The following is a 115,343-nucleotide window of genomic DNA, read 5'->3' on the forward strand; positions in this document are numbered from 1 at the left end:
ACTCTTTTTTTTGTAGCCATTCTATTGATTTTTTAATTAACTTTACAAAGTAACTGATTTATGCGATTGGGAAAGCTACCGAAGGTTTAGTTCAACAGCAGTTTGGCAAAATGGCGGGTTCAGTGCTAAATTGAACATTCGGATTTCTAATAAACATTAGTGCTAAATTGAAAGTAAGTGCTTCTAAATCCGCCACTTCGCCAAGCTGCAAAACGTTATTATTCTTTTATTAAAGACAACAAAATGCTCAAAAAAACAACCCTCATACTCTTTTTCCTCCTCATCCTAACCTCCTGCACCACCCAGCAAAAAACCTGGTCAGAGAATGATTGGTACGCCTACACCAAAACAAGTAATGAGAAACAAGAACCTACAAAAATTTACGAGTTCTCGGATGGCATCATCAGAATGCACGGCGAAAATGTGGGGTATCTGATGTCTAAAAAAAGCTATTCCAACTTCGAACTGACGCTGGACTACCGTTGGAATCTGGATGAGCAATACATAGGAAAAGGCAAGAAAAACAGCGGCGTGATGTACAATATTCCGACCGACTCGCCGGATAAGGTCTGGCCAAAAGGTATCCAATTTCAGATCAAAGAAAACACGACCGGAGATTTTGTCTTTTTGGATCAAGTCACTGCAAAAGTAAACGGAAAACTCGTTGAGCCCGGCGCTAGCGTGACTTCACCCAAATTCTTGGAAAATGAAAAACCTTATGGCGATTGGAATGCTATCGTCATCAAATCTTTCAACGGAAAAATTACCCAATATCTGAATGGAAAATTAGTCAATGAAGCTACAGAAGCTACATCCGTAGAAGGTAGAATTTCTTTGAACTACGAAGGTTCCTCCATCGATTTTAAAAATCTTAAAATCAAACAAATTTCGAAATAGCAAAACTTTGAATTTGATTCAAGGTTCAATAAAATTTATATTTTGAAGGTATGATTTTTGTTGAAAAATGGGAGTTACAAATCAAAAAATAAACTATGACTCTCGCAGAAATTGAAAAAGAAAACCAATTCCAATATCCTCAACTTTACAAAGAACTGGAAACAGACGGAATGCTGGATGTCGGTGATTACGGTCCCAACTGGTACAATGACATCTTCCCAACAATAAAAGACCAACCCACACTCCTACTGCACTCATATGACTTTGAGCTATTAAACCCAAAAGCGGTGGACGAAGCCATCAAAGAACTTTCTGATCCCGAAAACTATCAACAGATCAAACCTGAGTTCAAATTCATTCCGTTTGGTCAAAGCTAGGCTGGAGACCATTATTGCTTCTTGGTTTCAGAGCAAGATCAGGATGACATTCCTATTGTTCTTCTCTGGCATGACAGCAACGAAGCGAACTATCTTGCGAAAAATCTACAAGATTATATCTTCAAAGCCGTATTGACCAACATGTCTGAACAAGATACTTACAATGATGTAGATGACGATGAGTTTAAAACTAATCTCAGCAATACTTTAAAGACTCATACCAAATATTTAACAGAAAAGCAGAGTCAAATTTTGCAAGACATCTTCTCACGAAAGATCATTGATTATGACTTCGAATTACCAAAAGGAAGAAAGGAAACCCGAAGAGGTCTGTTATCCGATATCGAATTAAAAAAAATATTAGCCGAAATTGTCCCGTACGAAAAGATCGATCAGACATTCGAATACGCTGAAGAATAATATTGGAAAAATTAGAATGAAGCGACGAAGTATTTTATTGTTCTTGGTCTGTATTGCCGTGAATCTCCTGGTTGGAAATCTGGCGCTACTGATGTTTCCTGACGTTTATATAATATACCGTATCTCTATTTCTGTGATCATCACAACTGTTTACGGTGTTGTCTTTTATAAGTTGGAAAGTAATCCGATTACAAAATGGCAACTTGCAGGAATCTCGATTCTTTTGAGTCTTTTTGGAATGTTGGTTGCCTGCATTTTCACTTCTGTGGGAATGCGTTTACCAATGGACAATATCATGACAGCGGCATTGAAAGGCATTATTCCAATGTTTATTTTCGCTTTATTTTTTGAATCACCTTTTTGGATACCACTTGCAATCGTGAATTTTGTTTGTTTAAATTACATGAATAAACAAAACAGAATATTAAAACCTGAAAATAATGAACTGGCAAAATAATATCTCTCAAGTATTAGACATCAAATATCCAATCATCCAAGCACCGATGTTTGGTGTCTCCACACCAGAAATGGTCGCTGCAGCTTCAAATGCCAATTGTTTAGGTTCGCTGGCTTTAGGTGATATGAGTGGGAACGACTGTTCCAAATTGATAAGACAAACAAAACAATTGACCGCCAAAAATTTTTCCGTCAATATCTTCGTGCATCAGATTCCGGAAGTGACAGATGAACTTAGAATTAATTACGATAAAACGAAAAGCTTCTTACAGGAATTGTCCAAAAAAAATCATTTAGAAGTTGAGTTTCCCAATCTAGAGGATATCAAACTGAATTCATATCATGAGCAGATTAAAGCCATCATTACTGAGGATTGTAAAATTGTAAGTTTTACTTTTGGAAACCTGGATTCAGAAAGCATTGAGAAACTGAAAAACAACGGAACTATCTTAATTGGAACTTGTACCTCTGTGAATGAAGCTGTGATCTTAGAAAATTCAGGCATCGATATCATTTGTGTTCAAGGCATCGAAGCTGGCGGACACAGGGGAAGTTTTGAAAATTACAATATTCCTCAAATTGGTGGTCTATCTCTCTTGTCTCAGGTTTATGATGCTGTAAAAATACCGATAGTCTACGCCGGCGGAATTTACAACCATCGAACATTATTGGCTACCAAAACTTTAGGCGCACAAGGTTTCCAAGTTGGAACGATGTTGATGGGTTCTCAGGAAAGCGCGCTACAAGACTTTGAGAAACAACGTTTGAATGATTCGAAGGAGGAAGACATCATTCTCACCAAAAGTTTTTCTGGTCGCTATGCGAGAGGTATCAAAAATACCTTCATCGAATCAGTGGAAAATACAGAATTCATACTTCCTTATCCTTACCAAAACAAATTGACGAACGCCTTGAGAAAAGCTGCTAAAGCAGATAAAAACTCAGAATTTGTAAGTATCTGGACAGGACAATCTGTGAATCAATTGAGTAGAAAATCTACAGCAGAGATCTTGGAGCATTTGATTGATAAAGTGGATAAAAGCGAAATCAGTTAAAATCAGCGTCTCTGATATTTTAAAATATTTAATTATCTTTAGTACGACTAGTAAATTACATTTTTTGCATCTTTAAATAAAGTACTTATGAAGAAAAAGACCTGGATCATTTTAACACTTTCGATTATTCTGGCGCTCGGGATCTTTTGGCTGATCAATCCCAAAATCTCAAAAGAAATAACAGCACTGGATTGCGAAGCAACTTATCAGATGTCACTTTTCGGGCGCGAGTATGAGGGTTTTAATTATCACAACGGAAAGATGGACCTTTCAAAATGTTTGTGTGAAAAATACTCGGTTTCTAAAGACGAAAAATACCAATTGGAAATAAAAAAGATCATAAAAGAATTTGAATATGACAAAACTGATGAATTGAACATTGATGAGATCTGTAAGAACAGCGAGACCTACTTTGCCTATTGGTATTACGAATAAAAATTGACACATCATTTTTAATAATACTAAGTCAGAATCCAGAAAAAAAACAATACGATGATGAAATTAAATATAATCCTTTGCCTACAATTTATATTGCTATTTACGGCAAGTTGTAATGGGCAAAGCACTGATAAATCAGAAAAAGACATTTATAATATTGGAAACGAGATCGAACATTTCAAGAAAGAACCACATTACGGTGCCAGTATTACAACAAATAATTGCTCCTTTGAAATTTTAATTAATGACCATCCCGTTATCAAATACAAAGACAATTCCGGAGGTGGCCTGTCAGGTTCGTATTTCCCTCTCAATTGGGACATTACACAAAAAGGGCCGCAAAAAATTACCATTCGTTTGTCACCTGGATTCAATCAGAATACCAAATCCATGCATCCAACATTGATGAAAAACTCTGGTGTTCAAATAAATATAGTAAAATCTCTCATTGATAAAGATAATAGTTGGGGTGATGAGGAAGAAGTGAAAAATTACATTACGCCTCAGAAAATGGTTGAAGGTAAAGAAGTTTCTACCTTTGATGGGAAAAATTATTTTGAAGACAGTTTTACTTTTGAAGCCAATGTTCCTTATAAAATCAACACTTTAGAAAATGCCGAAGTACTTTTTACGACCGATAAAGACAAGCTAAAAGCCTTAGAAAAAGAAGTGGTTACAAAATATAATGAAGTGAGAGACATCTATATGAAGGGAACAAAGGATGATCTTGCCAACATTCATTATGACAAAGAAAAAAGACTTGCACAGCAAATGTATCTTTCTTCTGAAGAAATCAAAAATAGTTGGGACAATGATTATCAATTCAGAACCAATCCAGATTTAGAATTTTTTGATCTGAAGCCCATAGAAAAATACAAAATAACCTTTTACAACAAGGGAAAATTGGTTTCTCTGGAAAAATTAAATAATGAAAAATCAGCACTTTGGGGCGGATTCAAGAAAAAAGGTAACGATATCGGAACTACAACCTACATTCAACTTTATCTGTATCGCCCTAAAGCTGGGAATGGACTCAAACTATACTAAGGTGCGATTTGATTTCCGATCAAGTTAAACTCCAAATCAAAACTAATAACATGAAAAAACAAATCAACCTTTACCTCGTCCTTTCACTGATCATTTGCATCATGCTACAATCCTGCAAAAAAGATGAAAAGCAAACCGAAAAGATAGAAGCTGACACGCTGAAACCAGTTCCATCGGACACAGCCAGCGCCGGAGAATATACCGAAATGAATGATGAGCCAGACGAAAATGTAGAATATCCAGAAAAAGGAAAGACAGCAAAAGACTTCGCGCCATATCCTTACGAGATCCAATACGAGGCCAACGGTGACCTGAATAGTGATGGCCTATCTGATGCAGTAATCGTCCTCACATTTGTAACAGATAACAAAGTCGCCCGTCCAATGCTTGTGCTTCTGCGTCAGAAAGATAATACATTTCGTCTGGATAAGATCTCCAAAATCACTTTTCCTATCGAATATAATGAACATGATTTTAAATTTTTCGATACAGAAGATATAGACATTACAAAAGGGAAACTCAACATCAATTTGTACAGCATTGGGCCGAGTGGCAATATTTTCGCAGGCTTCAAATACATGGGCAATGACCTTGTACTTACAGATATTGAGGGCAACTTTAGAGGTGCAGGCGGTAGTACAACGATCAATTATGATTATTCCAAAGGAGAAATAACAACATCTGAAACCAATACGATGGAAGAAGATATGCCAACAGAAACCAAAACGGAAAAAACAAAAAAAACCAAACACCTTTTCGAAAACACTTCGATTGTTGATTTTTTTAACGATGCTGAATGATAATTAAAAATTGATAAAATCTAAATCTTGAAATCAAAATGAAAAAACTCAATATCATTGCAGACGGTTCCATCATAGCCTTAGCTAATACAGAAAAATACAACCATGCCTTGGATCACAAGGAAACTTGGTCGTGGAAAGAGTTGAACCATTTTCTTTTGGAAACGAATAAGGACAATTTGATCGTTTTCAATACCGCTTGGGATGATGAGTGGACAATCGGATTCTTAATTAATGAACAAACTAATGAAAATCATTTTCGGAAGTTTGAAAGCAGTATTGAAGTGACGGACGGAAAACTGTTTCTCGTCAATTGGACAGACCTTACTTCTACCTTACAATTTAAAGATACAGAATTGCCTGATGATTTGAACAAAGATCTGAAAGTTGACTTGGAAAATGGATTTTATAAGGTGATTGTCAAACAACTTTTCGATCATGAAGATGAAGATCATGACCCCGAGAATAAGATCAGTTACATCATAGAGCTATTCCCAAAAAATGAAGATCCGAATATGATCGCAGACCACATTTTTTGGACAGAGGATTTTCCTAATGACGACAGCAGTTTTATTTCAAATGAGGACATGGGGGATTTTGATGACTTTATGAATCAAATCTCTTCCAACAAGGATTAAATAAAATATGGAATCTAAAAAACTAAGCATAACCATCAAGAATTTTGGAAAAAAGAACGAGCTGATGCAGTTGGTTTTCACGGGTTTGTTTTTGATATTGGCATTGCTGGGAATCATTTACAATTGGAGAAATGGGATTGCACTGCTGTTGATTTTTCTATTGATATTTCTGAACCAAAAATTCCAGCCTAGGTTTTCATTTCTGATCATCGTTTACATTTTATCGATGGTCCTGATCTCATTGATCCCTGAAATAGAACTGGTGGAAGTCATTGCTACTTCCCTATTTTTGTCGCCTTTATTTTTTTATGACTCGATCTATCAAAGTTTTAAATACTTAAGGAAAGATGATACTTTCGAGGTTTTTTCTTTGGACTTCAAAACCTTAAAATGTCTCCACACAGAAGACAATGATTACAAATCTTATGCGCTGAATCCAAAACAATTCGTGAAAACGTTTCGTTTAAGTGAGATCAATTCATTTGTTTTCAAGAATAATAATCTCTCGGTCCTTACCAAAAACGGGATCATCAGACCAAGAGAATTAAATCCTCAAAACCTTAATGATATCAATGTATTTTTAAAAGAAAACTTCCCCGATAAACTAAACATGGAAACTGAATATCAGAAAGCTTTGAAGGCAGAAAATTTGGTTTATCTTTCAAAACTTCTACTGATAATTCCGATCATCATTGTTTCTTTGGTCATCTATTTTTTCGGTGACAATGGCAGAGATCATCTGGTTACCTACAGCTCTATTCTGATTTTGATTATTTTTTATATCTTTCTAATTATCAGGATAAAGATCAAAAAATAGATCAACTGTACGATTCCTTTTATTAATTTTAAATGATTTTAATTGCCCAAAACTTAGCTTATGAAATCGAAATTAATCCTAATGTCACTTTTCGAATTCTCTGTTTGCTTTGGTCAAGAGGAAATTTCGAATACGCCAATCGGAATCGGACTTCTGCAAACCAACACAGAATTTCCCATTCCGCTTTACAAAAATGACAATGATACAGTCGCGACTCACATTTTAAAGTTCAAAGTCGAAAAGTCCGGCATTACCAAATTCATTACAAATCTAAAGCTGGAACCTTACACAATCTACGAAGGTGACTCTTACAAGTCTGGCGAAAAAAATCGAAGTATGGGCTTGGTGAGATTTCCGCCAGCTCTGAAATTTCGTGTGGTAGATTCTACTAAAACGAGTTTCAAAGTCGTTACCAATGAAAATTTGAACGAATCTTTTTACATTAAACGTGATTCGAAAAATGCTTACTACACTACAGAGCGACAATTTTTTGACAACAACTGCATCGGCTGTCCCGATTCCAATTACAACCCAAATTGGAATATTTTTGAAACATGGGAAAGATATCTGAAAAGATCAGAATTCATTATTAAAAAAAATCTGACGATCTACGACAAGCCAAACGGAATTTTGATCTTTGAAAGCAAGGACAATCAATTCTTACCTTTTACGGTAACCGAAGTTGATGGTGATTGGATCAAATTAAAAAAAGGTTTTGGTAGAGAATTTAACTTCGACAAATCCAAAAATTACGACGGCTGGACAAGATGGAAAGAAGGTGACAAGACCTTAATTGAGATCACTGAACATACTTATGAGTAGAACATCACATTAATTCCCGCTACTCGCCTATCATTGGCTGGATGGAAAACTGAGTCAGCATCTCATTATTCATCAATCTGTAGATCAAAATTATTCTGAATTGAAAGGCTTTATTAATTTCATCTTCAAAATGCCTAATGATATGAAAAAGGAAGGCAAAATACCTGTTCAAATCTGCATCAATGACAAAGCTCCTGAGTAAAAACTTAAATCCAAAAAATAATAACCTATGAAAAACAATCTTCTACTTCTAATGGCAGCAAGCACATTACTATTCACAAGTTGCGACGGTCAGGTGAAACCAATTGGTGAAGGAACTTTGGATCTGGAAAAATTCAGTTTTAATACAAAACGAACAGATCTCCTTCCCGAAAAATACAAAAGCAAAGATTATCAAGATACTTATGAAATAGAAATTAATGGCGAAAAAGAAAATTCAATTATGTTTCAGAGAGACAGTACATTTTCTAACCAATTTACGCCGGAACGAAAAGCAATTGGTCTAGAATACAGACAAAGAAACTGGGGAATGGATGATCAACTGGCCGTTTTTCAAGGTCAATATTTCCAAAAGATCAATATCGCCAGTACTTTGGATGGCAAGATAAAGGCGCTCGGCTGTCTGGCAGATGAACTCACGAAAAGCCAAGCCGAAAATCTCCTGAAAAAGCTGACTTCAAAATATGGGGCTTCCAAAACAATGAAAAGCAGCTGGAACAACAAACTCACCATCCACGAATGGAAAGAAAAAGACAGGATCATCCGCTACGTCACTTCCTTTACCAATGAAAATAATACGATGAAGATCGTAGTTGATAAAACCCAGGGCACGATTTCCGAAGGGGAAAAAGAACCGCACTATCTGGGCTACCTTTTTATCATTGATCCTGCTTTGAAGTCTGAAGTCTTTGGAAAAATGAACACCGGCGATTTTGTTTATATCAATAATGAATCGGAGTAAAAATAGAATCTGACCTGATGATATAAGGACATTAATAAATCCTACTACCACATGAAGAAAACACATCTGCTTTTCGGATCGATCATTTCATTTCTTTCCTTATTGAATTGTGATAACAAAAAAGAAAATACGAATGGAAATCAAATTTCGTCCGTTGCAGCAAAGCAAGTAATAACGAAACGACCACCGATAAAACAAGCAAGCATTTCCACAGAACAAGCGGTAAAACTCGCTGAAAAACAATTCGAAGAATATTTACCAAAAATATTGGATGACTACGACGCTCGTCCTGATCTTCAGGAAAGCCATACAGGGGATTTTACTGGTGACGGAATTTCGGATGTGGTGATCTATTTTTCCCTTGCGCCCCAAGATGGTGGCAATGCCCTTGTTGGGCAAGGATTGGCCTTATACAAAAACACCGGAACCAACGTGAAAGTCATTGCAGGATATGAACCAAATTACTTATTTACCTTTGAAAAGATCAGTGATGGAAAAATCTATGTCGAAAAACTTGAGTATGCAGAAACAGATGGTAGATGTTGTCCGTCTATCAGAACAGAACATGTTCTGAAAATTTCTGGTGGAAAAGCTTATTAAAAAAATCTCTACTATTCTCAAATCATTATGAAATAGTAGAGATTTAAATTGACTAATCTTTCAAATAAGCTTCTATTTTTTCTTTCGGAATGAGATTCAAAATATCATTCACATCGATGATCTTGTATTCATTGATAATACTTTCCACTGATTTTTCCGCACCAGGCTGATTGACCAATCTTTCCAAAAGTCCGTAGATGTTGACCATCTTTTTATGCGTATTTTCCTCGTCGCCGCCAAACCATGAACCACTGAAGTGATGACTCACATAATTCTTCGGCAGATCCTGAGAAAAGTAAACGGAAGGATAAAGGGTCACGCCATGATTCAGTTTTTGGATCGTATCGCTGTATCGGTCTGCGCCATATTCGTTTTCGAGCATTTCGGAAAAAATATCAGTGTTGATGCGCTCTACAAAACCTTCCTGTCTGTCATAATAATCTACAAAGTCCTTGGAAAGCTGATGCTTCGGCTCTGCCATCCAAAACGCAGAATACGGAACACCTTTGACCTCGAAACCACAAACGGCTTTTTCATCCAGGAATTCATCGAGAGGTAAATTCAATTCCATATCCGTGTCCATATAGATTCCACCATGGTCATACATGACTTTGGAACGAACATAGTCTGATACAAATGCCCATTTTTTCTGAGCAAAAGCTTCTCTTACATAATTATTATCTTCTAGTGGCGAGTTGCTTTCATTCCATTCCACAATTTCGAAATCAGGGTGAATTCTTTTCCAGGAATCGATGCAATGTTCAGCCAGTTCAGTTTTTGGTTGGCCACCAAACCAACAATAATGTATTTTTTTGGGAATCATAAATAGAAATTTTAAAGAATTGAGTAAAGTCTTGCACCTTACTCGCTTTTTCCTTGCAAACATCAAACCTTAATCAAAAAACACAGTGAAAAACCTTCAAAAATTAATAAAGAACAAAGATTGATGATTGATTTACAAGAAAATCTGTGATAGGTATGATATTCGTTGCAAATTTTATTCTTGATTGATGATCATATGGGAGAGCAAAACGACAACCGATACCAACCGAAATCTTACGTTCAGATCACCACACCAGATTGGGTGAAGAATGCCACGCTTTACGAACTTAATATTCGCCAGTTTTCTGAGGAAGGAAACTTTAAAGCTGTGATAAAACAACTTCCGAGACTGAAGAAAATGGGCATCGATATTATTTGGTTAATGCCTATTCACCCGATTGGACAACTTCATAGGAAAGGTAGTCTGGGAAGTTATTATTCGGTGAAAGATTATTTGGGAATCAATACGGAATTTGGAACCGAAGTGGATTTCATTGATCTTGTAAAGGCTATTCACGAACAGGGAATGTACGTGATCTTGGATTGGGTTGCCAATCACACGAGTTGGGATAATGATCTGGTAGAAAAACATCCGGATTGGTACATGAAATCCAGAAAAGGGACTTTCCAATCCACAAGATGGCGCGATTATGATGATATTATTGAACTGGATTACAGAAATCCGGAATTGCGAAAATATATGACCGACGCGATGAAATTCTGGATCGAAAAATATAATATTGACGGCTACCGCTGCGATATTGCGAGTTTCGTCCCTATTGATTTTTGGGAAAATGTAAGATCGGAACTTGATCAAATAAAACCAATCTTTATGCTGGCAGAAGCTGAAGATAAGGAACTCCACAGAAAAGCCTTTGATTCTACTTACAACTGGACGCTTTGGAATATTCTGCATCTGATTGCTACCAATCATATCAGCGTTAAAAATTTGACTGAAGCGTACATTGCAGAGCACGTTTCTATCTTTCCAAAAGCCGGAATCCGAATGAATTTTATTGATAATCACGATAAAAATTCCTGGGAAGGCAATCAGTACAGCAATTTCGGTGAAGCTTTGAAAGCATTGACAGTTTTTACTTTTTTGATGGACGGCATTCCGCTGGTTTACAGTGGACAGGAAGCTGGACTTGACCGGTCATTGGAGTTTTTCGAAAAAGATCCGATTGAATGGAAATCCCACGAGAATGAAGCACTTTACACTACCCTTTTTGATTTAAAACATAAAAATCAGGCACTGTGGAACGGCAGTTACGGCGGAGAAATGGTCAGATTGATGAATGACAGAATGGATCAGGTCATTGCGTTTGTACGGGAAAAGAATGGTGATAAGGTTCTGACTTTTATCAATCTGAGCAAAGAAACTTTCATTTCACAATTTGATACCTCGTTTGACACAGGAATTTATCAGAATTTATTTAATGAAGAAATGCAGCCTGTCTCTGCCACTTTGATATTGACGATGGAGCCTTGGGAATATGTCGTACTTCATCAAACGACGTCAAAACCTGATTAAATGAATGAGTAAGGTGATTTTGGCGGCAATATTGCTGAATAAATTTAAAATATTTAAAACTATGAAAACTGTATTTGTAATTATCCTGATAATGATGAGCGGACTCACATTCGGACAGCAAAAGAAAACGAAGAAAGCACCGCCTATAACACCACCGACACTCCTTCCGCCACCAGAAGTGAAAAAATTAGAAGATTATAGTAAAGATGAAAAAAAATGTTTCATTTATAAATCTGAAGAACAAAAAGATTCAATCGTTTACGTGACGGAAAATCTTCTGGAATATGGATGGGCAGGAAGCAATGCACGATTTGTGATCACAACCTACAATTATGATGCTGCCCAAAAAAGTCAGACGGAAAAAGATGGCCAGATCTATGCGCAATCCCAAAGGTTACGTTACATAGACGGAAAATACACGATACAGAAAAACATTCTGAACTTTACGCCGGATAAGGCAGAAAATTATCAGAACCGTACTTTCAAAATCATTTATAAGCCTAAATCACAAAAGGTAGAATCTTTGAAAGATGAAAGCAGTCATCAATACAAAAAAGGAGGATGCACGGAGCCTACAATCAGCCTTTAAAGTCTGGAAATTATCAAGGAATGAAAAATTTGATATTTAAGTTTTGGATAGCCAATGTATTGATTGCGTTTGTTTTATTCGTGGTTTACAGATTGGGAATTTCTGAATCTGAGTCCGAAAATGACACTTTCTTCAAAACGCTTTTGTATATTCTGGACATCTTGCTGAGTCTTGGATATTCACTGATTTATCTTATTGGAATGCTGATATGTTCACTGCTTTTGTTCCTTAATCTAATAAATAAAATAAGAAACAATTATTATTTTTCAATGCTGACTTTTTTGTTGATTCCGATCGCTGGGATTATTTATACCGTTTGGATTATGCTGATGATCGGGAATTCGTCCGACAATGATTCACCGGATTTTGTCAGAATATTTTTGACGTTCCTTGTCGTCTACTTAATTTCAAATTTGACACAATTTTTGATATTCAGAAAAAAAATCACCACTAATTTTCCAGATTCAGAGAGCCGCCGGAATATGCTGTGAAAAATGCCGATCTGTAAACCTCTCCCAGAGGAATTTCAGATTCATCAATATAAATATTGTGATTATCAAAAGAGTCTATAAAGTTGAGATTCACGACATAAGACTTGCTGACTCTCAGAAATATTGAATCAGGAATCTTCTGATGAATCGTTTTAAGATTCATCGCCGTGATCAGCTTTTGCGTTTTTGTATGGATGACGACATAATCTTTCAGTCCTTCAATGAATTTAATTTCATCAAAATTTAATTTATAAAAACGTCTGTCAGCTTTAATGAAAAGAAAGTCAGCTGTATTGGATTCAACTGTATTTTTGATCGTTTCCCGAGAAAGTAATTGGTTATAAAGCTCTGCTTTGTTAATGGCTTTTTCGAGTCTTTCCTTTTCGATTGGCTTTAATAAATAATCAATCGCATCCAGTTCATAACTTTTCAAAGCGTATTGGGAATAAGCTGTTGTAAAGATAATAAGTGTCTGTTTCGGTAGCATTTCTGCAAATTCCAAACCTGTGCCCAGAGGCATTTCTATGTCCAGAAAAATCAGATCAACCTGATTGGTTTTAAGATATTCCAAAGCTGTCAAAGCATTGGAAAAATCACCCAAAATTTCCAGATCTGAAACTTCCCGGATCAATGACTGCATCTCTGCTCTTGCTAAAGGTTCGTCGTCTATAATGATACAATTCATAGTGGAATGCTAAGGTTTACAATATATTCTTGATCGGTTGAATTGATATTCAAATCGAATTTATCCTGATACAAAAGTTCCAAACGTCTTTTGATATTTGCCAATCCAAGTCCACCGTAATTTTCATTTGAAATAGAATAATTTGGATTTCGGGAATTGGTACAGACAAATAGAAGATTTTTATCTTTAATTTCTATATTAATATGAACAAAAGACGGATTATCATTGATTTCCACGCTGTGTTTTATGGCATTTTCCACAAATGTTGTGAATAGATTTGGTGGAATAAAAGTCGTGTTCAAAATCTTTTTATCAGTTTCAGTTTTGATCTCAACACAGAAATTTTCGCGTCTTATTTTTTCAAGATTAATGAAGTTGGACAAGAACTCAATCTCGGAAGTCAGCAAGGTTTTCTCCTCATTATTTTCATATAATTGATAACGCAGAAACTCCGATAATTTCACAATAACAGTTGAAGCTTTCTCAGGATCAGTTCGGATCAAAGCTTTCACATTATTCAGCATATTGAAGAGAAAATGTGGATTGATCTGGTTTCGCAGTTCTTTCAGTTCCATATTCAACGTCAGGTTGTCAAGCTCTACGATTCTCTTGTTATCATTGGTCCATTTCTGCAGTAATCTCACTGTTGTACTCATTAGAATGATGGGAAGACACATCAGTACACCTTCATACATTCCTCTTTTGTCATCAATGGGATCAGCAATTCTGTAATCCGAAAAAACAGTAGTAAAACAAAAACCAATCAAATTAAGTCCAGCAACGCCCATAATGATCAACAGTGCGAGATATAAAAGATAATGTGTTTTAAAGAAAAACAACGGAACCAAAATATAAATATTGATGTAGATCATTATCAAAAGCGAAACGTACACAAAAAACAAGATCATATACTCGTATTCCGGTTTGAAATCGTGCCAGAATCTTGCATTATACATCAGCAGAAAAAAGAAAAGCAGAAAAAGAAAATGTCTCAGAACCCTGAATTTTCTATCAATCAAAAAATCGATGACGATCATTTCTTTTATGTCCTTGTGATTATATCTCATTAGGTATTTGATGAATGACAAAAATAGCTAATAACGGATTCAATCCGGATTTTATTATACAAAACAGGGATTTTATTATACCAATTTTTGAAAGGCAGGATTTGGTATAAATTATAAAGGTGTTCGTATAAAAAATAATTTTGCGGCACTTATTCTCTATTCCTTTGTCCGGTAAAAATCACCATAATATGGAACTGAACATTTTTCAAAAACTGACAGAAAAGATTGACATCGAGTGTTTTTATATGACGCCATCGCAGCTGGAGGAAAAAACGATTCAGCTCATCGACCTTCATCATTTTATCGAATCTTATAATCAAAGTCTGAAAGTTGTTGATTACATCAGTCATCCAATCAATATCATCGAGGACAATGGCGTGATGAAAGGCATTCTTTTTTACGATTTGAAACATCAATTCACATTGGATCTTCTGGCTTCCGAAGTTTTCAAAAAACAACATCAACTGCAGGAGCTTTGGTTTGTCTTTGTGGAAGAAGATCACGTCAGCAATTACAACAGACATATCGATTTTCTCATCGAAAATGGAATCGAACTTTTTTATAACCGGATTTTCACATTCAATTTTTTCCAATCTGTCATCTATTCTTTAAAATAAACTATGAAAAACTTTCAAAAATTAATAATTCCTTTCGCTATTTTTCCTTTCCAGAATAGGATTTTGGCTCAGAAAAAAGACAGTATTCCGCGTCAGGTGGTGGCGTTTGTCACAGATAAATTTCCGCAGACCAGAGATCTTAATGTAGAATTCACACAATTGACGCCTTACAAATATTCATCACAATTATACGGATCAGATTTGCAGGAAAACAAAGTCAAAAGTTTGCAGCAAGTGAAAGTAAACACAAACTTTTACTTCATCAAAAATGCAAAATGGATGCTGAGCACGAGTTTGAATTATAAATATACTTCTATCAATACAGAACAATCAACATCAATCTTTTCAGAGGAAAAAGGCAATAAACAGGATTTCCACTATCACACAGAATCATTGAGTCTCACCCGATTCTCAAAATTATTTGGAAAAACAGCAGTTTATTCCGCAACCGCATCTGTAGACGGAAGCGAGCAGCATTTTGAGAGAATCAGAGGAATGTTAACCGGTTCCGTAGTTGTAAAAGCCAACGCAAAAACTACCTTTACAGTAGGTCTCGCCGCACTTATCGATCCAAGTGGTCAGATTCCTGTTTTCCCGCTTCCTGTGATTACTTATAAACACAGATTTGATAATGGTTGGGTTGCAGATATCATCCTTCCAAGTAAAATAATGATGCGGAAAAATGTGTTCCAAAACGGAAGAGTTTCTATCGGAACTGAGATGGACAACACGGCATTTTATATTTATAATGCGGACAAAAGATATGAATTCCGGCAGTTGGAAATCAATTCCGGAGCCATTTACGAGCATAAATTGGGAGCTAATTTCATCGGAACTTTGAAAGCCGGAATGCGATCTACGCCTAATGCAAGAATTTTCCGGAAAGAAGATACTTTCAAAGATTATATTTTCGATGCTAGTGTGAAGTCTTCTTTTTATTTTAATATCGGTGTTTCTTACAATCCATTTGGAAAACCGAGAAAGAAATAATTTATTTTTAATGAAATTTCTGAATATATTTTGTTCAATATATTAATTTTATGTTAAAAACCTTTCAACTTTTTGAGAGGTTTTTCTTTTGAACAAAGCTTAACTTTACCTTATTAAACAAATCAGAAAAATCAAATCTATGCTAAATTCTTAGAAAGAGATTCTAACTAATGATATATTGAGTTTTATCTAGCAGCAGCAGCTTTTTTATTAATTTAACATTTCTTATTTGTTTTAAATTTTAGAATATTAATTTCGAAACTATGCATCTCAAAAACATTCCAGAAATCATCATTGGTCTTCAAAACGCAGATTTAGAACTTCGGGAAAAACTGATTTCTGAAGGAAAATTGGGTGAAGGTTATAATCAGGAAATGGAAAATCTTCACAATAAAAATGCTGAAGTTTTGAATGAGATTATCGATATCATCGGATTTCCAACCGTAGAAAAAGTGGGAAATCATTCAGCTTATTCTGCTTGGTTGGTGATTCAACATTCGATCGGAAAACCTGAGTTTATGAAAAAATGCGCCGAACTTTTGGAAATTGAAGTTAAAAAGAAGAAAGCCGACCCAAGAAATCTCGCCTATCTCACAGACCGAATTGCAACTTTTGGAAATAAACCGCAACTTTACGGAACCCAATTTGACTGGGACAATAATGGAGAATTGAGCCCAAATGATTTTGATGACATCAATAAAGTCAATCAACGAAGAAAGTCCATCGGTCTGAATACGCTGGAGGAACAAACAGAGATCATAAGAACGCAGGCAAAAAACGAAAATCATTTGCCACCAAAAGATCTGACCCAAAGAAAAACGGAGATGGAGAAGTGGAAAAAATTGGTAGGCTGGATCAGATAGAATTTATAAAAAATGAAAAGAGTAACAGTATTTTGCGGTTCCAGCTTCGGAACCGATGAGATTTTTAAAGCACAAGCCATTTTATTAGGAAATAAATTGGCGGAAGAAAATATAGGATTGGTCTATGGCGGTGCCAACGTTGGATTGATGGGTGCAGTAGCGGATGGCGTTCTGGAAAAAGGCGGTGAAGTTTTTGGCGTTTTGCCCAAATTTCTGAGATCAAAAGAAATTGCCCACAACCACTTGACCGAATTGTTTTTGGTAGAAACAATGCACGAACGAAAAACCAAAATGAATGAACTTTGTGACGGTGTGATTGCTTTGCCAGGCGGTTTCGGAACGTTGGAAGAGTTTTTTGAAATGCTGACATGGGCGCAATTGGGTCTTCATAAAAAACCAATCGCCATTCTTAATATCGATGGATTTTATGATTCTTTGATCGCATTTATCCAAACAACAGTTGACAAAGGTTTCCTGAAACAAGTGAACCAGGATATGCTGATTATAAGTGATAATATCGAAGATCTGTTGAACAAAATGAAAAACTACGAAGCGCCAACAGTCGGAAAGTGGATCACAAAGGAAACACTTTAAAAAGAAAAGCCAATGGAAAAACTGCGTCAACATATCCAAGAGATCGTCTCATTGTCTGATGATGAGTTTGAATTGATCAAACCATTCTTCACGACAAAACGAACTTTGAAAAATCAATTTCTAATTAATGAAGGCGATGATGTTCCATATGAATTTTTGGTTCTCTCAGGCATCTTCAAAGTTTTCTATCTGGACGAGCAAGGGAAAGAGTTCATTCTTCAATTTGCCAAAGAAAACTGGTGGATGTCCGATTATCAAGCATTTTTTCAAAACAAAAAAGCCACCATGTACATCGAATGTATCGAAGCTGGAGAAGTCTTGGTGTCAACTCTGGAAGCAAGAGAAAAACTATCATCAGAACTCCACAAAATGGAACATTTCTACAGAATGAAATTGACCAACGGCTACATTGCGCTCCAACAAAGAGTGAAATTATTACTCTCCAGCACACCTCAACAGCGCTACGAAGAATTTTCAAAACTCTATCCTGATCTGCTTCAAAGCATCCCTAAAAAGCTGATTGCTGAATACCTTGGTGTGAGCCGGGAAACGCTCAGCAGACTTTATTCCAAATAAAATTTTCAAAAGTGTGATTCTGGTCACACTTTTTTTGTGACTTAGCCCCTTCTCTTCGGAAGCTTGCCTAGACTACTTTTGTCTTATCAAATTAATAGAACAATCAATTAATAATTTAAAGTTATAAAGACATGAAAAAGAAGATCTTGATCATCGTTTCCAATGCCAACGCCATTGGTCCGAACAACAGAAGAACCGGAACATTTTTACCAGAAGTAGCTCATCCTTATGCAGATTTTGATAAGGCAGGATTTCAAATTGACTTCGCGTCATTGACTGGAGAAACACCTTACCTTGACGGATTAGACCTTGCCGGCGACCCGGACAATCTCAAATTCTTAACCGGAGACGGTTGGGCAGAGATGCAAAAAGCAACCAAACTAAGCGATGTGGACACTACAGTTTACGATGCTGTTTTCACGCCAGGTGGATTGGCCCCAATGGTCGATATGCCGGAACATAAAACCTTGAAAAAAGTAATTGCAGAAACTTACGAACGTGGCGCAATCGTAGGCGCAGTTTGTCACGGTCCTGTTTCTTTGTTGAATGTAAAACTTAGCAATGGCGAGTATTTGATCAATGGAAAAAATATCACATCATTCACTACCGAAGAAGAATCAATGTATGCGATTGCCGATGTTCCCTTTGACCTTCAAACCGAATTATCGAAACAAGGTGCCATCTTCCACGCAGAAACCGCTTGGTCTGCGCACAGCATTGCAGACGGAAATCTTGTGACTGGTCAAAATCCTGCTTCTGCAAGAGGCGTTGGAGAGAAAATCGTGGCTTTACTAAATCAAAAAAATTAATCATGGAAAATCAAACACAACCTATCTTCATCTTTGCCAAATGGCAAGTGAAAAATGGAAATCTACAAACCATTTTGGATCTGCTTCCTTCATTAATTGAAAAAAGTACAAGCGAAGAAGGCAATATATTTTACAAAATTTATCAAGACAATGCTGACATCAACACTCTGATATTGAATGAAAGTTATAAAGACATGTCAAGTATTGAAGCTCATAAAAACTCCGATCATTACCAGGAAATTGCAGTAAAACAGATCATTCCTTTACTGGAAAACAGAGAAGTGATTTTAGCTTCCGAGCTTACACTTTAACAAAGATAAATTTTTAAAATAAAAAAGGCTGAAGTACGACTTCGGCCTTTCTTGTTGGTAACGATTTATCTCGTTTTCCCAGAATTGCTAAAATTCACCATCATCCATTCGTAGCCGTCTTCATCTTTCCTCAATCTGCCTAAACCAGGAAACGGAATATGATCGGCGGCGATGAGATAATTTCTCCCGCTGCTTCTGCATATATTTTTTTGCGTTGTTCGGCGGCTTTTACTTTATCAAATTCGTTGGCAGATAATGATGGCACTCATCGGCTCCAAATTAAAACCCATCATCATCTATGCTTTAGGAAATCGAACATTACGTTTTGAACAAATATTTGGTACGCATCGATATCATTATGGAACAGCAAATATTCGGAGAGTGATAATTTGGAGCAAGTCGAGAATGATCAGCTTTAAAGCCTGAATATTTATTATCTTTACCTTAAGCATCGTTCCAATTAAAAAATGAATCCAGAAGAATTACTTTTTCCGCATTTTGAAAAATACATCAAACTAAGTGACTCTTTAAAAAAGGAATTGGCAGAACGCGTCAAATTCAAAACTTTCAAGAAAGGCGAACTCATTCATGACGCAGATGCGATCTGTACCAAGAGTTATTTTATACTGAAAGGACTCGTTCGAACCTACTTCATCAAAGACGGAAAAGAGATCAGCGAATATTTCAGTGATCAAGGCGAATGGACCAATTCACCTCGAAGTTTCATCCAGAGACAGTTGGACATCTATTACATCGATGCACTGGAAAACACAGAGACATTTTGCCTTCATGTGAATGATCTGATGTTCCTCTTCGAAAATTTCCCGGAAATGGAACGCTACTCCAGACTGTCGATGGGAACTGTGTTTGGACATCTGATGGAAAGGATCACATCTATGAGGTTTACAACCGCAAAGGAAAAGTATCTCCATTTTTGTGAGGTCTATCGTGGTGTTTATCACAGGATTCCTTTGGGAATGGTAGCTTCGTACCTTGGCATTTCTCAGGAAACCCTTAGCAGAATCAGAGCTGAAAAGTAATTATTTGATATAGGTCAAAAATTTTCTCCTGTCAATTGCTAAACTTTGTTCAGTAATTAAAATCAATAAAATGAACAAAGCAACTACACTTTCACTATGGTTTTTGACGATCTTAGTTCTTGGCACAACCCTCTCTTTTGCCCAGATCAAATTAGAAACGCAAAATACAGAAAGTCTGCTCTATTTAGGAGAATCTGAAAATCAGCCATTAGTTATAGGACTTGGAGGCTCCGAAGGTGGCAATGCGTGGGCAAGCGATCACTGGAAAACAACGCGTGAAGAATTCCTTAGAAAAGGTTATGCTTTTTTAGCTATTGGTTATTTTGGGTCAAAGGGAACGCCAGCTATTTTGGACAAAATCGCGATTGAAGATGTTCACAATGCCATTCTTGCAGCAACTCAGAACAAAAAGATCAATAGATCAAAGATTGCCATCGTCGGTGGATCACGCGGTGCCGACCTGGCTTTGCTGTTGGGTAGTTACTATCCGGAAATTAGTTGTATTGTGGCTATTGTTCCAAGTCATGTCGTGTTTCCAGGACATACAGACCACTTCACCAGTTCTTGCTGGACCTATCAAAATCAGCAACTTCCCTTTGTTCCTGTCAATGAGGAATCTATTCCCTTTTTGATGAAAAATGACCTCAGAGGAGGATTTGAAGCGATGTTGCATGATCAGACAGCTGAAGATAAAGCCTTGATAAAAGTAGAGAATATTAACGGTTCTATTCTATTACTCTCAGCAACAAAAGACGAGATCATCCCATCCACGCCTATGTCAGAAAAGATAATCAATCGTTTGAAAGAGAAAAAATTCAAACACAAAGCCGAGCACATACAAATTGATGGGAGCCATGCGGAACCTCTTAAGCATTTTGATAAAGTTTTCAGTTTTCTGGATGAGAATTTTAAAAATAAGTAGAGAAGAATATGTAGAAATACCTTGGAAAAATTTAATTTTCAAACATTTCTAACAAAAAAAATGATAAAGTGGTGATTCACATATAGTTTTGGCAAAAAATTTGATATTAAAAATTCAAATAAATCTAATTCATAGTTTATTAGATTTATTGATAAGGAGGGCAGTGATGCCCTCTTTCCCAGACAATCAACGATCAATTTATATTAACCGAAGAAGAGAGACAGCTCAAATTTGTTTCTCTTCTTTTTTATGTTTTTATATCACAAATACTTTTGTTTTGAGGAGAGTCTTCCCTTTATCAACGGCAAAATCCCTATTTTTGCACCATCAATATTGATAAAAGATTCCTAACATTACGATCACTTGAACACTCTGAGATATTACCTCGCTGCCATCTGTGCTTTCACCCTTTGGGGCACATTCAGTCTGGTTTTGAAGCCACTTCATTCCTTTGCATCATCGGACATTCTTTTTTATCGGGTGTTTAGCTGTGCGATCATTATGACGGTCGTTTCCGTTTTATTCAAAAGAAAAATGCTGAAGGACAACCTGAATTATTTCAAATCTATTCCAAAAAAAAACAAGAAAGATCTGATCATTCTCAATGTCGGCAGCAGCATTTTGCTCACTGCAAACTGGTTTTCTTTTATTTATGTGATGAATCATGTTAGCGTACGGGCAACCTCTGTGGCTTATTTGGTTTGCCCGATCATCACCACGATCCTTGCTTACTTTTTACTAAAAGACAAGTTGACCAGACTCCAATGGTTGTCGGTTTTTCTAAGTTTTCTAGGCTGTCTTTTGTTGTCTTATGCCAAAATGATAGATATGTTTTATAGCAGCCTTATCGGTTTTACTTATGCTGCATATCTCGTGAGCCAAAACAAAAATAAACAGTTTGATAAATTTCTGGTTCTAAATTTCCATATTCTGCTTTCAGCCTTGATCTTACTACCATTCTTCCCTTTCTATTCTGGAAGTCTTATTACAGACCTTAAATTCTATTTCTATATTGAGATCATTGCGGTGATGTACACCATTGTTCCATTACTTCTCAATCTCTATGCACTTTCGGGTATCAGTTCTTCCAAAGTTGGGATGATACTGAACATCAATCCTATCATTGCATTTGTCTTGGCTGGTGTTGTTTATCACGAACCATTGGGAAGCTTGCAGATATTCTCATATGCCTTGATATTCTTGGCTGTGATAGTTTTTAATGGGAAGGAGATTTTCAGGTTGAAGAGTAAGAAAGCGTGACTTTTATAAGTTTTATTTAACAAAGTTTGTGAAGTTTTGTGAATGAAAATGAGAAAAAAACAAGCTAATTTTACTCTTATAAAACTTCTAACAAATGAAAAATAATTACTTATTAATTCTGATTCTTCTTTCCAATTTTATTTTCGGACAAAACAAACAATTTCTCTACGAATACAAATTCATTCCTGATTCGACGAACAAAACAGATATCAAAACAGAAATAATGATATTGAATTTTCAAAAAGACAGGTCAGAGTATTATAGTTCCGTAAGATATGCATCAGATTCTGCTCAATTTGAAGACTATCAAAAAGGAATCAATTCTATGCCATCTGGCAGTGCGATGGTGAATGAGTGGGTTACAAAATATCCTAACTCAAATCAATTGGTCCATACCACATTCTTGATCTGGGACAAATACAAAGTAAAACAAGATGTAGAATTCAATTGGAAATTGACCACCGAGTTTTCTAAAATCCTAAGTTATGATGTTCAAAAAGCAACCACCGAATTCGGAGGTAGAAAATGGACAGCTTGGTTTACAAAAGAAATCCCGATCCAAGATGGACCGTACAAATTCAAAGGTTTACCTGGTTTGATTCTGAAAATTGAAGACAGCAATAAAAGTCACGTGTTTGAACTGAAAGGAATTAAGTCTAAAAAGGAACCGTTCGTCTATCCTGATCTGCATAATTACCGTATTGTTGAGTTAAATCACGATCAATTTATCAAAAAATTTAAAAGTTATCGTCAAAACCCAACAGCTGATTTAGTGGGAAGAATACCTGACCAAAGAGATGCTGATGGAAAATTCAGAACATCTTCCGAAATCATCAGGGAACTAAATCAGCAAGCGCTGGAAAGACTGGCAAAAGAAAATAATCTGATTGAATTAAATCTTCTCAAATAGATAATATAATTACAAATATGATATACTATAAAGTTATTTAGATTCATTAAAAATAACTTTGTAAGACAAGCTTTTTTACCTATTTTTACCTCATAATATTTAATCAAAAATGAGAAAAATAATATTCGGAGGAATGGTGGCTTTATGCGGATTTGTGACAGCTAATGCACAGTGTAAAACCGTCTCCACATTGACAGAAAATTTTGATACTTGGAAGGATATCGACAAATGTTGGACGGCTCAAAAAGGAGAAGCAATGCTCTACGCTAGCGATAAAAAGGTCATCTTCTACTCCATGACCAAGCCTAAGGAAAATATGTATCTCGTAACACCAAAAATCAAAGCGGGAAACTATACACTTAGCCTTGATGTTACAGACAACGGCGGAGAAACGACATTGGAAATCTTGTCCATCCAAAACGCTTCAAATCCCAAAACTTTTACCACCATCGCAAAACCTGTGAAAATCGGGAAAGACAAAAAAGTCTTCAACATCTCATTGAAAAAAGACAGTAACTTAGGTTTGAAAGTGATGCTGAATGGCGTACATCAAGCCGTTTATTTGGATAATCTTTCTTTGAAACCGAAAAAATAAGCAGTTTTTATATTTAAACTAAACGCTTTACATAAATCAAACCTTCAGAAACTCTTGAAGGTTTTTTTTATAAATTACCTTTTACGATGTAACAGAACGCCTTTTAAGATTGTCAAACTATTGAAATTGAAATCAACAATAACTTCATTTACAATATTTACATTACAACAAAACATATGAGTAAAATAATCCTTTTCCTACTGGCTTTTATCGTTACATCAACTTTTGGTCAAAATAAAAATGACCTGAATAATTCTATCGATTCCATAATGGATAAAAATGCCGAGGTACTACTTAAAAATGCAAAGGCATATTCAGTCTCCATTGGTATTGTAAAAGATGGAAAGGTTTACACCAAACATTACGGTGAAATCGATAAAGGGAAAGGCAATAAAGCAAACGACAATACCTATTTCGAAATCGCTTCCGTTACAAAAGTTATGACCGGCTATCTGCTGGCACAAGCTGTTCTGGAAAAGAAAGTGAAACTGGATGATGACAAAAGAAAATATCTCAAAGGTGATTATCCCAATCTGCAGTACGATGGTAAACCAGTCAGTCAAAGATTTGATTTCTTATAAATCTGCCATACCTAGCGTTTTGCCAGATGACAGAGAGATTCTGAAAACATTTGACGACCAAACCACATTCAAGCTGGTAGAACTTTATAAAAATTATTCGAAAACCGATTTTTTGCGTGACCTAAAAACTGTAAAACTAGACACAATTCCTGGAACAAAATACCTTTACAGCAATCCAAGTCTTGAGATGACTGGATTGATGCTCGAGAATATTTACAACAAACCTTTTGAGAAATTAGTAGAGAATAATCTGTGGTCAAAACTGAATATGAACAAGACGAAATTCACATTAAATGCCAACGAAAAGCTTGGCAATGGCTATAATTCCAATCACGTTTTGATGCCACATTTTGTAAGTCAATTATCGGGTTCATCAGGTTTGAGAGCCAAATCCACTTTAGGAGATTTGATGAAGTTTTTAAAGTTCGAATTGGATAGTGAAAACAAAGTTGTTCAGGAATCACAACGAAATATTACAAACAGCAATCAAGATTGGTATGGCTATTTTTGGGATCGAATTTATGTTTCAGAATTCGGTAAGTATGCTTTCAAGCACGGCGGAGCCTATGGCAATCAGGTGATGTTTTCTGTATTTCCAGAGCAGAATTTGGGTATTTGTGTAATGGTCAATATCAGCGGACCAGAAACCGGCGAGATTCTCAGCAATTCTACATTTGACATTGCCAATGATCTTTTGATTGATAATAAAAACAAAAATATTTACGGTTATAGATCAACCGATAATAAAGTAATCTTCAGTTACACACACGATAAAATTCTGGACAACAGTCTCATAAAAAGTATTGCAGTCGCGGGCACACTCAATGATTGGAATGCGGATAATAAATCATTTCAAATGATCAGAAAAAATGCTGACACTTTTGAATTGGCCATCCCGAAATCACAATTTGAGAAAGGAAAAGAATACCAATTCAAGTTTGTAATTAATAAAGCCAGGTGGATGACAGCGCCAAACAACGCATTGAATGCCGACAAAACTACAGACAAAAATCTAATATTAAAAATCGAGTGATTTTCATAACAACTTTCAATTGATTAACCCTTCGGAAAATTTCTGGAGGGTTTTTATATCTTCATAGGTGAATTCATTCTTTTTTCTCAAATTTGCGCCGAATAAATTAACATAAGATAATCATATGGAAAAGAAAAATATAGTAATAATAGGTCTTGGCGGTGTTGGTGGATATTTTGGTTTCAAAATCAATCAACTGAATGAGAAAGAGAATCAGTTTCATATAACTTTTGTAGCTAGAAGCAAAACTTTTGATATTGTTAAGGAAAATGGACTGACATTACTCTCTCCCGAACACCCGAATATCATCACAAAACCTAACGAAATAATTCAAAGTATTTCCGAAATAGGCAATTCCGATCTCGTTCTAATTTGTGTTAAGGAATATGATCTGGAAAACGTTTGCGAACAATTGAAACAAGTTATCAGCCCAAATACGATACTTCTACCTCTGATGAACGGCGTTGACATCTATGACAGAATAAGAAAAATAATTCCCGAGAATACGATTTTGCCAGCCTGCGTCTATGTAGCTTCCCATATCAAAGAAAAAGGGATTGTTGAGCACAAAGGAAAGGCTGGAAAATTGATATTTGGTAAAGACCCTGCAAATATTGCAGAGAATGTAGATTGGATAATCAAATTAATGACAGACAGCGGAATCGACTTTGATTTTAAAGAGAATTCCTTTGCAGACATTTGGACCAAATTCATTTTTGTAGCCAGTTTCGGATTGGTGAGTGCAAAGTACAATTCTTCTATCGGAACAGTTTGCGAAGATTCTGCACAGAAGCAGGAAGCCACAGCCATTATGAAAGAAGTAAAAGCTATTGCAGACAAAAAAGCAATTACTCTTCCAAACGACATTATCGAAAAAACTTTTGAAAAAGCTTCCACATTTCCACCTTCTACGCCAACGTCTTTGCAACTGGATATCAACGTCAAACAGCAAAACAACGAACTCGAATTGTTTGCAGGCGCCATCATCCATTACGGAAAAGAGCTTGGAATAGAAACGCCTTCTACCCAAAAAATACATCAGGAATTAACAGATAAGATTCAGCAACTAAGTCTTTAGTTATCGAAAACCTAATCAAAGCCTTTAGATTTTTCTAAAGGCTTTTTTTTGAGACGATAATTGCTGAATATAACATCTTTCCATTTATTTACAACACTTTCCATTCTATTTTTCAGAAATTTGTAATTGTAAATTTCAAAAATGGAAAACCACAATCATCATAACCACGACAATCTTCATCCCAACCAGAGAATTTCACCAAGTTCCGTCTATTATTGCCCGATGGAATGCGAAGGAGAAAAATTGTATTTCAAACAAGGCAGATGTCCGGTTTGTAATATGTTCCTAGTTCCGATTGAAGAACGTGAAGACCAACGAAACAAACCACAAGCCTACTCCAAAAACAATCTTCCCGAAAGTTTCAAAGATAAGATAGGAGAATACTTCTGCCCGATGTTTTGCGAAAGCGATAAAACTTACGAATCAGATTCTGGTTGCCCTGTTTGTCACATGCATTTGGAAGAAATCAGTGAAGAGTTGGTTCAGAATTCTGAGTTCAATGTCCAAAGTTCAAAACCCGAAATCCGAAACCCAGAACTCGATACTCAAAATCAAGGGAAATACTATTGTCCGATGTTTTGTGAAGGCGACAAGGTTTACGATTCCAACGTTGGTTGTCCGGTTTGCGGAATGGATCTCGTAAAGATTCCCGAAAAGAAGGCCACAGAATACACTTGTCCGATGCATGCAGAAATTGTCCAAAACGAACCCGGAAACTGTCCGATCTGCGGCATGGATCTAGTCCCGAAACCTTCTAAAGATAACAATCACGAAGACGAAACCTATAAAATTCTGAAAAGAAAATTCTGGATTTCCTTAGGATTTTCCATTCCAGTTTTTATTCTTTCGATGGGCGGCATGTTTATCGATTGGCCTTTTTCTCACCAGATCCAGGCTTATTTGGAACTTCTCTTATCACTTCCAGTCATTTTCTATGCCGGCTGGTTTATCATGAAACGTGGCTGGACCTCCTTCAAAACCTGGAATCTCAATATGTTTTCATTGATAGCTTTAGGTGTTACAGCAGCATTCTTATTCAGTTTGATTGCCTTGATAAATCCAAGCATTCTTCCTCACGAGTTATCCCACGGCGGTTCTGTACCGCTTTATTTTGAATCGGTTTGTGTGATTTTGACTTTGGTGATTATGGGACAAATGTTGGAAGCAAGAGCGCATCAAAAAACAGGAAAAGCCATCGAAGCTTTGATGAATCTTTCTCCGGAAACAGCGAATTTAGTCGTGCATGAAAATGAGAGAAAAGTGCCACTTTCTGAAATTAAAATCAATGATATTCTAAGAGTAAAACCAGGCGAAAAAATCCCTGTTGATGGAAAAATTATTGAAGGAAATTCCAACGTCGATGAATCGATGATCACAGGCGAACCAATTCCTTCAGAGAAAAAATCAGGCGACAAAATAACCTCCGGAACCATCAACGGAAATGGAAGTTTCCTCATGAAAACAGAAAAAGTGGGCGATGAAACTCTACTTTCCAAAATCATCAAAATGGTGAACGACGCCAGCCGAACAAAAGCACCGATCCAAAAATTAGCGGATAAAGTTTCGAAGATATTTGTTCCAACCGTGATCGCAATTTCAATTTTAACTTTCGTTTCGTGGTACATTTTCGGTGGAGAGAATAAATTAATTTATGCTTTTGTGAATGCTGTCGCAGTGTTGATTGTCGCTTGTCCTTGTGCTCTCGGATTGGCAACACCAATGAGTTTGATGGTCGGAATCGGGAAAGGTGCGCAAAATGGAATTTTGATAAAAAATGCAGAAGCCTTGGAAGAAATGCATAAGATCAATGTCTTGATCACAGATAAGACCGGAACTTTGACAGAAGGTAAACCAAGTCTGGACAATATCGAAACTTTAGAAAATCAAGATAAAAATACAATTCTAAAACTCGCTTCTTCACTCAATCAAAATTCTGAGCATCCTTTGTCGAATGCGGTTTTAAGTGAATTTAGAAAATCCTTCGACTCCGCTCAGGATGACAGATTCGAGAAAGTAGAAAGCTTCGAAAATATTTCCGGAAAAGGCGTAAAAGGAATCATAAACAACGAAGAAATTCTGTTGGGAAATGAAAGTTTATTGAAACATTTTAATATTGATATTCCCGAAAATTTAAAACAAAAAGTCATCTCAATAAAAAATGATGCGAAAACGATTTCTTATCTCGCAAAAGCTGGAAAAGTTGTTGGATTCTTAAGTTTTTCTGATCAGATCAAGTCAACTTCAAAGCAGGCCATCCAGTTTCTTCAAAGTCAAAATATCGAAGTGATCATGATGACCGGTGATAACGAAAATACTGCAAAAGCAGTTGCAGCCGAACTTGGAATCAAAGATTTCAAAGCCAATTGTCTTCCTGAAGATAAAATGAACGAGATCAAAAAACTTCAAAGCGAAGGAAAAATCGTTGCAATGACAGGTGACGGAATCAATGATGCACCGGCTTTGGCTCAGTCTAACATCGGCATCGCCATGGGAACAGGAACGGATGTCGCCATTGAAAGTGCAGAAATCACTTTGTTAAAAGGCGATATCCTCGGCGTTGCGAAAGCGAAAATCCTAAGTGAAAAGCTATTGAGAAACATCAAAGAAAATCTTTTCTTCGCCTTTATTTACAACGTTTTGGGAATTCCGCTAGCTGCTGGATTGCTCTACCCTTTCTTCGGAATTTTGCTAAGTCCAATGATTGCCGCCGCGGCGATGAGTTTCAGTTCGGTTTCTGTGATCCTGAATTCTTTGAGACTGAATAATGCGAAATTAGATGTTTGATTTAAGTCACAAAAGAAGATTCTGAAAATCAATCTAAAAAGTTCAAAAAAGAAACTCTTAGTCCTTTTTTGAACTTTTTGTTTTCCTAAAAATAAAACTAAAAACTTTTGTGACTATTGTGATTGTGGTTCAAAAAACAAAATGACATCGAGGAAATCCCCGATGCCATTTCAAAACAAATATAAAACCTTAAAAAATCGTCTAATTAAAATGATACGGTCAGCTTACTGAAAACGTATCTTCCGTTCTGTCCAAACTGAGACGAAGAACGCGAATATATAAACTGGTCATTGTTGGTAGAAGCCGTCACGTTCTTCGTAGGATAGATATCGAACAAGTTGTTTGTCCCGACTGTCAGGTTGAAGTTTTTGCTAATATTATATCCGATTGATAGGTCGGTAATGATCTTATCTGACACCAATTGATGCTCGTTTGGCAAAAGGATGCCGTCAAAGTTCGCATCCACATTGTCTGCACCATAAACTTTTCCGTAGTAAGTATTTCTCAAGTAAACACTGAAGTCATTCCAAGTCAAGCTGTGAGACAAACTCGCTTTCACTTTTGGAACTGAATCTTCTAGATAAACTCTGGATCTTTCTCCAAAGTACGTTGTATCCAATCCTGCATTTTTCAACAGATCCGAAGCGTGAATATCGCCGACTTTCTTTGTTCTATTAAAGTTGATGGCAATGTCGTTATTAAATCTGAAACTTTCTCTTCTGTAAGAATGGCTGATCACAACGTCCAAACCTTTTGTTTCTGTATCGATTGAGTTTGCAAAAAACTGAGCAGCATTAACTTCTGCTTTATCAAATTCTTGTTGAACAGGTCCAAGATTTGGGTTGTTAACAATCTGCTGAGCTGTCGGTCTTGCAAACTGATCGGTCAAAACAATTCTGTCATCGATTCTAATGAAATAGGCATCTGCCGTAATATTCAAATTCAGAGCAGGGATTTTATAGGTAAATCCTGTGCTTACAGACTTTGAAGTCTCTTGTTTTAATTTATTAATTCCCAAACCTTTTGCAACCGCAGAATCATTACTGAAAGTTCCTACTTCTACCAAAGATGGCGCTGTTCCTCCAGGAAGTGTTGTGAATAAGGTTGATGTCGTGTTGTAGTAGATCTGGTGGATCGATGGCGCGCGGAAACCTGTAGATCCTGCAAAACGGAAATTAAGGTCGTTCGAAAGTTTGATCCTAGATGCCAATTTGTAATTAAAAGTCGAACCAAAATCAGAATAATCTTCGTAACGAACTGCCGCATCTACCAATAACCAATTCGTAAAATTAAACTCTACATCTGCATAGCCTGCGTAAGAATTTCTATTTTTATTGGTGGCATTCTCAGCTCTGAAACCAGAAAAAACCTGAGAACTTCCTGCTAAAGCTGCTCCAAAGAAATCTGTTGGTTTCAAAGAGCTAGGCGTTGTTGGCGTCTGCACATTTCCATTGATATCATAAGCTGTGTAAGATGCTTCCTCACCTGGATTGATCCTAAAATTCTCATGACGCTGCTCTGCTCCGAAAGCGACATTGATTCCTTGGAAAACATCAAACGATTTGCTGAAATCCAAGTTGATGGTGTTTTGCAAAAACTGCAATCCACCCGCTTTGAAAGTGTCAGGAGAGTTAAATCTTAAACTTGTATTTCCTGTATTCTCAATGGTGTAATCAAAACTGTTTTGTCCGAAAGTATTACTTAGATCAACATTCCAGCCGTCCCATTTACCTTTGATCCCTGCAGACAATGAAACATCCTGAATTCTTGTGTGAATTTCTGGCAAATAACCGTCAATGTTAAGTCCTGTGAAAGTTCTCGCTTGGTTTGGTCTTCTGTAGAAACCACCTGACGCACCATCTCTGATGGAGTAACCTCCAAAAGTATAAACTTTCCAATCATCGCTGACAGGCACTTCAACATTTAAAAATAATTGGTGGTTATTCAGTTTGGACTGCCCAACTTGCATGTTGAAGTCTTTTCTGGTTTGTCCTCTGTAAGCTAATTCTTGATCTGTTAAAGCGTTCAGCTGTGCAGTAGAAAAATCTAATTTGTTCTTTGTTGGATCTAAAACATTTTGCAAATCTGTGATAGAATTGGCAGATTGAATTTTATTTTGAAGCTCAGAAGAGAAATAACCCACACCTTGAGAATACTGATGAATGAGACTCACGAAATCCTGTTCACCCGGTGTCCCTTTAAGATTTCCAATATTGTTAAAATAAGAAGAAAGATTCACTCCATTTTCCGCCGCTCTTTTCTCGATTGCATTGTATGCGTTGTAAATAGGAGCACTTTCTGTCCCAGCTCTTCTCGTAGGATCACGGAATTGGGAAGACCACGTTATATTATAAAAACCACCTTTGTTTCCGATCTTATTCCCGTAGTTCAAATCCAATTGATATTGCTGACCATCATAGTTTCCGGTGTGGTCCTTCGCTGCATTCGTAAGATAACCACCGTAGTTCAATTGCCCTGTCAGTTTTCCGGTATCTCTTTTCAACTGAAGGTTCATCACACCGGCAATCGCATCAGAACCATATTGCGCAGACGCACCGTCTCTCAAAACCTCGATTCTGGAAAGTGCAAAAGCTGGAATTGCATTCAGATCAGTTCCCACAGTTCCTCTTCCCGGAGCGCCATTTACATTCACTAATGCGGAAGTATGTCTTCTTTTCCCATTGATCAAGATCAAAGTCTGGTCAGGTCCTAGACCTCTCAACTGTGCAGGATCTGAGTGATCTGATCCATCTGCATTGGTCTGAATGGTTGATGTAAAAGACGGCGCAATCGTATTAAGGATCTGATTGATATTCGTCTGTGGCAAACTCTGCTGAATCTCTTTCAGGTTGAAAACGTCTACAGGAACGGGACTGTCCGCTTTGGATCGTCCACCACTTCTGGATCCTACCAAAACGACTTCCTCGATCTGTTTGTCAGAGACGGTATCGTTGGAAGGTTTTGTTTCCTGAGCTTGTGCGAATGTAATTCCAGAAAAGAAGATAACCGCTGCTGTGAGCGCAATTCCTTTCCTTGAATTAATAATAGTTACTTTGTTCATATATTCTAAATTTTAAGTTCTATAAATAAAAAAAACTTCTCCCAGACAAGTCTAGAAGAAGTTATATAAGGAGGTGTTTGGTCCAATAATAAAAACTTTTAAACTTATCTTTCCTTTTTTCAAAGGCTGAATGCAACACCTTTCCTCTCGGCAGGTTGTTAAGACGTCATTAGGTCAGTTCCCTCGGTCTTTCTTAATAAGTATGACAGCAATTCGTAATCACTTTACAAAAGTAGTTGCAAAAGTTTTATTCATCCAAATTTATTTCCTACTAATTTGGTATGATAAATATCATATTGGATTTAATTGATTGATTTGATGCTGATTGGCACAGAAATGAATCATCAATAAATATGAAAACATCGAAGACAAAATACCACATTGGCTGTTCCGGATTTTACAATGCGGCCTGGAAAGGTTCACTCTATCCTACAGATTCTCAGAACAAAGATTTCCTGAAACTCTATTCTAAGACTTTTGATATTGTGGAAATCAACAGCACATTTTACAGGAAGCCAACAGCAAAAACACTTCAAAAATGGGTAGCTGAGACAACAGATGATTTCAAATTCTTCATCAAAATACCAAAAACAATCTCGCATCAGAAACCTTTTGAAAATAAGACAGAAGAAATATTAGAATTTTGCAGTTACATAAGATCTCATCTTGGAGAAAAGTTGGCAGGCTTTCTTTTTCAATTTCCGCCTTCCTTTCATAGCACATCAGAAAATATAATTTGGCTTAATGAAAATCTGCCTCATGACTTTCTAATTGTGGTAGAATTTCGCCATATTTCTTGGTGGAATGATGAAGTTTTTAAGATATTCAAAGACAAAAAATGGATTTTCAGTGGAACCAGTTTTCCAGGTAATTTACCAGAAGATATTATTGTCACCAATCCTAAAATCGGATATTATCGTCTCCACGGAAAGCCAACGCTTTACAAATCGCCTTATTCGGAAGACTTTTTGAATGATTTGGCAGAGAAGATCAAAGCGACCGGAAAGGATTTTTACCTGATGTTCAATAATACTTGGGGAATTGCAGCCATTGAAAATTCATTAATTCTAAAACAAATTCTCAAGTCATAGTCAAGATATATTATCAATTTTACAAAATTATTTTTGAGGCGTTTTTATGACTGCAATCGAATAATTTTGACTATTTCATAGTACAATCCTTCGGATCATCTTCGGGTTTCCTTCGGGTCGTCTTCGGAAAAAACATCTTTTTTCCGAAGGTGACCCGAAGGATTGTTGAACAAGACCCGAAGAAACGACAATTAGATTGTTTTGTTTTCAGATTTTTAGTTAATATCAATTTCATCAAATAATATTAGAATCAATCAAAAATCAATGATCTTGGAATAAGCAATTCGTTGTAAATGTTTAAATTTGAGAAAACAACATTACTATGAAAAAGAAACTGGTCGTACTCTCCGGCGCAGGCATCTCGGCTGAAAGTGGTATCAAAACATTTCGTGACTCCAATGGACTTTGGGAAAATCACCGCGTGGAAGATGTGGCTTCGCCGGAAGGTTTTGCGAGAGACCCGCAATTGGTTTTGGACTTTTACAATGCCAGAAGGAAACAACTGAAAGCGATTGAACCTAATACGGCTCACAAATTGCTTGCAGAATTGGAGGATCACTTCGATGTCCATATCATCACGCAGAATGTAGACGACCTTCACGAGCGCGGCGGTTCTTCCAAGATCATTCATCTTCATGGCGAACTCAAGAAAGCAAGATCTGTGGATAATGAAAATGAAATATTGGATTGGGAAAACGACATCCATTTAGGTGACCTTCATACGGATGGCTCTCAACTTCGGCCACACATTGTTTGGTTTGGCGAGATGGTTCCAGAGATGGATAATGCAATTGAAATTGCTTCCCAAGCCGACCTTTTTTTGGTCATCGGAACATCGATGCAGGTTTATCCCGCTGCTTCCATCGTGAGATATGTTCCAAGTCATTGCGAAGTATTTGTCATCGACCCAAACCTCGAAAATCCAAATTCGTTTACTCGAAATGAGAATTATTTTAAAGCCTCAGCAACAGAAGGAATGAAAACTTTAAAACAAATATTAATAGAAAAGTATAAATAATGCAGGTAGAAATTAGAAAATTGACCGTTGATGATTATGATGATCTGGCAGAAGCAATGCAGAAAGCCTATCCCGTGATTGACGACAATGTCTGGAGCAAAAGGAATATCCAAAAGCTGACATCCATTTTTGCAGAAGGACAAATTTGCATCCTCGTCGATGGAAAATTGGCAGCAGCTGCATTGTCCATAAATGTCAATTATGAGCTTTACGGCGACCAACATACCTACGACGAGATCACAGGAAATGGGACTTTCAACACGCACAGCAATATCGGAAATGTACTATATGGAATCGAGGTTTTCGTAGATCCCGAATTCAGAGCTTTGAGACTTGGCAGAAGATTGTACGACGCAAGAAAAGAACTTTGCGAGATCCTTAATTTAAAATCAATCATCGTTGGTGGAAGAATCCCAAATTATCACCTTTACAGCTCAGAATTATCACCAAGAGAATACATCACAAAGGTCAGAAACAAGGAAATATTTGACCCTGTTTTGAGCTTCCAGATCGGGAATAATTTCTCTCCAGTAAAAATCTTAAAAGGATACCTGAAAGGCGACACAGAATCCGAAGAATATGCCGTTCTTCTGCAATGGAACAATATCTATTACACAGCGAAGAAAAACACGATGCAGGACAGCGTCATCCGTCTTGGGCTGATCCAATGGCAAATGCGTCCTTTGAAAGATATTGAGGAGTTTTACAAGCAAGTTGAGTTTTTTGTAGATGCAGTTGCTGGTTACCAATCAGATTTCTGTCTGTTCCCGGAATTGTTCAACACGCCTCTACTCGCTCCTTTCAATCATTTGAACGAAAGAGAATCGATGGAAAAACTCTCTGAACTGACGGAAGAGATCAAGGAAAAAATATCCGAAATGGCCATCAGTTACAATGTCAACATCATCTCCGGAAGCATGCCGATCTTGGAGGAAGGTCAACTGTTCAACGTGAGTTATCTGCTTCACAGAGACGGAAAAATTGATGAATATAGAAAAGTCCACATCACACCAAACGAAAAGAAATATTATGGAATGACGGGCGGAAATGAGATCAAGGTCTTCGATACAGATTGTGGGAAAGTGGGTGTCATCATTTGCTATGACGTGGAATTTCCAGAATTGCCAAGATTATTAGCGGACCAGGGAATGAAGATTCTATTCGTCCCTTATCTTACAGATACTCAGAATGCTTACACGCGCGTTCGCCATTGTGCGGCTGCAAGAGCTATCGAGAATGAATGTTATGTCGCAATCGCAGGCTGTGTCGGGAATTTGCCTGGGGTGAACAATATGGATATCCAGTATGGTCAGGCGACAGTTTTCACGCCTTCGGATTTTGCGTTTCCGTCCAATGCCATCAAGGGAGAAGCTACGCCAAACACCGAGATGACAATCATCGTGGATGTGGATCTCAATTTACTGAAAGAACTTCATTACAACGGCGCTGTGAAAACTTTGACCGACAGAAGACAGGATCTGTATGATGTAATATTGAGAAACCAGAGTTAACATAAAAGTTATTTGGGCAGCTATTCCGCCTTCCGTTCCCGCTTTTTTTGCCAAGGCTTTTCCCAATCCAAAAAAGAGCTCCACTCAAACCTAACGAAGTGGTTCATCGATTCAACTGAAAAAATAGAAAAGATGAGATAAGTCGGGCTGCGGGATTGTGTATAAAAATAACATTTTTTCAAAAATTACTTTGTGAGTAGATTTAACAACGCTTCAAATTAATCATCTAAATTTGTATAAAATTATAAATAATGAAAAAAACGATTTTCTTAGCTGCTGGTTTGATATTTTCAGTTTCTTCTCAAGCTCAGACGCAAACACAGATTTTTGATATTCTGAGATCAGCCGTCAAAACCAAAACGGGCGTTGATCTAGGCAGTACAAAAACGCAGAATCCTACAAATTCGACTACGACTGGTTCAACCAACACGACTACGAACTCAAATTCCAATATTAATCTCGGCAGTTTTACATCGACCCAAATCTCATCAGGCCTAAAAGAAGCTTTGAATCTTGGTGTAAAAGAAGGTGTACAAAAATTAGGCGTAACGGATGGTTTCCTAAAAAACGAAGCAGTTAAAATCTTGATGCCAGAAAAACTTAGAAAAATTGATACTACACTCAGAAGTTTCGGATTGGGAAGTCTGGCAGACCAAGGTGTAAAATTACTCAACAGAGCGGCAGAAGATGCCGTGACAGAAGCAACTCCGATTTTTACGAAAGCCATTACATCAATGACCATCGATGATGCAAAAAATATTCTTTTGGGAAGCAACAATGCGGCTACCAATTATCTTCAAACCAAAACACAAACGCAACTTTTCACCGCTTTTCAGCCAAAAGTACAAGCGTCATTAAGCAAAGTTGGCGCCGATACGGTTTGGAAAAATATGATTTCAAAATACAACGCATTCACAGGACAAGCAGTTACTACAGACCTAAACGAATATGTAACTACAGAAACCATCAACGGTGTTTTCAAAATGGTGGCTGAGAAAGAATCTGGAATTAGAAATAATTCTGCGATGAGAACTACTTCTATTCTACAAAAGGTTTTTGGGGCGGTGAAGAAGTAAATTTAGAATTTAGAATTTAGAATTTAGAATTTAGAATTTAGAATTTAGAATTTAGACAAAATTAAAAATTCGCAGAGTTTTCACTTTGCGAATTTTTTTTATTTATTAATTCTTCATTATTAATCAACTAAAACACCATCTCTGGAATCTCTCCTTCAATAATCAAATCAGCTTCTGTTGCTTTGATAATTTCATCTACAGAAATTCCCGGCGCTCTTTCCAGAAGTTTGAAACCTTTGTCGGTCACTTCCAGAACCGCTAATTCTGTCACTACCTTTTTGACACAATTCACACCTGTCAAAGGAAGCGTACATTTCTTTAAGATCTTGGATTCTCCAGCTTTGTTCACGTGCATCATTGCGACGATGATATTTTCTGCCGAGGCCACTAGATCCATTGCGCCACCCATTCCTTTCACCATTTTGCCTGGGATTTTCCAGTTGGCAATATCGCCGTTTTCGGAAACTTCCATTGCGCCAAGAATCGTGAGGTCAACTTTTTGACTTCTAATCATCCCAAAACTGAAAGCGGAATCAAAAAAAGAACCGCCCGGCAGAATCGTGATGGTTTGTTTTCCAGCATTGATAAGGTCTGCATCTTCTTCGCCTTCGAACGGAAAAGGTCCCATTCCGAGTACACCATTTTCACTTTGAAATTCTACGGAAAGATTGTCTGGGACGTAGTTTGCCACCAATGTGGGAATTCCGATTCCTAGGTTTACGTAGTAGCCGTCTTTGACTTCTCTGGAGATGCGCTGTGCGATTTGTTCTTTGGTCAACATAGTAAAAACTTATTACTGCAATATATATAAAATTAGGTTTACAGAGAAATGCTTCAGATTTATATCAGTAATTTTGCACCAATTATTATGAAGACACTATTACATTATCTCAAACCACATAAATGGTTGCTTTTTACATCATTATTTTTAGCAACGATCAATCAGGTTTTTTCTTTGTTTGCGCCTGCTATCACAGGGAATATTCTCGACCAATTGGTCACACATCCCAACTTTTTCGATAAAGAAAAATTAATGCCTAGAAACCTCAATCAATTTCTTTATGGAAATGATGTTTTCCACGGCGCATTTTATTTTCTCGGTTTATTAATTGGAACTGCGATGATAAGCCGTATTGCCAAGGCTTTTCAGGATTATGTCGTGAGTGTGATTACGCAGAAATTTGGGGCAAACATTTTCACGGACGGTTTGCAACATTCGATGGCGTTGCCTTATCAGGAATTTGAAGACCAAAGAAGTGGCGAGACTTTATCGATTTTGACCAAAGTGAGAGAAGATTCGGTGAAGTTTATTACCAATTTCATTAATATATTCTTTGGGATATTGGTGAGTATTATTTTCGTTTCCGTTTATGCGATTCGTTTGCATTGGTCGATAATGCCGGTTTATGTCGTTGGAATCTTTCTCATTGCTTTTATCACAAATCTATTAAGCAAGAGAATTAAAAATATTCAAAAAACGATTGTCACTGAAACCACGAGTTTGGCGGGAAGCACGACGGAAAGCTTAAGAAATATCGAAATCGTCAAAAGTTTAGGATTAACGAAACAAGAAGTTAAACGTCTGAATAACAACACTTATAAAATCCTCGGACTTGAACTGAAGAAAGTCAAAAGCATCCGTTCATTAAGTTTCATCCAGGGAACGATGGTGAATTTTCTTCAACAATTGATTACACTGACGCTTTTATATTTGATTTTCAGAAACATCGTGACGCCTGGACAATATCTGTCATTGATGTTCTACGGCTTCTTTATTTTCGGTCCGATGCAGGAGATTGGAAACATCATTATTTCTTACCGTGAAGCCGAAGCATCCTTGAAAAATTTCGATAATCTGATGAAAAAACCAGTGGAAGAAAAACCTTTGACGCCAAAACAAATTGGTGCGATTGAGGAACTGGAATTCAAACACGTTTCTTTCAAACATCAATCGGCGCAATACAAAGCTTTGAACAATATTTCATTTGATGTCAAAAATGGCGAAACGATTGCGTTTGTCGGGCCAAGTGGTTCCGGAAAAAGTACGTTGGTAAAACTTTTGGTGGGACTTTACCGCGCTCAGGAAGGGAATATTTTTTATAATGAAATCAACGGAAAAGAATTTGACTTTGATGAATTGAGAAATCAAATCGGTTTTGTTACTCAAGACACGCAACTTTTCGCAGGAACCATCAGAGAAAATCTACTCTTCGTAAATCCAGATGCAACAGAAGCTGACATCCAAATGGCTTTGAAAAAATCAAGCTGTACAGGCTTATTGGAACGAGCCGAAAAAGGAATTGAAACCGTCATCGGCGAAGGTGGATTGAAATTAAGCGGTGGTGAAAAACAAAGAATTGCCATTGCCAGAGCTTTATTGAGAAAACCACATTTATTGATTTTTGATGAAGCCACTTCTGCTTTGGACAGCATCACGGAAGAAGAAATCACGACAACTATCAAAGATATTTCTGAACAAAAAGAACAAATCACTGTTCTCATCGCCCACAGATTGAGCACCATCATGCACGCCGATAGAATCTACGTTTTGGAACGCGGACAAGTCATAGAAATGGGCTCTCACGAAAATCTGATTGCCGAAAAAGGTTTGTATTATGCGATGTGGAGACAGCAGATTGGGGAGAGGAAGATTTAATAAAAGATTATTATTTTATTTCTTAAATTTTTAGGTAACAAATTCAAAAAAACATCTCTTTAAAATGAGTTTATTTAAATTTAAAAATGCTAAATCGATTAATGATTTTAATAGAGATATTCAAACTATTCTAGATGATAAAATTTGGTTTTCAGGTATTGAAAGTTTGAATGAGCCTTTTGAAAAAGTGTATTCTACAAAAAGTTTTGATGAGTATGATGGAACAGAAGAAATTGTTACAAATTTTTTCATTCCCCTTCGGGAACATATAAATGAATACTTTGAAAAAGTTGGAATTTTATCTTTATGTGGTAGAAATACCAACCTCGTAATGTGGAGTCATTATGCTGATAATCATAAAGGATACTGTATTGAATATAATCTAAATTTAGACGAAATGAATAGTTTGAATTTTGAGACTGAAGACGAGGTTTTTCTATTTGAAGTCGAGTACGACAACTCACCAATAGATTTCCTTTCTTTACCCTCTAACTTTCAATTTTACTTGCGAAGAAAAAACAAATTATGGGAATATGAAAATGAATTTCGCTTTATCTCATCAAAACAAAGACTGCACAATATTCCAAAGAATTCTATAAAAGCAATTTACTTAGGTGCAAACGTCAACAATATTGTAAATAACACATTTTTAAATTTATGTAAAGAGAAAAATATAAAGCTCTACCAAACTTATCTTTCTAATAATTCATATGAATTAAAATTCAAAAAAATCTTCTAAAAAATTTCCGATAAGATTTTTTTGAAAAGTTAATCTTTCTTCCTCACAGTCCTCTGCTCTATCCTCTTCTCATAATTCTCGCCTTGGAAAATCCTTTGAACCATAATTCCAGCAACGTAGATTTTGGTTATATATTCGTTTAAGTCTGGCAATTATTTTGTAATTTTAAATTCAAAGATTTCAAAAATCAATAACTTTGTAAAAAATAGTATTATGGACAACATTTTAATCACGCCTAAAAATGAAAAGCAATTGCATTTGCTCAAATTATTGCTGGAAGAAATGAAAATTCAGTTTAGATATGAAAAAGATGAAACTGAACCCATAAATACTGAACTCGAAAAGAAAATCAACGAAGCCCGTAAAGAAAAGAAAGAAGGAAAACTCTTGACCATTGACCCAAAAAGTATATGGGAAAGTATATAGTTCAACTTTCAAAAAGAGCTTTGAAGGATTTAAAAGCCATAAAAAAATCGGGCAGAAAATTGGATATGGAAAAGGTACAAACTTTTCTCATTGAACTAGAAGAACATCCACGAACCGGAGCCGGCTCGCCAGAACAAGTGAAATATCACGATGGCGAAGTCTGGAGCAGAGAGGTAAATAAAAAAGACCGATTTGTTTATGAAATTTTTGAGGAAGAAGTTTCTGTAACCCTCATCCAATCTTTAGGTCATTACAACGATAAATAGAAAACCGTCTCATTTTTAAATGAAACGGTTTTAGTTTTTAATCTCTCTTCCTCACAGTCCTCTGCTCAATCCTCTTCTCATAATTATCGCCTTGGAAAATCCTTTGAACCATAATTCCTGGAATATGGATTTCCATAATTAGAAACCCAAAATTTTATGTTCACAACCCAAACGTTTACCCTAATGACGTAAAATTTTAGGTAAATAGCGTAAAATTTTACCCCCATAAGACGTAAAATTTTGGGTCTGCAACCTAAACTTTTACCCTAGTAGGCCTAAAATTTTACGTCCGCAACGTAAGCGTTTAGGTTCAACCCTCATCAATACTTAGTTTCAGCAAATTAAACAAATCAGGTTTTGATTTGTAGCTGGATTAAAATAAAAAACCGCTTCATATAAAATGAAACGGTTCTAATTTTTAATCTCTCTTCCTCACAGTCCTCTGCTCAATCCTCTTCTCATAATTCTCGCCTTGGAAAATCCGTTGAACCATAATTCCGGGGATGTGGATTTCGTTCGGGTCCAATTGTCCTGGTTCTACCAACTCTTCCACTTCTGCAATCGTGATTTTTCCTGCGCCTGCCATTGGGAAATTAAAATTACGAGCTGAGCCTTTGAAAATCAAGTTTCCTGCGTGGTCGCCTTTCCAAGCTTTTACGATGGAGAACTCTGCTTTGTAGGCGTGTTCCAGAATGTGTGGTTTCCCGTCAAAATCTTTCACTTCTTTGCCTTCCGCCACTTCTGTCCCAAATCCTGCGGGCGTGTAAAATGCGGGAATTCCGGCTTGTGCTGACCTGCATTTTTCGGCAAGTGTGCCTTGTGGCGTGAGTTCTACTTCCAATTCTCCGGAAAGCATTTGGCGCTCGAATTCTGCGTTCTCGCCAACGTAGGACGAAATCATTTTTTTGATTTGTTTTTTCTGTAACAGCAATCCCAATCCGAAGTCGTCAACGCCGGCATTGTTGGAAATGCAGGTCAAATCCGTCACATTTTTATTGACCAATTCTGTGATGCAATTCTCAGGAATCCCGCAAAGTCCGAATCCGCCGAGCATTATGGTCATTCCGCTTTCTATATCTTTTACCGCTTCTTGGGCGTTTTTTACTCTTTTATCAATCATAAAATTGAGTTTTTGTCTTTCAGTTTCTTAGTTCATAAATATAAAAAAATCCGTGTGAGTAGAGGAAAGAAAATTGAGAAAAGATTATTTCTATTGAGAAAGCTTCGACTCCGCTCAGCCTTACAATGTATCAGATTGTCTTTACATATTAGACTTGTCACACTGAGGAGAGTCGAAGAGCTCACTAAAAAGTAAATTTGAAACGTTGAATCTAATGCAGCCCGGCCTGAGTGGAGCTCTTTTTGTAAGCAATGGAAAAGCATAGGCACAAAAAAGCGGGAACGGAGGACGGAAAAGCTGCCCCAAAAAAAGAAAACCACACAATTATGAGATGCGTGGTTTCCTTACTAACAATTTAAACATTTATTTATCTATTATCTATCGTCACGCTCACTGGCATCACATAAGTTGCAGCCATCATATTTTGGTTCAGTTTGTTGACGTCCACTTTGTAAAGCAGATTTGCGAGAACATTTTCTAATTCTTTGCTGACATTTTTGCAGTCACCATTGGCGCGGATATTTGTGATTTTTCCGTTCTCAACCAGACTGAATCTGACGTCTGAATTGATCACGCCTTCTTTATAATTCGAATTTGTGAAGTCGAAATTATCTTTTACGAGTTTCCTAAGTTCCCCAAACGCATCGCCGGAACGAAGCACTACTTCCTGTATATTTTTCTCAGATTCCTGAGCTTGAGCTACACTGAACAAACCTGCAAATACAAATATTGATAATGCAACCATTTTACTAATCATTTTCATTTCCATAATCAATTGATTTTAAGTTAATATTTATCTTATCTACAGACAAAGTTACAACATTTTAATATTCCGTTCATATTAAATTAACATTGAGAGTGAAAATTTAACATTGTGATTTCAAAAAAAATTCCAAGAGAACTGAATCACTTGGAATAAATATCGTTTATTTTAACAACTACTTCCGTTGTCCTGGTGCAAACGGCCTTGCAGATTTGGTTCCGAAAACCTTTTTGGCCTGTCCTGGCGGCATTGGTTTCGCACCTCTAGGATGTGGCGGTCTGTGTGGTCTTCTCGGTGGGACACAAGAGGATAAGCTTAATAAAAATATACCAGTTGCTAGATAAATTTTAATTGATTTCATTTTTTTGATTGATGACAAAATTGATACCAATATCAACACTTTCTTTATAAATGATAGACCAACATTTGTTTTTCCTGATCCAAATCGATAAATTTGAATCTTACCGAATTAAAAATATCATTATGTCCATCACCAACGAGTCAGAATTAATCGGAATGCAAAAGGCAAGCGAGGCTGTAGCTTACACTCTGAAGAAAATGAGAAACTTCGCCAAAGCGGGAATTTCAACCAAGGAATTAGATGATTTCGGTGGTAAAATCCTGGAAGAAATGGGTGCTAAATCTGCGCCGTATTTGACTTATGGTTTTCCCGGTTACACTTGCATAAGCGTGAATAATGAATTTTGCCACGGGATTCCGTCCGAGAAAACAATTCTGAAAGAAGGCGACCTGATCAACATCGATGTTTCTGCGGAACTTGATGGCTATTGGTCAGATAATGGCGGTTCGTTTGTGATTGGAGAAGATATCAACCATCATCAAAAACTGATTGACGCGTCCAAAGAAATCCTGAAAAAAGCAATTTCCAATATAAAAGGAGGCGTAAGAATTTCAGACATTGGTCATCTGATGGAAACCGAAGCAAAAAAAAGAGGTTACAAAGTCATCAAAAACCTGACTGGACACGGCGTTGGTAGAAGTCTACACGAGGAACCACACGAGATTGCGAATTACCGAGACCGATTCAACACGCAAAGATTCAAGAAAAATTCGGTGGTGGCGATTGAGACTTTCATTTCCACAACTTCCACGATTGCCGACACTCAAAAAGATGGCTGGACAATGGTTGGAAACAAAGGCGGTTTTATGGCGCAACACGAACATACAATTGTTGTAACTGACGGGAAACCAATGATTCTGACGGAAGCGAATGAGATTTACAATTAAGAATATCAAACAAAAATGTCACTCCAAACGGAATGACATTTTTTATTTATAGTAAAATCTAACTTCTAAAATCTAAGCTCTAACTTCTAATTAAGTTACATTTCCTTCTTCAAAAACTTCGCCGTTAAACTTTTCTTAGACTTGATAATCTGCTCAGGCGTTCCTTCTGCAATGATTTGTCCGCCGTGTTTTCCACCTTCTGGTCCAACATCGATAATGTGGTCAGCGAGTTTGATAACGTCCATATTATGCTCGATAATTATGAATGAATTTCCTAATTCCACCAATTGGTTGATGGCTTCCATTAAAACTTTTACATCTTCGAAATGAAGACCTGTTGTTGGTTCATCCAGAATATAAAGTGTGTTTCCGGTTTGTCTTTTGGAAAGTTCCGTTGCCAGTTTCACACGTTGCGCTTCTCCTCCACTCAAAGTTGTGGATTGTTGTCCAATCGTGATGTAACCCAAACCAACATCCTGCAAAGTTTTCACTCGGATGTAAATTTTCGGAATCGGCTGGAAAAATTCTACTGCTTCATTGATGGTCATTTCCAGAATATCAGAAATCGATTTTCCTTTGTAACGAACTTCCAGAGTTTCGCGGTTGAAACGTTTTCCGTGGCAAGTTTCGCAATGCACATAAACATCGGGCAGGAAATTCATTTCAATCACCTTCAAACCGCCACCTTGGCAAGTTTCGCAACGTCCGCCTTTCACATTGAAAGAGAATCTTCCCGCTTTGTAACCTCGGATTTTACTCTCTGGCAATTCGGCAAAAAGATTACGAATATCCGTAAACATTCCGGTGTAAGTCGCTGGATTGGAACGTGGCGTTCTACCAATTGGACTTTGGTCAACATCTACGATTTTGTCGATATTATCAATCCCATCGATGCTTTTGTACGGCAAAGGTTCCTGAATCGCTCTGTAAAAATGACGGTTCAGAATAGGATAAAGTGTTCCATTGATCAAAGACGATTTTCCACTTCCGGAAATCCCTGAAACAACCACCAATTTTCCTAATGGAATTTCGAGATTGACATTTTTAAGGTTATTTCCTGTCGCACCCTTCAGAACAATTGATTTTCCGTTTCCGGCTCTTCGTTCTGCAGGAATCTCGATTTTTCGTTTCCCCGTCAGATAATCTGCGGTGATGGTGTTGGCCTTTTTGATGTCTTTCGGATGACCTTGCCATAGAATTTCTCCACCGAATTTCCCGGCTCTTGGACCAATATCTAAAACGTGGTCGGCTTCCAAAATCATATCTTTATCGTGCTCCACCACCAAAACCGAATTCCCGATATCACGAAGATGTTTCAAGGAATTAATCAATCTTTCGTTATCTCTTTGGTGAAGACCAATTGAAGGTTCATCCAAAATATAAAGTACGTTGACCAATTGAGAACCGATTTGTGTCGCCAAACGAATTCGCTGAGATTCGCCTCCGGAAAGGGTTTTCGAGCTTCTGCTCAAACTCAGATAATCCAAACCGACATCCAGAAGGAATTGCAATCTGGTTTCGATTTCTCTAAGGATTTCGTAAGCGATGATTTTATTTTTCTCACTGAAAGTATCTTTCACATCAGCCAACCATTCTTTCAAATCTAATAAAGAAAGGCCATTGATTTCCGCAATATTTTTTCCATCGATCTTGAAACTCAAACTTTCCTGACGCAGACGGGCGCCTTTACAAGTCGGGCAAACTTCCTCAGTTGTGAAATTTCTTTCCACCAAAACAGCGTCGTAATTTTCACGTTCGTCCACAATCTCTTCAAGGATATGTACCAAACCTTCGAAGTTGATTTTAATTTTTTTCGAAATTCCGGCGTGTTTCAGTTCTTTCGTAATGTCCTTATTATGACCGTAATAGATGTATTCCAAAGCTTCTTTCGGAATATCTTTGAAAGGCGTTGTCAAACTCAAATCGAAAACTTCCAAGATTAATTTAATCTGAGAAAGAATCCATTTGTTGGATTTGATTTGTTCTAAAGGTAGTAAAGCACCTTGATTGATTGACAATTTATCATTTTCGACGAAATAGTCGGTATTCACTTTCTTAACCGTTCCAAGACCTTTACAAGTTTCGCAACTTCCTTTCGGCGAGTTAAATGAAAATGTATTCGGTTCCGGCAAAGCCATCGAATCTCCCGTGATATCATCCATCAAATTCTTACTGAAAAAATGGATTTCTTCACTTCCCATTTCCTGAATGGCAATCAAACCTTCGCCCATATCAGAAGCGGTTTTTAGAGATTTTTGCATTCTAAGTTCCGTCGCCGCTTCTCCGATAATCCATCTGTCCACCACAACTTCCACATCGTGGGTTTTGTAACGGTCGAGTTTCAAATCGTATTCGATGTCTTGAAGAACGCCGTCGATTCTGGCCTGAGAATAACCTTTTTTGGAAAGATGAATGAACAATTCGTGGTAATGTCCTTTTCTGGAACGCACAACCGGCGCCATCAAATAGACTTTTTTCCCTTTGAAGTTTTCCTTGATCGTATCAAGAATCTGGTCTTCGGTATAACTTACCAAACGTTTCCCGGAACTCATCGAATAAGCGTCGGAAACCCTTGCAAACAACAGTCTCAAATAATCGTAAAGTTCGGTGATGGTTCCAACGGTTGAACGTGGATTTTTGTTGGTTGTTTTTTGTTCTATGGCGATAACTGGAGAAAGTCCTTCGATCTTGTCAACATCCGGACGTTCCAAACCACCAAGAAACTGCCTTGCATAAGCAGAAAACGTCTCGATGTAACGCCTTTGCCCTTCTGCAAAAATCGTATCAAATGCTAGGGAAGATTTTCCGCTTCCGGAAAGTCCTGTGATGACCACCAATTCGTTGCGTGGGATTTTGACGGTGATGTTCTTGAGGTTGTGCTCTCGAGCGCCGTAAATTTCGATAAATTCCTGATTATCTTTCATTTATAGATATTCATTTCTTTTTTAAAGGTCAAATGGAATCGCTAATTTTTATTTTTTTCTTCACTTTTTAATGACAGCGATTTCATTGAAAAGTCCAATTCTGGGAAAACGCAAATTTACGGAATTTAATTGACGATTGCACTTTACCTTAATTCAAGTTTAATAATATTTAACAGAGATTTGGCCTTAAATAAATTTTTGATAGGCTTATCTTTGCCGCTTGAAATAATTTAAAAAAATGAAAAGTATTTTATCAAAATTCACGTTTGCCGTTTTAATGTTCTCATCTTTCTATTGCTTTGCTTGGGGATTGACGGGCCACCGCGTGATTGCAGAAATCGCTCAACATCATTTGAGTTCCAAAGCTGAAAGAAACATCAAAAAACTACTGCAAAATCAGAAATTGGCTTACTATGCCAACTGGCCGGATTTCATCAAGTCTGATACGACTGGCGTCTGGAAGGAAACTTCGTCTTGGCATTATGTGAACATCAATGCACAAAAGAATTTCCAGCAATTCAAAGATTCTTTGGAAGCTCAAAAAAGTCCGAATCTTTACACTCAAATTGAAAATTTAGCAAAGAAAATTAAGGATAAAAACACTTCCGAAGCTGATAAGAAAAATGCTTTGGTTTTCTTGGTTCATTTGGTGGGCGACCTTCATCAACCGCTTCACGTTGGACGCTATGAGGATTTGGGAGGAAATAAAATCAGTATAACTTATTTTGGACAAAACACGAATTTGCATTCGCTTTGGGATTCGAAAATGGTGGAAGACAGAAAATATTCTTACACAGAATTTGCGAATCTTTTGGACATCAAATCGAAAGATGATGTGAAGAGCATTCAAGGTGGAACTTTGCAGGATTGGTTGTATGACAGTCAGAAAATTGCAAACTCTATCTATTTTCACACGCCGAAAGATTCCAAATTGAGTTACGCATACAATTACCGTTTTGAATCTACCGTTGAAAGACAATTGTTGTACGGCGGATTACGTTTGGCGAAAGTGCTAAATGATGTTTTTGGGTAAATAAAACTTAAAATCAATTCTTTATTAAGTCCAATTCCAGAAGGTTATTGGACTTTTTTATTTCTTATTCGATAATGTTTTTTCTATTCTCAGATATTACTCAAGATCTTTAATCATCCAAAGATTACAACCTGAATGCCCTGAGTTGCCCAAAGGTTTTTCTAAATATTGGAATCCTTGTCTTTCATAAATAGAAACTGCTTTACTGAACTCTGGAATACTTTCGAGATAAACGTTTTTTAAACCCAAATTTTTAGCTTTCTCAATACATGTTTCGAGTAATAATTTTCCAGTTCCTTTTCCTCTTGCTTCTTTTGAAAGGTAAAATTTGGCAAGTTCAGTTGTGTCGTCAGGCAAATTATTTGTTGGAAAAATTCCGCAACAACCTAAAATCAAACCATCTTCTTCTGCCACAAACAATGCTGATTTCTCAGTTTGAAATAATGAATATAAATCATCTGTAGTCGGGTCGGAATAAACGGTTCCATCGGTACAACTTACTTCGAAATCGTGAAATGAAGTTCTGATAATCTTTGCAAGAATCTCGTTGTCTTCAACTTTATTTTCTCTAATGATTACTGACATTTTTTTTGAAAATATTTTAAATTAACCAAGGATATTTGTGATAGATTCCATCAAAAAGCATTGCCAGAATTCCGAAGAAAATCCAAAGTCTTAGAAGATTCAAAGCTTTAAACTTATCATTTTTTTGATTTCTGAACAACATATAAACTGTTCCCAAGATCACAATAATTGTTAATAAAAAATACCACGCAATTATATTTTTGAAGCCAATTCCAACACTTAAAATCAATGAAACAATCAAGGTGATAATTAATAAAATTAATAAAATAGACCTTGTATTTTGGAATCCGAGTCGGTTCGCAATCGTTTCGTAACCAAACATTTTATCGGCGTTTTTCGTTAACGTATCTTTTGTAACATCGATGATGAAAAGCATTAGAAAAAGGAAGATTGCCAAGAACAAAATCTTCAGCGAAAACGTCTGATAATAAATCAACATTCCGAAGAATGGATAAAGCGTCAACGCTACGAAAGTGAAATTATTAAGAACAATGATTTTGCTGAGTTTATGGCTGTAAAACCACATTAAAAACTGGTAAATCAAGAAGAAAATAAAAACCCGGTGCGACACAAAAAACGCCAATCCAAGCGACAATGCGTTGAGCATAACATAAGCCGTCAGAAAATATTTTTCTTTGAGGAAATTCTGTAATTTGGAGCGAAAAGGTTTCACTAACTGGTCCTTTTCTTTATCATAAAAACGATTGATAATCCCGCCAGCCAAGATACTAAGCACAGAACAGATGATAATAAAATGAACCTTATAATCGAACACGAAATTTCTGAAACTCTCTTCCCGATTGAACAGGAAAAACGTAGAAACATAGAGTGCAAATGTGAGCAAAACCGCCACGAAAAAACGGGCGCCCAACAGAAAACCCATCAACTGAGAAACACGGTAAAGGGCATTTCGGGAAGTTGGTTTTGTTTCGTTGGTCATTTTAAGTTCTTTGTGCGTAAGCTTTTGAGTATTGTAAAACACTTCGACTCCGCTCAGTGTGACAACGCTTATACTAACAATATTTTCTAGAGCTGTCAGTCTGAGCGGAGTCGAAGACTTTTTTATTCGTGATTAATTTAACTAAATTTTAGAATCTGTAAATGACTTCTTTGTGAAAACCTTCCAGCATTTTTTCCGCCTTTTCGTAATCTTTGGAGAAGCCTAAGATGTAACCTCCGCCTCCGCTTCCGCAAAGTTTGAGGTAGTAAGCGTTGGAATCAATTCCTTTTTTCCAAATGTTGAAAAGATTTTCCGGAATCATCGGACGGAAATGTTCGTAAGCCCAAACCGATAATTTCTTCAGGTTTTTGAAAAATGGATTCATATCTTTTCTAAGGAAAGCGTCGATGCAAGCGTTGTTGTAACGGATGAATTCTTCTTTCAAAGTTTTACGAAAACCTTCGTTCTTCAATTTTTCAAAGAAGATTTGAATCATTGGTCCAGTTTCGCCAATTGTTCCAGAATCAATCAGGAAAATTGCGCCTTTGCCCAATTCTTCTGCCGGAATAGAAACTTTGTCAACACTGTCTTTGCTTTCAATCAGAATCGGAAGATTCATAAAGCAAATCAATGGGTCGATTCCTGAACTTTTTCCGTGGAAATAACTTTCCAACTGACCGAAAATCATTTTCAAATCCTTCAGTTCGTTTTTCGAAATCGTATCAGGTTCTCTTTTTGTGAAAGAATATTTTTCGAAAATCGCGGCCACCAAAGCGCCTGAACTCCCTACTCCATAACCTTGCGGAATATTGGAATCGAAGAACAAACCTTTTGAAATGTCATTTTTAAAAGAATTGACATCTAATTTGTATTCTGCAGGTAATTCCAGATCAAGAAGATAATTGGAATATTTTTCCAAAGATTGGTTTGATTTCTTTTCGAAATCGTTGTCCAAATCAGAAAATTTGAGTGTTCCTTTATAAAAACTGTATGGTAAAGTGAGTCCTTGAGAATCCTCAATAATGCCATACTCACCGAAGAGAAGAATTTTCGCGTAAAATAAAGGGTTTGTCATAGTGTGTTTTGATGTTTCAAATTTACAAAAAATAAACTATTCGACTATTATCAAAAAATGAACCGTATTTTTAATTTTTTATTAATTATTGAAATTAATCTTTGTAGGGAAATAATATCAGGAAACCATCATAAACACTTTTGTGCAGAATGGTTGCGTGGTTATCGTCCGTCATCAGATTGTATTCTACCTTGAGATTCTTTTTTCCGGAGTTTTTAAGAACCTGATAAAGTGCATCTGCATCTTTCACCATTGTCTTGTGTTCATTTTTTCCGACAGAAACATACACAAACCTTTCATCATCTTTCTGCGCTGATAGCAATGCATTGGCTTTGTTCAAAAGACTCTCATCATCCCACCATAGGCTTGGACTGATGATAAAATAATGGGTGAAAAGATTTGGTTTATTCAATAAAACCTCAGTTGCCAAAAGTCCACCAAGCGACTGACAAATGATATATTTTGTTTTATCAGTTTTGTAATTTTTATCGATAAAAGGCTGCAACTCTTCTCCTAGAAAACGAATAAATTTGTCCGAATGTCCCGTTGTAGGATAATCTTTCTGCAAATCTTTCAAATCTGTATGAAACGTGAAATCCCTTTTTCTATCAACATTCGCAATACCAACGATTATGAAATCCGGCATTTTGAACTGCATATTGAAAAACTGCTGAAGTCCGACCAAATGAAGGAAATCCTCATTCATACTTCCGTCCAGAATATAAATGACAGGATAACTTTTGGTCTTGTCATAAGTCTGTGGAAGATAGATATTCAAAGTCCTTTTTTCATTAAGAATCTTAGAATCCAACGTAACTTTCTTACCTATAATCAAATCTTCTGAAACCGAAGTCTGAGCATTGAATGTTGCAAAAATCAATAAGAATAGAAAACCTATACTCTCAAAATGATAATTATTTTATATTATTTTTTACTTTCATAAAACGAATCAATATCAAGCCAATGGCAAAGAAAATCGTCATCGATAAAGCGGCGTAACGCATATTGTTGTAATATTCTATCAACGTTGCGAAGATGAAAGTTCCTAAGATAATGGCAATTTTTTCCAAGACATCATAAAAGCTAAAGAACGTTGTGTTGTCCATAGAATCCTGTGGCAATAACTTGGAATATGTTGACCTGGACATCGCCTGCAAACCACCCATCACCAAACCAATAACGGCGGCAATTCCGTAGAATTGATATTCTACATTCGGATTTTCCTTATTCAAATAATAGGCTGAAAGACAAGCGCCAATCCACAACGCAACGGTGATGCTAATGACATTTTTGTTTCCAATTTTCTTCGATAACCAAGAGAAAAACAAGGCTCCGATAATCGCTTCGATTTGAATTAATAAAAGCGTCATTATTAATTTATCCTGCGCCATATTAATTTCACGCTTTCCAAATAATGTAGCCATCAGGAAAATCGTCTGCATCCCAACACTGTAAAAGAAGAAACTGGAAAGGAAGAATTTCAGATTTTTATCGGCAAAAAGATGACCGCCAACTTTGAACAATTCGCGGAAACTTTGTTTGAAAACATCAAAGTAAAAACTAAAATTATCCTTTAAAACCTCAAAGAAACCACCTTGTTCCGTATGACTTTTGAAGATATTTTTGTAATTAAGCAAAACCAAATCTTTTGGCAATTGTTCCTTAACCTGACCAAATTGCGGCAAATGTTTGAAGGTATATTGAGAAAACCCAAACCACCAAGCACCAGTCAAAAGGAAACTAACACGCGTGTAAATAGCAGCCTGTTTAGGTGTTTCCGCAAATACTTGAATCAGAACCAAACAAATAATCACCAAAATAACGGAACCCATATAACCGTAAACGTAACCTTTTGCAGAAAGTGAATCCTGCTTGTCCGGCGTTGCAATATCCGGCAAAAAGGAATTGTAGAAAACCAAACTTCCCCAGAAACCGACACTCGCTGTCACACTGAACAACAAGCCCAGCCAAACCGTTCCCATTCCTGTAAACATCGCCAATCCCATACAAGATGTTGCGCCCAGATAACAGAAAAACTGAAGAAAAGATTTTTTGTTTCCAATCGTATCTGCCAACGAAGACAAAATCGGGGAAAGCAAAACGACAATCAAAAAGGAAAGCGTGAGAGAATAGCCATAAACCGTGTCGGGATGGTACTGTTTCCCAAAAATGGTAATCATATGAGGCAGCGCAACATCAATCCATTGCTTGGTTTCTGCAACATATTCTTTCTTTTCATACGCCGTCGTAAGAATTGCGTAATAAATCGGAAAGATTGTGGAGGTAATCACCAGTGAATAAACCGAGTTCGCCCAATCATACAACGCCCAGGCGCGCATAATTTTAGGATTATTTTTGATCGAGTTTTCTGGAATTGTTTTTTCTATTTCGGACATTGGAAATAATTATTTAGACAAAAGTAAAAAAAGGAATTACAAATTGACAAAAAAATGCATTTGTATCATAAATTTAATAACAAAAACCCTTTCGAATTTTAAAATCTGAAAGGGTTTTGAAATTTATTTTAATTATAGATTATTGCAAATTCTCAATCACAATAGCCGTTGCTCCACCGCCACCGTTGCAAATAGCAGCTGCGCCATATTTTCCGTTGTTTTGTTTAAGAACATTAATCAAAGTGACAATGATTCTTGAACCAGAACTTCCCAGCGGATGACCGATGGAAACTGCACCACCATTCACATTCACTTTCGAAGCGTCCAATCCTAAAACTTTGGTATTCGCCAATCCAACTACTGAAAAAGCTTCATTCAATTCGAAGAAATCGATGTCGTCTTTTGTGAGATTCGCTTTCTTTAGTGCAATTGGCAAAGCCGTCGAAGGTGCCATTGTAAATCTTTCCGGTTCTACAGCCGCATCAGCATAAGAAATGATTTTTGCCAGAGGTTTCAATCCTAATTCTTCCATTTTTTCTTTTGACATTAGAATCAAAGCAGATGCACCATCATTCAATGTTGAAGCGTTAGCTGCAGTTACTGTTCCATTTTCTTTTTGAAAAACTGTGGCTAAAGTTGGGATTTTATCAAACTTCACGGCTTTATATTCTTCATCTTCCGAGAAAATAACTGGCTCACCTTTTCTTTGAGGAATCGAAACGGGAACAACTTCGTCTGCAAATTTTCCAGCTTCCCAAGCAGATGCAGCTCTTTTGTAAGATTGTATTGCAAATGCATCTTGCTCTTCTCTCGTGATATCGTTTTCTTTAGCGCACAATTCTGCGCAAACGCCCATATGTTGTTTGTTGTAAACATCGGTCAAACCGTCTTTCAAAAGTCCGTCCTGCATTTTGATTTCGCCGAGTTTCACACCATTTCTTCCATCTATATAATGAGGAACCATCGACATGTTTTCCATTCCGCCAGCTACGATAATATCCACATCGCCAGATTTTATCGCCTGAGTTGCCATTGTCACGGCTTTCATTCCCGAAGCACAGACTTTGTTGATGGTAGTAGAAGGCGTATGATTGGACAAACCTGCACCCAAAGCCACTTGTCTTGCCGGAGCCTGACCTTCGCCGGCCTGTAAAACATTTCCCATATAAATTTCCTCAACCAAAGTCGGGTCAAGGTTGATTTTGTCTAAAGCTCCTTTTACAGCAACAGTTCCCAATTGTGTTGCAGGAACTGTCGAAAGACTTCCCATAAAACTTCCCATTGGCGTTCTGACCGCTGATACAATGAATACTTCTTTCATAATATTTTTAATTTTTTTTGATTTTATATTTATTTAAACACAAGGTCCACAAAGTTTTTTCACAAAGTTCACAAGGTTTTTCAATTAATGCAAAACTAGTTGTGCTCATTGTGCAAATCTTTGTGGCTTTGTGGTTCAATTTTATTATTTCTCGATGCGATTAAAATAATCACTGCGCCCAGAAACTCGATGAACCATCCCCAGGATAATTTCACGATTCCTGCGAATGTAGATTGCCACGATTTGAATGGTAAAAAACTGAAATAATCCAAAGATTTCAACTTAATGGCGATAATTGTGAAAACAAAAAACAATATCATTAAAAATGACATTATTCTCACCAATTTATTTTTACCAATCAGGATGAAAACCAGCGTCAGTAACGAAAATCCCCAAAGTATGATGGCGAGTGTGTTATCCACTTTCCAATAGTTCCAGTTTCCAACAATAGGAATATGAACCAAGGGCAGAAAACTGCCTGCCACAACCAAAAACAATCCGATTAACTGTAAATTTTTCATTTCTAAATCCTGTTTGCCAATGTAAATAAAAATTTAGACTTGCAAAAGTGATGCTTAGATGAATTTTAATATTCAAAAAAAAATAGCTTAATTTTATCTTTCTATAAAAAACTATAATAATGAAATTTTTGAATATTTTCAAAAAACAAAATTCTTACAATCAAGATTTAAAGGCTTTAGAAATAAGTAGAAACAAACTTAAACTCGCATTAGATGAATCAATTGAAACTGCAGAAAGTGATATAAATTCAACTCGTGAATTTTATGAAAGAATGAAAGGTTACGGAATTCGTCGTTTTGATAATTTTCTAAATCTTTGCTTATATAGTTCATTAACAAACATTGATTTGATGTTATTGACTGAGAGAATTAGATTAAGTAACAGACGCTTAGAAAAACTATTTAATGCAAGAATAATTTCGATGACAGTTTATGAATATTTAAAAGATATTTCAGACCTATTAGGTTTTAAACTGATTGGCGAATTAAATTCCAATAATTACAAAGAGTTTATTCAAGAAGTTAAAGATTTGAACAGTGAATTTTCAACATTAAAAAAAAATCACGACTCACTTATTAAAGTACTACGTAATAATGCTTCTGCACATAAATCTAAAAATGCGCTCGAATTAATTCATTATAATAATAATTTAGACCCAAATGAATTATTTGAAATTGCAATTGAAGTTATTGATTTAAATATCAAACTAACACAATTTACAACAAAAATTTATCTCAAGATTGGAGAAGAAGGTGAACAAAATAGAAAAAATAGTATTTAATTCAAATATAGAAAAAAGCACACTCCTTAAAGTATGCTTTCAGAAAATAATAATAAAAATAGTGTTCTATGAAAAATGTTATCAATTAAAAATCAATATTCGCAATCTCGATTCCGAATTGGATTCCGTTTTTGTTTGGTAAAATGGTTTTGTCATTAAAAATTGGTGTGAAATCTTTTTTGATAAATAAAGTAACGCCGCCATAACCCAGACTGAATTTTCCTCCGAATAAGAAAGCGTTCACGCCGTCATCCAAAGTGTAATCGTACTTTTTGAAATTGTCATTTTCGTTGTAATATTTCACTTTTACGATACTTCTGGTGTTGATTCCCGCATAAGCGCCTACACCAATTTTCCACATTTTTTTTCTCACATCCAGATATTGTTTGCCGTCATATTCTGTGTATTTTGGATTCAGATAAAGCTGAAATTCAATTGGTAAAGTCAGGTAAACATTTCTCAGTTTTGAACGTTTCAATCTTCCTTCTTCAAAATTTTCAAGGAATAAATGCGAATTTTCCTGAACAAAAACCTGCGGACGTTTCGGCATATAAGTGTCGGTTCTGTAAGCCAAACCGTATCTCAAAATCCAAGGACTCGTGAAACTTCCCAACTGACGGTCTTTTCTAAACTGAACTTCAACGCTGTGAGAATTCCCGATTCGCATCTCAGAATCACTCTCAAAAGGGTTGAAACTGCCTTTGTCTTTGGTCAAATTTGCGAAGGCGTAACCAACACTTAAAGAACTTTGATTGATATAATCTTTAGGTGATTTTTTGTTTTTCTCGTTGAGTCGCGCACTCACTCCATTTAGTCCAAAGAATATTTCATTTTTATTCTTAATAGTATCAGGTTTTGTATTGTAAACAGAATTTGCGACAGCAGTTTTCGTAATGCTTTCCAATTGCTCGCGCTCGTTTTCAATTTTATCATTTATGAGCGTTTCGTATTTTTTGGAAACCGATTCTTTTCGGGCAATCTGTTCGGCTTTCGTGATTTTTCCGGAAGAGAAAGCTTCATCGATTTTATCCGTTTCGTTTTTCATATTCGCTTTTTCTGTGGATACAATTAGATTGACTTTTTCAGTGTAAGATTTCATCTGATTATCGAGCGTAGTCTGGGCTGTAGCAAAGCTTGAAAGCATTGCCAAAAGTAGAATTTTGAATTTCATTTTAGTTTATTTAGTTGTTATAGAATCTTTGTCGTAAAGCGTAATTCCGAAGATTTTGATACGTTTTGGATTGGGAAAATCCGAATCAATTTTAGGTTTTGAAACATTAATTCCCATCGCGGATTTTGGTGTTTCAGTTTTCGCTTTGTCAATTTCCACTCCGAAAAGTAAATCGTAAGAGGTAATATATTTTGCTCTTTCTTTGGGTTTCTGAATCTCGTTTTGAGCCAATTTTATTTCTGGTTGAGGAATTGAAATTTCTTCTTTTTTAATTGAAATTTCCTTTTCAGAAACTTGATTTGTAATTTGATTTTCTTTATTAATTGATTCTGAAGTCGAAGGATTCACATTTTCAACAGCCAATTTTTGATTATCAGTTTCAGAATCATTATTTACAGGAATCAATTTCTCAACTTCACTATTTTTTGTTGGTTCGATTGGAGTTGAATTTTGACTTTCACCTTGATTCGCAAATTCCCGATTTTTATTAATATCAGATTTATGGTTAATCATCAAAAAACTTCCACCCAAACCGATCATTAATAAAACCACCGCAGCATATCTCAACCAAACGATTTTTGGCTTCTGTTCTTTCGCAGGAACTTGGTCAAGCTTCTCTTCCAATCTATCCCAAAGACCGTCGGAAACTTTCATTTCCTGTTGTTCGTATTTAGATTTCAGATTCTGCATTTTGTTTCGTGTTTTGTTGATTAAAATAATCTTGTAGCCATTTTTTCGCCTTGCTCAGCTGACTTTTGCTGGTTCCTTCTGAGATATTCAGGATTTCCGCAATCTCCTGATGTTTCTTCTCCTCAAAAACAGAAAGATTGAAAACCAATTTATAACCAATCGGCATTTCCCTGAAAATCACATCCAAATCAATATCGTGAGAAATCACATCAACATCTTCCGTCTGTTCCGCAATCGAATCCGTAAATTCAGTTTCGGCGTACAAAATATGTTTGTTTGTCCTGATAAAACTAATCGCATCATTCACCACAATTTTTCTCAGCCAAAACGGAAACGATTCGTAATTTTTACAATCCTCAAGCTTCGTAAACGCTTTGCAGAAAGCATTCATCAACATATCTTCCGCATCATCCCGATTATTGATGTAAGAATTTGCGACCGACAACATTTTCCCGGAAAACATTTCGAACAAACTCTTCTGAGCCAGTCGGTCATTTTTCTTTGCTTTGGAAAAGATATGTTGTAAATCTCGATTCATTTTCTCTTTCTGACTATAAGACGACAAAAATCCGAAATGGTTGCCTCAATTCTAAAAATAAATAAAATTCAATTCTAAAACAACTGATTATCAGTAAAATTAATTTGAAATACTTTTCACATTTTACATGATACATTCTGCAATATTTGGGCAATCCCCTCGCCCATTCTTTGCCACCGCTCGGGTCGGGCTATCCGCTACAATCTTTTTTGTGGAAGACGTTTCCTCATTTAATTAGAACATTTCCCAACCACAAAAAAGGATTTCCACTACTATCCCTATTGCGGGATTCGTCTTCAATTGAAACTTTTCCCAATGATTTAAACTTGGCTGAGCGAAGTGCCTCTGCGAACATTAAAAATATTTTCAATAATCTCAAAAAATCTTAGCGCCCTTTGCGTTAAAATTTTTCATTTGACCATTATTTCCCAACATTCATCATTTTCTTCTTATTTTTGCAAAAATTAAAACAAACGTGGTAAACACAGACCAAATAAAAGATATCCAATCCAGAATAGAAGACCTGCACAAGTTCCTCCAAATCGAAAAGAAAAAAATCGAAATTTCCAACGATGACGAGAAAACCGCAGCACCCGAATTCTGGAACAACTCCAAACAAGCCGAAGTTTTCCTGAAACAACTCCGTTCCAAGAAAAAATGGGTGGAAGGTTACGATGATATCAAGACAGAATTTGAAGACCTTCAGGTTTTGTTGGAATTTGCAAAAGAAGACCCAGACTCCGAAAAAGAACTTGACGAGGCTTTCCCAAAATTAGTCGAAAAAGTCGAGAATCTGGAATTCAAAAATATGCTTTCCAACGAAGGCGATGAGTTGTCAGCCGTTCTTCAAATCACAGCTGGCGCCGGCGGAACGGAATCTTGCGACTGGGCAAGTATGTTGATGCGGATGTACACAATGTGGGCCGATAAGCAAGGCTACAAACTTCGTGAACTGAATTTCCAAGAAGGCGATGTTGCCGGAATCAAAACCGTAACGATAGAAATCGATGGAGAATTTGCGTTCGGATATCTGAAAGGTGAAAATGGCGTTCACAGATTGGTGAGAATTTCGCCGTTTGATAGTAATGCTAAACGCCACACGAGTTTCGTTTCGGTTTATGTTTATCCTTTGGTGGATGACACGATTGAGATTAACATCAATCCAGCAGACATCAGTTTTGAAACGATGCGTTCATCAGGAGCTGGTGGACAGAACGTAAACAAGGTGGAAACAGCCGTTCGTCTTCGCCACGCACCGACGGGAATTATTATTGAAAACTCAGAATCGCGTTCTCAGCTTCAGAATAAGGAAAAAGCAATGCAACTCCTGAAATCCCGACTTTACCAAATCGAATTGGATGAACGTCTGAAGGCCAGAAATGAAATCGAAGCCGGCAAAATGAAAATCGAATGGGGTTCTCAAATCCGGAATTATGTGATGCAACCTTATAAATTGGTAAAAGATGTCCGCTCCGGACACGAAACTTCCGACGTAGACAGTGTGATGAACGGGAATATCACGCCTTTCCTAAAAGCTTATCTAATGAATGAAGGGCAAGCTGGAAGTGGGGAAATGGATGAGTTGTAGAATTAAAAGAATGTAAAAAGCCAGCTTTCTGAAAGATGGCTTTTATTGTTATGTATCAAAAATTAATCTTGCCGAAAACTATTTAATTATGATTAAATTATTGGTTTTCTGTTGACTCTTATAGTAGGAAACTGCTATGTCTTTTATTGCATTTACACGGTGTTTCTCTAATGATACAGAATCATTGTAAACCTTCACCTGCATATCCCATTGTTTCTTTTCGTCCGCATTTATTTTGTTCTCAATTGTTTTAATAAGCGTATTAATTTGACCGGAACAAGGGGAAGAATTATCAATTGCTAAAAGTGTTTGAAATGCTGATGAATAATCCTTTTCGGCAATAGATACATTCGCTTGTTTGAGGTAATCGGAACAAATCTTTTTTTCATAATTTTTATATATTTCTAATGATTTGTTTTTGGCAACGTCGAAACAAGAGGTTGATTCTGGAATCGAAAGCAACAAGGCCAAGGACTCTTCATATTTACCAGATTTATTCAAATTGTTTGCTTCATATATTATTTTTGAACAATTATTCTGATAATAAGAATGTAGTTTTTCTTTGCCTTTCTCAATAAAATTAATAATTGAAGTATCGTTTGCAGATAATGAATTAATCGCATTATTCATGGCAAGACCTTGTGATCTGCCAGTTCCCTTCAGTTCTTTTGAAAATGACGAAAATATAATATTGGTTTGATCTTGTTTTATTAATAGTTGAAGGGTAATATTGGTTACATTTATATCTTGCATCCCACCTTCTACAATATTATTGGCATTAATAATAAGATTGGGTTGCAAAACAAGTCCAGTATTATAACTAGTAGAAACGATACCATTTGTGGATAAAATATGTGTCAGTTTTCCTTGAATCTTATCCAATTGATTGTTATCAAAAGTATTTCTCTGATTCTCGGAAAAGCTTATCGCTAATTGTATCTTACCAATATCGAATTGGTTTTGAGAGAAAACAAGAATACCGATAATTGTTAAAAAAGGAATTAATATTTTTTTCATCATCTGCTATTTTATGGTTATATAAATAGTGTTTCCTTTGATGTCCTTGTCCACAGGTAAATTTAAGCTTCTGAAAAATTTGAATATTTCTAATGCAAATTTATTGGTGTTATAATTTTTTCCAGTCTGTTCTTTTAGTGGAATCCGAACATCATCGAAAATCATTTTTAAATCCGTTGTACCTTGTATGTGATAATTGTTTTTGTATGCATTCTTCTCCATCCAAAGTTCTATCTGGTCCGAAAGAGGAAGATTCTCGGGCGCAATTTCCGATGACATCTTTATGGAAGAGCTTTGTACAAAACTGATTTCTAAATTTATAGATTTACCATTGTTTACAATATCGGTAAACTTGGCTTGCATTACATTCAAAAAATCTTGTGACACACTTTCCACAGCTTTAGATGCTAATTTTCCAAAATCATCTGTGTAGAATTTACCACTTTCCCCAACTTTGTTGGAAAGAGAATTACCTGTAGATGCTTCGTAGGCAGTCATCAAAACATTCACAGAGTTTCCAGAAGCAGTTTTATTTACATTAACCTCAGTTTGAACATAGATATCCGCTCCCGACATCTGAACGATTTGGTCTTTGATATCCGTTTGATTATCCGATGTGAAGATATTATTATCTTTTGCAGATTTTAATTTCGCAACAAAATCTACCGTCGTAAACCCGCGGGAATCAAATGCTTCCTTTATTTTTGTAATCGCAATCCGCTTATTCACATCACTTTCTAATATTGTTCTTAGATCCTCACCTTCCTTCACATACGGTATTACCATTATTTTGGGTTGTACGGTTTGCGTTATAATGGATGGATTTGCCTGTGAATATAATTTTGAAATTGATAGAATGAACAGTAAAAAATATGCTATATTTTTTTGATAAATTTTCATATTAATATCCAAATTTTCTGATGATGGAATGATGTTCAAGATCTGCCTCGAGCGCTTTTAGATTTACTGAAACTCTACTCGAATATTTGTCATTTTTAAAGGAAGATATTATAAAAGTCTTATATCTATTCTTATTAAAGAACTCTTCAAAATAAGCAGGGTTCTTGCGCCATACTTCTTCTTCGGAAGTTGAAATCACAGGCGAAGTTTGATTACTATTAGGAATCCCTCGGAACAACAATTGATAAATAGCGGTATATTCAGGAACATTACCTGTAATATCCATTGATATAAAATCGTCACTATATTCCACAACTTGTAAGCTCGAGACTCCAGTTCTCTTAGCGCAACTTATCAATAATAAAAACAGGCCTACAAACAAAATTCTAAAATCTTTCATAGTTAATGTTTGAAATTAGTAATTATTGTTTGGTCGTAATCAGCAGTTTAGCTTTTGCATTGAATTTTGAAAAAATGTCTGTACCTCCAGTTTTCACATCACATATAGAAAAATTCTCATCCTCGACTTTCGATATTTTTATTTCTCCAATCTCTTTTTTTCTAATAATTTTTTTCCCACCAACTTCCACATCAATTAATTCAACAACACCAAGTCTATCACCCTTTTCAAGTCCAAAAGAAGAGCCTCCAGAAATCAACAATGTCTTTGCAGCATTGCTACTTGCATCTTGGATTTCAACAATAAGGAAAGAAGCTGCAAAGTTTTTAGATACAAAATCGTCTATCTCTTTTTCAATCCTCTTTAATGATTCTGCATAAGCTTCTCGTTGATTGGATGGCGCACTACCAGTTAAACTTTTTCCGAGACTTTTCATATCAAATAAGCCCTTATTTGCTTTTGATGTAATATCGCCAGAAGCAACAACTTGTCCCGTTTCAAGATCTAATATTTTTAAATCCAAAGAAATCAGGGAGTTATATGAATAGGTAATTCTACCTTGTGTGTCCCTGCTTTCATCTGTGGAAGTGCTTACAGATTTTACATTTCCCGAAATAAGAAACTGCGCACCCAAATTCTTTGTTTGTGCAATATATTTACTATCAATAAAATCTTCTGTTTTTTGTAATTCTCTTTCATTTTTGATAGCCTCCATTTGTGACCTCCCAACAATGGTGAATCTTTTTGTTTTTGCGAATGCGCTCGTAACAACCTCTTCAATTGAGTTTAAAATTGGTTTTTCATACCCTCCAATAAAAGGAGCTATTGCTATTATTTTTTTTTCATCTTGGGCATTCAATGAAATTGATATCAAGGTGAATAATAGAAAAAAAGTAATGTTTTGTTTCATTTAGTTTATTTTGATGCAAAACTAATTCTAAGAAACAAATATACTTTACGGAAAACCGTAAGGTAAACTGAAATAATGCATCTATTTTTGATATTTTTTTTCCCCAGTACATTTAGAAAGTAATTAAGTCTAAAGAAAAATGCGCTACTTTAAATAAAAAAGCCTCAGAAAATTCTGAGGCTTTTATTTTATATTTCTGTATTGAGGTCCCAATTTTCAAGATAATCGTTGACGTGTTTCAGGAACATGCCGCCTAGACTGCCGTCCACTACTCTATGGTCGTAAGAATGCGACATAAACATTTTCTGACGGATTGCGATCACATCTCCAAACTCCGTTTCGATAACTGCCGGTTTCTTCACAATCGCTCCGACTGCCAAAATAGCAACCTGAGGCTGAGGAATAATCGGTGTTCCCATCAGGTTTCCGAAAGTTCCAACATTGGAAATCGTGTAAGTTGCACCTTGCGTATCAGCTGGTGTCAGTTTTTTATTTCTCGCTCTGTAAGCCAAATCGTTGATAGCTTTTGCTAATCCTGACAAACTCAATTGGTCAGCATTTTTGATAACTGGAACGATTAAATTTCCATCTGGAAGTGCTGTTGCCATTCCGATGTTGATATTCTTTTTCTTGATAATTTTATCACCATCCACAGAAACGTTGATCATAGGAAAATCCTGAATTGCTTTTACAACCGCTCTGATGAAGATTGGCATAAAAGTCAGTTTCTCACCTTCTCTTTTTTGGTAAGAATCCTTATTCTTAGCTCTCCAGGTCACAACATTCGTCACGTCAGACTCTATAAAAGAAGTCACGTGTGGCGAAGTGTGTTTGCTGTTCACCATCGCTTCTGCAATGATCTTACGCACACGATCCATTTGGATGATCTCATCGCCTTCACCAACTTGAATTGGCGCACTTGAAACTTTCGGAGCTGATGCTGAAGTCTGAGCAGGTTGAGAAATAACTTGCTGAACAGGAGATGATTTAGTTTCAACTGCAGTTCCTCTATTTTTAACAAAATCAAGAATATCTTCTTTCGTGATTCTGCCATCCAGTCCACTGCCTTTGATATTTTTAAGTTCAGATTCCGAAATATTCTCTTGTTGAACAATTGATTTCACCAAAGGTGACAGATACAGATCTGAATTCTGATTTGATGAATTTTCAAAAACATTGGTCAATGTCTGTTCCAAAGTGCTGATCACTTCCGGCTCAGGCTGATGGAGCTGGTCTTTTACCTCTTCGTAAGATTTAGATTCTGGTGCTTCAGAATCCGAAGAACCACCTTCTGTTTCTAAAATAGCAATGGCTTCCCCGATCTTTGCAACGTCATCTTTATGCTTCAGAATTTTGATGATCTTCCCCGAAACTGGTGTCGGAACATCGGAATCTACTTTGTCTGTCGCAATTTCCACTACAGAGTCATCCTCTTTTACAAAGTCACCTTCATTGAACATCCAGCTGATAATTGTTGCTTCCATAACTCCTTCGCCCATGCTTGGGAGCAATAGTTTGTATTCTGCCATTGTTTCTTTTTTGAATTTCTCCAAAAATACATTTTTTTTTATTAATTGTATAATTCTATTTTTCAAATTTTATAAGAATCATTTTTTTATAAATTTGATGATCTTAAATTTTAAAATAAATCCATGAACATTTACTTAAGTGCCGTCTTTCATATCAAAGAGAACTCTATGATGGACGCCATAGAATTACTGAAAAAACTGGTCATAGAAACCCGAAGAGAAAAAGGCTGCATCCAATATGACCTTTATGAGGACAACAGGAACAAAGGTGTCTTTTTCATCCATGAAAACTGGCAGAGCAATGAAGACCTCCACAACCATCAGGTATCCGAGCATATGATGAAATTTCGCGAAGGAATTGCATCACTAGTAGAGAACCCGACGATCATTTACGCTGGCAACAAATTATTCTAATTATAGTATTAATAAAATTAAAGTTAAATATTTACCGATTATTTAATCATATGAAATTTTTTTGTATTTAATTCATTAAAAAAGAAAATTTTCAATATTTTTGTTAATCAATTTTTTAAATTTAAAAATTAAATATTTATATGAAAATAAATCAACTGTCTAAGTGCGCAGGTATTGGCGTTTTCTTTCTTTTTGCTAATCTCAATGCACAATCTAGTGAAAAAGTGATCAAAAATTTCATCAGTAATGATGTTAGTTTTCGCAACAATGCCAATGCAGAATTCAAAGTATTGAATGAAGACAGTTCTGCAAGCCTGAAGTCCAATATTGTGAATGTTCAACAATATCATGAAGGTATACCAATCTATAAATCGCTTGCAAAAGCTGTAATAAGAGATGGTAAAGTAGTTTCCTTCAATAACAACTTCCAAAAGACCAACAATATCGAGGTAAAAGACAAAATCGACAAATCTGAAGCTTTATCGATTGCTCTCAGGTCTGTAGAAATCAAAAATGATGGTTTTGAACTTTTTGATGATAAGAATGGAGAAGTCTTGCCAGAAGATGGAAAAAAAGTAGCTAACATCCGATTCTACTATCAAAAAAACAATGTTCTTGTACCTGCCCAATTGTTCTTCATCAATCAGGTTAAAGAGAATAAATCCTATTCTGTATTAGTGAGCCTTACTGATGGCGAGATCTTAGAAAGCACAAATATGATTATTGAATGTGCTTTTGACCCTAATCATTTCACATCTGACCCTAACTTTGCAGTACAAGAGCTTAGTTTTACAGATCACAATCATTATCATCAAAACAACAGGACTTTCAGTAAGAATACAAAAGCACTTACGGATGCCACGTACAATGTATTTCCTTTTCCAGTAGAAGGTCCTACGTTTGGCTCACGATCTCTTGTATCAAACCCGTGGGATATTGTTGCTTCACCGGAAGGATGGCATTCTGACGGAAACACCAATTACACTAATACTTTTGGTAACAATGTATTAGCTTACATAGATAATTCCGGAACTAATGCATTTGGCTTTTCCCCACAAAGCACAACAACAGGAAGTCTTACTTTTGATTTTCCATTCGCAGAAAGCACAACATTAAGCGCATATGAAAACAAAGGATCTGCTGTGACCAATCTTTTTTATGCTAATAATATGATCCATGATATTATGTATAAATTTGGGTTTACAGAAAGCAGCAGAAATTTCCAAACAAATAACTTTGGAAAAGGAGGTTTTGGAAATGATGCCGTAAAAGCTGAAGCATTTGATGGTAGTGGTTATAACAATGCAAACTTCAATTCTGGTTTCGAGATCTCACAAACTAATGTATCACCTCCAAGAATGCAGATGTATCTTTGGGACTATGGGGTTAGCTTTCAGCAAAGATTATTTTACAACGATCCAACACTAGCAACAAGAACACCTGTAAATACAGCAGTGGGTTCTTACAGCTCAGGTGGCGGTAGATATCTAATGGAAACACCTGCAACTGGTGACGTGGCAATCCCATCTGTCCTGAATGCTTGTACTGCACTTACAGGAGGAAGCCTTACTGGTAAAATAGCATTAGTGACCATCTCTGGTTGTACAAATGATGTCAAGATCAAAAATGCACAAGCAGCAGGCGCTGTAGGTGTATTGCTTCACAGAACATCCTCTAATACTGTTACAGATTGGAACTTAACAAGCGGTTTAGGTATAAACATTCCTATGGTCATGATCCCAAGAGGTGAAGGAAACTTTATAAATGCTGAAATTACAGCTGGAAGAACAGTCAACGTCAGTCTAAAAGATCTTGCAGTAGGCTACAAAAACTCAAGCTTTGACAATGGGGTGATGATCCATGAATATGGTCACGGAATATCCAATAGATTAACAGGACAAGGATATAGCTGTTTGCAAAATCTAGAACAAATGGGTGAAGGCTGGTCAGATTTCTTTGCATTAATGTTAACCAATACACCTAATTATACCGCAACAACCGGTAGAGGAATTGGAACCTATTCTACCAACGCACCTACCACTGGAGTAGGAATCAGACAATACAGATACACCACAGACATGACCATAAATCCTCACACCTATGCAGACACCAACTCTACTGGTGGACAGCCACATGCTGTAGGAGAGATCTGGGCAACAATGCTGTGGGACCTTCATTGGAAATTGGCAGAAAAATATGGTTATAATTACAATATCACAGCTGACGCTAATTCTGGTAGTGCGAAAACCCTCCAATTGGTTATTGACGGATTGAAGCTACAACCTTGTAGCCCTAATTTCGTGACAGGTAGAGATGCGATATTACAGGCTGACCAGCTTACCGGCGGCGTAGACAACTGTCTTATCTGGAATGTATTCGCAAGAAGAGGCCTAGGCCTTAATGCTTCTGCTGGATCAGCTTCCAACATCGCCGATCAAGTTGAGGACTTTACAGTTCCAACAGGATGTATATTAGGAACAGACGACATCATCAAAAATAAGAGCTTCGGCATCTATCCAAATCCTGCCAGAGGAGAATTCTTTATCAAAGCTGCACCTACAGTGGGTAACGCAAGCATCAAAGTGGAGATCCTAGACATGAATGGCAAATTGGTAAGATCTCTTGAGAGAAAGAAAAACAGCTCAGACGCCATCTCTACAAAAGGGCTTGTAAAAGGAACATACCTTGTAGTAATTACAGAGAATGGTAAATCTAACGCAGAAAAATTGATCGTAGAATAATCAATTAGAAATCTATACATCAAACCTTTTCAGTTGATTCTGAAAAGGTTTTTTTTTATTTTCAGATCTTAACAAATTTTATCATTGTAAATAATTGGCATCAATCTTGAAAACTTAACTTTGCAATCAATAAATCGCAAATATTAAAAATGAAAAACACGATCAAATCTTTTTCAATTGTCGCTTTTTTAGGAATGAATCTGTTAGCTTATGGCCAGACGATAGACACCAGATCAAAAACGATCTTGGACGACATCACCAAAAGTTATAAGGCCAAAAAAAATTCCTATTTCAAATTTTCTTACACCGCAGGAGATGCTAGTCAAACAGGGATCTTCTATTCTGACAACAACAGATACAAATTGAAGATCATGGGAACAGAGCAGATCTTTGACGGTAAAAAGGTTTACAGCATCAGCGAGGAAGACAAAGAGGTCACCATTGCAAAACCAAACGACAATCAAGTGGCATTTTCTCCCTTGAGTTATTTGGACTCCTATAAAAAGGATTACAATGTGAGGTACTCCGGCAAGAAGACCATTAGTGGAATCCCAGTAGATGTGATCAAGATGACACCAGTTAAATCAAATGGATTAAAAAGTGTCACCTTATACGTCAATACCCCTCAAAAAAAACTGATCAAACTGGAGCAAGTCTCAACAAACAATGACCTCGCAGTGATCACGATCAGCAATTATAAAGAGAACCAAACGCTGTCGCCGTCAATTTTTACATTTGACAAGTCAAAATACCAGAATTATCTGATCACGGAATTATAAATCACAACCAACATACAACAGATGCATTACAGACACGTAATGCATTTTTTGTTTTAAACAGCTAAAAGGGACAATCAACATTTTAGATACATCACGATATGGATTTAATTTCTTTAATAGATTTATATTTACACAAACAAAGTATCACACCAAATGTCAGCGAAACCAAATGATAACTTAGACATTTTCTACCCCGAGGATCCGGAACAATGGCGCGATTGGCTTATAGAAAATCATACGCGGGAAAAAGGGATCTGGGTCCTGCAGTACAACAAGAAATCGGAGAAGCCAACCATCAGCTGGAGCGATGCCGTGGACGAGGCACTTTGTTTCGGGTGGATAGACAGTTTGAAGAAAAAACTGGACGATGAATCTTCCATCCAATATTTCGGGAAGCGGAAACCCAAAAGCACCTGGTCCAAGATCAACAAACAAAAGATCGAAAGACTTACCGCCGAAAACCGAATGTCACAAGCAGGATCAGATACCATCCAAGTCGCTAAAGAAAACGGCTCATGGGAAATATTGGACAGCGTAGAAGAATTACTGATTCCCGACGACCTGGCAGTCGAACTTTCAAACCGGGAAAATGCCACCGAGTTTTTCAACAGCCTTAGCAGATCCGTAAAAAAGATGATGCTCCAATGGTTTGTTCTTGCCAGAAGACCGGAAACCAGACTAAAGAAAATCCTTGAGATTGCAGAGGCGGCAGAAAAGAAACTGAAACCAAAACAATTCTGAAAGATCAATTGGCTTAATATATTATCATAAATCGATAAGAATTCCTAACTCTCGATCATTTACGGCACAGCTTTTAATCTACTGATTGTATATTAGAATATCTCATCGCTAAAAATGATCGGTATGAATAAAAATTACAGTGTTTACACAGTTCTCCTTTTCGGACTATTAACACCCTTCAAAGGTTTTGCACAGCAATCACAGAAGAAGTTTTCCCTATTTACGCCTGTTCCTCGCGCACAGATGAGAGAGATGGAGACCGATCGACCAGATGTCACCGAATCTCCTTTTACCGTAGACGCCGGACATTTCCAACTGGAAACAGATCTGGTACGAAGCGTCAGGGAGAAAACCGAAACCACACAGACCAACACTATCCTCATCAACCAAATGAATCTGAAAATCGGGATCACAGGTTCTACCGCAGTTCAGATCGGTTTCCAAACTTACGGCCGACAAAGCGAAAAGGAATGGGACACCAATGAAAAAACTATCACAGACGGTCACGGCGACCTCACACTCAGGATCAAGCAGAATCTGATTGGGAACGATGGCGGAAACTTCGCGTTAGCATTGTTGCCATACGTGAAATTGCCCACTTCAAAATATGAAGACAGCCGTTTCGAAGGTGGATTGATCATCCCGATGCAGTACAAACTTCCCGGAGATTGGACTCTCGGATTCCAGGTAGAAGTAGACCGTCTCAAAGACCAGGATGAGCAGGCGATGCACACAGAATTTCTACAGACCCTCACCATCAGTCATGCGATCATCAAAGGTGTGGACGGCATTGCCGAAACCTATTACACCTATGATTTCAAAGCGCACCAATTCTCCAATTACATCAATGCTGCCATCCAGATGGATGTCGCCAGAGACTTCAAACTGGATGCAGGCCTTAATCTCGGACTCCAGCACACCGCAGCGAAGCATTTTTTTGTTGGGGCTTCTTATAGGCTTTGATGCCTTTGAATATTATTTATAAAGACATGTTGTTTCTAAGTGACGTGGTCTTTTGATGATTCTAAAAAATTATTCTCCAGTTTACGGATATCCGTAAAATACTAAGACATTTTAATGATAGCTTTGTCTCAGGTATGGCTGATGTTTCTTGATACCCAAAGAACATTTACTAAACCAAAAACACAGATTTTTTTTATATTTTTTTGAACCTTGGCTTTGGTCAAGGTTTTATTGGTTGGATCATCGATAGATACTAAAAATAACAAAAAATCAAAAATAACTGTCACAGTTGTTGATTTTAGATTGCTATACAGTTACAAATATTTATATTTATTACTATAATAACCATGTTAAAATGAATAATATAAAAAATTTACCAAAAGAAATTAATGGCTTCCAACTTAGAAATCTTACCATTGATAACTTTACCGTCTTAGATTACTCAAGAAGTTATCGTATAGATAGGTATATTAATCCGCAAGACTTAAATCCAGAAGAGTTTAATAATGATATACTTTATGAGGTTAGAGCAGAAACAATGGATGAAGCGGAAGATTTAATGCTGAAAAAATTAAATTAATAGAACAATTCAAAATTGATTTTAAAGATATATTAAATTTTGAAATTAATCCAGTACAATTATTAGAACAAAATAATCAAAAACTACTACTTAAGTCCTTTACTGCTTTTAGCATTTGGGACAATAAAAATCACATTAGAACATTAGCGATTATAACTAATAATTTTAACGACGAACAGGAAGTAATCCTAAGTTGGATAAATCAATTTAAAGAAGATGACTTAACTGCAAACCTTAGTTTTGCAGGTGAAGAATTTGACTCAGATGACTTTAATTTTAATAATATTATTTACATATATACAAATTCTGACACTCCAGAAATACCTCTAATAAAGATAAAATTTAAAAAATCAAATTTAATATTAAGAATGAGAGATGATAAACATAGAGAAAATTTAAAACCAGATTTTTTTATCTCTCACGATTCACGAGATAAAGATGAAGTCGCAAGACCATTATATGAAGCGCTTCTAAGAAAAGGGTTGAAAGTATGGTATGACGAGTATTCTTTACAAATAGGTGACAGTTTAACAGAAAGCATTGAAAAAGGTATCGCAGAATCATCACAAGGAATTTTAATATTAAGTAAAAATTTTCTTAGTAATGAAAAGTGGGCAAAAAATGAATTACAATCATTAAAAACAAGACAAATCATCTTAAATAAGAAAATTATTTTACCTATCTGGCATGGAAGCACAGAAGATGATTTATCTGAAAATTACTGGCTGTTAGATAAAATTGGTGGAAATACGAAAGATGGAATAGAAAAACTAGCAAATAAAATTTTTGAAAGCATTAAAAAATAAAAACTTCTCCCCGATACCGCGGATTTGCAACCTGATGGCATCGGGAATGGTTTGTGAGATGAGTTCTTCAATACTCGCTGCTCCTACCCGATAGCGCGGATCTGCAATCCGTGTTTATAACGCACAACCACAAACCCTCGCCCCCAAGTGAGGGTTTCGTATTTTATTTAACATAATATCTTTTTTACAAAAAATTTTATTGAACAATCATTTTTATTCCATATTAATTTTATATTTGTTACAGTTAACACCTAAAAAAAACCAAATGAACTCAACATCCGAAACAGGCCACGCTAGAAACGTGGCCAACGCAAACCTATTCAATTCCTACGCTGCAAATCTGGGCGCGATCTACAAACCAAGCAATCCCGAACTGGAACTTGCAAAACTCCAAACCATTTACACAAAGGCTTTCGCAGAGCAGGAAGAAGTCAACACCACCCTCCCGCCCTACACTTTAGCAGTCAAAGCCCGACAGGCAGTCTTCGCTCCCATCAACAAAAAACTTACAAAACTCGAAAAAGCTTACAAGACAACCACAGGCGTCACAGCAGCACAGATGGAAAACTTCCAAACCATTGCCCGCAAAATCAAAGGCACGCGAAAAGATCCACCAGCAGCACCCACACCGCCCGCGACCCAACCCGACAGTCACTCTGTTTCCCAGTTGAGCTTCGATCAGCGCACCAACAATTATGGCCAGCTCATAGAGCTCTTCAATAATACCCCAAACTACGGCCCCAACGAAGAAGAATACACAATTCCAATCCTTCAGGAAGAAAGATCACAGATGAGACAGACCACCCAACAGGTCGCAGAAACATACTTCCCGCTCAGCCAGGCTAGAACAAGAAGAAACGAAACGCTCTACACCAATGACAACAACCTGGTCGACACCTTCAACCTTGCCAAAGACTACATCTCACTGATCCTGGACAAAAAATCACCCGAGTACAAAGCCTTCGCAAAACTAAAATTCAAAAAAATAGAAAGCTAAAAGAAGCGACTACCAATCACAAACAGGCAACTGCTAGATACAAATAGGCAACTGCCAATCACAAACAGGCAACCGCCAATCGCAAATAGACAACTGCTAGATACAAACAGACAACTGCCAATCACAAATAGGCAACTGCAGAATACAAAGAGGCAACTGCCAGCCACAAACAGCCAACTGCTAGACAAAAACAGGCAACTGCAAAGGAAAACACGATCAAACGACCACTTCTAGATAGTAGTCCAGAAGAACATCCAACCAAAAAACCTCTCAATCACTTGAGAGGTTTTTACTTTAACCACACTTACTAATTATCGAAAATCATTCATCATTCATCATTCATCATTTATCATTTATCATTAATAATTTGCAAAAAAAAGACTGCCACAAGTGACAGTCTCCAAATTAGAATTGTAAAATTTATTTTGCTTTAAAATACACTCTTCTATTCGCTTTATTTTTCCATTCTGGACACTTAGATGCAGGGTCACATTCAGGATATTTAAGATCTGATTTACCATTTCCTAGTGCATCCAATTTACTTGAAGCCACACCATTGGTGATCAGATATTGTTTTACAGTTTCTGCTCTTTTTTGAGACAAAGTCTGGTTGTAACTTTCAGTCCCTCTTGTATCAGTCGCTCCAACTACAGTGAATGATCCGTTAGATTGATTGATCATACTTGCAGCACTATTCAGAATCGGCGTATTGTTTGGTAGGATTCTAGCTGAATTCAGGTCAAACTCAATACCTTCCAAACTTGTTTCGTTATCAGAGATAGCACCTGTGTTGGTCACTGGACATCCTTGGTTCTCCACTGGACCAGGAACAGTCACACATTTGTCATTCAGGTCGATCACACCGTCCATATCTACATCCAATGCTACACCTGCACCGTCAACTCTAGCACCTGCCGGAGTATCAAGCTGTCTGTCCCAGTCATCGCAAACGCCGTCATTGTCAGCATCTCCGCTTTTGCACAATTGGATATTATCTACTTTGGTCTCCAACTCATCGATCTTGTTGTAAGCCTCTTCCAATGGATCATGCCACATTAGGTTTGGTCTGTTTTTACCCAAGTTGATCGTAAGACCCAATGTCGGGTTGAAGAAGTTATCAGAAGTATGAGAACTGATTCTGTTCACAGCACTGTACTGGTCGCTTCCGCCACCGTCAAATGCTTCGTCTCCTGTTACCACATACATTACTCTACCTTCGATATCAACTCTGTTGCTGATCTTGTATTTCAAACCAACACCAGCCTGTCCGAACAGTGAGTTGAATTTGAAAGGTTTGTTCTCTGTCATTAATCTTTGGCCAGCCTCATCCTTTTGGTAAGCTCTGTAAGCTAAAACACCTACACCAGCATATCCGTGGATCGCCCATCTGTAGTCTGCATTGCTGTCAACTCTTCTTAGAAGGTTTGAGAAATTGATGTCTCCCAAAAGTGAGATCGCATCATACTGGGTTCTTGCTCCAACTCTCAATGAAGTGGACGCATCTGCAGGTGCTGCATCTTTGGTATTGAAATAACCTTGTCTTGTTTCACCACGGTCATATTGCAACTTCAATCCAAATGAGTGAGAAAGCGCTTTGTCGATACTGAAATAAGCTGAGTAACCAACAAGTGTGTTACCGTTGCTGATAGATCTAAGGTCAGCGTTTTGCATCAATGGCACACCTCCACCAAAAGAAACAGACCAGCTGTTGAATCTTGTAGAATCTGACTTTAAAGAAGTAGTTTCAGTAGGGTTTGTGTTCGCGGTTGTCTGCATCATTTCCTGCGAGAACATCACTGCCGGGCACGCCAAGGCCAACGACAAAATAGCTAATTTTGATTTCATAAAATATAATTTTAAATTGTTTTATTTATTAAAAGTATAATTGGAACAATTACACCAAATCACCCTGAACATCCTTTCAGAAGGTGATGCGCATTCCTCTATCCAATTACCATACCAATAAAAATAGATTGTTATTATTTATAATTATTCAACACATAGCAATCGATGTTTTTGCAGGCTAAACTATCACGAAATTAATATGTTAGCTCGATGAAAATAAATACAAAAAAAACCTCTCAAAAAAATGAGAGGTTTTTTATTAAAGATAATTGATGAATCACAAAATCATTGATCATTCATAATTTATCATTTATAATTTATAATTGATTTACATGTAAGCTTCGATCGGCTCACAAGTACAGATCAAATTTCTGTCGCCATACGCTTCATCGATCCTTGCAACCGTAGCAAAGAATTTATGCGTTCTCACCCACTCCAATGGATAAGCTGCTTTCTCTCTGCCGTAAGGTTTATCCCAAGAATCCGAGATCACCAATTGCTCGGTGTGAGGCGCGTTTTTCAACACGTTGTTTTCTCTGTCTGCGTCGCCGTTTGCAATCTCATCAATTTCTTTTTTGATATTGATCAACGCTTCCGCAAATCTGTCAATCTCGTCTTTGTTTTCAGATTCCGTTGGTTCGATCATCAATGTTCCAGCTACAGGGAAACTCACTGTTGGTGCGTGGAAACCGTAATCCATCAAACGTTTTGCAATATCAGCCACCTCAATTCCCAAAGTTTTGAACTGACGGAAGTCCACGATACATTCGTGAGCCACTCTGCCTTTGTCGTTCGCATAAAGGATTGGGAAATGCTCAGCTAAGATCTCTTTAAGATAATTAGCATTAAGGATGGCGTGCTCTGTTGCTTTCTTAAGACCGGAAGTTCCCAACATTTTGATATAAGCATAAGAGATATTCAGTATCAATCCGGAACCGTAAGGCGCTGCAGAGATTCCTTCAATCGCTTCTTTCCCACCGATTGAGATATTCGCATTGCTTGGTAAGAATGGAACCAAATGCTCCGCCACACAGATCGGGCCAACACCAGGTCCACCACCACCGTGAGGAATTGCAAAAGTCTTGTGAAGATTCAGGTGACAAACGTCTGCCCCGATATTCCCAGGACTTGTGAATCCAACCTGCGCATTCATATTCGCACCGTCCATGTAGACTTGTCCGCCGAGGTCGTGCGTCAGTTTTGTAATTTCTTTGATATTCGCATCGAAGAATCCGTAAGTCGAAGGATATGTGATCATCACTGCCGATAGCTTCTCAGAATGCTGCTCAGTCTTCGCTTTGAAATCTTCAAAATCGATCTCTCCATTTTCAAGATTTTTCACTACTACAATTTTCATACCCGCCATTGCTGCAGAAGCCGGATTGGTTCCGTGCGCCGATTGAGGAATCAGAACGATATTTCTGTGGCCTTCGCCTCTATTCTTATGATATTCTCTGATGACCATCAATCCAGCATATTCGCCCTGCGCACCAGAGTTTGGCTGAAGAGAAGTTCCAGCGAAACCAGTGATCTCAGCCAGGTCTTTCTCTAATTCTTTGATCATTTCCTGATAACCACCAGCCTGATCTGTTGGCACAAATGGGTGAACACTTCCCCATTCTCCCCAAGATAATGGGATCATTTGAGTAGCTGCGTTCAGCTTCATTGTACAAGAACCAAGCGAAATCATAGAATGCGTCAAAGACAGATCTTTTCTTTCCAGACGTTTGATGTAACGCATCAATTCTGTCTCAGTGTGGTACTTGTTGAAAACCTCTTCTTCCAAGATCTTATCTTCTCTCAACAATTCAGTTGGGATAGAATATTCTTCCTTCAAAGTCACTTTGTAACCTTGTTTCCCTTTGAACTGAGCGAAAGCTTCAATCAATTGGTTTAATTTGTCAACAGTAGTTGTTTCGTTGATAGAAATACTGACGATGCCTTGTGAGAAATAATTAAGATTGATTTTCTGATCTCTCATTTTCATTCTCAAAGATGATTTCTCTTCCTCGTGCAATCTGAATTTCACGGTATCAAAAACCGGCTCGTCAACAATATCATAACCTAAAACTTTCAGTGCATCGCCCAAAGCATTGGTTTTGAAATGAATCTGGTCAGCGATAAAATTCAAACCTTTAGGACCGTGATAGACAGCATACATACCAGCCATTACCGCAAGAAGGACTTGAGCTGTACAAATGTTCGAAGTTGCTCTTTCTCTTTTGATATGCTGCTCTCTGGTCTGTAGTGCCATTCTCAACGCACGTTTACCGTACATATCCTGAGAAATACCAATGATCCTTCCTGGAATATCTCTTTTATAATCTTCCTTACAAGTGAAAAAAGCTGCGTGAGGACCACCATAACCCATCGGAATCCCGAATCTTTGGGAAGTTCCAACCGCACAATCTGCGCCCATATCAGCGGGAGATTTCAGCTTAACCAAAGCCATCGGATCACAAGCGACAACTACCTGAAGATTGAATTCTTTATAGTAAGTGATGTTTTCTGTGTAATCTAAAACGATTCCGTTTTTCCCTGGATATTGTAATAAAACGCCGTAGTAAGAATCGTTAAACTGATGGTTGCTGTGATTGCCCACAATGATATCAATTCCAAGACCTTCCGCTTTGGTTTTAAGGACGGAAACAGTTTGTGGTAAAACTAAATCTGAGATGAAAAATTTGGTAGCATTGGCTTTTTTTTGATCCTTAGTTCTGTTGTTGAAGAACATATGCATCGCTTCGGCAGCAGCGGTAGATTCATCAAGAAGAGACGCATTTGCCAAAGGAAAACCTGTCAAATCAGAGACAACAGTTTGAAAGTTAAGCAGAGCTTCTAATCTCCCCTGTGCAATCTCTGCCTGATAAGGCGTGTAAGCTGTGTACCAACTTGGATTTTCAAGAATATTTCTCTGGATTGGAGAAGGCAAAATGGTATTGTGGTATCCAAAACCTATATAGTTATCGAAATTCAGGTTTTTGGATGCCAATTCTTTTGAATGTAAAAGCATCTCATACTCCGAAAGTGGCTCCGAGATGTCCAGATCCTTCTCCAGCCTGATGGCGTCCGGAATGGTTTGTGAGATGAGTTCTTCAATACTCGCTGCTCCTACTTTCTTTAGCATTTCCGCTTTGTCAGACTCGTTTAGGCTGATGTGGCGATTTACGAATTGTTGTGTATTCATTTATAAAACTTCAAATTAGATTCTTATTATAAGGCTTTTAAATTTAATCAATTTTAGAAATATTCCTAAAGTCTAAAATTTGATAAAAACTATCGCAGCCATTTTATTCTTTATTAAAGTAATTGCTTACCGTATTATTTATTATAAATCAAATTGATTTTGTCCGCATATTTTTCAAGCACGATATTTCGTTTGATTTTCAAGGTTGGTGTGATCTCGCCACTTTGAATTTCAAAATCTGCAGGCATCAGGATAAATTTCTTAATTTTCTCGAAGCCAGAAAGATCAGTTTGGATGTCATCTATCAGTTTTTGATAGAAAGCCTGAACCTTTTCATTTTCTACTACTTCTTTCCAGTTTGTGAAATCAACATCTAAAGATTTTAACTTCTCTTCAAGCGTTTCAAAATTTGGAACGATCAAAGCAGAAACAAAAGGTTTGTCATCCGCAATCAATAGAATTTGATTAATGTAACTGTTGTTAGAAAACATATTCTCAATTGGTTGCGGCGCAATATATTTCCCGTTGGAAGTTTTCATTAAATCTTTAATTCTATCTGTAATTGTCAGATTTCCTTCATTATCTAAAACGCCAGCATCGCCAGTTTTCATCCAACCGTCTTCTGTTAAAATCTTTGCTGTCTCTTCTGGATTTTTGTAGTAACCTTTCATGATGCCATTTCCTTTCACAAGAATTTCGTCATTCTCTCCTATTTTGATTTGAGAATCGCCAATGAGTTTTCCGGCCGTTCCGTATTTGTAGTTTGTAAAAGGAAAAGCGGTGATTGTTGCAGTCGTTTCCGTCATTCCATAACCGACAGTAATATGAATTCCCATTGCATCGAAAAACTGCGTCACTTCAGAAGAAATCGATGCGCCGCCGCAAGGCATAAACCAAAGTCTGCCACCTAGTTTTGTTTTGATTTTATTGAAAACCAAAGCGTTCGCAATCTTATATTTTTGATTTAATAAAAAAGGAACTTTCTGCTGATCTCTTTTTCTTTCTGAGACTTGAGTTCCAGTTTCAATCGCCCAATTAAATATTTTCTTCTTGGTTGGAGACGCTGTCACAAGCATTTCATTAATGCCTGCATAAATCTTTTGATAAAACCTTGGCACCGAACACATCGTAGTAGGTTTCACTTCCTGAAGAGCATTTGCAATCAATTTTGGATTTTCGAGGAAACTGACTTTGGCCCCTCTGGAAAGACAGAATAATGTCCAGCATCTTTCGAAAACGTGGCTGAGTGGCAAAAATGCCAACGATTGCTCCTTCTCAAAATCTTTAAAATCAAAAAAATCAACGTGGGCATCAAATGCTTTCTGAAAATTGCCGTGCGTCAGCATCACGCCTTTCGGAATTCCCGATGTTCCAGAAGTGTAGATGATGGTTGCCAAATCTTCATCTGACCTCTCAACAACTTTAAATTTGTCAGAGGTTTTCTCAATAAAATCTGACAGAAACAAAGAATTTTCATTTAAATTAAAATTCTTTTTTGCAGCGATAATCAATTCAACACCAGAGGTTTTCGCCAATAATTGATAACAAGTTTCGTATTGCTCCTTGTCTCCCGTTAAAATAATTTTCGGCTCAGCGTGATTGATAATGTATTCAACTTGGTCGGAACCATTTGTGGAATAAATTGGAACTGTAACCGCACCAATTGCCAATGTCGCCACATCCATAATGATCCATTCCGGAGAATTGTCGGCATAGATCGCGACTCTTTCATTTTCTTTGACACCAGCTTCTACAAGCGCATTGGCCGTTTTGAAGACCATTTGCTGAAATTTCAGGCACGTGAGTTCCTTCCATTCATTATCTTTTTTAAATCCTACAGAGGCTTTCTGTGGAAATCGTTTGGTGTTCTTGGTCAGAAATTCCGTAATGTTCATTAATTGGATTTTGATATGCTTGCAACATAATTTTTTAAGTGGAAATCTACGCTTTCATCTATCGGAATGAAAGTATAATTCAAGGTATCACGAATTTTCTTATTGGTGATCTTCGAATCGGATTTGATAGTTTCAACGTTTGTTCTGTTTCCTAATTTGAGAATTGGAATGAACCAACCAAAAACAACGGAGAAAAACGGCAGAATATCTAAGATTGAATTTGATATTAATTTTGCTGGTTTTTTCCCAAAAGTCTTTCTGACTTTATCAGCAATATGCTTGTATTTTACGACTTCCGAAGTCAAGATAAAGCGTTGTCCGAAAATCGATTTCTCCATTAATTCAACAGCAATTTTCGCAACATCTCTCACGTCTACATAAGCTGTAGATCCGGAAAAAGTAAACCCATTTGACATTTCCTTGAACAGTTTTCCGCTGCTGTGATTCCAGTTTCCGGAACCGATAATTAGGCCAGGATTGATGATAATCGTATTCAAACCTTCGGCAGAAGCTCTCCAGACTTCCATCTCGGAAAGATATTTGGAGATCGCATAATTGGAATGATCCAGTTTCTCATTGAAATCTGAATTTTCATCCATTTCACCTTTATCATTTAGACCGTCAAGCACTGCGATAGAACTTACGAAAAGAAATTTTTTAATTTTAGTTGGATCGATTGCAAAGAGTAATTTTTCTGTGGCTTCAGAATTATTTTTGTACAATTCTTTTTCCGCACTTGGATTGAAACTGACTTTTGCTGCACAATGATAGACTTCCTCAACACCTTGCAAAGCAAATTCTAAAGAATCCGAATCATCAAAATCGATATTGACCCACTCTATTTGGTCGAAATAAAAATCTGGTTGGTCTGTGTAAAATTGATAGGATTCTTTAACTTCCTGTATGTTGCTGGATCTGCGTTTTGTTGCACGAACTTTTTTTCCTTTTTTAAGAAGTTCTAAAGCGATCACCCGTCCTAAAATCCCTGTTGCTCCTGTGATCAATATCATTCTTCGATAGATTTTTCAGGTTCGATATCAGTTGCATTCCTCAAAAGTTGAATGATAAAATAAGAATTGATGATGCAGTAAGCTGCTATGATTGCCACAAAATACCAGAAACTTTTGCCCTCTAAAAGATAATCTCCTGCTCCTGAAAATGAATCTCTGAGAACAAAAAATAAAAGTCCTATCAAAAAGAGATTGATAAGAACCGAAAAAAACAAAATGACCTTGTAAATAGTCTCCTGGTATTTTTTCATTAAAGATTTTTACAAAGATAATTCAATTCTATAAAAAATCTCTTATCCTGATATTGAAATCTATCAGGAAATTAATGTGTGTTTTGCTTCATAAACTCTAATGTTCTTTTCAGCATCAATTGATGTCCAGCTTCTTCATTCAGACCGTGATTTGCCTTATCGATGGGAATTAGTTCATTTTTTACATTATTGTCGTCTAGTTTTTTCTTTAGAATTTCGGATTGCGAAAAGGGAACTATTCTGTCCTTGTTACCGTGGATCATCAAAGTCGGAACCGAGTTTTGATCAATATAAGTGACTGGAGAATAAACTTTAAGGCCAGCAATCGCTTCCTGTTTTTGTTCTTTGATATCTTTCGTTGTGAAACCACGGATCATATCATTGCGCATTTTATAAATTTTCGGAAAAATGAGTTTGAAAATGAAAATTTTAAAGCCAGCCTCTTCGGTTCTTAAAAGCTTGTTCAAATCTGATGGACCAAAATAGTCGATCACGTAATTGACCTTCGAAGAATAATTTGGAAAACTACTGTTCGCGGAAAACTGTTCATCATTGGAATACGCGGCAACCATTCCAATCTGTGCACCTGCAGAAGCGCCCCAGATTCCTATATTTTTCTCATCAAAATTATATTTGTCAGCGTTTGCCCGGATCCATCTCACCGCTTCTTTGGAATCTTCCACTGGTTTTGGGAAGTTGGTATTTTTGTCCAGCAACGTGTAATTGACGCTGACTACGGCGTAACCATTTTGAACAAATTTCAGAATGAAATCATTCATATAAAACTTTTCAGGAAAGGCTTTGTCACCTCCGATCCATCCGCCACCGTGAAGAAAAATGAGAACCGGGAATTTTTTATTGGATTGTTCTGGAAGATAGATATCGAGTTTGTGGTCGATGGAATCCGAAGTTTTGTAGGTCACATCGGGAATTTTCGAAACTTCGGAAATGGTATTCTGAGATTTGAAAAACGTTAAACACAGGATCATGATGATCGATAACTTCCATTTCATAAAAACAATTTTAATTCAGATCCGATAATACAAGGCTTGTACCATTATCAGATCTGAATTAATATGTCATTATCTATGATAAAAGAAAATCTTTGACCGCTGCGTTGAAATCAACAGGATTGTTTGCCTGAACCCAATGTTCTGCGTTAGCGATCTTGATGATCTTTGAATCCGGAAATTGTTGTCTTATCAGAAGTTCGTCCTGTGGCAAAATGTAATTAGAATTGGCTCCGGCAACGAACAATGTTGGTCCTTTAAAAACACCAAATTTAATCGCATTGGAAACAAACTCCGTATATTTCTCTGCCAAAGTCTTGAGGTTGAATCTCCAAGCTAACTTTTTATCCTCCGTCCAATAAAGATTCTTCATCAAAAACTGGATCACAAATTTCTCATGAATGTATTCACCTAAAACCTTTTCGACATCTTGTCTGGAAGTCACCGTTTCAAAATCCACGGTCTGAAGCGCTTTGATTATACCTTGATGATGCGGCGGATAAGCTTTTGGAGAAATATCGACTACGATCAATTTATTCAATTTTCCAGGGAAGTTGATTGCAAATTGCATCACCGCTTTTCCACCAAGGGAATGTCCGAGAAGGTTGGCTTTTTCAATTTTATGAAATTCCATATAATTCAGAATATCATTTGCAAGATCATCGTGCGACATCGAATCGGAATGAAAACTGCGGCCGTGATTTCGAAGGTCCATCAGATACGTTGGCATCAATTCTCCAAATTCTTTCCCGAAACTTCCCCAATTGTCCAGCATTCCGAACAATCCGTGGAATACCAAAAGTGGCGTTTCTGTTCTTTCTTCTCCGTATATTTTTGAGTGTAGGATTTCCATTATTATTTTATATTTTTTCTTTAAACAAATTATTAATCTGTTACTACTTTTTGGTTTGTTTAAAAATAGATTTGAATAGAGACGAAACTGAAATCAGAAAAAGAAATGTTAAAACAAACATCACAGCCTGAATTATCAAAACTGGTAAAAGAGAATCGACCTCTGCATACCTGTAACCAAAACTTATTATCGTTACAGGAAATGTAATTATCAAAACACTTAAAGACCAATCTCCGTAAAACCAATCTTTAGGATAAACAGAACAAACTGCCAGAGTTCCGATTCCAACGTAAAAAGCTGAAATAATCAATGCTATTCTTCTCGATTTTAAGAAAAATTTAAACCATTTCATTCATATCACCATTTCGCCAACCTTTTCAAATAAGCCTGAACCGTATTTTCCAAACCAAGGTAAAGTGCTTCAGAAATCAAAGCGTGACCGATGGAAACTTCCAAAAGATTTGGGATGTTGTCTGAGAAATATTTTAGATTGTCCAAACTCAGATCGTGGCCTGCGTTGATTCCCAAACCAAATTTCTCCGCTTCTATTGCTGTGTCAACATATGATTTGATAGCTTGTTCTTTATCTTTAGGATAATTGGTTGCGTAAGCTTCTGTGTAAAGTTCGATCCGGTCTGTTCCTGTTTCGGCAGCAAATTTTAACATTCCTGGATTTGGGTCAAGAAAAATAGACGTTCTGATTCCAGCATATTTGAATTCGGAAATGACGGATTTTAGGAAATCAAGGTTCTTTTCGCAATCCCAGCCAGCGTTGGAAGTAATTGCATTATCTGCATCTGGAACCAAAGTCACTTGCTCAGGCTTAACTTCCAAAACCATATCGATGAAAGGTCTGTGCGGATTTCCTTCGATATTGAATTCGGTTTTCACTAGAGGTTTCAGGTCGTAAACATCTTTTCTGGTGATATGCCGTTCGTCCGGTCTCGGATGGATTGTTATTCCCTGCGCTCCAAATCTTTCCAAATCGACAGCCACTTGCGTTACACTTGGAACATCGCCTCCTCTTGCATTTCTAAGCGTTGCAATTTTATTGATGTTGACACTTAATTTTGTCATGACTTTTTATAATTGATAAATGATAATTGATAATTGATTAAGCTTTCTGAACAACGTCGAGCTCAAATTCTTTCGCTGCTGATAAAAGATGGTCAAAAATATCGGACTGAATATTTTCATATTTTTCTGTGTCAGCTTCTGTTGCGAAACAATAGATTTCCAAAGGCAAACCTTCCGGCATACTTTGAAGTTGCCTCACAAGAATGATCTCTTTCTGATCGATCTGATCATTGTTATTAAGATAATTCTGAACATATTTTCGGAAAACTCCAATGTTTGTCAACTGAGTTCCGTTGATGATCTCGTCTGGATTTTCAATAGAATTTTTCTCGTCCTCGATTTCTTTTTCTTTCAACCCAAGGTAGGTTTTTATGAGATTAATTTTCTTCAAACGTTCCATCAAATCATCGTCTACGAACTTCAGAGATTTCATATTGAACATGATGGATTTTTTGATCCGTCTCGTATTTCCGTCCGAAATCACTTGGTAATTTTTGATTTCTGTCGTCAAAAGATCATAAGTTGGAATGGTAGAGATTGTCTTATCAAAATTCTTGATCTTGGTTGTCAAAAGACTTATATCTTCAATATTTCCCTCCAATGAATATTTTGGAATAGAAACCCAGTCTCCTACTTTGATATTCTTGGAAGTGGCTACGTGAATTCCGGTTACAAATCCCAAGATAAGATCCCTAAAAATCAAAACCATAACCGCAGTTATGGCTCCCAGACTTCCAATGATGGTTGTACTATTGATCCCGAAAACAACACAAATTCCAATGACGGAGAAAATAAAAATCCCAATGGTTTTTACAGTCTCCGAAACAGTTCTTATAGCAAAATTCTTGTAATAATCTTTTTTGATTAAACTATAATATTCTAAAGCTTTAAGAGAGCGGAAAGCCATTCCTGCAATCACGAGAACTATAGCAAAATTGATCATTCTCTCCGAAAAGATCGTCGTTTTGGTCAGATGACCAAGAAAAATGGAAGTCTGTATAGATCCGGCAATCAATAGAGAAAAAAAGTGCGAAAGGGAATTTGTTATCCTTGATTGATAAATAGATTTCATCACAGGATATTTGTCCTCATTCCCAAAAAACTTGAAAACAGAATTGATTACAATCTTGAAAATGAAATCAAAAAGTAAATAGACGAGAAAGATTAAAAGAATTTTTGCACCAATCTGAACAAAAAGATTCAGACCGTCAGGAAAATATTCTGCAATATATTTATACAGAAACTCGGTTGCATCTTGTATTAAATCCTTGGTATCTTGTAATTGGTCATTCATTGGTACAAAATTAGTAAATGAATTTTAAATTAAATTAATAAAGTTTTAGATAAGGCTTTCCGAGTTAAAATTTGTATTTTTAATAAAATTATAAAATTGGATCCAACATTAATCAACATTGTTTCTCTAGTACTCCTTTTCATAGGGCTCTTAGGAACATTTCTTCCCGTTTTACCGGGACTATTACTAAGTCTTTGTGGACTTTTGATCTTCAAATTCGGTACAGAGAACGACATGCCGATGATTTACGTTTGGATATTTGTTTTGTTGACAATCATTTCCACCGTTTTGAATTACGTGATTCCTGCAAAAACCAACAAAAAATACGGCGGAACGCGTTACGGGAGTATTGGTTCTTTTGTAGGAACGATCGTTGGATTAATCTTCATCCCTATACCATTTGGATTTTTGATCGGAATGCTGTTGGGTGTCTTCCTCGGCGAATTACTCCATGACGTCAGTGACACGAAAAAAGCACTCAACTCAATGAAAGGTGCTTTTATCGGATTTATATATGGGACAGGATTCAACTTGATGGTTGGGTTGGCCATGTTTTTGGTGGTTGGTTACTATATCTTCTTTTAAAAATATAAAAATGATGAATATCAAAACCATTTTCTGCATTCCTCTCCTATTATTAATGAGCAACTGCAAAACGCAAACTTCTTCTAAAACCGAAACTTCAACCGTAACCAACAATATCGTCACAATTGGTTTGGATAAACAAGTCAAAATCCCCAATTCCAAAGTCAGTCTCCAATTCAAAGAAGTTGTCGAAGAAAGTCGCTGTCCTGTTGACGTCACTTGTGTCTGGGAAGGCATTGCCATTGTAAACGTTGAAGCAACATCTGGAAGTGAAAAAATGGACTTTAAAGTAGCAACACGAGATTTCCTTCCGAAGAATGTGACCAAAACTTTCAGTTTTTCTGGTTACAAATTTACTTTAACAGAGCTGAAACCCCAACCCGGAGCAAAAGAAGAACCAGCCACTGTAAGTTTTAAATTCGAAAAAGAATAACTAATTATCAAACATAAAATATAACGGACGAATTAAAAATCATTCATCCTTCATCATTTATAATTAATAATTAAATATTTCATCCCCAAACAATCGGCTCTTTTCCTTTTTCCAGAAGATAATTATTGATTTTCGAAAAAGGATGACTTCCAAAAAAACCTCTATAAACAGAAAATGGTGAAGGATGCGCAGATTGTATAATAAAATGCTTGGTCTCGTCTATTAGCGAGGCCTTTTTTTGTGCAAATGCGCCCCAAAGTACGAACACCACATTTTCTTTTTGATCCGAAATTTGCTTGATGATAAAATCTGTGAAAGTTTCCCAGCCGATATTTTTATGAGAATTGGGTTCGTGAGCCTGCACAGTCAAAGTCGCATTGAGAAGGAGAACGCCTTGCTTTGCCCAATCTTGCAGATCATTGCTTTTTCTTTCTACACCAATATCATCCTTCAATTCGATAAAAATATTTTTGAGCGATGGTGGCGCCTTTACATTCTCAGAAACAGAAAAACAAAGGCCGTTGGCCTGACCATCATTATGATATGGATCTTGACCGATGATCACAACCTCCACATCTTCAAATTCCGTAAGTTCCAAAGCACGGAAAATCTGTTTAGTTGGTGGAAAACATTTTTTGGAATTAAACTCCAATTTTACATTCTCCCAAAGATCGATAAAATAAGCACTTTCTTTAATCGGTTTCAGAACTTCGGTCCAGGTCATAGCAAGATTTTTGACAAAATTAAATTTACAGGTCCACTAATGCAAATTTGAAGACTTTTTCTTTGAAATAAAGTTAATTTATCACAAATATCGTTTGGCTTAATTTTATATATAATAAATTCGCAAAAAATATACTTTTGCCATCAATTTTTAGAATGAAACTCTGGAACACCTTTATCTTTTCAATCATTTTTATGACCAACCTTTCAGCGCAAAATACCATTATCGTAGGAACTTACACCAATAGTGAAAAGTGCAAAAGCGGTGGCATCTACATTTTTGATTTTGATGAGAATACTTACAAATATGATCTCAAGTTCCACACAGAAAACGTCATTAATCCAAGTTTTGTAAGCCTTAGTCCGGACAAAAAATTTCTTTTTTCCGTGAATGAAAACGGTGACAAAAGTACAGTCAGTTCCTTTTCTATAGAAGAAACTGATGGAAAATTAATCAAAAAAGATGAGAAAAAAACACAAGGCGAAGATCCATGTTTTCTAATCTCTGACGACCAAAATATCATCACAGCCAATTATTCTGACGGAAGCATCAATGTTTTCAAACGATATGTGGATGGTAAATTATCCGATGTTTTCCAGAATATCAAATTTGAAGGTGTTGGTTTGAATCCTAAACGTCAGGAAAAATCACACATTCACCAGGTTCAATTTTCTCCAGATCATCAATATGTTTTGGCGACTGATCTTGGATTAGATAAAATCTATGTCTTTAAATATAATAAGACAGGCGAAGAAGTTTTAGAAAAAATTGGTGAATTTGATGCAAAGAAAGGTTCTGGACCCAGACATATCACTTTTGATAAAACAGGAAAATTAATCTATCTGGTTCAGGAATTGAGCGGCGACCTTTCTGTTTTAAGTTTTAATGACGGGAAAATCGACTTGATCCAAGAAGAAACTTTATTATCACGAAAAGTAAGATTCAATTTCCGAGCTGCAGATATTCATCTTTCTAATAATGAGAGATTTGTCTACGTAACGAATCGTGATGATGCAGATGATATTACCGTTTTCATCAGAAAAAAAGATGGAACGGTAAAGAAGATCCAACAAACGAAAACCATTGGACGAAATCCCAGAAACTTCAGCATCAGTCCAAATAACAAACTGGTGTTGATCGCCAATCAGGACACAAACCGAATCAATATTTTCACACGTGATCTGAAAAACGGTTTGCTCACTGCGACTGGCAAGTCTATTCCCGTTTGCAGCCCTGTAAATGTCATATTTTATGAAAAAGGTAAATAAGTTTTACATCAAAACAATATTTAAAACAAAAAACAGTTATTAATAGTTAATGCTTGATGAAATCGATGCTTGATAAAAAATTTATTCTCTCCTTCTTTCTGATCTTCGTTACCGGTTTGCTTTTCTCGCAGACCGACAAAGAAAACGAAATAGAAAACGTCGTGATCCAAGGCGTTAAAAAATACAAAAACAAAAAAGAAAATCCCGCTTACGCCATTATGCGTGAGGTTTGGAAAAAGAAAAAATCCAATGGATTGCTTCTCCACAAAGATTACAAATACAAAACCTACGAGAAGATAGATTTCCGTCTGGATAATATCGATAGCGCTTTTACAAAGAAGAAAGCTTTCCGCGGAATGGATTCTATCATCTTCAAATACAATGATTCCTCAGAGATTGCTGGTAAAGCTGTTTTACCGGTTTTCATCACCGAAAGTATTTTTGAAACTTACGGAAAGAACGACCCGAAAAAAGAACGAAAAGACCTTTTGGCTACGCGACTTTCCGGACTTAAAAATAATCAGATCGTGACGAAAACTGTACAAGGTATGTACAAGGACATCAATATTTATGATAATACGATCAATTATCTGAATATCGGTTTTGTAAGTCCTGTTTCCAAAGATGGTTTCGGAGTTTTTGATTATAATATTACAGACACTATCGAGGTGAATACCGTAAGAAGTTACGAGATCAGATTCACACCAAAAAATCCTGAAGCGCTTGCACTGAAGGGTAGACTTTATATTTCTATGGACAAATATAATGTGATGAAGGTAGAGATGGAAACCAACAAAAAGATCAACATCAATTTCGTTAAGAAAATTGCGACAGACCTTGAGTTTGATAATCCTGATGATTCTACATTTATCCCAACAAGAAATGAAACGACAATCAATCTCGTTACTAATGATAAAGACAAAGCGAAATCCATCATAGCCAGGCGTGTCGCCAATTATTCTGATTATGAATTTGACAAAGGCATCACAGATGATTTTCTGAACAAAATCGTCATTCCAGAAGACGAAATGGTCGCCAAAGACGAAACTTATTGGCAAACAAACAGAACCGAAGCGCTGACAGAAAGTGACCAGAACATCTATAAAATGTACGATGAACTAGCCGATAATCCGAAATACAAGAAGATCGTAAAGATTGTAGAAATCGGTAATTCTGGATATTTTCACATTGGTCACGGTATTGATATCGGAAATATATTTCAGTCCTTTGGATATAATGACATTGAAGGTGTAAGGCTGAGAGGCGGTTTCAGAACTTATCATGGCAAAAATGACATGTGGAGGATCCAAGGTTACACAGCGTATGGTTTCCGCGACCAGAAGTGGAAATTCGGTGGTGAGGCCAAATATATGTTCAACAAGGAAAACCGATTTATGATCGGTGCAGGTTACAGAAAAGATGTCTTGCAACTTGGTGTTCAGCTGACGACGGATGAAGGAATTATGACTCGTTCATTCGCTTCTTCTTCTGTTCTTAATAGCGGCGAAACCACATCAATGAGTTCCGTAAATCAAACCAATGTTTTCACCAGCATCGAGCCTTGGAAAAACTTTCAGGTTAGATTGGATGCAACGACTCAGAATATAAAATCCGCCGATTCTAATCTATTCAACATCAATTATTACAGAGGTGGCGTTCTGAGAACAGATCTGAATGACACCAGATTCACAGCAACCATCATCGCAAGACCTGGAATCAAATTCTCTACTTATGGCGTTGACCGTTATGAACTGACTGCTTTGGCGACCAATCCTTCAATTATTCTAAAATATACAAAAGGTATGGGCGGCGTTTTCAATTCTGATTATAACTATAACAAACTTCAGTTCTATTATTACCAGCCAGTGATATTAGGAAATTGGGGACGTTTGTTTGCCAATGTAGAAATTGGTAAAAACTTCGACGCTCTCCCACTCGCTTTGCAGAATGTGATGCCTGCCAACCAATCTTACGGTTTAATGCGAGGTGTTTTCTCATTGATGAATTATTACGAATTTGTGGCAGATTCTTACGCCGTTATGTTTTTGGAACATCACTTCAACGGAAAAATTTTGTCTCAGATTCCATTAATTAAAAAACTAAAATTGCGTGAAGTTGCCTTTTTTCGCTCGGGAATTGGAAGTTTGAAACCAGAAACTATTACAATGAATGCAGGAAATCTGAACCTTAGCGCTCCAAACAAACCTTATTACGAATATGGTTTCGGGATTGAGAATATTGGTTGGGGAAATTTTAGATTGTTGAGATTGGATTTCAACTGGAGAGGGAATTACCTTAACCATAATACTTCTGCAACTTCTGAGGTTAGAAAATTTGGTGTTCAGTTTGGTTTCCAGGCTAATTTTTAGGAAATTTGTTTAAAGTCCAATTTACAAGTTAAATCTGTGATATTAATTTCTAAAATACAGCTCAATGAATAGCCGAAAAATAACTCTTTTACTAAGTTTTTTAATTTTTACAAATCTTTTTGCGCAGAGAGAATTTGTGTTTTTTGGTTCTTATAACTGGGAGAAAGGTTCCGAAGCGGTTTATGTTTACGAACTCGATACAGAAAGCGGAAAATTAACGAAAGTTACTTCATCATCGGATGTCATCAATCCAGGCTACATTACAATTTCTAATGATGGAAAATATGTTTACGCTTCGTCCGACGCCAAAATGCCAAACGGAACAGTGAGTGCTTTCGCATTTGATGCTGATAAAAAATCATTGACTTTCCTTAATCAGCAAAAAACCGGTGGCGAAAATCCAGTTTATGTGAATGTTGATAAAAGTGGAAAATGGCTCATCAATGCAACTTACAATATTCCAACAATTTCAGTTTTCCCGATTTTGGAAAATGGGAAAATTGATTCGATAGCTCAACATTTTACTTTTATAGAAGGAAGTGGCGTAAATCCCAAAAGACAGGACAAAGCGCACACACATTCTGTTGTTTTTTCACCAGATTACAACACTTTGCTCGTTGCAGATCTGGGCGCCGACAAAATCTTACAATATCCTTTTGATGCGAATCTAAAAAAACCTGTGATAGATAGTCAAAAAACTTTCATCAACACCAAACCAGGAAGCGGACCGAGACATATCACATTTAGCAAGGATGGTAAATTGGCCTACTCGATTGAAGAATTAGCTGGAATGATTTCGGTTTACGATTTCTCAGAAAACAAGTTAAAAGAAATCCAGAGAATTGCGACGCACACAAACAAAATCAAAGAAGGTTTTGAAAGTTCCGATGTTCACATTTCGCCCGACGGAAAGTTCCTTTACGCCAGCAACAGAGGAAAAGAAAACAATATTGCTATCTTCAAAATCAAAGAAGATGGAACTTTGGAATCCATCGGTTACCAAAAAGCTGGGGGGAAACATCCAAGAACTTTTGCAATTGATGAAACTGGAAAATTCATTATTGTCACCAATGTTAATTCTCAAAATGTAACGGTTTTCAAAAGAAATCTTGAAACAGGAATGTTGAAAAAAGTGGGAAAACCAGTATCTATTAAAAATGTGACTTGTGTGAAGACGAAGATGTATTGATTTTAAAATTATCTCTAATAGTAAAGCACTTCGACTCCGCTCAGTGTGACAGATCTAATACTAATTGTTTAAACAATGTCAGTCTGAGCGGAGTCGAAGACTTTTTTCACAATTAGTAACATCAATTTTTATACTCTAAAATTTGGAACATAATTATCTTATCTTTGCAAAAAATCGGAATTGGACGTTAGAGCAAAAAAACACCTCGGTCAGCATTTTCTTACAGACCAGAATATCGCACGTGACATTGTAGATTCGCTTTCTTTGGAAGGTTACAAAAAAGTTTTGGAAGTGGGTCCAGGAATGGGCGTTCTTACAAAATTCCTTCTCGAAAAAGACGTTGAAACTTACGTTGCGGAGATTGATAACGAGTCCATCGATTATCTTAAAAAACATTATCCAAAATTAGAAGAACAACATTTCGTTGGCGATTTTCTAAAGACTGATATTCCTACAGTTTTTGGTGACGAAGAATTGGCTGTGATTGGGAATTTTCCTTATAATATTTCGTCTCAGATCTTGTTTAAAATCATTGATAATTTCCAGTACGTTCCGGAAATGAGCGGAATGTTCCAGAAAGAAGTTGCCGAAAGAACCTCTGGAATACCACGAACCAAAGAGTATGGAATTTTGTCGGTTCTGGTTCAGGCTTATTACGATGTGGAATATCTTTTCACGGTTCACGAAAATGTGTTCAATCCGCCACCAAAAGTGAAATCCGGCGTTATCCGAATGACCAGAAATCTAAAACCAGGTTTGGCAGGAAATGAAGTTTTGTTCAAGCAAATCGTGAAAGCTGGATTTGGACAAAGACGCAAAAAAATGAGTAATTCTTTGAAAGTTCTTGGGATTCCTGAAGCTATTAGTTCACATCGATTCCTTGATATTCGAGCGGAAGAATTGTCTGTGGCTGATTTTATAGATTTTACGAATGAGTGGAAGTCGAGTTTGGGAGTTTGAGAGTTTGAGAGTTTGAGAGTTTGAGAGTTTGAGAGTTTATCTGGAAAACTAAATTATAAAACACAATATTGTCATTCCGTAGGAATCTTGACCGCTAAGTTTAGATTCCTACGGAATGACGAATAAGATTTTCAGACAAACTTCAATCAATTTATAAAGCCCATAGCCCCGATTGCAACGGCATCCTTTTTTGTTTTTGATTAAATTTCGATTTTATAACAAAACGTGATAAAACAAAAAAGATATAGTGGAAAGCGGGAAACAGCTCCAAATAATTACATTTAAAATCCTTATTTTTGTGCTATGGAAAAAGTGGTATTGGTAAATCCGAACGATGATGTTTTGGGACAAATGGAAAAAATGCAGGCGCACGAAAATGGACTTTTGCATCGTGCATTTTCTGTTTTTCTGTTCAATGACCAAGGCGAAATGCTTTTGCAGAAACGCGCCAACCAAAAATACCACTCGCCAAACCAATGGACGAACGCTTGCTGCTCGCATCCACGACTCAATGAATCGTATCTGGATGGCGCTGTAAGACGCACAAAAGAGGAATTAGGAATCGATTGTGAGTTGACGGAAAAATTTCATTTTATCTATAAAGCGGACGTTGGCGATGGACTTTGGGAACACGAGTTGGATCACGTCTTCACTGGGAATTTTTCGGGAGAATTTGATTTGAATCTGGATGAAGTTTCTGAGGTCCGTTATGTTTCTATCACTGACCTACAAAAGGAAATTACCGAGAATCCTGAACATTTTACAGAATGGTTTAAGATCATTTGGGCGGAATATCGCAATCAGCTCAATTAGAATCAATCACAAAAGTCACAAAAGAATATTATCCTTTTTTGGACTTTTGAAAATCTTATTTTAAAATTAAAGCTTTTGTGACTTTTGTGGTTACAAATAAAAGCTTATAAAAGTTCAATCCCGAAAATATTGCTTAACTTTATTATCAAATCTCAGAATTATGAAGGCTTTGGTAATTGGTGCAACTGGCGCAACGGGAAAAGATCTAGTGGATCAACTTTCTCACGACCCAGAATTTGAGCAGATCGATATTTTCGTAAGACGCCGTTCTGATTTTCATAATGACAAGATCACTGCGCACGTCGTAGATTTTGACCGACCGGAAGAATGGAAACATCTGGTAAAAGGTGACGTAGCCTTTGCTTGTCTTGGAACTACTCTGAAAACTGCGGGAAGCAAAGACAACCAGTGGAAAATAGACTACGATTATCAATATAATTTTGCGAAGGCAGCGAAGGAAAATCAGGTTGAGGATTTTGTTTTGGTGTCTGCTTACGGCGCAAGTCCGGATTCTAAAATTTTCTATTCGCGTATGAAAGGCGAATTGGAAGAAGCTATCAAAAATCTAAAATTCGAGAAAACTACATTCTTCAAACCTGGAATGTTGGAGCGTAAAAACTCTGACAGAAATGGCGAAGTTTTCGGATTAAAGGCTTTGAAGTTTGTTAATAAATTGGGACTTTTCAAAAGTCAACAACCTTTACCAACTTCGGTTTTGGCGAAAGCGATGATCAATGCTTCAAAGATCAAATCCAAGAGTTTTTCTGAAGTTAGTTTGCACAGTATTTTCAGTTTCGCTGAGAAATGTAAATAAAAAAACCAATCGCAATGATTGGTTTTAATCGTATTAATTCGTTCTTTCTTTCAAATACTTCTGCCATTCCCAAGTAGTTTTGAGTGCTTCTTCCAAAGTGGTTTCTGATTTCCAGCCCAATTCTTTTTCGGCTTTGTCTGCGTTGGCATAAGCAACAGTAATATCGCCTTCTCTTCTCGGACAAATTTGATATGGTACAGCAACGTCATTTGCCAATTCAAAAGCTTTTACAACTTCCAAAACCGACGAACCTTTTCCTGTTCCCAAGTTGTAAACGTCTAAAACAGTTTCCTCTTCAGAATTGATCAATTTTTTAAGCGCAGCAACGTGTGCTTTTGCCAAATCGACAACATAGATGTAATCACGAACTGCAGTTCCATCTTCCGTTGGATAATCGTCTCCCCAAATGCTCAATTTCTCTCTGATTCCAGCTGCAGTTTGAGTCACATAAGGAACAAGATTATTCGGAATTCCGGAAGGTAACTCTCCTAACAAAGCTGTTGGGTGTGCACCAATCGGATTGAAATATCTCAATAATGTCACTCTTTTCTGATAAGCTCTTGAGAAATCTTTCAAGATGTCCTCGCCCATTTGCTTTGTTTTTCCATAGGAAGATTCAGCTTCTTTGAGCGGCGTATTTTCGTCGATCGGCATTTCGTCCGCTTGCCCATAAACGGTACAAGAAGAACTGAAGATGAAGTTGGAAATATTTCTCTTTCTGAATTCCTGAAGAACATTGACCAATGAAAACAAATTATTCTCATAATAATCCAATGGCTCTACCATGCTTTCTCCCACTGCTTTTGAAGCTGCAAAATTGATACAACCTTTGATATCGTGCGCCTCAAAAACCTGAGTCAATAATTCTTTTCTTCTTAGGTCGAAAGGATAGAAAATCGGACGTTTTCCAGTGATCTCTTCAATGTTGTTCAGAATAAATTTTTCTGAATTTGAAAGATCATCAACAATGATGACCTCAAAATTATTTTTGATCAATTCTACAACTGTGTGTGAACCGATGTAGCCTAGACCGCCTGTTACAAGTATGGACATTTTATAATTGATAAATGATAGTTGATGAATGATTTAATTGATATGAAATCATTTATTTTTCGAAAAATTCCAAAACGGAATCTGTAATATATTTCAGTTGCTCTTCATCCAATTCTGTGTGCATTGGCAATGAGATCACCTGATCCAACAATTTATCCGTGTTCACAAAATCTGACGGATCACTTTCCTGATAGTAGGCTTTTTGTTTTCTGAGTGCAACCGGATAATAGATCATCGCAGGAATTTCTTTTTCGGTTAGATATTGCTGTAACTCGTTACGTTTTCCATTGGTAATTCTTAAAGTATACTGGTGAAAAACGTGGGTTGAATATTCTGCTCTCTTTGGTGTAAGGATATTTTCGTTTCCAGCAAAAGCTCCGTCATAATAATCCGCTGCTTTTCTTCTCGCTTCGTTGTAAGAATCAAGGTTTGGCAATTTTTTTCTCAAAACCGCTGCCTGAATGCTGTCCAATCTTGAGTTGACACCCACTTCGTCGTGGTAATAGCGCTCGTACATTCCGTGGTTTACGATGCCTCTAAGTCTGTGAGCCAACTCGTCATCACTGGTAAAAATTGCACCGCCGTCACCGTAGCAACCAAGGTTTTTGGAAGGAAAAAATGAAGTTGTTCCAATAGTTCCCATCGTTCCTGATTTTTTTTCGGTTCCGTCTGAGAAAATAAAATCTGAACCAATCGCCTGAGCATTATCTTCGATCACATATAAATTATGTTCTTTTGCGATTCTCAAAATTTCTTCCATATTTCCACATTGTCCAAAAATATGAACTGGAATGATCGCTTTAGTTCTTGGCGTGATCGCTTTTTTAATAGCTTCTGTATCAATCGTGAAAGTATCGTAATCCACATCTACCAAAACAGATTTTAGTTTAAGTAAATGGATTACTTCTACTGTAGCAGCAAATGTAAAATCTGCAGTGATCACTTCATCACCTTCTTGTAGATCCAAGGCCATCAACGCGATCTGAAGCGCGTCTGTACCGTTTGCGCAAGGGATCACGTGTTTTACATCCAAATAACTTTCCAGATCGGCCTGAAAAGATTTGACTTCCGGACCATTTATAAAAGCTGCAGAATCCATTACATTGAGAACTGCATTGTCAACTTCACTTTTGATTTTATAATACTGGCTTTGTAGATCGACCATTTGGATTTTCTTCATAATCAAATATTTATTTTTAAAGGCTTTTGACATCGAGATCATATTTTCCGAAAGCGATATCAAATGCAAAACATTATTTTGTAAATTTACATTTATTTATCAGTTTAAAAAATCAAAATCCCCGAAACGTGAGAAAAATCTTTACAATTTTATCGGTTAGCTTTTCTTTGATAGCAACGGCTCAAACCGAATTAGTTTTTGTTTTCTTCAAAGATAAACCAAATAAAGCGGCTTTCTATTCCAACCCACTTTCGGAACTGACGCAAAAATCGCTCGACAGAAGAACCAATCTCGGAATCCCGCTCATGGATCAGGATGCGCCAATTGAACCAACTTATATTACTAATATTCAGAATCTTGGATTTGATGTCAACGATTATTCCAAATGGTTGAACGGTGTTGCCGTAAATGCCATTTCTGAGCAGATACAAACCTTATCACAACAAAGCTATGTGGATCACGTCGAAAGTTTTGTAAGAAATCCAAATGGTGGAAAAAGAAAAGATAAAATTGAAAAATTTAAAGAATTTGATCAAGCCAATGCTAACAGAGGTATTTTAACCAATTTCAATTATGGTGAAGGATTGGCACAGATCAACCAGGTCAACATCAGAGCACTTCATGTGGCAGGATTTACCGGAACAGGAATGACAATTGCCGTAATTGATACTGGATTTCCTTCTGTAAATACTGGCAATGCTTTCAAAAGACTTCGTGACAACGGACAAATCAAAGGCGGTTATAATTTCATTGGTAAAAACACAGACATCTACAATACTTCTCTGAACACCCACGGCTCCATTTGCCTTGGAACAATTGGCGGATATCTTGACAATCAGTTTGTTGGCACTGCGCCCGATGCAGATTTTTACCTTTATGCTTCAGAGGATGGTGAAAATGAAATCCCAGAGGAACAGCTCTATTGGATAGAGGCTGCCGAGGAAGCTGACAGAAAAGGTGTGGATGTGATCACAACATCGCTGGGTTATTATCAATTTGATGACAGTCGATATGATTATACTTACTCTGACATGAATGGAACCACCTCATTCATCGCAAGAGGCGCACAGATAGCGACGGAAAAAGGAATTTTTGTGACCTTCGCAGCTGGAAATGAAGGTAATAACGATTGGCATTACATTATCACACCAGCAGACAATACGAAAGTGTTTACCATTGGGGCTGTAACTTCCCAAGGTAGCAGCTCATCATTCTCTTCATATGGTCCGAATTCTGCAGGAGCAACAAAACCAGACGGAAGTGCAAGAGGAAGTGAAGTTTACACAGTTTACGGTAATCAAGTAACCCAAGCATCTGGAACTTCTCTAGCCAATCCTTTAGCAGCTGGTGGTGTTGCATGCTTATTACAATCCTTATCCAAAAATATCTCCAGAGATGAGATTAAAACAAAGCTGAGACAAAATGCATCTCTTTATCCCAACACATCTCCTCAAATGGGTTATGGTATTCTTAATTTCTACAAAACTTACCAATCTTATCTTGATGTGAACGATATCAAAAAAAATCAGGTGAAGGTTTACCCAAATCCAGCAAAAGATGTCATCAACATTTCTTCAGACAAACCGATACAGTCAGTGGAAATCTACGATGTCCTAGGAAGACTGATCAAAACCGAAACTAAAAATAATGTCAACATCTCTCAACTTTCTAAAGGAAACTATCTCCTCAAAATAAAAACGGGAGATCAGCAAATAATAGAAAAATTAATCAAGCAATAAATTACAAAGGGCTAAATTTTAGCTCTTTGTAATTTTGATATTAAATGAGCAGAAAAAGAAACAACGATTATGAAATCAATATAAATAACTCATTATCAATTAATTTTATCGTACATTGTTGAAAATTCAGGTTTCGCCTTATATTATGGAAGTGTATCGTTACTCGTGAACTAAAATAATTTTAACATGGAACATGATATAAAACTCTTCAAAAAGAGTGATACAACTGTTGACGTGCCTGCGTCAAAAAAAACAATCAATATTGCTTACCTCATTTTGGTACATCGGTTACCTGACCAGTTCAAAAGGCTTTTCGAAGCTATCTATGAAACCGAAAATCATTACCTGATCCACATAGATAAGAAAGCTGAAAAAGAACTTGGAACCGAAGTAAAATTATTCCTGAAAGACTTTCCAAATGTTTACATCCTCAAAAGTGAAAATGTCATCTGGGGCGGTTACAGCATGGTACAGGCAGAATTGGACGGCATGAATTTTTTGCTGAATATTGATGCTCATTGGGATTACTTCATCAATTTAAGTGGACAAGATTTCCCTTTGAGATCACAAAAGATCATCCGAAAATATCTTACTGAAAACAATGGCAAAAATTACATCAAAATAACTGATCAGAAAAACATCCGTCCTGAAACCATGAACAGGATCGAGAATTACTTTGATGAAATAGATGACAAGATCTCACCATTGACGTACAAAAGAGAATTCATGAAAGACATTACGCCCTATATCGGCGGACAATGGATGATCTTGACAAGAGATTGCTGCAATTTTATTTGTACCAGTACAGAAGTTAAAAAATTTGAAAACTATTACAAGAACACTTTGATTGCGGACGAATCATTCTTTCAAACTGTTTTAATGAACACAAAGTTTGAGGGACAACTGGTGAACGATGACAAAAGGGCGATCATTTGGATCCCGGATGGTGACATTAAACTGCGTCCGAAAACATTTACAGTAGATGATTTGGATTTTTTAAGTTCTGGAAGCAATCTGTTTGCAAGGAAATTTGATGACAATGTAGATAGGAACATTATCAGTAAAATGAGTTTATCTCATAATGTAGAATTAGCAAAAGCTTAATTACCATTACATTTTCATCCTAAAATAAAAAAACCACTGAAAAATCAGTGGTTTTTTTTAAAGTGATCCTTACTCTTCTATTCCTTTTTGTACTCGAGAATATCTGCAGGTTGGCAATCCAATGCTTTGCATATCGCTTCCAAAGTACTGAAACGAACAGCTTTTGCCTTTCCAGTTTTCAAAATAGAAAGATTTGAAAGCGTTAAATCTACTTTTTCGGACAATTCATTCAATGACATTTTTCGTTTGGCCATCATCACGTCCAGGTTTACGATTATTGGCATAACTTAGATGGTTAGGTCGTTTTCGTTCTGTAACTCGATTCCTCTTTTGAAGATTTGTGCAATGATGTAGATGATTCCTGCCAAGAAAATGAAACCTCCGTCAGAGCCCAAGTTATATTTGACCGAAGAAATATCGAAGCCTTTTTTCAATAATCCTTCTATGAATTGGTCTGTGATGACCCAAATAATCCAAATCCCAAATGAGACGTAACTTATTCTTAGAATTAAGTCTGAAACTTCTTTACTGAAAGGATTTTCTAAGTCTAATTTTTTAAAAACATTAATAACAACAAAAAACAAATATGCTTTGTAACCCAGTAGAAAAACAATCAATGACCACAAACAAATAAAATAATTTCGATTTTTAATCAATAAATCCATAAAATCATATTTCATAACCATCAACCGACCTTCACTTGAAAAATCAGAAAAAACGCCCCATAGTCCACCAACTATAAAAGCTCCAGTTTCTATACACAAGCCTACAAAGGCAATCCAAGCGATAACATTGAGAATTGATAAAATTGTTTTTGTATTCATTCGTTTAAGTTTTAAAAATTATTATGCAAATATCAAAAAATATTTATTGATAAACAATAAATATTTTACTTTTAACATTAATTCAAAATATTAATGAAACTTATCTTTTTCGCAAAGTATTTAATTTCCGTAATTTTGAAATATGAACAATTCTCCACTTGCCGAAATCCTGCGTCCGAAAACTTTGGATGATGTTTTGGGCCAAGAACATCTCACTGGAAAATCTGGAACCATCAAAAGAATGATGGACAATGACACCATTAATTCACTTATTTTTTGGGGACCACCAGGAACAGGAAAAACCACTTTGGCAGAAATCATCTCCGAAAGTTCGGGGAGAAAATTCTACAAGTTGTCAGCTGTTTCTGCCGGCGTAAAAGATGTAAGAGATATTATTGACGAAGCGAAAAAACAAAACCTCTTTTCAGGAAGAAGTCCAATTCTCTTCATTGATGAAATTCACAGATTCAACAAATCTCAACAGGATTCGTTACTTCACGCTGTTGAAAAAGGTTGGATCACTTTAATCGGCGCAACTACAGAAAATCCAAGTTTTGAAGTAGTTTCGGCTTTGCTTTCCAGAACTCAGGTTTATATCTTAAAAGCATTGACTTTTGAAAAACTGGAAGAACTCGCTGACATTTCAGTTTCAAAATACAACGAACTCAACAATACCAAATTCTTCCTTGAAGAAAAAGAAGCCTTCATCCAATATTCCGGAGGCGACGCAAGAAAGTTGATTAATTCAATCGAATTGGTTCTCAATCAATTCAAATCTGCCAAGAAAAATAAAATCTCCAACAAAGATGTACTTTCCGTTTTGCAGGAAAATATGGCTTTGTACGACAAAAATGGAGAGCAACATTACGACATCATTTCAGCCTTCATCAAATCGATGCGTGGCTCGGACCCAAATGGTGCTGTCTATTGGCTCGCCAGAATGTTGGTTGGCGGAGAAGATATCAAATTCATTGCCCGAAGAATGATGATTCTCGCAGCAGAAGATATTGGTTTAGCAAATCCAAATGCCTTGGTAATGGCTAACAATTGTTTCCAGGCCATCAACGTCATCGGAAATCCCGAAGCCAGAATTATCCTCAGCGAAACCGCCGTTTATCTCGCCGTTTCACCAAAAAGTAATTCCACTTACAATGCCATTAATGAAGCAATGGCTTTCGTCAAGAAAACCGGAAATCTCCCAGTTCCACTCCACCTCAGAAATGCGCCAACCAAATTGATGAAGGATTTGGACTACGGAAAAGATTACCAATACGCACATTCTTACGAAGGAAATTTTGTCGATTTGGAATTTCTTCCCGACGAAATCACAGGAACAACATTCTACAATCCTGCCAACAATTCGACAGAGAAGAAAATACGCGAACAGCTGAAGGATAAATGGAAAGACAAATATGACCTTTGAGTTAAATATTCCTAAATTTTATTTTATGCTGATGAATTCAATTTCCTTTTAATATCTTTGCGCAAGACAGAAAACTATGGAACATTTCGAAAGCTGGAAAGACTTACTTAACCCCGAATTTTATATTAAAATGGGTGGTTTTTGGCTTATTTTATTTATCATTTTCGCAGAGACCGGACTTTTTGTAGGTTTCTTTTTACCGGGCGACAGTTTACTCTTTATTTCAGGGATTTACGCCGTTAAAATCATCGACACCACTTTCGGAACAACAGGTTCAGATTTTCTGGATACTACGATTCTTGCTACCGCAGTTGCAGTTGCAGCCATCATTGGAAACGAGATTGGCTATTGGTTTGGTTACAAAAGCGGACCATTGTTGTATGAGCGAAAAGACACTTTCCTGTTCAAGAAAAAATACCTTTTCAAAGCACACGATTTCTTCGAAGACCACGGAACAGTGGCTGTCATCTTAGCGAGATTTTTACCAATCGTAAGAACATTTGCGCCCATTGTTGCGGGAATTGTGAAAATGGATAAGAAAAAATTCTTCTATTACAACATCATCGGAGCGTTTGCATGGTCGTTCACGATGATTTTTGCGGGACATTATCTGGACAAATTATTTATGGACCAGTTCGGCATCGATTTGAAGAAAAAATTAGAAATCATCGTTTTGGTCATCGTTTTGGTCACAACTTTGCCTATCGTTATCAAGTTCTTTTTCACCAAGGATAAAGAAAGACCCACGAGAATTGATTAATCAATATTGAAATATTATTAAAACATATAAAACCGGAGTCAATTTCCGGTTTTTTGCATTTAATATTTTGGGCAGCTTTTTCCGCCTTCCACTCTCGAACCTAACGGAGTGGTTCGACGAAGTCAATCTTTTTGCAAGACGATTTCAGTTCAATAGAAACTAAGACCTCGCAAAAAAGGATTTCCGTTCAAACCTAACGAAGTGGTTCATCGATTCAAATAAAAAATAAAAAAGATGAGATAAGTCGGGCTGCGGGTTTCGGTACAAAAAGAACGTTTGACATTAAATTAAATCTTAAATAAAAATAAGAAATGAAAGTATTTGTAAACAAAAGAATTCCGGACAATGGGATTCAGATTTTGAAAGACGGAAATTTAGATATCATTTTCCAGGAAACAGAAAATCCAACCCACGAAGAATGGCTGGAAAGCTGCAAACAGGCAGACATCATCCTAAGTGTCGGTGGAAAGAACAAATATGACAAAGAATTCTTCGATGCCTGCCCTAATGTAAAAGCTATTGCCCTATTTTCCGTAGGCTTCGACCAAGTAGATATCGAAGAAGCAACTAAACGAAAAATCGCAGTTGGAAACACGCCAGACGTTTTGAGCCGAGCCACTTCTGACGTCGCATTTCTACTAATGCAAATGGTTTCAAGAAAAGTAAACTACAACACTGCAAAAGTAAAATCTGGCAACTGGAAAGACTTCCACCCTTTGGAGGAACTCGGTCAGGAACTTTACGGAAAAACTTTAGGCGTTTTAGGACTTGGAAGAATCGGTTTTGAAATGGCTGAAAAGTGCAAAGCCGCTTTTGGTATGAACATCATTTATCACAACAGAAGCCATAACGAAGAAGCTGAAAAAGAACTCGATGCAAAATATGTTTCGTTTGATGAATTAGTACAGAAATCAGACATCATAAGTATCCACGCCAATTACACACCGGAACAGGCCGACCTTTTCAACACATCAGTATTCGAAAAAATGAAAGAAAATTTGATTTTCATCAACACCGCAAGAGGTGGTTTTCACAATGAGAAAGATTTGTTCGAAGCTTTGATTTCGGGTAAAATATGGGGCGCAGGTTTGGACGTTACCAATCCTGAACCGATGCAGAAAGACAGTCCATTGTTAGAACTTCCAAACGTTTGCGTTCTGCCACACATCGGTTCTGCAACTTTGGAAGCCAGAAGCGGGATGGCAAGATTGGCAGCTGAAAACGTAGTTGCATTTTCAAAAGGTGAAAAAATGCCGACTTGCGTAAATCCTGAAGTTTACGAAGATTAAATTTCATCAAAATAAATCTGTCAAAAACAAAGCTTGGACTCATATTTGTCTATCTTCAATCAACCAAAAATAAATATTATGACACCAGAAGATAACATCGAAAAAAATTTGGAAGATCTGGATTACAATCCAGGTGAAGACATTTTCAACAGAGAAGAACATATTCCCATCGACGGCGACGGAAATCCGATCAGAAATCCAAGCCACGTGAATGACGAAATGCCATTCGGACTAGACGTTCCGGGCGCTGAAGATGATGACAACTTCGACCAGGTTACCAACCAACTTCCGGACGAGGAAAATAATTATTACAGCACGAGCGATAACGAAGATGACCACGAAGAAGAAAACGATGACATCGTAGAATAAATAACAAAGCTTACCAAATCGGTAAGCTTTTATTTTTTAGTTCAAATCTTTAAATATTCTGGAAGGCTTTTTATTCTCGTCAATCGCTACCAAGGTAAAATCGCCCGAAACCGCCTTTTCGCGCGTATCATTGTACATTTCTTCCACAAAGATCTCCACATTCACTTTCACGCTGGTGTTCCCGACGTATTTGATTCTTCCGACAAGTTCTACAATCGTATCAGCCGGAATTGGTTTTTTAAAATCGATTCTGTCACAACTTACCGTTACGAAAGACTTTCTGGCAAATCTTGTTGCCGTCATAAAAGCCACTTCATCCATCATTTCCATCACTTTCCCACCGAACATCGTATTATGGTGATTGGTTGTATTCGGGAAAACCACTTTGAAAACGCGCGTTTCCGATTGCTGGATTTTATCTTCGTAATTCATTTCTTGATTGCTTTTAAGTTGTGTACTGGAATCGTTTTTTGAAGGTGCAAATATAAGTGATAGAAACTGTTTTAAGAAATTTCATAAATTAGATTCCAATAAATCATCAGTCAAAATCATTCTAATGATTTTTCAAATTCCCCTCCTCTGGAGGGGCGACTAAAATTCGAAGAATTTTTGACGGGGTGGTCAATCAAAAACACAAACAAATGAATATAATCCTAACCCAAATCAACGGAATTCCCATCCGCAGGAATTTCGTCGAAAACCTACCGTACAATCCACACCTAAAAAAATTATTAAGCGGAAAACGCCAAGCCGGAATTCTAAGCGAAGTTCTTTTCTGGACACAAGTTCGAGCCAAAACATTTCATAACATTGATTTTGACAGACAAAGAATTATAGGAAATTATATTGTTGATTTTTATGTCAAGACACTTGGATTAATCATCGAAATCGATGGTTCAAGTCACGATGAGAAAGAAGTTTATGATGGGATAAGACAAACTTATTTGGAATCTTTGAATTTGAAAATATTCAGAATTACAGATTTTGATGTGAAGAATAATTTGGCTTTGGTGATGAAAGAATTAGAAGCTTTTATTATCGAAAATTACAGATGCTAAAATTCCCCTCCTCTGGAGGGGTGGATTCGAGCAAAGGGAGAAGACGGGGTGGTTCAGCATAATTGACCACCCCCGAAATCTGAAATTTACAATTTCAAATTTCTCCCCTCCAGAGGAGGGGAATTTTTTCTCAATTCATTACTGTATATTTTTCAAATTGAATATCTTTAAAACTTTGAAAATCGAAACTTCACTATGACTTTCCAACAACAAATCCAGCAAGGCATTCCCACAGAATTACCTCAGTCAAAACCATACGAAACCCAAATCAATCACGCCCCGAAACGTAAAGAAATCCTGTCAGACGAAGAAAAAAAACTTGCTCTGAAAAATGCTTTACGCTATTTCGAACCCAAATTCCACGCAGAATTGTTGCCTGAATTTAATGAAGAACTGGAAAAATACGGCAGAATTTATATGTACCGCTTCCGTCCGGATTATGAGATGAAAGCGAGAGACATTGCCGAATATCCAGGGAAATCTGAGCAGGCAAAAGCCATTATGCTGATGATTCAGAACAATCTGGATTATGCCGTGGCACAACATCCGCACGAACTGATTACTTACGGTGGAAATGGTGCGGTGTTCAGCAACTGGGCGCAGTATCTTCTGACGATGAAATATCTGTCGGAAATGACTGACGAACAAACGTTGACGATGTATTCCGGTCATCCGATGGGATTATTTCCTTCGCACAAAGATGCACCCAGAGTCGTGGTGACGAACGGGATGATGATTCCAAATTATTCCAAGCCGGATGATTGGGAAAAATTCAATGCGTTGGGTGTTTCGCAATACGGACAAATGACGGCCGGATCTTATATGTACATCGGTCCGCAGGGAATTGTGCACGGAACGACGATTACCGTTTTGAATGCTTTCAGAAAAATCAATAAAGAACCAAAAGGCGGATTATTCGTCACGTCAGGTTTAGGCGGAATGTCCGGAGCTCAGCCGAAAGCAGGAAATATCGCAGGTTGTATTACGGTCATTGCGGAAGTCAATCCAAAGATTACAAAAATCCGTCACGAACAGAAATGGGTGAATGAAATCCACGAAAATCTGGATGAACTGGTGGCGAGAGTAAGAAAAGCGCAGGAAAATCAGGAAACGGTTTCTTTGGCTTACCTTGGAAACATCGTCGATATCTGGGAGAAATTTGATGAAGAAAATTTAAAAATCGATATCGGTTCAGACCAGACTTCGCTTCACAATCCTTGGGCGGGCGGTTATTATCCGGTCGGGCAAAGCTTTGAGGAATCCAATACGATGATGGCTGAAAACCCTGAATTATTCAAAGAAAAAGTTCAGGAAACCTTGAGAAGACACGCTTCCGCCATCAATAAACATACAGCAAAAGGAACCTATTTTTTCGATTATGGAAATGCCTTTTTACTCGAAGCTTCCAGAGCCGGAGCCGATATAATGTCGGAAAATCCTACGATTGGAAGGGAGTTCAAATATCCGTCATATGTTCAGGATATTATGGGGCCGATGTGTTTTGATTATGGTTTCGGGCCGTTCCGTTGGGTTTGTACCAGCGGAAAACCTGAAGATTTGCAGAAAACAGATGACATTGCGTGTGCCGTTTTAGAGGAAATTATTAAAACATCGCCCGAAGAAATCCAGCAGCAGATGAAAGACAACATCACGTGGATCAAAGGTGCTCAGGAAAATAATCTGGTCGTTGGTTCGCAGGCGAGAATTCTGTACGCCGATGCCGAAGGAAGAATGAAAATTGCAGAAGCTTTCAATAAAGCTATTAAAAATGAAGAAATCGGAGCGGTGGTTTTGGGAAGAGACCATCACGATGTTTCGGGGACGGATTCGCCGTACAGAGAGACTTCCAACATTTATGACGGCTCGAGATTTACGGCAGATATGGCGATTCACAATGTGATTGGCGACAGCTTCCGTGGGGCGACCTGGGTAAGCATCCACAATGGTGGCGGCGTTGGCTGGGGCGAAGTCATCAACGGTGGTTTCGGGATGTTGCTGGATGGAAGCGATGATGCCGACAGAAGATTAAAATCTATGCTTTTCTGGGACGTCAACAACGGAATTTCCCGCAGAAGCTGGGCAAGAAATGAAGGTGCTGTTTTTGCGATTAAAAGAGCAATGGAAGCTGAACCGAATTTGAAAGTAACGTTGCCGAATATTGTGGATGAGCGTTTGTTTTAAAACTTTTTAGATATGGGAAAACCTGCTGTGAGGCAGGTTTTTTTATTTAGATTTATTTCTTATTTTTAGGGAAATATATCAATTAAATGATAAAAAGTTTTCTCATTTTGAGAAACAAATTTTGTCTTTATTTTTTTTAAATGAATTGTACATGATTTGTTTAAATATTCCAAGCTTAATTCTATAATTTTATCTTCATCTATATCCTCTCCAATTAGACCTGAAACTTTATGTCCATTTTCATCAACAAACTCAAATTTTCCAGAATCTAATAATACCCCTCGTAACGTACCTCTAATCTCAATAACTTCTTCATCGGTTATAGCTGAATTTATCCTTTCATAACCTTTATGAATATTTTCTGTGGAGATTTCTAATGTCTCATTATCTTTTTCAAATTTTAAAATTGAGTTTTCATTATCAATTTCTTTTAAGAAAGATTTTAAATTATTCAAACTTCTAGGAGGAGTTACTGCAACAATTTCTTCAAAAGTTTCATCACTATTTGTTGCTGCATTTACAAGATTTATAACATTTTCAATAGCCTTATCAACTTCTGTTTCAGAAAAAATATTATTTTTATTCAGTTGAGTTAATTGTACACCAAATGAACCTGTAGGTAATGCTGTTAGATAAAGTTCCGCATCATCAATATCTTTTGTCTTACCTCTTTTACCAACTATACCATACTTTATTTTCGTTGTTTCCGTTTTTACAAGCTCCTGAAATGGTTTTAGTACTTTACTCACAAAATCTATCTTAATACCTCTAGAGCCTGAAACAGCATTGCCACTAAATAAAAGTGAGACAATTGCTTCACTTACTTCTTCGGTTAGATTTTCTAATTTATCTTCTAAAATTTTAATTTTCATAGATAAACTCTTAGACATAAAAGGGTCGTTGTTTGCAAAACCTAATAAGTTTTCAAGTTCAATAATTTGACTCTTTATTTGATTCTTTAAATTTATCATAATGTTAAATTATTTAGATATTCAAATGCGCTATCATCTATTTCTGGAGTATTTAATTCCAATCTGATTATACCTTTCCATATTCCTAAGCGGTTATGTGAAAATAATTGAATCCAATATCTTGTGTATTCTATAGTGAATAATGGATTCATTGCATAATTGAATGGATAGTGATCAAGTTTATAATTTATTTTTGACGTATTAAAATCTGAAAAATCAATAAAATTATTTTGTATTTCATCTATTTGTTCTGGAGCAAGGATATTAGGGTTAAATAATGTTACAATATCCAAGTCTCTAGGGGCTCTCTCTTCACTTATTTCTATATTCTCAGTAAAACTTCCATCTAACCACTGAAAACCTTCAATTATACCAACTTCATTTAACTTTTTTCTAAATTTCAATAATCCTTCTAAAATCTCAATTCTTTGAGGCGATGTAGCAAATTGCTGTACAAACTCAAGAGAATTTGACAAATATGGACTCAATTGGCTTCTGTCGGTAGGATTACCAATATGTGGAGGCGTCACATTATTATGGTCAAAATTTGGAATCATTGATAAGTATTGTATGGTTATTTGTTTTTATGTTATAAATATGGATATAAATTTACAAACAAAATAAAACCAAATATAGAAAAACAAAATTATTTAAAATTACGGTTTTCCATAAACCATTAAAAAATAAAAAAATTCATTTTTTCAAAAAGGACTGCTTTACATCAAATACTTTTTACATTTATTACAACCAACCTTATTTGTAACCAAATATAACATACATTTTGGTAAAACAAGCTTGCTTTTAACCAAATATAATTTACATTTCTTCAAAACAGGGTCGTTTGTGACCAAATACAACTGTATTTTGTTTCCAACAATATTGTTTGTGAATTAATACTAAATTTTTATATTTGTTTTAAGGATTTAGTTCCATTATTAATAACAAAAACACATTTTTACTGATGAAAATTACATTAGCGCGTCTGAGCACCAAAAATCTTGCGACTTTGGCTCAGAGAATTCTCAGCAACATCCAGTCAGGAAAATATCCTGTGATCACCAACCATCCGCTTACCGCGACTTTGCAAACCTCGTACGCCAGCTATGACCTGGTCTATACCAAGCAGATCTACAGCGGAAAAGGGAAAGAGGTTGCAAAGGCAGACCAGGAGCGGGATGTGACTTACAGCAATCTGAAAGCCTTCCTCAATGGTTACAGAAAGCTCCCTTCTGCTCCCAATTCTCAGTTGGCGGCGGACCTGTACGGGGTTTTCAAAACTTTTGGATTGAACCTGAATCGGCTAAGCTATTCCTCACAAACCGCGCAGATGAAAAAGCTGATTGAGATGCTGGAGCTTCCTGAAAACAAGCAAAAAATAACGGATCTCTCCTTAGATCCAGGTTTCGCAGAGATGAAGACCAAACACGATGTTTTTGAACTGCTGTTTGCAGACCAGGCAGAGGCCAACGCCGACCTTAGAAATATGACGAGCGCATCTGCCATCCGACAGGATCTGGAGAAAAACCTGAAAACCTATCTCAACCTTTTGACCGCAATGAAGTCTGTTTCCGGTTGGGAACTCCTCTACTCCGATACGAATGAATTGGTGAAGGCGGCGAGAAATTCGGAGCATGAGACACCAAAGGATCAACCGTCTTAGATGATTTCGAAAATCTTGAACGATTTTTAGAATGAGGCAGAACTGTTGCGAGTCAACTGGAAATGCCAATGCACAGATCGGTAAGAAATTAAAATAAAAAAAAACCTTTCAGCTAGCAACTGAAAGGTTTTTTTGTTAAGGCATCAATCGGTTTTTAGTAAGCAGCCGTAAAACGTTGTTTTACGAAGTTGTTTTGCTCCAATTCGTCTACCAAAGCCACAGCCACGTCTTCTACTGAAAGGATGCTTCTGCCGTCTGCATCGAAAACTGGATTTTCCAAAGCCGTTCTGTACGTTCCAACTCTCACGCCGGCAGTTCCTGGGTGCATTTCGATTGCTGGGGAGAAGAAGGTCCAATCTAAAGTTTCATTCTTTTTGACCTCGTTCAGATAATCTCTGGCTGCAGTTGCGCCTGGTTTGATGTCAGCAGGGAAATCCGGCCCGTCCACCAACTGGTTCCCATCGATGAACAAACTTCCAGCGCCACCAACGGTAATGAATCTCTTCACGCCTGACTCCTCCACTGCTTTCTCGATGTTTTTGCTACCGTTCAGAAAGTCGTTGTATAGATTTGGATTCGTCCAACCTGCGTTGAAGGTGTTGATCACGGCATCATTTCCTTCCAAGACTTTCGCCAATTCTTCTACATTGTTCACATCTGCGCTGATGGCGCTCACGTTGTCCTTCGCCTCTACTTTTGAGCTGTCTCTTGCGATGGCGTTTACTGCGTAACCTCTGTTTGATAATTCGTTCACGACTTGTTTTCCTACGAAGCCTGTTGCTCCGATCACTGCTACTTTTTTCATAATTTTAAATATTTATTTTAAATGAATTCGTTGACCTTTTGGATTGATAATTAAACTTTCTAAATTAATTGTAATACAATTTGTTACATTTTACACTAAATTTTTTTAATCGAATTGATAGGTAAAATCTGATAACTTTTTGTTCTTCAGAAATTGAAAAACTAAATCATCTGTTTCTATAAATAGGATATTCAGATTTTTATTGATGTCCTTCCCTACGCTGCAAAGTGGATTCGGGTTTTGGTTTTTCTTGCCAAGAACTTCGGAGTTTTTTATGGCTTGATAGATATCTGCAACATTCACTTCTTCAGGATTTTTACCAATTCTTACGCCTCCATCTTTTCCTTGTCGGCTTTCTATAAGACCATATGTTTTCAGATTTCCCAACTCTTTACGAACGATCACAGGATTCACGTTGATGCTACCAGCCAGCCAATCAGACGTCAGCCATTCCTGCGGATCTTTCGCAAGAAGGGTCATAATGTGGATGGCGGTTGCAAATCTTGTGTTGTTCATACTGGTGCAAATTTATAAATATTTTTAAATGTAACAAAAATAATTACAGTTAAATTTTTCTTAACTGTAATTATCAGTAAAGTTTACTTCGTCTCAATCTCTACAATCTTCTTTCCTACTTCTCCAAAGTATTGATTCAAAATAGATTCATACACTTTGTAGCCATCATCCACATTGGTGAAGATCACGAGACCTTGTTTGGTTTTGGGTAAAATGATGGCAAAGGTGTTCACGCCTTTGTCGGAACCGCCGTGAGATAATGCGATCTCATTATTTCCCAGGTCATAGATCTCAAAACCGAGTCCGAAATATTTGTTCTCTTTGGTTTTAACTTGATTGGTTTTCATCGCTTCAAAAACTTCTTTAGAAAGCAGATCATTGTTCATAATGGAAACTAAGAATTTACTGTAATCTTCCACCGAAGTCACTAAATCATCTGCGGCACTTGCGGTTTTATTCCTTACAATATCATATGGTTTTCCGTCTTTATCATAGCCGGTTACAATTCTATCCGCCATCTTTTTCTCATTCCAAATGTAACTTGTATCGCTCATTCCAATTGGCGGGAAAACATATTCTTTAGCCAATTCATCCAAACTTTTATTAAACTTCTTTTCAATCGCTTTCCTTAAATACTCAAATCCTTCCCCTGAATATTGGTACTTCGTTCCAGGTTCAAATTCAAAATTGAGTTTGTTGTCTGTGTTCATCCAACGCCAATTTGGGAAACCGGTTTGATGGCTTAATATCAACCTTGTCGTTAATTTTTTATTTCGAGGATCATTGGCAATATTCGGATCTGTAAAATATTTGTAAAGCAGCTCATCAAGATTCCATTTTCCGAGACTTACCAAGCGCAAGACCGTCATCGCAGTGACAGGTTTGGTCAAAGATGCGACGTTGAAAAGCGAATTGTAGGAAGCGGAGGTTTTATCATTTAACTTTCCGTAAACTTTTATCTGTTTCAATTTTCCATCTTCAATCACGCCTAAACCTAGGGTTGGAATATTGTTGTCTTTTATTAATTTTTCTAAATTGTCCGTCAATTTTGTATTATTTGGATTACCGTGGTCGTAGCTGAGAACGTCGCTCATCAACCAATTTCCATTCTTCTTTGTCCAGACTGAAGTGAATTTGGCTTCTCCACCCAGTACATCTGCTTTACCTTTTTCACGAATGTAAAATTGATGTTCGCCGGTTTGAATCGCGCCGTATAATTCGCCGTTATTATACAATGGGAAAACTTCCAGACTGTTTTCTATCACTTTTCGAATCGGCTTTTGGTTTGGATTGCCGCAGATGTTTTGTTTCGTTCTTTCCATGAACAATTTCTTGTCCTGAAAACCGCCGTTGTCGTGATAAAATTTAAGATTTTCATCCATCGTTTTTTCCAGATAAGCGATGTCGCAATTATTAAAACCACGTTCGAAAAAAAGACTATCCTGTTTTTTTAATTCTAAAAATAAAGGTGCACTTTTATCAATCTGAGCTTGTAGATTTCCGAGAGAAAAGAAGAGAATGAAAATGCTGAAGTAGAACCTTGTTGTCATTGAAATTATTTTTGACAAAGATTCTTAATTAGTTGATTTTAAATCAAAAAAAATACCCGACAAAAACCCGACAATCGACTGCCAAATTCATATAATACTGAAATTCAATAAGTAACGAAGCTTTCCCTTTTTATCAATTTCGAAAGCATTTCTCAAGATAATGAAAACATTTGCGAGCGTCAAACCAACCATTGTGATCATTACAGACGCTGAACCGAGTTTTAAGAATGCAACAGTTAGAAAAATAATTGGAGAAATAATGGCCAAAAATATTTGAAGCGAAATGATCTGCTTTACGATTGGTGATTTCTCTTTACTAAAAATCATGATCAATAATGGCGGCAAAAAATTAGCGATTGGAAACCACGCAAAAGGAAGTGAAGAAAGATTGATGATCTTGACCAAAGTAGAATTGAAAATCTCTTCCTTTTCTTCTATTAAAATCGGTTCATCAATTTTGATTTCTTCTGTTGGAATAATTGGAATTAATAGATCTTTTTCAGAAATATGCAGCGTTGAAGCCAGCGTTTTTAGTGTGTAACCTTTCGGTTCTGTGCCAGCTTCGATGCGCTGAATTGTTCTCACGGAAAGACCCGACATCTCGGCTAATTCTTCCTGTGTGAGATTCTTTTCTTCTCGTATTTTCTTTAATTCTGACATTTATAAAAGTACCGAAAGCAAATTTAATATTTCATTTTATTAATTATAAAAAAAACCTTTCCAAAAAAGAAAGGTTGATCATTTATTTCATGTTTAGAACTTTATCGACAACGTAAACAGTGTTCCCGCGCCAAGGCAAAGTCCCATGATATTCTTTGTAATGAAGGTCAAAATACTTTCCGCTGTTCAGCTCCAATTGTTTGAAAACCGAATCATTCTCAATAGAGAATTCAAACTGATTGCTACCAATTGGCGCTCCTGGTTTTGCAGCTCCAAATCCTTCCTGGATCAGTTTACCTTCATAGGTTTTGAAGACATTTCCTTTGTTCACCGCATAATTGAGATATCCTGATTTGACGCCTTCGCCAAAGACAAAATAATATTTCCACCAAACGAAAACGCCGAGAAATAAAAAAATTACGGCCAGGCTCATCCAAAGATATTTCATACTGTGTTTTTAAAGTTAACCAAAGTTAGTTATTTTTTCGAGATCGCTCTGGAAATCACGATTTTCTGAATTTCAGAAGTTCCTTCGTAGATCTGGGTGATCTTCGCATCACGCATCATTCTTTCCACGTGATATTCTTTCACATAGCCGTAACCACCATGGATCTGAACCGCTTCTATCGTCGTGTCCATCGCTACTTGAGACGCATACAATTTTGCCATTGCACCACTTTCTGAGATGTCTTTGCCTTCGTCTTTTTCAGCTGCCGCTTTGTAGATCAACATTCTTGCCGCCATAATGCTTACGTGCATATCTGCCAGTTTGAAAGCGATTGCCTGATGATTGATGATCTCTGTCCCGAAAGATTTTCTTTCCTTAGCATATTTCAGTGACAATTCGTACGCACCAGAAGCAATTCCCAAAGCCTGAGAAGCAATCCCGATTCTGCCTCCATTAAGAACAGCCATTGCAAACGCGAATCCGAAACCGTCTTCACCAATTCTGTTTTCCTTAGGCACTTTCACGTCTGTGAACATCAAAGAATGTGTATCACTTCCTCTGATTCCCAATTTATCTTCTTTTTTTCCAACCTGAAAACCTTCCCAACCTCTTTCTACGATGAAAGCGTTGATCCCTTTATGTTTTTTCTCTGGATGCGTCTGCGCGATCACAACATAGTAAGTAGCGTTTCCACCATTCGTGATCCAGTTTTTGGTTCCATTTAATAAGTAATAATCACCTTTGTCTTCAGCTGTGGTTGACTGAGATGTTGCATCAGAACCTGCTTCTGGTTCAGATAATGCAAATGCACCGATTACCTCTCCACTTGCAAGTGGTTTCAGATACTTCATTTTCTGTTCTTCGCTGGCAAATTTTTCTATCCCAGCGCAAACCAAAGAGTTGTTCACAGACATTACAACGGCAGCCGAAGCGTCAATTTTGGCAATTTCTTCCATTGCTAAAACGTAAGAGATACTATCCAAACCTGCTCCGCCATATTTCGGATCGACCATCATCCCCAAAAATCCCATCTCGCCCATCTTTTTCACGGCATCGTACGGAAATTTCTGTTCGTTATCTCTTTCGATAACACCTTGCAAAAGTTCTGCGTGTGCAAAATCCCTTGCGGCCTGTTGTATCATTTGTTGCTCTTCTGTAAGATTGAAATCCATAAGTCTTTTTATTATATTTTTCGTTCGTAAATATAAACTTTTTGACAAAAAATCAAAGGAAAATGCAGCATTTTGTTATCTGAGAAAAAAAAAATATATTTACGATAATGTAAACTCAATTTTAATTATATATTAACAACCATATCATATGAACGTTAAAAGAATATTTGATTTTTCTGCGCTGGCCTTAGAAAAATTTCCGAACGAAG

Annotated in this window: 117 protein-coding genes, 2 pseudogenes and 1 riboswitch (1 of these 120 running past the window's edge); of the genes and pseudogenes, 69 read left to right on the plus strand and 50 right to left on the minus strand. The window is 36.8% G+C overall.

Going from position 1 to position 115,343, the window contains the following annotated elements; translation table 11 throughout:
* Positions 1-243: 243 nt before the first annotated feature.
* The 13 genes from AXA65_RS04040 (at position 244) to AXA65_RS04095 (ending at position 9,328) form a co-directional block, all read left to right on the plus strand.
* Complete coding sequence (locus AXA65_RS04040) at positions 244-897, plus strand: DUF1080 domain-containing protein (RefSeq protein ID WP_063968964.1); 654 nt, start codon at positions 244-246, stop codon at positions 895-897.
* 95 nt (positions 898-992) lie between these two features.
* Complete coding sequence (locus AXA65_RS20080) at positions 993-1,274, plus strand: hypothetical protein (protein ID WP_228391615.1); 282 nt, start codon at positions 993-995, stop codon at positions 1,272-1,274.
* A 21-nt stretch (positions 1,275-1,295) separates the two neighbouring features.
* Positions 1,296-1,694, plus strand: coding sequence for a hypothetical protein (locus AXA65_RS20085; protein WP_228391616.1), 399 nt, complete (start codon positions 1,296-1,298; stop codon positions 1,692-1,694).
* Between the two features lie 16 nt (positions 1,695-1,710).
* Positions 1,711-2,151: a hypothetical protein gene (locus AXA65_RS04050; RefSeq protein WP_063968841.1), complete on the plus strand. Its 441-nt coding sequence runs from the start codon at positions 1,711-1,713 to the stop codon at positions 2,149-2,151.
* On the plus strand, positions 2,135-3,205 hold the full coding sequence (locus AXA65_RS04055; protein ID WP_063968842.1) for an NAD(P)H-dependent flavin oxidoreductase: 1,071 nt from the start codon (positions 2,135-2,137) through the stop codon (positions 3,203-3,205). The genes AXA65_RS04050 and AXA65_RS04055 overlap by 17 nt, the downstream gene beginning before the upstream one ends.
* An 87-nt stretch (positions 3,206-3,292) precedes the next feature.
* The gene (locus tag AXA65_RS04060; RefSeq protein ID WP_063968843.1) at positions 3,293-3,640 is read left to right on the plus strand and encodes a hypothetical protein; all 348 of its coding nucleotides are present in this window, start codon (positions 3,293-3,295) and stop codon (positions 3,638-3,640) included.
* 60 nt (positions 3,641-3,700) lie between these two features.
* Positions 3,701-4,690, plus strand: coding sequence for a hypothetical protein (locus AXA65_RS04065; RefSeq protein ID WP_131797762.1), 990 nt, complete (start codon positions 3,701-3,703; stop codon positions 4,688-4,690).
* Between the two features lie 50 nt (positions 4,691-4,740).
* Positions 4,741-5,490, plus strand: coding sequence for a hypothetical protein (locus AXA65_RS04070; protein WP_131797763.1), 750 nt, complete (start codon positions 4,741-4,743; stop codon positions 5,488-5,490).
* A 38-nt stretch (positions 5,491-5,528) separates the two neighbouring features.
* Entirely contained in the window at positions 5,529-6,128 is a 600-nt protein-coding gene (locus AXA65_RS04075) for a hypothetical protein (RefSeq protein WP_063968846.1), read from the plus strand.
* A gap of 7 nt (positions 6,129-6,135) precedes the next feature.
* Complete coding sequence (locus AXA65_RS04080; RefSeq protein ID WP_063968847.1) at positions 6,136-6,945, plus strand: hypothetical protein; 810 nt, start codon at positions 6,136-6,138, stop codon at positions 6,943-6,945.
* Between the two features lie 60 nt (positions 6,946-7,005).
* On the plus strand, positions 7,006-7,767 hold the full coding sequence (locus AXA65_RS04085) for a hypothetical protein (RefSeq protein WP_131797764.1): 762 nt from the start codon (positions 7,006-7,008) through the stop codon (positions 7,765-7,767).
* Positions 7,768-7,996: 229 nt separating this feature from the next.
* Entirely contained in the window at positions 7,997-8,728 is a 732-nt protein-coding gene (locus tag AXA65_RS04090) for a hypothetical protein (protein WP_131797765.1), read from the plus strand.
* A 51-nt stretch (positions 8,729-8,779) separates the two neighbouring features.
* Positions 8,780-9,328 (plus strand): hypothetical protein, encoded by a 549-nt coding sequence (locus AXA65_RS04095; protein ID WP_063968850.1) that lies wholly within the window; start codon positions 8,780-8,782, stop codon positions 9,326-9,328.
* 52 nt (positions 9,329-9,380) lie between these two features.
* Here the strand turns inward: AXA65_RS04095 and AXA65_RS04100 are convergent, their stop codons facing one another.
* On the minus strand, positions 9,381-10,151 hold the full coding sequence (locus tag AXA65_RS04100) for a glycosyltransferase family 32 protein (protein WP_063968851.1): 771 nt from the start codon (positions 10,149-10,151) through the stop codon (positions 9,381-9,383).
* A gap of 195 nt (positions 10,152-10,346) precedes the next feature.
* Between AXA65_RS04100 and AXA65_RS04105 the strand changes: the two genes are divergently transcribed.
* Positions 10,347-11,684 (plus strand): alpha-amylase family glycosyl hydrolase, encoded by a 1,338-nt coding sequence (locus tag AXA65_RS04105; RefSeq protein WP_063968965.1) that lies wholly within the window; start codon positions 10,347-10,349, stop codon positions 11,682-11,684.
* A 61-nt stretch (positions 11,685-11,745) separates the two neighbouring features.
* Positions 11,746-12,273 carry a hypothetical protein gene (locus AXA65_RS04110; RefSeq protein WP_131797766.1) on the plus strand — a complete coding sequence of 176 codons (528 nt, stop codon included), beginning with the start codon at positions 11,746-11,748 and terminating at the stop codon, positions 12,271-12,273.
* A 450-nt stretch (positions 12,274-12,723) separates the two neighbouring features.
* Here the strand turns inward: AXA65_RS04110 and AXA65_RS04120 are convergent, their stop codons facing one another.
* Together AXA65_RS04120 and AXA65_RS04125 are read right to left on the minus strand one after the other, a co-directional pair.
* Positions 12,724-13,449, minus strand: a complete 726-nt coding sequence (locus AXA65_RS04120) for a LytR/AlgR family response regulator transcription factor (protein WP_063968853.1) — start codon at positions 13,447-13,449, stop codon at positions 12,724-12,726.
* On the minus strand, positions 13,446-14,516 hold the full coding sequence (locus AXA65_RS04125) for a sensor histidine kinase (protein ID WP_063968854.1): 1,071 nt from the start codon (positions 14,514-14,516) through the stop codon (positions 13,446-13,448). Before AXA65_RS04125 ends, AXA65_RS04120 begins: the two co-directional genes overlap by 4 nt.
* Positions 14,517-14,704: 188 nt before the next feature.
* Between AXA65_RS04125 and AXA65_RS04130 the strand changes: the two genes are divergently transcribed.
* The 16 genes from AXA65_RS04130 (at position 14,705) to AXA65_RS04205 (ending at position 29,479) form a co-directional block, all read left to right on the plus strand.
* Positions 14,705-15,133, plus strand: a complete 429-nt coding sequence (locus AXA65_RS04130) for a hypothetical protein (RefSeq protein ID WP_063968855.1) — start codon at positions 14,705-14,707, stop codon at positions 15,131-15,133.
* Between the two features lie 3 nt (positions 15,134-15,136).
* Entirely contained in the window at positions 15,137-16,123 is a 987-nt protein-coding gene (locus AXA65_RS04135; RefSeq protein ID WP_063968856.1) for a DUF6268 family outer membrane beta-barrel protein, read from the plus strand.
* Positions 16,124-16,386: 263 nt separating this feature from the next.
* The gene (locus AXA65_RS04140) at positions 16,387-16,986 is read left to right on the plus strand and encodes a DUF6624 domain-containing protein (protein WP_063968857.1); all 600 of its coding nucleotides are present in this window, start codon (positions 16,387-16,389) and stop codon (positions 16,984-16,986) included.
* Positions 16,987-16,998: 12 nt separating this feature from the next.
* Positions 16,999-17,580 carry a TIGR00730 family Rossman fold protein gene (locus tag AXA65_RS04145; RefSeq protein ID WP_063968858.1) on the plus strand — a complete coding sequence of 194 codons (582 nt, stop codon included), beginning with the start codon at positions 16,999-17,001 and terminating at the stop codon, positions 17,578-17,580.
* A gap of 12 nt (positions 17,581-17,592) precedes the next feature.
* On the plus strand, positions 17,593-18,156 hold the full coding sequence (locus tag AXA65_RS04150; protein WP_063968859.1) for a Crp/Fnr family transcriptional regulator: 564 nt from the start codon (positions 17,593-17,595) through the stop codon (positions 18,154-18,156).
* Positions 18,157-18,287: 131 nt separating this feature from the next.
* Positions 18,288-18,965: a type 1 glutamine amidotransferase domain-containing protein gene (locus AXA65_RS04155; protein WP_063968860.1), complete on the plus strand. Its 678-nt coding sequence runs from the start codon at positions 18,288-18,290 to the stop codon at positions 18,963-18,965.
* Between the two features lie 2 nt (positions 18,966-18,967).
* Positions 18,968-19,276, plus strand: coding sequence for a putative quinol monooxygenase (locus AXA65_RS04160; protein ID WP_063968861.1), 309 nt, complete (start codon positions 18,968-18,970; stop codon positions 19,274-19,276).
* Positions 19,277-19,743: 467 nt separating this feature from the next.
* A complete protein-coding gene (locus AXA65_RS04165; protein WP_063968862.1) occupies positions 19,744-20,316 on the plus strand; it encodes a Crp/Fnr family transcriptional regulator in 573 nt (190 codons plus the stop codon).
* Positions 20,317-20,386: 70 nt separating this feature from the next.
* The gene (locus AXA65_RS04170; protein ID WP_063968863.1) at positions 20,387-21,238 is read left to right on the plus strand and encodes an acyl-CoA thioester hydrolase/BAAT C-terminal domain-containing protein; all 852 of its coding nucleotides are present in this window, start codon (positions 20,387-20,389) and stop codon (positions 21,236-21,238) included.
* A gap of 363 nt (positions 21,239-21,601) precedes the next feature.
* On the plus strand, positions 21,602-22,498 hold the full coding sequence (locus tag AXA65_RS04175; RefSeq protein WP_063968864.1) for an EamA family transporter: 897 nt from the start codon (positions 21,602-21,604) through the stop codon (positions 22,496-22,498).
* A 94-nt stretch (positions 22,499-22,592) separates the two neighbouring features.
* A complete protein-coding gene (locus AXA65_RS04180; protein ID WP_063968865.1) occupies positions 22,593-23,408 on the plus strand; it encodes a GLPGLI family protein in 816 nt (271 codons plus the stop codon).
* A gap of 109 nt (positions 23,409-23,517) precedes the next feature.
* Entirely contained in the window at positions 23,518-24,003 is a 486-nt protein-coding gene (locus AXA65_RS04185; RefSeq protein WP_063968866.1) for a hypothetical protein, read from the plus strand.
* A 176-nt stretch (positions 24,004-24,179) separates the two neighbouring features.
* Positions 24,180-24,584, plus strand: a complete 405-nt coding sequence (locus AXA65_RS20360) for a serine hydrolase (RefSeq protein WP_063968867.1) — start codon at positions 24,180-24,182, stop codon at positions 24,582-24,584.
* Entirely contained in the window at positions 24,547-25,617 is a 1,071-nt protein-coding gene (locus AXA65_RS04195) for a serine hydrolase (protein WP_063968868.1), read from the plus strand. The genes AXA65_RS20360 and AXA65_RS04195 overlap by 38 nt, the downstream gene beginning before the upstream one ends.
* Before the next feature lie 124 nt (positions 25,618-25,741).
* The gene (locus AXA65_RS04200; RefSeq protein ID WP_063968869.1) at positions 25,742-26,695 is read left to right on the plus strand and encodes a ketopantoate reductase family protein; all 954 of its coding nucleotides are present in this window, start codon (positions 25,742-25,744) and stop codon (positions 26,693-26,695) included.
* 141 nt (positions 26,696-26,836) lie between these two features.
* A complete protein-coding gene (locus AXA65_RS04205) occupies positions 26,837-29,479 on the plus strand; it encodes a copper-transporting P-type ATPase (RefSeq protein ID WP_063968870.1) in 2,643 nt (880 codons plus the stop codon).
* A gap of 205 nt (positions 29,480-29,684) precedes the next feature.
* On the opposite strand, the gene AXA65_RS04210 is transcribed toward AXA65_RS04205, so the two are convergent.
* Positions 29,685-32,540, minus strand: coding sequence for a TonB-dependent receptor plug domain-containing protein (locus AXA65_RS04210; RefSeq protein ID WP_063968871.1), 2,856 nt, complete (start codon positions 32,538-32,540; stop codon positions 29,685-29,687).
* Positions 32,541-32,641: 101 nt separating this feature from the next.
* Positions 32,642-32,743: riboswitch (SAM riboswitch) on the minus strand.
* 150 nt (positions 32,744-32,893) lie between these two features.
* Here AXA65_RS04210 and AXA65_RS04215 point away from each other — a divergent pair.
* The 4 genes from AXA65_RS04215 to AXA65_RS04230 all read left to right on the plus strand — a co-directional run bounded on the left by AXA65_RS04215 (position 32,894) and on the right by AXA65_RS04230 (position 37,236).
* Positions 32,894-33,631, plus strand: coding sequence for a DUF72 domain-containing protein (locus AXA65_RS04215; protein WP_063968872.1), 738 nt, complete (start codon positions 32,894-32,896; stop codon positions 33,629-33,631).
* A gap of 322 nt (positions 33,632-33,953) precedes the next feature.
* Positions 33,954-34,649, plus strand: coding sequence for an SIR2 family NAD-dependent protein deacylase (locus AXA65_RS04220; RefSeq protein ID WP_063968873.1), 696 nt, complete (start codon positions 33,954-33,956; stop codon positions 34,647-34,649).
* Positions 34,649-36,160 carry a carbon-nitrogen hydrolase family protein gene (locus AXA65_RS04225; RefSeq protein ID WP_063968874.1) on the plus strand — a complete coding sequence of 504 codons (1,512 nt, stop codon included), beginning with the start codon at positions 34,649-34,651 and terminating at the stop codon, positions 36,158-36,160. Before AXA65_RS04220 ends, AXA65_RS04225 begins: the two co-directional genes overlap by 1 nt.
* 251 nt (positions 36,161-36,411) lie before the next feature.
* On the plus strand, positions 36,412-37,236 hold the full coding sequence (locus AXA65_RS04230) for a DUF4197 domain-containing protein (protein ID WP_063968875.1): 825 nt from the start codon (positions 36,412-36,414) through the stop codon (positions 37,234-37,236).
* A gap of 127 nt (positions 37,237-37,363) precedes the next feature.
* Here the strand turns inward: AXA65_RS04230 and AXA65_RS04235 are convergent, their stop codons facing one another.
* The gene (locus AXA65_RS04235) at positions 37,364-38,017 is read right to left on the minus strand and encodes a CoA transferase subunit B (protein ID WP_063968876.1); all 654 of its coding nucleotides are present in this window, start codon (positions 38,015-38,017) and stop codon (positions 37,364-37,366) included.
* An 87-nt stretch (positions 38,018-38,104) separates the two neighbouring features.
* Here AXA65_RS04235 and AXA65_RS04240 point away from each other — a divergent pair, with 87 nt between their 5' ends.
* The gene (locus AXA65_RS04240; RefSeq protein ID WP_063968967.1) at positions 38,105-39,892 is read left to right on the plus strand and encodes an ABC transporter ATP-binding protein; all 1,788 of its coding nucleotides are present in this window, start codon (positions 38,105-38,107) and stop codon (positions 39,890-39,892) included.
* Between the two features lie 64 nt (positions 39,893-39,956).
* Positions 39,957-40,631: a DUF2971 domain-containing protein gene (locus tag AXA65_RS04245; RefSeq protein ID WP_063968877.1), complete on the plus strand. Its 675-nt coding sequence runs from the start codon at positions 39,957-39,959 to the stop codon at positions 40,629-40,631.
* A gap of 29 nt (positions 40,632-40,660) precedes the next feature.
* On the opposite strand, the pseudogene AXA65_RS20090 reads toward AXA65_RS04245, so the two are convergent.
* A pseudogene (locus AXA65_RS20090) lies at positions 40,661-40,756 on the minus strand (succinyl-CoA--3-ketoacid-CoA transferase); the annotation flags it as partial.
* A gap of 88 nt (positions 40,757-40,844) precedes the next feature.
* On the opposite strand from AXA65_RS20090, the gene AXA65_RS04250 reads away from it, so the two are divergent.
* Positions 40,845-41,057 carry a DUF2683 family protein gene (locus AXA65_RS04250; RefSeq protein ID WP_063968878.1) on the plus strand — a complete coding sequence of 71 codons (213 nt, stop codon included), beginning with the start codon at positions 40,845-40,847 and terminating at the stop codon, positions 41,055-41,057.
* Entirely contained in the window at positions 41,042-41,323 is a 282-nt protein-coding gene (locus AXA65_RS04255) for a type II toxin-antitoxin system YoeB family toxin (RefSeq protein ID WP_063968879.1), read from the plus strand. Before AXA65_RS04250 ends, AXA65_RS04255 begins: the two co-directional genes overlap by 16 nt.
* Positions 41,324-41,360: 37 nt before the next feature.
* Here AXA65_RS04255 and AXA65_RS20095 read toward each other — a convergent pair.
* The 4 genes and pseudogenes from AXA65_RS20095 to AXA65_RS19410 all read right to left on the minus strand — a co-directional run.
* Positions 41,361-41,456, minus strand: a pseudogene (locus AXA65_RS20095) (succinyl-CoA--3-ketoacid-CoA transferase); the annotation flags it as partial.
* Between the two features lie 285 nt (positions 41,457-41,741).
* Positions 41,742-42,443 carry a CoA transferase subunit A gene (locus tag AXA65_RS04260; protein ID WP_034968365.1) on the minus strand — a complete coding sequence of 234 codons (702 nt, stop codon included), beginning with the start codon at positions 42,441-42,443 and terminating at the stop codon, positions 41,742-41,744.
* 367 nt (positions 42,444-42,810) lie between these two features.
* A complete protein-coding gene (locus AXA65_RS04265) occupies positions 42,811-43,212 on the minus strand; it encodes a hypothetical protein (protein WP_228391617.1) in 402 nt (133 codons plus the stop codon).
* Between the two features lie 169 nt (positions 43,213-43,381).
* The gene (locus tag AXA65_RS19410; protein WP_086048070.1) at positions 43,382-43,567 is read right to left on the minus strand and encodes a hypothetical protein; all 186 of its coding nucleotides are present in this window, start codon (positions 43,565-43,567) and stop codon (positions 43,382-43,384) included.
* Between the two features lie 122 nt (positions 43,568-43,689).
* On the opposite strand from AXA65_RS19410, the gene map reads away from it, so the two are divergent.
* Positions 43,690-44,454 carry a type I methionyl aminopeptidase gene (gene map, locus AXA65_RS04270; protein WP_063968969.1) on the plus strand — a complete coding sequence of 255 codons (765 nt, stop codon included), beginning with the start codon at positions 43,690-43,692 and terminating at the stop codon, positions 44,452-44,454.
* 95 nt (positions 44,455-44,549) lie between these two features.
* Here map and uvrA read toward each other — a convergent pair whose 3' ends face one another.
* The gene (gene uvrA / locus AXA65_RS04275; protein WP_063968880.1) at positions 44,550-47,378 is read right to left on the minus strand and encodes an excinuclease ABC subunit UvrA; all 2,829 of its coding nucleotides are present in this window, start codon (positions 47,376-47,378) and stop codon (positions 44,550-44,552) included.
* Positions 47,379-47,616: 238 nt separating this feature from the next.
* Here uvrA and AXA65_RS04280 point away from each other — a divergent pair, with 238 nt between their 5' ends.
* Positions 47,617-48,411, plus strand: a complete 795-nt coding sequence (locus AXA65_RS04280) for a S1/P1 nuclease (protein ID WP_063968881.1) — start codon at positions 47,617-47,619, stop codon at positions 48,409-48,411.
* Positions 48,412-48,507: 96 nt separating this feature from the next.
* Here AXA65_RS04280 and AXA65_RS04285 read toward each other — a convergent pair whose 3' ends face one another.
* The 7 genes from AXA65_RS04285 to AXA65_RS04315 all read right to left on the minus strand — a co-directional run bounded on the left by AXA65_RS04285 (position 48,508) and on the right by AXA65_RS04315 (position 55,249).
* Positions 48,508-48,996 (minus strand): GNAT family N-acetyltransferase, encoded by a 489-nt coding sequence (locus AXA65_RS04285; RefSeq protein ID WP_063968882.1) that lies wholly within the window; start codon positions 48,994-48,996, stop codon positions 48,508-48,510.
* Positions 48,997-49,012: 16 nt separating this feature from the next.
* Positions 49,013-49,936 carry a UbiA family prenyltransferase gene (locus AXA65_RS04290; RefSeq protein WP_063968883.1) on the minus strand — a complete coding sequence of 308 codons (924 nt, stop codon included), beginning with the start codon at positions 49,934-49,936 and terminating at the stop codon, positions 49,013-49,015.
* A 148-nt stretch (positions 49,937-50,084) separates the two neighbouring features.
* Positions 50,085-51,011, minus strand: coding sequence for a mevalonate kinase (locus AXA65_RS04295; protein WP_063968884.1), 927 nt, complete (start codon positions 51,009-51,011; stop codon positions 50,085-50,087).
* A gap of 94 nt (positions 51,012-51,105) precedes the next feature.
* Positions 51,106-51,891, minus strand: a complete 786-nt coding sequence (locus tag AXA65_RS04300) for an alpha/beta hydrolase (RefSeq protein ID WP_228391618.1) — start codon at positions 51,889-51,891, stop codon at positions 51,106-51,108.
* A 34-nt stretch (positions 51,892-51,925) separates the two neighbouring features.
* On the minus strand, positions 51,926-53,407 hold the full coding sequence (locus tag AXA65_RS04305) for an MFS transporter (RefSeq protein WP_063968886.1): 1,482 nt from the start codon (positions 53,405-53,407) through the stop codon (positions 51,926-51,928).
* Positions 53,408-53,546: 139 nt separating this feature from the next.
* A complete protein-coding gene (locus tag AXA65_RS04310; protein WP_063968887.1) occupies positions 53,547-54,728 on the minus strand; it encodes a thiolase family protein in 1,182 nt (393 codons plus the stop codon).
* A 95-nt stretch (positions 54,729-54,823) separates the two neighbouring features.
* Positions 54,824-55,249 carry a hypothetical protein gene (locus AXA65_RS04315; protein ID WP_063968888.1) on the minus strand — a complete coding sequence of 142 codons (426 nt, stop codon included), beginning with the start codon at positions 55,247-55,249 and terminating at the stop codon, positions 54,824-54,826.
* 119 nt (positions 55,250-55,368) lie between these two features.
* Between AXA65_RS04315 and AXA65_RS04320 the strand changes: the two genes are divergently transcribed.
* The gene (locus AXA65_RS04320; RefSeq protein WP_063968889.1) at positions 55,369-56,031 is read left to right on the plus strand and encodes a hypothetical protein; all 663 of its coding nucleotides are present in this window, start codon (positions 55,369-55,371) and stop codon (positions 56,029-56,031) included.
* Positions 56,032-56,116: 85 nt separating this feature from the next.
* Here AXA65_RS04320 and AXA65_RS04325 read toward each other — a convergent pair whose 3' ends face one another.
* From AXA65_RS04325 to AXA65_RS04335, 3 genes are read right to left on the minus strand one after another with little or no spacing between them, the layout of a single operon-like run.
* Positions 56,117-57,202: a hypothetical protein gene (locus AXA65_RS04325; protein ID WP_063968890.1), complete on the minus strand. Its 1,086-nt coding sequence runs from the start codon at positions 57,200-57,202 to the stop codon at positions 56,117-56,119.
* 6 nt (positions 57,203-57,208) lie between these two features.
* Positions 57,209-57,892: a hypothetical protein gene (locus AXA65_RS04330; protein ID WP_063968891.1), complete on the minus strand. Its 684-nt coding sequence runs from the start codon at positions 57,890-57,892 to the stop codon at positions 57,209-57,211.
* A complete protein-coding gene (locus AXA65_RS04335) occupies positions 57,873-58,430 on the minus strand; it encodes an RNA polymerase sigma factor (protein WP_063968892.1) in 558 nt (185 codons plus the stop codon). The genes AXA65_RS04330 and AXA65_RS04335 overlap by 20 nt, the downstream gene beginning before the upstream one ends.
* A 475-nt stretch (positions 58,431-58,905) precedes the next feature.
* On the opposite strand from AXA65_RS04335, the gene prfB reads away from it, so the two are divergent.
* Positions 58,906-60,018, plus strand: coding sequence for a peptide chain release factor 2 (gene prfB / locus AXA65_RS04340; protein WP_063968893.1), 1,113 nt, complete (start codon positions 58,906-58,908; stop codon positions 60,016-60,018).
* A 78-nt stretch (positions 60,019-60,096) separates the two neighbouring features.
* On the opposite strand, the gene AXA65_RS04345 is transcribed toward prfB, so the two are convergent.
* From AXA65_RS04345 to AXA65_RS04365, 5 genes are all read right to left on the minus strand, one after another.
* A complete protein-coding gene (locus tag AXA65_RS04345; protein ID WP_131797767.1) occupies positions 60,097-61,035 on the minus strand; it encodes a hypothetical protein in 939 nt (312 codons plus the stop codon).
* A gap of 6 nt (positions 61,036-61,041) precedes the next feature.
* Complete coding sequence (locus AXA65_RS04350) at positions 61,042-61,821, minus strand: DUF6175 family protein (RefSeq protein WP_235630753.1); 780 nt, start codon at positions 61,819-61,821, stop codon at positions 61,042-61,044.
* 115 nt (positions 61,822-61,936) lie between these two features.
* Positions 61,937-62,248 (minus strand): hypothetical protein, encoded by a 312-nt coding sequence (locus AXA65_RS04355; protein WP_131797768.1) that lies wholly within the window; start codon positions 62,246-62,248, stop codon positions 61,937-61,939.
* A gap of 109 nt (positions 62,249-62,357) precedes the next feature.
* The gene (locus tag AXA65_RS04360) at positions 62,358-63,245 is read right to left on the minus strand and encodes a CsgG/HfaB family protein (RefSeq protein ID WP_063968897.1); all 888 of its coding nucleotides are present in this window, start codon (positions 63,243-63,245) and stop codon (positions 62,358-62,360) included.
* A 188-nt stretch (positions 63,246-63,433) separates the two neighbouring features.
* Entirely contained in the window at positions 63,434-64,774 is a 1,341-nt protein-coding gene (locus AXA65_RS04365) for a dihydrolipoamide acetyltransferase family protein (RefSeq protein ID WP_063968970.1), read from the minus strand.
* 123 nt (positions 64,775-64,897) lie between these two features.
* On the opposite strand from AXA65_RS04365, the gene AXA65_RS04370 reads away from it, so the two are divergent.
* From AXA65_RS04370 to AXA65_RS04405, 8 genes are all read left to right on the plus strand, one after another.
* Positions 64,898-65,188, plus strand: a complete 291-nt coding sequence (locus AXA65_RS04370) for a putative quinol monooxygenase (protein WP_063968898.1) — start codon at positions 64,898-64,900, stop codon at positions 65,186-65,188.
* 140 nt (positions 65,189-65,328) lie between these two features.
* Entirely contained in the window at positions 65,329-67,929 is a 2,601-nt protein-coding gene (locus AXA65_RS04375) for a T9SS-dependent M36 family metallopeptidase (protein WP_063968899.1), read from the plus strand.
* 149 nt (positions 67,930-68,078) lie between these two features.
* Complete coding sequence (locus AXA65_RS04380; protein ID WP_063968900.1) at positions 68,079-68,708, plus strand: LolA family protein; 630 nt, start codon at positions 68,079-68,081, stop codon at positions 68,706-68,708.
* 153 nt (positions 68,709-68,861) lie between these two features.
* Positions 68,862-69,449 (plus strand): YdeI/OmpD-associated family protein, encoded by a 588-nt coding sequence (locus tag AXA65_RS04385; RefSeq protein ID WP_063968901.1) that lies wholly within the window; start codon positions 68,862-68,864, stop codon positions 69,447-69,449.
* 123 nt (positions 69,450-69,572) lie between these two features.
* Complete coding sequence (locus tag AXA65_RS04390) at positions 69,573-70,412, plus strand: transporter (protein WP_063968971.1); 840 nt, start codon at positions 69,573-69,575, stop codon at positions 70,410-70,412.
* Positions 70,413-70,767: 355 nt separating this feature from the next.
* Positions 70,768-70,992, plus strand: coding sequence for a hypothetical protein (locus tag AXA65_RS04395; RefSeq protein WP_063968902.1), 225 nt, complete (start codon positions 70,768-70,770; stop codon positions 70,990-70,992).
* Positions 70,993-71,360: 368 nt separating this feature from the next.
* A complete protein-coding gene (locus AXA65_RS04400; protein ID WP_063968903.1) occupies positions 71,361-71,798 on the plus strand; it encodes a toll/interleukin-1 receptor domain-containing protein in 438 nt (145 codons plus the stop codon).
* Positions 71,799-72,063: 265 nt separating this feature from the next.
* Positions 72,064-72,795 carry a hypothetical protein gene (locus AXA65_RS04405; protein ID WP_063968904.1) on the plus strand — a complete coding sequence of 244 codons (732 nt, stop codon included), beginning with the start codon at positions 72,064-72,066 and terminating at the stop codon, positions 72,793-72,795.
* Between the two features lie 420 nt (positions 72,796-73,215).
* On the opposite strand, the gene AXA65_RS04410 is transcribed toward AXA65_RS04405, so the two are convergent.
* The 10 genes from AXA65_RS04410 to AXA65_RS04455 form a co-directional block, all read right to left on the minus strand.
* Positions 73,216-74,640 carry an OmpA family protein gene (locus tag AXA65_RS04410; protein ID WP_063968905.1) on the minus strand — a complete coding sequence of 475 codons (1,425 nt, stop codon included), beginning with the start codon at positions 74,638-74,640 and terminating at the stop codon, positions 73,216-73,218.
* Between the two features lie 328 nt (positions 74,641-74,968).
* Positions 74,969-77,827 carry an aminomethyl-transferring glycine dehydrogenase gene (gene gcvP / locus AXA65_RS04415; RefSeq protein WP_063968906.1) on the minus strand — a complete coding sequence of 953 codons (2,859 nt, stop codon included), beginning with the start codon at positions 77,825-77,827 and terminating at the stop codon, positions 74,969-74,971.
* 134 nt (positions 77,828-77,961) lie between these two features.
* The gene (locus AXA65_RS04420) at positions 77,962-79,722 is read right to left on the minus strand and encodes an AMP-dependent synthetase/ligase (RefSeq protein WP_063968907.1); all 1,761 of its coding nucleotides are present in this window, start codon (positions 79,720-79,722) and stop codon (positions 77,962-77,964) included.
* The gene (locus tag AXA65_RS04425) at positions 79,722-80,732 is read right to left on the minus strand and encodes an NAD-dependent epimerase/dehydratase family protein (protein WP_063968908.1); all 1,011 of its coding nucleotides are present in this window, start codon (positions 80,730-80,732) and stop codon (positions 79,722-79,724) included. The genes AXA65_RS04420 and AXA65_RS04425 overlap by 1 nt, the downstream gene beginning before the upstream one ends.
* Positions 80,729-80,983: a hypothetical protein gene (locus AXA65_RS04430; RefSeq protein ID WP_063968909.1), complete on the minus strand. Its 255-nt coding sequence runs from the start codon at positions 80,981-80,983 to the stop codon at positions 80,729-80,731. Before AXA65_RS04430 ends, AXA65_RS04425 begins: the two co-directional genes overlap by 4 nt.
* A gap of 71 nt (positions 80,984-81,054) precedes the next feature.
* Positions 81,055-81,996: an alpha/beta hydrolase gene (locus AXA65_RS04435; RefSeq protein ID WP_063968910.1), complete on the minus strand. Its 942-nt coding sequence runs from the start codon at positions 81,994-81,996 to the stop codon at positions 81,055-81,057.
* A gap of 73 nt (positions 81,997-82,069) precedes the next feature.
* Positions 82,070-82,846: an alpha/beta fold hydrolase gene (locus tag AXA65_RS04440; protein WP_063968911.1), complete on the minus strand. Its 777-nt coding sequence runs from the start codon at positions 82,844-82,846 to the stop codon at positions 82,070-82,072.
* A gap of 43 nt (positions 82,847-82,889) precedes the next feature.
* Positions 82,890-83,198, minus strand: a complete 309-nt coding sequence (locus AXA65_RS04445) for a hypothetical protein (protein WP_063968912.1) — start codon at positions 83,196-83,198, stop codon at positions 82,890-82,892.
* Between the two features lie 5 nt (positions 83,199-83,203).
* Positions 83,204-83,923 (minus strand): pyridoxine 5'-phosphate synthase, encoded by a 720-nt coding sequence (locus AXA65_RS04450; RefSeq protein ID WP_063968913.1) that lies wholly within the window; start codon positions 83,921-83,923, stop codon positions 83,204-83,206.
* 37 nt (positions 83,924-83,960) lie between these two features.
* Positions 83,961-85,217, minus strand: coding sequence for a mechanosensitive ion channel family protein (locus tag AXA65_RS04455; RefSeq protein WP_063968914.1), 1,257 nt, complete (start codon positions 85,215-85,217; stop codon positions 83,961-83,963).
* Between the two features lie 96 nt (positions 85,218-85,313).
* Between AXA65_RS04455 and AXA65_RS04460 the strand changes: the two genes are divergently transcribed.
* Together AXA65_RS04460 and AXA65_RS04465 are read left to right on the plus strand one after the other, a co-directional pair.
* Positions 85,314-85,802, plus strand: coding sequence for a DUF456 domain-containing protein (locus AXA65_RS04460; protein WP_063968915.1), 489 nt, complete (start codon positions 85,314-85,316; stop codon positions 85,800-85,802).
* 10 nt (positions 85,803-85,812) lie between these two features.
* Complete coding sequence (locus tag AXA65_RS04465; protein WP_131797769.1) at positions 85,813-86,235, plus strand: hypothetical protein; 423 nt, start codon at positions 85,813-85,815, stop codon at positions 86,233-86,235.
* Between the two features lie 79 nt (positions 86,236-86,314).
* On the opposite strand, the gene AXA65_RS04470 is transcribed toward AXA65_RS04465, so the two are convergent.
* The gene (locus AXA65_RS04470) at positions 86,315-86,959 is read right to left on the minus strand and encodes a uracil-DNA glycosylase (RefSeq protein ID WP_063968917.1); all 645 of its coding nucleotides are present in this window, start codon (positions 86,957-86,959) and stop codon (positions 86,315-86,317) included.
* A gap of 194 nt (positions 86,960-87,153) precedes the next feature.
* Here AXA65_RS04470 and AXA65_RS04475 point away from each other — a divergent pair, with 194 nt between their 5' ends.
* From AXA65_RS04475 to AXA65_RS04500, 6 genes are all read left to right on the plus strand, one after another.
* Positions 87,154-88,227 (plus strand): lactonase family protein, encoded by a 1,074-nt coding sequence (locus tag AXA65_RS04475; protein WP_218281596.1) that lies wholly within the window; start codon positions 87,154-87,156, stop codon positions 88,225-88,227.
* Between the two features lie 56 nt (positions 88,228-88,283).
* Positions 88,284-90,596, plus strand: coding sequence for a DUF5686 family protein (locus AXA65_RS04480; protein WP_086048071.1), 2,313 nt, complete (start codon positions 88,284-88,286; stop codon positions 90,594-90,596).
* Between the two features lie 64 nt (positions 90,597-90,660).
* On the plus strand, positions 90,661-91,785 hold the full coding sequence (locus AXA65_RS04485; RefSeq protein ID WP_063968919.1) for a lactonase family protein: 1,125 nt from the start codon (positions 90,661-90,663) through the stop codon (positions 91,783-91,785).
* Between the two features lie 180 nt (positions 91,786-91,965).
* The gene (gene rsmA / locus AXA65_RS04490; protein ID WP_063968920.1) at positions 91,966-92,745 is read left to right on the plus strand and encodes a 16S rRNA (adenine(1518)-N(6)/adenine(1519)-N(6))-dimethyltransferase RsmA; all 780 of its coding nucleotides are present in this window, start codon (positions 91,966-91,968) and stop codon (positions 92,743-92,745) included.
* Between the two features lie 303 nt (positions 92,746-93,048).
* Positions 93,049-93,558 (plus strand): isopentenyl-diphosphate Delta-isomerase, encoded by a 510-nt coding sequence (gene idi, locus AXA65_RS04495; RefSeq protein ID WP_063968921.1) that lies wholly within the window; start codon positions 93,049-93,051, stop codon positions 93,556-93,558.
* A 160-nt stretch (positions 93,559-93,718) separates the two neighbouring features.
* A complete protein-coding gene (locus tag AXA65_RS04500; protein ID WP_063968922.1) occupies positions 93,719-94,372 on the plus strand; it encodes an NAD(P)H-binding protein in 654 nt (217 codons plus the stop codon).
* A 33-nt stretch (positions 94,373-94,405) separates the two neighbouring features.
* On the opposite strand, the gene galE is transcribed toward AXA65_RS04500, so the two are convergent.
* Both galE and AXA65_RS04510 read right to left on the minus strand, forming a co-directional pair.
* Positions 94,406-95,425 (minus strand): UDP-glucose 4-epimerase GalE, encoded by a 1,020-nt coding sequence (gene galE / locus AXA65_RS04505; protein WP_063968923.1) that lies wholly within the window; start codon positions 95,423-95,425, stop codon positions 94,406-94,408.
* A 52-nt stretch (positions 95,426-95,477) separates the two neighbouring features.
* Positions 95,478-96,605 carry a DegT/DnrJ/EryC1/StrS family aminotransferase gene (locus tag AXA65_RS04510; protein WP_063968973.1) on the minus strand — a complete coding sequence of 376 codons (1,128 nt, stop codon included), beginning with the start codon at positions 96,603-96,605 and terminating at the stop codon, positions 95,478-95,480.
* 128 nt (positions 96,606-96,733) lie between these two features.
* Here AXA65_RS04510 and AXA65_RS04515 point away from each other — a divergent pair, with 128 nt between their 5' ends.
* Both AXA65_RS04515 and AXA65_RS04520 read left to right on the plus strand, forming a co-directional pair.
* Positions 96,734-98,344, plus strand: a complete 1,611-nt coding sequence (locus AXA65_RS04515; RefSeq protein ID WP_063968974.1) for a S8/S53 family peptidase — start codon at positions 96,734-96,736, stop codon at positions 98,342-98,344.
* A gap of 186 nt (positions 98,345-98,530) precedes the next feature.
* Positions 98,531-99,448 (plus strand): beta-1,6-N-acetylglucosaminyltransferase, encoded by a 918-nt coding sequence (locus AXA65_RS04520; protein ID WP_086048072.1) that lies wholly within the window; start codon positions 98,531-98,533, stop codon positions 99,446-99,448.
* Positions 99,449-99,525: 77 nt separating this feature from the next.
* Here AXA65_RS04520 and AXA65_RS04525 read toward each other — a convergent pair whose 3' ends face one another.
* On the minus strand, positions 99,526-99,732 hold the full coding sequence (locus AXA65_RS04525) for a helix-turn-helix domain-containing protein (protein ID WP_063968924.1): 207 nt from the start codon (positions 99,730-99,732) through the stop codon (positions 99,526-99,528).
* 3 nt (positions 99,733-99,735) lie between these two features.
* Positions 99,736-100,272, minus strand: a complete 537-nt coding sequence (locus AXA65_RS04530; RefSeq protein ID WP_063968925.1) for a DUF2975 domain-containing protein — start codon at positions 100,270-100,272, stop codon at positions 99,736-99,738.
* Between the two features lie 142 nt (positions 100,273-100,414).
* Between AXA65_RS04530 and AXA65_RS04535 the strand changes: the two genes are divergently transcribed.
* From AXA65_RS04535 to AXA65_RS04550, 4 genes are all read left to right on the plus strand, one after another.
* A complete protein-coding gene (locus tag AXA65_RS04535; RefSeq protein ID WP_063968926.1) occupies positions 100,415-101,695 on the plus strand; it encodes a replication-associated recombination protein A in 1,281 nt (426 codons plus the stop codon).
* Between the two features lie 76 nt (positions 101,696-101,771).
* The gene (locus AXA65_RS04540; protein WP_063968927.1) at positions 101,772-102,455 is read left to right on the plus strand and encodes a DedA family protein; all 684 of its coding nucleotides are present in this window, start codon (positions 101,772-101,774) and stop codon (positions 102,453-102,455) included.
* A 311-nt stretch (positions 102,456-102,766) separates the two neighbouring features.
* The gene (locus AXA65_RS04545) at positions 102,767-103,744 is read left to right on the plus strand and encodes a 2-hydroxyacid dehydrogenase (protein WP_063968928.1); all 978 of its coding nucleotides are present in this window, start codon (positions 102,767-102,769) and stop codon (positions 103,742-103,744) included.
* A gap of 78 nt (positions 103,745-103,822) precedes the next feature.
* Entirely contained in the window at positions 103,823-104,113 is a 291-nt protein-coding gene (locus tag AXA65_RS04550; protein ID WP_063968929.1) for a hypothetical protein, read from the plus strand.
* 36 nt (positions 104,114-104,149) lie between these two features.
* On the opposite strand, the gene AXA65_RS04555 is transcribed toward AXA65_RS04550, so the two are convergent.
* Positions 104,150-104,545 (minus strand): acyl-CoA thioesterase, encoded by a 396-nt coding sequence (locus AXA65_RS04555; RefSeq protein ID WP_063968930.1) that lies wholly within the window; start codon positions 104,543-104,545, stop codon positions 104,150-104,152.
* A gap of 209 nt (positions 104,546-104,754) precedes the next feature.
* Between AXA65_RS04555 and AXA65_RS04560 the strand changes: the two genes are divergently transcribed.
* Together AXA65_RS04560 and AXA65_RS04565 are read left to right on the plus strand one after the other, a co-directional pair.
* The gene (locus AXA65_RS04560) at positions 104,755-105,171 is read left to right on the plus strand and encodes an endonuclease domain-containing protein (protein ID WP_063968931.1); all 417 of its coding nucleotides are present in this window, start codon (positions 104,755-104,757) and stop codon (positions 105,169-105,171) included.
* Between the two features lie 195 nt (positions 105,172-105,366).
* Entirely contained in the window at positions 105,367-107,352 is a 1,986-nt protein-coding gene (locus AXA65_RS04565) for a urocanate hydratase (RefSeq protein WP_063968932.1), read from the plus strand.
* Positions 107,353-107,417: 65 nt separating this feature from the next.
* Here AXA65_RS04565 and AXA65_RS04570 read toward each other — a convergent pair whose 3' ends face one another.
* Complete coding sequence (locus AXA65_RS04570) at positions 107,418-108,323, minus strand: hypothetical protein (protein ID WP_063968933.1); 906 nt, start codon at positions 108,321-108,323, stop codon at positions 107,418-107,420.
* A complete protein-coding gene (locus AXA65_RS04575) occupies positions 108,320-108,880 on the minus strand; it encodes a DUF6932 family protein (protein ID WP_063968934.1) in 561 nt (186 codons plus the stop codon). The genes AXA65_RS04570 and AXA65_RS04575 overlap by 4 nt, the downstream gene beginning before the upstream one ends.
* A 404-nt stretch (positions 108,881-109,284) precedes the next feature.
* Here AXA65_RS04575 and AXA65_RS04580 point away from each other — a divergent pair, with 404 nt between their 5' ends.
* Positions 109,285-109,983 (plus strand): DUF6261 family protein, encoded by a 699-nt coding sequence (locus AXA65_RS04580; RefSeq protein WP_063968935.1) that lies wholly within the window; start codon positions 109,285-109,287, stop codon positions 109,981-109,983.
* A gap of 154 nt (positions 109,984-110,137) precedes the next feature.
* Here AXA65_RS04580 and AXA65_RS04585 read toward each other — a convergent pair whose 3' ends face one another.
* The 6 genes from AXA65_RS04585 to AXA65_RS04610 all read right to left on the minus strand — a co-directional run bounded on the left by AXA65_RS04585 (position 110,138) and on the right by AXA65_RS04610 (position 115,134).
* Positions 110,138-110,788, minus strand: a complete 651-nt coding sequence (locus AXA65_RS04585; RefSeq protein WP_063968936.1) for an NAD(P)-dependent oxidoreductase — start codon at positions 110,786-110,788, stop codon at positions 110,138-110,140.
* A gap of 105 nt (positions 110,789-110,893) precedes the next feature.
* Positions 110,894-111,304 carry an Rrf2 family transcriptional regulator gene (locus AXA65_RS04590; protein WP_063968937.1) on the minus strand — a complete coding sequence of 137 codons (411 nt, stop codon included), beginning with the start codon at positions 111,302-111,304 and terminating at the stop codon, positions 110,894-110,896.
* An 83-nt stretch (positions 111,305-111,387) separates the two neighbouring features.
* Positions 111,388-112,854 carry a serine hydrolase gene (locus AXA65_RS04595; RefSeq protein ID WP_063968938.1) on the minus strand — a complete coding sequence of 489 codons (1,467 nt, stop codon included), beginning with the start codon at positions 112,852-112,854 and terminating at the stop codon, positions 111,388-111,390.
* Positions 112,855-112,941: 87 nt separating this feature from the next.
* Positions 112,942-113,514: a helix-turn-helix domain-containing protein gene (locus AXA65_RS04600; RefSeq protein ID WP_063968939.1), complete on the minus strand. Its 573-nt coding sequence runs from the start codon at positions 113,512-113,514 to the stop codon at positions 112,942-112,944.
* A gap of 82 nt (positions 113,515-113,596) precedes the next feature.
* The gene (locus AXA65_RS04605) at positions 113,597-113,962 is read right to left on the minus strand and encodes a hypothetical protein (RefSeq protein ID WP_063968940.1); all 366 of its coding nucleotides are present in this window, start codon (positions 113,960-113,962) and stop codon (positions 113,597-113,599) included.
* A 29-nt stretch (positions 113,963-113,991) separates the two neighbouring features.
* Positions 113,992-115,134 carry an acyl-CoA dehydrogenase family protein gene (locus tag AXA65_RS04610; protein ID WP_063968941.1) on the minus strand — a complete coding sequence of 381 codons (1,143 nt, stop codon included), beginning with the start codon at positions 115,132-115,134 and terminating at the stop codon, positions 113,992-113,994.
* A gap of 148 nt (positions 115,135-115,282) precedes the next feature.
* On the opposite strand from AXA65_RS04610, the gene AXA65_RS04615 reads away from it, so the two are divergent.
* On the plus strand, positions 115,283-115,343 hold the 5' portion of the coding sequence (locus AXA65_RS04615) for an AMP-dependent synthetase/ligase (RefSeq protein WP_063968942.1). Its footprint extends 1,706 nt past the window's final position; 61 of the gene's 1,767 nt are visible here — the first part of the coding sequence; its start codon is at positions 115,283-115,285; the stop codon falls past the right edge of the window.

The sequence above is a fragment of the Chryseobacterium sp. FP211-J200 genome, assembly GCF_001643375.1.
In the GTDB taxonomy this organism is placed as follows: domain Bacteria; phylum Bacteroidota; class Bacteroidia; order Flavobacteriales; family Weeksellaceae; genus Epilithonimonas; species Epilithonimonas ginsengisoli.

Excerpts from the sequence above, each read along its gene's own strand:
- AXA65_RS04330 (WP_063968891.1), bottom strand. The coding sequence starts at position 57,892 with ATGCAGAATCTGAAATCTAAATACGAACAACAGGAAATGAAAGTTTCC.
- AXA65_RS04260 (WP_034968365.1), bottom strand. The coding sequence starts at position 42,443 with ATGATTGATAAAAGAGTAAAAAACGCCCAAGAAGCGGTAAAAGATATA.
- AXA65_RS04585 (WP_063968936.1), bottom strand. The coding sequence starts at position 110,788 with ATGAAAAAAGTAGCAGTGATCGGAGCAACAGGCTTCGTAGGAAAACAA.
- AXA65_RS04365 (WP_063968970.1), bottom strand. The coding sequence starts at position 64,774 with ATGGCAGAATACAAACTATTGCTCCCAAGCATGGGCGAAGGAGTTATG.
- AXA65_RS04600 (WP_063968939.1), bottom strand. The coding sequence starts at position 113,514 with ATGTCAGAATTAAAGAAAATACGAGAAGAAAAGAATCTCACACAGGAA.
- AXA65_RS04390 (WP_063968971.1), top strand. The coding sequence starts at position 69,573 with ATGAATAAAAATTACAGTGTTTACACAGTTCTCCTTTTCGGACTATTA.
- AXA65_RS04470 (WP_063968917.1), bottom strand. The coding sequence starts at position 86,959 with ATGACCTGGACCGAAGTTCTGAAACCGATTAAAGAAAGTGCTTATTTT.
- AXA65_RS04305 (WP_063968886.1), bottom strand. The coding sequence starts at position 53,407 with ATGTCCGAAATAGAAAAAACAATTCCAGAAAACTCGATCAAAAATAAT.
- AXA65_RS04510 (WP_063968973.1), bottom strand. The coding sequence starts at position 96,605 with ATGAAGAAAATCCAAATGGTCGATCTACAAAGCCAGTATTATAAAATC.
- AXA65_RS04230 (WP_063968875.1), top strand. The coding sequence starts at position 36,412 with ATGAAAAAAACGATTTTCTTAGCTGCTGGTTTGATATTTTCAGTTTCT.
- AXA65_RS04480 (WP_086048071.1), top strand. The coding sequence starts at position 88,284 with ATGAAATCGATGCTTGATAAAAAATTTATTCTCTCCTTCTTTCTGATC.
- AXA65_RS04280 (WP_063968881.1), top strand. The coding sequence starts at position 47,617 with ATGAAAAGTATTTTATCAAAATTCACGTTTGCCGTTTTAATGTTCTCA.
- AXA65_RS04445 (WP_063968912.1), bottom strand. The coding sequence starts at position 83,198 with ATGAAATGGTTTAAATTTTTCTTAAAATCGAGAAGAATAGCATTGATT.
- AXA65_RS04050 (WP_063968841.1), top strand. The coding sequence starts at position 1,711 with ATGAAGCGACGAAGTATTTTATTGTTCTTGGTCTGTATTGCCGTGAAT.
- AXA65_RS04605 (WP_063968940.1), bottom strand. The coding sequence starts at position 113,962 with ATGAAATATCTTTGGATGAGCCTGGCCGTAATTTTTTTATTTCTCGGC.
- AXA65_RS19410 (WP_086048070.1), bottom strand. The coding sequence starts at position 43,567 with ATGAAATCAATTAAAATTTATCTAGCAACTGGTATATTTTTATTAAGC.
- AXA65_RS04245 (WP_063968877.1), top strand. The coding sequence starts at position 39,957 with ATGAGTTTATTTAAATTTAAAAATGCTAAATCGATTAATGATTTTAAT.
- AXA65_RS04155 (WP_063968860.1), top strand. The coding sequence starts at position 18,288 with ATGAAAAAGAAGATCTTGATCATCGTTTCCAATGCCAACGCCATTGGT.
- AXA65_RS04160 (WP_063968861.1), top strand. The coding sequence starts at position 18,968 with ATGGAAAATCAAACACAACCTATCTTCATCTTTGCCAAATGGCAAGTG.
- AXA65_RS04425 (WP_063968908.1), bottom strand. The coding sequence starts at position 80,732 with ATGATATTGATCACAGGAGCAACAGGGATTTTAGGACGGGTGATCGCT.
- AXA65_RS04265 (WP_228391617.1), bottom strand. The coding sequence starts at position 43,212 with ATGGAAATGAAAATGATTAGTAAAATGGTTGCATTATCAATATTTGTA.
- AXA65_RS04380 (WP_063968900.1), top strand. The coding sequence starts at position 68,079 with ATGAAAAACACGATCAAATCTTTTTCAATTGTCGCTTTTTTAGGAATG.
- AXA65_RS04520 (WP_086048072.1), top strand. The coding sequence starts at position 98,531 with ATGGAACATGATATAAAACTCTTCAAAAAGAGTGATACAACTGTTGAC.
- AXA65_RS04095 (WP_063968850.1), top strand. The coding sequence starts at position 8,780 with ATGAAGAAAACACATCTGCTTTTCGGATCGATCATTTCATTTCTTTCC.
- idi (WP_063968921.1), top strand. The coding sequence starts at position 93,049 with ATGGAAAAAGTGGTATTGGTAAATCCGAACGATGATGTTTTGGGACAA.
- AXA65_RS04450 (WP_063968913.1), bottom strand. The coding sequence starts at position 83,923 with ATGACAAAATTAAGTGTCAACATCAATAAAATTGCAACGCTTAGAAAT.
- AXA65_RS04465 (WP_131797769.1), top strand. The coding sequence starts at position 85,813 with ATGATGAATATCAAAACCATTTTCTGCATTCCTCTCCTATTATTAATG.
- AXA65_RS04040 (WP_063968964.1), top strand. The coding sequence starts at position 244 with ATGCTCAAAAAAACAACCCTCATACTCTTTTTCCTCCTCATCCTAACC.
- AXA65_RS04135 (WP_063968856.1), top strand. The coding sequence starts at position 15,137 with ATGAAAAACTTTCAAAAATTAATAATTCCTTTCGCTATTTTTCCTTTC.
- AXA65_RS04185 (WP_063968866.1), top strand. The coding sequence starts at position 23,518 with ATGAGAAAAATAATATTCGGAGGAATGGTGGCTTTATGCGGATTTGTG.
- AXA65_RS04295 (WP_063968884.1), bottom strand. The coding sequence starts at position 51,011 with ATGACAAACCCTTTATTTTACGCGAAAATTCTTCTCTTCGGTGAGTAT.
- AXA65_RS20080 (WP_228391615.1), top strand. The coding sequence starts at position 993 with ATGACTCTCGCAGAAATTGAAAAAGAAAACCAATTCCAATATCCTCAA.
- AXA65_RS04525 (WP_063968924.1), bottom strand. The coding sequence starts at position 99,732 with ATGCCAATAATCGTAAACCTGGACGTGATGATGGCCAAACGAAAAATG.
- AXA65_RS04370 (WP_063968898.1), top strand. The coding sequence starts at position 64,898 with ATGAACATTTACTTAAGTGCCGTCTTTCATATCAAAGAGAACTCTATG.
- AXA65_RS04345 (WP_131797767.1), bottom strand. The coding sequence starts at position 61,035 with ATGAAAAAAATATTAATTCCTTTTTTAACAATTATCGGTATTCTTGTT.
- AXA65_RS20360 (WP_063968867.1), top strand. The coding sequence starts at position 24,180 with ATGAGTAAAATAATCCTTTTCCTACTGGCTTTTATCGTTACATCAACT.
- AXA65_RS04210 (WP_063968871.1), bottom strand. The coding sequence starts at position 32,540 with ATGAACAAAGTAACTATTATTAATTCAAGGAAAGGAATTGCGCTCACA.
- AXA65_RS04075 (WP_063968846.1), top strand. The coding sequence starts at position 5,529 with ATGAAAAAACTCAATATCATTGCAGACGGTTCCATCATAGCCTTAGCT.
- AXA65_RS04555 (WP_063968930.1), bottom strand. The coding sequence starts at position 104,545 with ATGAATTACGAAGATAAAATCCAGCAATCGGAAACGCGCGTTTTCAAA.
- AXA65_RS04240 (WP_063968967.1), top strand. The coding sequence starts at position 38,105 with ATGAAGACACTATTACATTATCTCAAACCACATAAATGGTTGCTTTTT.
- AXA65_RS04285 (WP_063968882.1), bottom strand. The coding sequence starts at position 48,996 with ATGTCAGTAATCATTAGAGAAAATAAAGTTGAAGACAACGAGATTCTT.
- AXA65_RS04310 (WP_063968887.1), bottom strand. The coding sequence starts at position 54,728 with ATGAAAGAAGTATTCATTGTATCAGCGGTCAGAACGCCAATGGGAAGT.
- galE (WP_063968923.1), bottom strand. The coding sequence starts at position 95,425 with ATGTCCATACTTGTAACAGGCGGTCTAGGCTACATCGGTTCACACACA.
- AXA65_RS04130 (WP_063968855.1), top strand. The coding sequence starts at position 14,705 with ATGGAACTGAACATTTTTCAAAAACTGACAGAAAAGATTGACATCGAG.
- AXA65_RS04535 (WP_063968926.1), top strand. The coding sequence starts at position 100,415 with ATGAACAATTCTCCACTTGCCGAAATCCTGCGTCCGAAAACTTTGGAT.
- AXA65_RS04225 (WP_063968874.1), top strand. The coding sequence starts at position 34,649 with ATGCAGGTAGAAATTAGAAAATTGACCGTTGATGATTATGATGATCTG.
- uvrA (WP_063968880.1), bottom strand. The coding sequence starts at position 47,378 with ATGAAAGATAATCAGGAATTTATCGAAATTTACGGCGCTCGAGAGCAC.
- AXA65_RS04120 (WP_063968853.1), bottom strand. The coding sequence starts at position 13,449 with ATGAATTGTATCATTATAGACGACGAACCTTTAGCAAGAGCAGAGATG.
- AXA65_RS04145 (WP_063968858.1), top strand. The coding sequence starts at position 16,999 with ATGAAAAGAGTAACAGTATTTTGCGGTTCCAGCTTCGGAACCGATGAG.
- AXA65_RS04235 (WP_063968876.1), bottom strand. The coding sequence starts at position 38,017 with ATGTTGACCAAAGAACAAATCGCACAGCGCATCTCCAGAGAAGTCAAA.
- AXA65_RS04360 (WP_063968897.1), bottom strand. The coding sequence starts at position 63,245 with ATGAAACAAAACATTACTTTTTTTCTATTATTCACCTTGATATCAATT.
- AXA65_RS04090 (WP_131797765.1), top strand. The coding sequence starts at position 7,997 with ATGAAAAACAATCTTCTACTTCTAATGGCAGCAAGCACATTACTATTC.
- AXA65_RS04125 (WP_063968854.1), bottom strand. The coding sequence starts at position 14,516 with ATGAGATATAATCACAAGGACATAAAAGAAATGATCGTCATCGATTTT.
- AXA65_RS04215 (WP_063968872.1), top strand. The coding sequence starts at position 32,894 with ATGAAAACATCGAAGACAAAATACCACATTGGCTGTTCCGGATTTTAC.
- AXA65_RS04550 (WP_063968929.1), top strand. The coding sequence starts at position 103,823 with ATGACACCAGAAGATAACATCGAAAAAAATTTGGAAGATCTGGATTAC.
- AXA65_RS04570 (WP_063968933.1), bottom strand. The coding sequence starts at position 108,323 with ATGATAAATTTAAAGAATCAAATAAAGAGTCAAATTATTGAACTTGAA.
- AXA65_RS04250 (WP_063968878.1), top strand. The coding sequence starts at position 40,845 with ATGGACAACATTTTAATCACGCCTAAAAATGAAAAGCAATTGCATTTG.
- AXA65_RS04100 (WP_063968851.1), bottom strand. The coding sequence starts at position 10,151 with ATGATTCCCAAAAAAATACATTATTGTTGGTTTGGTGGCCAACCAAAA.
- AXA65_RS04405 (WP_063968904.1), top strand. The coding sequence starts at position 72,064 with ATGAACTCAACATCCGAAACAGGCCACGCTAGAAACGTGGCCAACGCA.
- AXA65_RS04560 (WP_063968931.1), top strand. The coding sequence starts at position 104,755 with ATGAATATAATCCTAACCCAAATCAACGGAATTCCCATCCGCAGGAAT.
- AXA65_RS04315 (WP_063968888.1), bottom strand. The coding sequence starts at position 55,249 with ATGAAAAATTTACAGTTAATCGGATTGTTTTTGGTTGTGGCAGGCAGT.
- AXA65_RS04420 (WP_063968907.1), bottom strand. The coding sequence starts at position 79,722 with ATGAACATTACGGAATTTCTGACCAAGAACACCAAACGATTTCCACAG.
- AXA65_RS04545 (WP_063968928.1), top strand. The coding sequence starts at position 102,767 with ATGAAAGTATTTGTAAACAAAAGAATTCCGGACAATGGGATTCAGATT.
- AXA65_RS04400 (WP_063968903.1), top strand. The coding sequence starts at position 71,361 with ATGAGAGATGATAAACATAGAGAAAATTTAAAACCAGATTTTTTTATC.
- AXA65_RS04070 (WP_131797763.1), top strand. The coding sequence starts at position 4,741 with ATGAAAAAACAAATCAACCTTTACCTCGTCCTTTCACTGATCATTTGC.
- AXA65_RS04485 (WP_063968919.1), top strand. The coding sequence starts at position 90,661 with ATGAATAGCCGAAAAATAACTCTTTTACTAAGTTTTTTAATTTTTACA.
- AXA65_RS04255 (WP_063968879.1), top strand. The coding sequence starts at position 41,042 with ATGGGAAAGTATATAGTTCAACTTTCAAAAAGAGCTTTGAAGGATTTA.
- AXA65_RS04590 (WP_063968937.1), bottom strand. The coding sequence starts at position 111,304 with ATGAACAACACAAGATTTGCAACCGCCATCCACATTATGACCCTTCTT.
- AXA65_RS04455 (WP_063968914.1), bottom strand. The coding sequence starts at position 85,217 with ATGAATGACCAATTACAAGATACCAAGGATTTAATACAAGATGCAACC.
- AXA65_RS04290 (WP_063968883.1), bottom strand. The coding sequence starts at position 49,936 with ATGACCAACGAAACAAAACCAACTTCCCGAAATGCCCTTTACCGTGTT.
- AXA65_RS04220 (WP_063968873.1), top strand. The coding sequence starts at position 33,954 with ATGAAAAAGAAACTGGTCGTACTCTCCGGCGCAGGCATCTCGGCTGAA.
- AXA65_RS04205 (WP_063968870.1), top strand. The coding sequence starts at position 26,837 with ATGGAAAACCACAATCATCATAACCACGACAATCTTCATCCCAACCAG.
- AXA65_RS04350 (WP_235630753.1), bottom strand. The coding sequence starts at position 61,821 with ATGGTAATACCGTATGTGAAGGAAGGTGAGGATCTAAGAACAATATTA.
- AXA65_RS04575 (WP_063968934.1), bottom strand. The coding sequence starts at position 108,880 with ATGATTCCAAATTTTGACCATAATAATGTGACGCCTCCACATATTGGT.
- AXA65_RS04140 (WP_063968857.1), top strand. The coding sequence starts at position 16,387 with ATGCATCTCAAAAACATTCCAGAAATCATCATTGGTCTTCAAAACGCA.
- AXA65_RS04595 (WP_063968938.1), bottom strand. The coding sequence starts at position 112,854 with ATGACAACAAGGTTCTACTTCAGCATTTTCATTCTCTTCTTTTCTCTC.
- AXA65_RS04565 (WP_063968932.1), top strand. The coding sequence starts at position 105,367 with ATGACTTTCCAACAACAAATCCAGCAAGGCATTCCCACAGAATTACCT.
- AXA65_RS04430 (WP_063968909.1), bottom strand. The coding sequence starts at position 80,983 with ATGAAAAAATACCAGGAGACTATTTACAAGGTCATTTTGTTTTTTTCG.
- AXA65_RS04435 (WP_063968910.1), bottom strand. The coding sequence starts at position 81,996 with ATGAAATGGAAGTTATCGATCATCATGATCCTGTGTTTAACGTTTTTC.
- AXA65_RS04325 (WP_063968890.1), bottom strand. The coding sequence starts at position 57,202 with ATGAAATTCAAAATTCTACTTTTGGCAATGCTTTCAAGCTTTGCTACA.
- map (WP_063968969.1), top strand. The coding sequence starts at position 43,690 with ATGTCCATCACCAACGAGTCAGAATTAATCGGAATGCAAAAGGCAAGC.
- AXA65_RS04395 (WP_063968902.1), top strand. The coding sequence starts at position 70,768 with ATGAATAATATAAAAAATTTACCAAAAGAAATTAATGGCTTCCAACTT.
- AXA65_RS04180 (WP_063968865.1), top strand. The coding sequence starts at position 22,593 with ATGAAAAATAATTACTTATTAATTCTGATTCTTCTTTCCAATTTTATT.
- AXA65_RS04385 (WP_063968901.1), top strand. The coding sequence starts at position 68,862 with ATGTCAGCGAAACCAAATGATAACTTAGACATTTTCTACCCCGAGGAT.
- AXA65_RS04110 (WP_131797766.1), top strand. The coding sequence starts at position 11,746 with ATGAAAACTGTATTTGTAATTATCCTGATAATGATGAGCGGACTCACA.
- gcvP (WP_063968906.1), bottom strand. The coding sequence starts at position 77,827 with ATGAATACACAACAATTCGTAAATCGCCACATCAGCCTAAACGAGTCT.
- AXA65_RS04080 (WP_063968847.1), top strand. The coding sequence starts at position 6,136 with ATGGAATCTAAAAAACTAAGCATAACCATCAAGAATTTTGGAAAAAAG.
- AXA65_RS04055 (WP_063968842.1), top strand. The coding sequence starts at position 2,135 with ATGAACTGGCAAAATAATATCTCTCAAGTATTAGACATCAAATATCCA.
- AXA65_RS04060 (WP_063968843.1), top strand. The coding sequence starts at position 3,293 with ATGAAGAAAAAGACCTGGATCATTTTAACACTTTCGATTATTCTGGCG.
- AXA65_RS04500 (WP_063968922.1), top strand. The coding sequence starts at position 93,719 with ATGAAGGCTTTGGTAATTGGTGCAACTGGCGCAACGGGAAAAGATCTA.
- AXA65_RS04150 (WP_063968859.1), top strand. The coding sequence starts at position 17,593 with ATGGAAAAACTGCGTCAACATATCCAAGAGATCGTCTCATTGTCTGAT.
- AXA65_RS04440 (WP_063968911.1), bottom strand. The coding sequence starts at position 82,846 with ATGGAAATCCTACACTCAAAAATATACGGAGAAGAAAGAACAGAAACG.
- AXA65_RS04200 (WP_063968869.1), top strand. The coding sequence starts at position 25,742 with ATGGAAAAGAAAAATATAGTAATAATAGGTCTTGGCGGTGTTGGTGGA.
- AXA65_RS04195 (WP_063968868.1), top strand. The coding sequence starts at position 24,547 with ATGGTAAACCAGTCAGTCAAAGATTTGATTTCTTATAAATCTGCCATA.
- AXA65_RS04065 (WP_131797762.1), top strand. The coding sequence starts at position 3,701 with ATGAAATTAAATATAATCCTTTGCCTACAATTTATATTGCTATTTACG.
- AXA65_RS04375 (WP_063968899.1), top strand. The coding sequence starts at position 65,329 with ATGAAAATAAATCAACTGTCTAAGTGCGCAGGTATTGGCGTTTTCTTT.
- AXA65_RS04530 (WP_063968925.1), bottom strand. The coding sequence starts at position 100,272 with ATGAATACAAAAACAATTTTATCAATTCTCAATGTTATCGCTTGGATT.
- AXA65_RS04335 (WP_063968892.1), bottom strand. The coding sequence starts at position 58,430 with ATGAATCGAGATTTACAACATATCTTTTCCAAAGCAAAGAAAAATGAC.
- AXA65_RS04320 (WP_063968889.1), top strand. The coding sequence starts at position 55,369 with ATGAAATTTTTGAATATTTTCAAAAAACAAAATTCTTACAATCAAGAT.
- AXA65_RS04165 (WP_063968862.1), top strand. The coding sequence starts at position 19,744 with ATGAATCCAGAAGAATTACTTTTTCCGCATTTTGAAAAATACATCAAA.
- AXA65_RS04610 (WP_063968941.1), bottom strand. The coding sequence starts at position 115,134 with ATGGATTTCAATCTTACAGAAGAGCAACAAATGATACAACAGGCCGCA.
- AXA65_RS04540 (WP_063968927.1), top strand. The coding sequence starts at position 101,772 with ATGGAACATTTCGAAAGCTGGAAAGACTTACTTAACCCCGAATTTTAT.
- AXA65_RS04170 (WP_063968863.1), top strand. The coding sequence starts at position 20,387 with ATGAACAAAGCAACTACACTTTCACTATGGTTTTTGACGATCTTAGTT.
- AXA65_RS04475 (WP_218281596.1), top strand. The coding sequence starts at position 87,154 with ATGACCAACCTTTCAGCGCAAAATACCATTATCGTAGGAACTTACACC.
- AXA65_RS04580 (WP_063968935.1), top strand. The coding sequence starts at position 109,285 with ATGAAAATTACATTAGCGCGTCTGAGCACCAAAAATCTTGCGACTTTG.
- AXA65_RS04410 (WP_063968905.1), bottom strand. The coding sequence starts at position 74,640 with ATGAAATCAAAATTAGCTATTTTGTCGTTGGCCTTGGCGTGCCCGGCA.
- AXA65_RS04105 (WP_063968965.1), top strand. The coding sequence starts at position 10,347 with ATGGGAGAGCAAAACGACAACCGATACCAACCGAAATCTTACGTTCAG.
- AXA65_RS04085 (WP_131797764.1), top strand. The coding sequence starts at position 7,006 with ATGAAATCGAAATTAATCCTAATGTCACTTTTCGAATTCTCTGTTTGC.